Origin of the sequence: Eudoraea adriatica DSM 19308, from assembly GCF_000382125.1 — a bacterium.
GTDB lineage: Bacteria > Bacteroidota > Bacteroidia > Flavobacteriales > Flavobacteriaceae > Eudoraea > Eudoraea adriatica.
Window position 1 is genome coordinate 1 of the sequence record NZ_KB907551.1, and the last position, 115,343, is coordinate 115,343.

96 protein-coding genes and 1 tRNA gene (1 of these 97 running past the window's edge) are annotated in these 115,343 nt (G+C 38.8%); 42 read left to right on the forward strand and 55 right to left on the reverse strand.

Annotated features, from left to right (window positions below):
* Positions 1-527: 527 nt before the first annotated feature.
* Positions 528-1,271, forward strand: coding sequence for a hypothetical protein (locus tag G504_RS0113670; protein WP_157473383.1), 744 nt, complete (start codon positions 528-530; stop codon positions 1,269-1,271).
* Positions 1,272-1,895: 624 nt separating this feature from the next.
* Here the strand turns inward: G504_RS0113670 and G504_RS0113675 are convergent.
* The 5 genes from G504_RS0113675 to G504_RS0113695 form a co-directional block, all read right to left on the reverse strand.
* Positions 1,896-3,620: an amidohydrolase gene (locus G504_RS0113675; RefSeq protein WP_019670755.1), complete on the reverse strand. Its 1,725-nt coding sequence runs from the start codon at positions 3,618-3,620 to the stop codon at positions 1,896-1,898.
* Positions 3,621-3,852: 232 nt separating this feature from the next.
* Positions 3,853-4,875: a phytase gene (locus G504_RS0113680; RefSeq protein WP_019670756.1), complete on the reverse strand. Its 1,023-nt coding sequence runs from the start codon at positions 4,873-4,875 to the stop codon at positions 3,853-3,855.
* A gap of 49 nt (positions 4,876-4,924) precedes the next feature.
* On the reverse strand, positions 4,925-7,774 hold the full coding sequence (locus tag G504_RS0113685) for a TonB-dependent receptor (RefSeq protein WP_019670757.1): 2,850 nt from the start codon (positions 7,772-7,774) through the stop codon (positions 4,925-4,927).
* A 602-nt stretch (positions 7,775-8,376) separates the two neighbouring features.
* The gene (locus G504_RS0113690) at positions 8,377-8,715 is read right to left on the reverse strand and encodes a hypothetical protein (protein ID WP_019670758.1); all 339 of its coding nucleotides are present in this window, start codon (positions 8,713-8,715) and stop codon (positions 8,377-8,379) included.
* A 412-nt stretch (positions 8,716-9,127) separates the two neighbouring features.
* Positions 9,128-10,870, reverse strand: a complete 1,743-nt coding sequence (locus tag G504_RS0113695; protein ID WP_019670759.1) for an alkaline phosphatase D family protein — start codon at positions 10,868-10,870, stop codon at positions 9,128-9,130.
* 392 nt (positions 10,871-11,262) lie between these two features.
* Between G504_RS0113695 and G504_RS0113700 the strand changes: the two genes are divergently transcribed.
* Together G504_RS0113700 and G504_RS18750 are read left to right on the forward strand one after the other, a co-directional pair.
* A complete protein-coding gene (locus G504_RS0113700) occupies positions 11,263-11,469 on the forward strand; it encodes a hypothetical protein (protein WP_019670760.1) in 207 nt (68 codons plus the stop codon).
* A 348-nt stretch (positions 11,470-11,817) separates the two neighbouring features.
* The gene (locus tag G504_RS18750; RefSeq protein ID WP_019670761.1) at positions 11,818-14,097 is read left to right on the forward strand and encodes an inorganic phosphate transporter; all 2,280 of its coding nucleotides are present in this window, start codon (positions 11,818-11,820) and stop codon (positions 14,095-14,097) included.
* A gap of 51 nt (positions 14,098-14,148) precedes the next feature.
* Here G504_RS18750 and G504_RS0113710 read toward each other — a convergent pair whose 3' ends face one another.
* The 10 genes from G504_RS0113710 to G504_RS0113750 all read right to left on the reverse strand — a co-directional run bounded on the left by G504_RS0113710 (position 14,149) and on the right by G504_RS0113750 (position 25,742).
* Positions 14,149-15,003, reverse strand: coding sequence for a universal stress protein (locus tag G504_RS0113710; RefSeq protein WP_019670762.1), 855 nt, complete (start codon positions 15,001-15,003; stop codon positions 14,149-14,151).
* A 306-nt stretch (positions 15,004-15,309) separates the two neighbouring features.
* The gene (locus tag G504_RS19680; RefSeq protein WP_157473386.1) at positions 15,310-15,459 is read right to left on the reverse strand and encodes a hypothetical protein; all 150 of its coding nucleotides are present in this window, start codon (positions 15,457-15,459) and stop codon (positions 15,310-15,312) included.
* A gap of 25 nt (positions 15,460-15,484) precedes the next feature.
* Positions 15,485-17,341 carry a cytochrome-c peroxidase gene (locus G504_RS0113715; RefSeq protein WP_019670763.1) on the reverse strand — a complete coding sequence of 619 codons (1,857 nt, stop codon included), beginning with the start codon at positions 17,339-17,341 and terminating at the stop codon, positions 15,485-15,487.
* A gap of 82 nt (positions 17,342-17,423) precedes the next feature.
* Entirely contained in the window at positions 17,424-18,965 is a 1,542-nt protein-coding gene (locus G504_RS0113720; protein ID WP_026348585.1) for a PhoX family protein, read from the reverse strand.
* Between the two features lie 304 nt (positions 18,966-19,269).
* Positions 19,270-20,043, reverse strand: a complete 774-nt coding sequence (locus G504_RS19285) for a DUF6090 family protein (RefSeq protein WP_019670765.1) — start codon at positions 20,041-20,043, stop codon at positions 19,270-19,272.
* 221 nt (positions 20,044-20,264) lie between these two features.
* Positions 20,265-20,993, reverse strand: a complete 729-nt coding sequence (locus G504_RS0113730; RefSeq protein ID WP_019670766.1) for a DUF6090 family protein — start codon at positions 20,991-20,993, stop codon at positions 20,265-20,267.
* Positions 20,994-21,286: 293 nt separating this feature from the next.
* Positions 21,287-22,084, reverse strand: coding sequence for a DUF6090 family protein (locus G504_RS0113735; RefSeq protein WP_157473389.1), 798 nt, complete (start codon positions 22,082-22,084; stop codon positions 21,287-21,289).
* 272 nt (positions 22,085-22,356) lie between these two features.
* Positions 22,357-23,094, reverse strand: coding sequence for a DUF6090 family protein (locus G504_RS19890; protein ID WP_205619672.1), 738 nt, complete (start codon positions 23,092-23,094; stop codon positions 22,357-22,359).
* A gap of 508 nt (positions 23,095-23,602) precedes the next feature.
* On the reverse strand, positions 23,603-25,408 hold the full coding sequence (locus tag G504_RS0113745; RefSeq protein ID WP_019670769.1) for an adenylate/guanylate cyclase domain-containing protein: 1,806 nt from the start codon (positions 25,406-25,408) through the stop codon (positions 23,603-23,605).
* Between the two features lie 4 nt (positions 25,409-25,412).
* Entirely contained in the window at positions 25,413-25,742 is a 330-nt protein-coding gene (locus G504_RS0113750; RefSeq protein WP_019670770.1) for a hypothetical protein, read from the reverse strand.
* 587 nt (positions 25,743-26,329) lie between these two features.
* On the opposite strand from G504_RS0113750, the gene G504_RS0113755 reads away from it, so the two are divergent.
* On the forward strand, positions 26,330-27,424 hold the full coding sequence (locus G504_RS0113755; protein WP_157473392.1) for a family 10 glycosylhydrolase: 1,095 nt from the start codon (positions 26,330-26,332) through the stop codon (positions 27,422-27,424).
* Positions 27,425-27,617: 193 nt separating this feature from the next.
* Here the strand turns inward: G504_RS0113755 and G504_RS0113760 are convergent, their stop codons facing one another.
* The 6 genes from G504_RS0113760 to G504_RS0113785 form a co-directional block, all read right to left on the reverse strand.
* Positions 27,618-29,096, reverse strand: coding sequence for a P-loop NTPase fold protein (locus tag G504_RS0113760; protein WP_019670772.1), 1,479 nt, complete (start codon positions 29,094-29,096; stop codon positions 27,618-27,620).
* A 61-nt stretch (positions 29,097-29,157) separates the two neighbouring features.
* Positions 29,158-29,886, reverse strand: coding sequence for a M48 family metallopeptidase (locus G504_RS0113765; protein WP_019670773.1), 729 nt, complete (start codon positions 29,884-29,886; stop codon positions 29,158-29,160).
* Entirely contained in the window at positions 29,876-32,917 is a 3,042-nt protein-coding gene (locus G504_RS0113770; RefSeq protein WP_019670774.1) for a type I restriction endonuclease subunit R, read from the reverse strand. Before G504_RS0113770 ends, G504_RS0113765 begins: the two co-directional genes overlap by 11 nt.
* Positions 32,910-33,461, reverse strand: coding sequence for a hypothetical protein (locus tag G504_RS0113775; protein WP_157473395.1), 552 nt, complete (start codon positions 33,459-33,461; stop codon positions 32,910-32,912). Before G504_RS0113775 ends, G504_RS0113770 begins: the two co-directional genes overlap by 8 nt.
* Positions 33,458-34,690 carry a restriction endonuclease subunit S gene (locus G504_RS18760; protein WP_019670776.1) on the reverse strand — a complete coding sequence of 411 codons (1,233 nt, stop codon included), beginning with the start codon at positions 34,688-34,690 and terminating at the stop codon, positions 33,458-33,460. The genes G504_RS0113775 and G504_RS18760 overlap by 4 nt, the downstream gene beginning before the upstream one ends.
* Positions 34,681-37,104 (reverse strand): type I restriction-modification system subunit M, encoded by a 2,424-nt coding sequence (locus tag G504_RS0113785; RefSeq protein ID WP_019670777.1) that lies wholly within the window; start codon positions 37,102-37,104, stop codon positions 34,681-34,683. Before G504_RS0113785 ends, G504_RS18760 begins: the two co-directional genes overlap by 10 nt.
* A gap of 217 nt (positions 37,105-37,321) precedes the next feature.
* Here G504_RS0113785 and G504_RS0113790 point away from each other — a divergent pair, with 217 nt between their 5' ends.
* Positions 37,322-38,353, forward strand: coding sequence for a hypothetical protein (locus G504_RS0113790; RefSeq protein ID WP_019670778.1), 1,032 nt, complete (start codon positions 37,322-37,324; stop codon positions 38,351-38,353).
* Positions 38,354-38,679: 326 nt separating this feature from the next.
* Here the strand turns inward: G504_RS0113790 and G504_RS0113800 are convergent, their stop codons facing one another.
* From G504_RS0113800 to G504_RS0113820, 5 genes are all read right to left on the reverse strand, one after another.
* The gene (locus G504_RS0113800) at positions 38,680-39,609 is read right to left on the reverse strand and encodes a nuclease-related domain-containing protein (RefSeq protein ID WP_019670780.1); all 930 of its coding nucleotides are present in this window, start codon (positions 39,607-39,609) and stop codon (positions 38,680-38,682) included.
* A 138-nt stretch (positions 39,610-39,747) separates the two neighbouring features.
* Entirely contained in the window at positions 39,748-40,152 is a 405-nt protein-coding gene (locus G504_RS0113805; RefSeq protein ID WP_019670781.1) for a hypothetical protein, read from the reverse strand.
* 12 nt (positions 40,153-40,164) lie between these two features.
* Positions 40,165-41,409: an McrC family protein gene (locus tag G504_RS0113810; protein ID WP_019670782.1), complete on the reverse strand. Its 1,245-nt coding sequence runs from the start codon at positions 41,407-41,409 to the stop codon at positions 40,165-40,167.
* A complete protein-coding gene (locus G504_RS19290; protein ID WP_019670783.1) occupies positions 41,406-44,171 on the reverse strand; it encodes an McrB family protein in 2,766 nt (921 codons plus the stop codon). The genes G504_RS0113810 and G504_RS19290 overlap by 4 nt, the downstream gene beginning before the upstream one ends.
* Before the next feature lie 120 nt (positions 44,172-44,291).
* Positions 44,292-44,744, reverse strand: a complete 453-nt coding sequence (locus G504_RS0113820) for a 5' nucleotidase, NT5C type (protein ID WP_019670784.1) — start codon at positions 44,742-44,744, stop codon at positions 44,292-44,294.
* Between the two features lie 266 nt (positions 44,745-45,010).
* On the opposite strand from G504_RS0113820, the gene G504_RS0113825 reads away from it, so the two are divergent.
* From G504_RS0113825 to G504_RS0113835, 3 genes are read left to right on the forward strand one after another with little or no spacing between them, the layout of a single operon-like run.
* On the forward strand, positions 45,011-46,021 hold the full coding sequence (locus G504_RS0113825) for a helix-turn-helix transcriptional regulator (RefSeq protein ID WP_019670785.1): 1,011 nt from the start codon (positions 45,011-45,013) through the stop codon (positions 46,019-46,021).
* Positions 46,022-46,071: 50 nt separating this feature from the next.
* The gene (locus G504_RS0113830; RefSeq protein ID WP_019670786.1) at positions 46,072-48,597 is read left to right on the forward strand and encodes an N-6 DNA methylase; all 2,526 of its coding nucleotides are present in this window, start codon (positions 46,072-46,074) and stop codon (positions 48,595-48,597) included.
* Positions 48,594-49,775 (forward strand): hypothetical protein, encoded by a 1,182-nt coding sequence (locus G504_RS0113835; RefSeq protein ID WP_019670787.1) that lies wholly within the window; start codon positions 48,594-48,596, stop codon positions 49,773-49,775. The genes G504_RS0113830 and G504_RS0113835 overlap by 4 nt, the downstream gene beginning before the upstream one ends.
* A 200-nt stretch (positions 49,776-49,975) precedes the next feature.
* Here the strand turns inward: G504_RS0113835 and G504_RS18770 are convergent, their stop codons facing one another.
* From G504_RS18770 to G504_RS0113880, 8 genes are all read right to left on the reverse strand, one after another.
* The gene (locus G504_RS18770; RefSeq protein ID WP_019670789.1) at positions 49,976-50,716 is read right to left on the reverse strand and encodes a DUF5131 family protein; all 741 of its coding nucleotides are present in this window, start codon (positions 50,714-50,716) and stop codon (positions 49,976-49,978) included.
* A complete protein-coding gene (locus G504_RS0113850) occupies positions 50,706-51,404 on the reverse strand; it encodes an NUMOD1 domain-containing DNA-binding protein (RefSeq protein WP_019670790.1) in 699 nt (232 codons plus the stop codon). Before G504_RS0113850 ends, G504_RS18770 begins: the two co-directional genes overlap by 11 nt.
* Positions 51,394-52,776 (reverse strand): primase-helicase family protein, encoded by a 1,383-nt coding sequence (locus tag G504_RS0113855; protein ID WP_019670791.1) that lies wholly within the window; start codon positions 52,774-52,776, stop codon positions 51,394-51,396. The genes G504_RS0113850 and G504_RS0113855 overlap by 11 nt, the downstream gene beginning before the upstream one ends.
* A gap of 169 nt (positions 52,777-52,945) precedes the next feature.
* On the reverse strand, positions 52,946-53,698 hold the full coding sequence (locus G504_RS0113860; protein WP_019670792.1) for a hypothetical protein: 753 nt from the start codon (positions 53,696-53,698) through the stop codon (positions 52,946-52,948).
* Positions 53,679-53,960 carry a hypothetical protein gene (locus G504_RS19895; protein ID WP_019670793.1) on the reverse strand — a complete coding sequence of 94 codons (282 nt, stop codon included), beginning with the start codon at positions 53,958-53,960 and terminating at the stop codon, positions 53,679-53,681. The genes G504_RS0113860 and G504_RS19895 overlap by 20 nt, the downstream gene beginning before the upstream one ends.
* Before the next feature lie 44 nt (positions 53,961-54,004).
* Positions 54,005-54,979: a DUF3871 family protein gene (locus G504_RS0113870; RefSeq protein WP_019670794.1), complete on the reverse strand. Its 975-nt coding sequence runs from the start codon at positions 54,977-54,979 to the stop codon at positions 54,005-54,007.
* 3 nt (positions 54,980-54,982) lie between these two features.
* Positions 54,983-55,837, reverse strand: coding sequence for an AAA family ATPase (locus G504_RS0113875; RefSeq protein ID WP_019670795.1), 855 nt, complete (start codon positions 55,835-55,837; stop codon positions 54,983-54,985).
* A 94-nt stretch (positions 55,838-55,931) separates the two neighbouring features.
* Positions 55,932-56,276, reverse strand: a complete 345-nt coding sequence (locus tag G504_RS0113880) for a hypothetical protein (RefSeq protein ID WP_019670796.1) — start codon at positions 56,274-56,276, stop codon at positions 55,932-55,934.
* A gap of 138 nt (positions 56,277-56,414) precedes the next feature.
* Here G504_RS0113880 and G504_RS0113885 point away from each other — a divergent pair, with 138 nt between their 5' ends.
* Entirely contained in the window at positions 56,415-56,693 is a 279-nt protein-coding gene (locus G504_RS0113885) for a helix-turn-helix domain-containing protein (protein ID WP_019670797.1), read from the forward strand.
* Positions 56,694-56,699: 6 nt separating this feature from the next.
* Here the strand turns inward: G504_RS0113885 and G504_RS0113890 are convergent, their stop codons facing one another.
* Positions 56,700-57,098, reverse strand: a complete 399-nt coding sequence (locus tag G504_RS0113890; RefSeq protein WP_157473398.1) for a hypothetical protein — start codon at positions 57,096-57,098, stop codon at positions 56,700-56,702.
* 244 nt (positions 57,099-57,342) lie between these two features.
* On the opposite strand from G504_RS0113890, the gene G504_RS0113895 reads away from it, so the two are divergent.
* The 8 genes from G504_RS0113895 to G504_RS0113935 all read left to right on the forward strand — a co-directional run bounded on the left by G504_RS0113895 (position 57,343) and on the right by G504_RS0113935 (position 65,305).
* Positions 57,343-59,268 carry a DUF3696 domain-containing protein gene (locus G504_RS0113895; RefSeq protein WP_019670799.1) on the forward strand — a complete coding sequence of 642 codons (1,926 nt, stop codon included), beginning with the start codon at positions 57,343-57,345 and terminating at the stop codon, positions 59,266-59,268.
* Between the two features lie 2 nt (positions 59,269-59,270).
* Entirely contained in the window at positions 59,271-60,230 is a 960-nt protein-coding gene (locus G504_RS0113900) for a hypothetical protein (protein WP_019670800.1), read from the forward strand.
* Positions 60,231-60,291: 61 nt separating this feature from the next.
* Positions 60,292-61,641, forward strand: a complete 1,350-nt coding sequence (locus G504_RS0113905) for an ATP-dependent DNA helicase (protein WP_019670801.1) — start codon at positions 60,292-60,294, stop codon at positions 61,639-61,641.
* A gap of 8 nt (positions 61,642-61,649) precedes the next feature.
* Positions 61,650-62,018: a hypothetical protein gene (locus G504_RS0113910; RefSeq protein ID WP_157473401.1), complete on the forward strand. Its 369-nt coding sequence runs from the start codon at positions 61,650-61,652 to the stop codon at positions 62,016-62,018.
* 29 nt (positions 62,019-62,047) lie between these two features.
* Positions 62,048-62,551, forward strand: a complete 504-nt coding sequence (locus G504_RS0113915) for a hypothetical protein (RefSeq protein WP_019670803.1) — start codon at positions 62,048-62,050, stop codon at positions 62,549-62,551.
* A 238-nt stretch (positions 62,552-62,789) separates the two neighbouring features.
* The gene (locus G504_RS0113925; protein WP_019670805.1) at positions 62,790-63,578 is read left to right on the forward strand and encodes a hypothetical protein; all 789 of its coding nucleotides are present in this window, start codon (positions 62,790-62,792) and stop codon (positions 63,576-63,578) included.
* A gap of 85 nt (positions 63,579-63,663) precedes the next feature.
* On the forward strand, positions 63,664-64,836 hold the full coding sequence (locus G504_RS0113930) for a hypothetical protein (protein WP_019670806.1): 1,173 nt from the start codon (positions 63,664-63,666) through the stop codon (positions 64,834-64,836).
* 82 nt (positions 64,837-64,918) lie between these two features.
* Positions 64,919-65,305: a hypothetical protein gene (locus G504_RS0113935; protein ID WP_019670807.1), complete on the forward strand. Its 387-nt coding sequence runs from the start codon at positions 64,919-64,921 to the stop codon at positions 65,303-65,305.
* 175 nt (positions 65,306-65,480) lie between these two features.
* Here G504_RS0113935 and G504_RS0113940 read toward each other — a convergent pair whose 3' ends face one another.
* The 6 genes from G504_RS0113940 to G504_RS0113965 form a co-directional block, all read right to left on the reverse strand.
* Positions 65,481-67,691 carry a hypothetical protein gene (locus G504_RS0113940; RefSeq protein ID WP_019670808.1) on the reverse strand — a complete coding sequence of 737 codons (2,211 nt, stop codon included), beginning with the start codon at positions 67,689-67,691 and terminating at the stop codon, positions 65,481-65,483.
* Between the two features lie 210 nt (positions 67,692-67,901).
* On the reverse strand, positions 67,902-69,398 hold the full coding sequence (locus G504_RS0113945; protein WP_019670809.1) for a DUF2779 domain-containing protein: 1,497 nt from the start codon (positions 69,396-69,398) through the stop codon (positions 67,902-67,904).
* 47 nt (positions 69,399-69,445) lie between these two features.
* Positions 69,446-69,889: a hypothetical protein gene (locus tag G504_RS0113950; RefSeq protein WP_019670810.1), complete on the reverse strand. Its 444-nt coding sequence runs from the start codon at positions 69,887-69,889 to the stop codon at positions 69,446-69,448.
* Between the two features lie 48 nt (positions 69,890-69,937).
* Entirely contained in the window at positions 69,938-70,744 is an 807-nt protein-coding gene (locus G504_RS20010) for a DUF6090 family protein (protein ID WP_019670811.1), read from the reverse strand.
* Between the two features lie 27 nt (positions 70,745-70,771).
* Complete coding sequence (locus G504_RS19690) at positions 70,772-71,563, reverse strand: DUF6090 family protein (RefSeq protein ID WP_019670812.1); 792 nt, start codon at positions 71,561-71,563, stop codon at positions 70,772-70,774.
* Positions 71,564-71,732: 169 nt separating this feature from the next.
* Entirely contained in the window at positions 71,733-71,993 is a 261-nt protein-coding gene (locus G504_RS0113965) for a hypothetical protein (protein ID WP_019670813.1), read from the reverse strand.
* A 208-nt stretch (positions 71,994-72,201) separates the two neighbouring features.
* Between G504_RS0113965 and G504_RS0113970 the strand changes: the two genes are divergently transcribed.
* The gene (locus G504_RS0113970; protein WP_019670814.1) at positions 72,202-72,426 is read left to right on the forward strand and encodes a hypothetical protein; all 225 of its coding nucleotides are present in this window, start codon (positions 72,202-72,204) and stop codon (positions 72,424-72,426) included.
* A 123-nt stretch (positions 72,427-72,549) separates the two neighbouring features.
* The gene (locus G504_RS0113975) at positions 72,550-73,017 is read left to right on the forward strand and encodes a hypothetical protein (protein WP_019670815.1); all 468 of its coding nucleotides are present in this window, start codon (positions 72,550-72,552) and stop codon (positions 73,015-73,017) included.
* Positions 73,018-73,036: 19 nt separating this feature from the next.
* Here G504_RS0113975 and G504_RS0113980 read toward each other — a convergent pair whose 3' ends face one another.
* The 4 genes from G504_RS0113980 to G504_RS20080 form a co-directional block, all read right to left on the reverse strand.
* Positions 73,037-73,273, reverse strand: a complete 237-nt coding sequence (locus G504_RS0113980; protein ID WP_019670816.1) for a hypothetical protein — start codon at positions 73,271-73,273, stop codon at positions 73,037-73,039.
* Between the two features lie 173 nt (positions 73,274-73,446).
* Positions 73,447-73,734: a hypothetical protein gene (locus G504_RS18780; RefSeq protein WP_019670818.1), complete on the reverse strand. Its 288-nt coding sequence runs from the start codon at positions 73,732-73,734 to the stop codon at positions 73,447-73,449.
* 222 nt (positions 73,735-73,956) lie between these two features.
* Positions 73,957-75,732, reverse strand: a complete 1,776-nt coding sequence (locus G504_RS0113995; RefSeq protein ID WP_019670819.1) for a hypothetical protein — start codon at positions 75,730-75,732, stop codon at positions 73,957-73,959.
* A gap of 85 nt (positions 75,733-75,817) precedes the next feature.
* Positions 75,818-75,940 (reverse strand): hypothetical protein, encoded by a 123-nt coding sequence (locus tag G504_RS20080; RefSeq protein ID WP_019670820.1) that lies wholly within the window; start codon positions 75,938-75,940, stop codon positions 75,818-75,820.
* A 98-nt stretch (positions 75,941-76,038) separates the two neighbouring features.
* On the opposite strand from G504_RS20080, the gene G504_RS19300 reads away from it, so the two are divergent.
* Positions 76,039-76,785: a DUF6090 family protein gene (locus tag G504_RS19300; protein ID WP_019670821.1), complete on the forward strand. Its 747-nt coding sequence runs from the start codon at positions 76,039-76,041 to the stop codon at positions 76,783-76,785.
* Positions 76,786-77,090: 305 nt separating this feature from the next.
* Positions 77,091-77,441, forward strand: coding sequence for a hypothetical protein (locus tag G504_RS0114010; RefSeq protein WP_157473404.1), 351 nt, complete (start codon positions 77,091-77,093; stop codon positions 77,439-77,441).
* A 57-nt stretch (positions 77,442-77,498) separates the two neighbouring features.
* Here G504_RS0114010 and G504_RS0114015 read toward each other — a convergent pair whose 3' ends face one another.
* The gene (locus G504_RS0114015) at positions 77,499-78,707 is read right to left on the reverse strand and encodes a site-specific integrase (RefSeq protein ID WP_019670823.1); all 1,209 of its coding nucleotides are present in this window, start codon (positions 78,705-78,707) and stop codon (positions 77,499-77,501) included.
* A gap of 263 nt (positions 78,708-78,970) precedes the next feature.
* Positions 78,971-79,044 (reverse strand) — tRNA-Ile (locus tag G504_RS0114020).
* 522 nt (positions 79,045-79,566) lie between these two features.
* Between G504_RS0114020 and G504_RS19305 the strand changes: the two genes are divergently transcribed.
* A complete protein-coding gene (locus G504_RS19305; RefSeq protein WP_019670824.1) occupies positions 79,567-79,938 on the forward strand; it encodes a helix-turn-helix domain-containing protein in 372 nt (123 codons plus the stop codon).
* An 81-nt stretch (positions 79,939-80,019) separates the two neighbouring features.
* Here G504_RS19305 and G504_RS0114030 read toward each other — a convergent pair whose 3' ends face one another.
* Together G504_RS0114030 and mce are read right to left on the reverse strand one after the other, a co-directional pair.
* Positions 80,020-81,861 carry a pyruvate kinase gene (locus tag G504_RS0114030; RefSeq protein ID WP_019670825.1) on the reverse strand — a complete coding sequence of 614 codons (1,842 nt, stop codon included), beginning with the start codon at positions 81,859-81,861 and terminating at the stop codon, positions 80,020-80,022.
* Positions 81,862-81,908: 47 nt separating this feature from the next.
* Entirely contained in the window at positions 81,909-82,322 is a 414-nt protein-coding gene (mce, locus tag G504_RS0114035) for a methylmalonyl-CoA epimerase (RefSeq protein ID WP_019670826.1), read from the reverse strand.
* 60 nt (positions 82,323-82,382) lie between these two features.
* On the opposite strand from mce, the gene rbfA reads away from it, so the two are divergent.
* Positions 82,383-82,775 carry a 30S ribosome-binding factor RbfA gene (gene rbfA, locus G504_RS0114040; RefSeq protein ID WP_019670827.1) on the forward strand — a complete coding sequence of 131 codons (393 nt, stop codon included), beginning with the start codon at positions 82,383-82,385 and terminating at the stop codon, positions 82,773-82,775.
* Between the two features lie 164 nt (positions 82,776-82,939).
* Entirely contained in the window at positions 82,940-84,145 is a 1,206-nt protein-coding gene (locus tag G504_RS0114045; RefSeq protein ID WP_019670828.1) for an ABC transporter permease, read from the forward strand.
* Between the two features lie 2 nt (positions 84,146-84,147).
* On the opposite strand, the gene dusB is transcribed toward G504_RS0114045, so the two are convergent.
* The 3 genes from dusB to G504_RS0114060 form a co-directional block, all read right to left on the reverse strand.
* Positions 84,148-85,140 carry a tRNA dihydrouridine synthase DusB gene (gene dusB, locus G504_RS0114050; protein ID WP_026348590.1) on the reverse strand — a complete coding sequence of 331 codons (993 nt, stop codon included), beginning with the start codon at positions 85,138-85,140 and terminating at the stop codon, positions 84,148-84,150.
* 53 nt (positions 85,141-85,193) lie between these two features.
* The gene (locus G504_RS0114055) at positions 85,194-87,605 is read right to left on the reverse strand and encodes an outer membrane beta-barrel protein (protein ID WP_019670830.1); all 2,412 of its coding nucleotides are present in this window, start codon (positions 87,603-87,605) and stop codon (positions 85,194-85,196) included.
* Positions 87,606-87,730: 125 nt separating this feature from the next.
* A complete protein-coding gene (locus G504_RS0114060; RefSeq protein WP_019670831.1) occupies positions 87,731-88,954 on the reverse strand; it encodes a M28 family peptidase in 1,224 nt (407 codons plus the stop codon).
* 38 nt (positions 88,955-88,992) lie between these two features.
* Here G504_RS0114060 and G504_RS0114065 point away from each other — a divergent pair, with 38 nt between their 5' ends.
* The 4 genes from G504_RS0114065 (at position 88,993) to G504_RS0114080 (ending at position 94,015) form a co-directional block, all read left to right on the forward strand.
* Positions 88,993-90,099, forward strand: coding sequence for a TolB family protein (locus tag G504_RS0114065; RefSeq protein WP_019670832.1), 1,107 nt, complete (start codon positions 88,993-88,995; stop codon positions 90,097-90,099).
* A 52-nt stretch (positions 90,100-90,151) separates the two neighbouring features.
* Positions 90,152-91,948, forward strand: coding sequence for a translation elongation factor 4 (lepA, locus tag G504_RS0114070; RefSeq protein WP_019670833.1), 1,797 nt, complete (start codon positions 90,152-90,154; stop codon positions 91,946-91,948).
* A gap of 86 nt (positions 91,949-92,034) precedes the next feature.
* On the forward strand, positions 92,035-92,283 hold the full coding sequence (locus tag G504_RS0114075; protein ID WP_019670834.1) for a hypothetical protein: 249 nt from the start codon (positions 92,035-92,037) through the stop codon (positions 92,281-92,283).
* 88 nt (positions 92,284-92,371) lie between these two features.
* Positions 92,372-94,015, forward strand: a complete 1,644-nt coding sequence (locus G504_RS0114080) for an apiosidase-like domain-containing protein (protein WP_019670835.1) — start codon at positions 92,372-92,374, stop codon at positions 94,013-94,015.
* Positions 94,016-94,029: 14 nt separating this feature from the next.
* Here the strand turns inward: G504_RS0114080 and G504_RS0114085 are convergent, their stop codons facing one another.
* Positions 94,030-95,865, reverse strand: a complete 1,836-nt coding sequence (locus tag G504_RS0114085) for a cation:proton antiporter (RefSeq protein WP_019670836.1) — start codon at positions 95,863-95,865, stop codon at positions 94,030-94,032.
* A 185-nt stretch (positions 95,866-96,050) separates the two neighbouring features.
* Here G504_RS0114085 and G504_RS0114090 point away from each other — a divergent pair, with 185 nt between their 5' ends.
* The 6 genes from G504_RS0114090 to G504_RS0114115 all read left to right on the forward strand — a co-directional run bounded on the left by G504_RS0114090 (position 96,051) and on the right by G504_RS0114115 (position 104,475).
* The gene (locus tag G504_RS0114090) at positions 96,051-96,908 is read left to right on the forward strand and encodes a universal stress protein (protein ID WP_019670837.1); all 858 of its coding nucleotides are present in this window, start codon (positions 96,051-96,053) and stop codon (positions 96,906-96,908) included.
* Positions 96,909-96,910: 2 nt separating this feature from the next.
* Positions 96,911-99,136, forward strand: coding sequence for a SulP family inorganic anion transporter (locus G504_RS0114095; protein WP_019670838.1), 2,226 nt, complete (start codon positions 96,911-96,913; stop codon positions 99,134-99,136).
* Positions 99,137-99,210: 74 nt separating this feature from the next.
* Positions 99,211-100,071: an MBL fold metallo-hydrolase gene (locus G504_RS0114100; protein WP_019670839.1), complete on the forward strand. Its 861-nt coding sequence runs from the start codon at positions 99,211-99,213 to the stop codon at positions 100,069-100,071.
* Positions 100,055-100,951 (forward strand): SMP-30/gluconolactonase/LRE family protein, encoded by an 897-nt coding sequence (locus G504_RS0114105; RefSeq protein WP_026348591.1) that lies wholly within the window; start codon positions 100,055-100,057, stop codon positions 100,949-100,951. The genes G504_RS0114100 and G504_RS0114105 overlap by 17 nt, the downstream gene beginning before the upstream one ends.
* A 12-nt stretch (positions 100,952-100,963) precedes the next feature.
* The gene (locus tag G504_RS0114110; RefSeq protein ID WP_019670841.1) at positions 100,964-102,592 is read left to right on the forward strand and encodes a S8 family peptidase; all 1,629 of its coding nucleotides are present in this window, start codon (positions 100,964-100,966) and stop codon (positions 102,590-102,592) included.
* A 17-nt stretch (positions 102,593-102,609) separates the two neighbouring features.
* A complete protein-coding gene (locus G504_RS0114115; RefSeq protein ID WP_019670842.1) occupies positions 102,610-104,475 on the forward strand; it encodes a M1 family metallopeptidase in 1,866 nt (621 codons plus the stop codon).
* A gap of 48 nt (positions 104,476-104,523) precedes the next feature.
* Here G504_RS0114115 and G504_RS0114120 read toward each other — a convergent pair whose 3' ends face one another.
* Positions 104,524-105,729 (reverse strand): succinylglutamate desuccinylase/aspartoacylase family protein, encoded by a 1,206-nt coding sequence (locus G504_RS0114120; RefSeq protein WP_019670843.1) that lies wholly within the window; start codon positions 105,727-105,729, stop codon positions 104,524-104,526.
* 3 nt (positions 105,730-105,732) lie between these two features.
* Positions 105,733-107,583, reverse strand: coding sequence for a CBS domain-containing protein (locus G504_RS0114125; protein WP_019670844.1), 1,851 nt, complete (start codon positions 107,581-107,583; stop codon positions 105,733-105,735).
* 128 nt (positions 107,584-107,711) lie between these two features.
* Here G504_RS0114125 and rnpA point away from each other — a divergent pair, with 128 nt between their 5' ends.
* From rnpA to G504_RS0114165, 8 genes are all read left to right on the forward strand, one after another.
* On the forward strand, positions 107,712-108,101 hold the full coding sequence (rnpA, locus tag G504_RS0114130) for a ribonuclease P protein component (protein ID WP_019670845.1): 390 nt from the start codon (positions 107,712-107,714) through the stop codon (positions 108,099-108,101).
* On the forward strand, positions 108,082-109,710 hold the full coding sequence (locus G504_RS0114135) for a S41 family peptidase (protein ID WP_019670846.1): 1,629 nt from the start codon (positions 108,082-108,084) through the stop codon (positions 109,708-109,710). Before rnpA ends, G504_RS0114135 begins: the two co-directional genes overlap by 20 nt.
* 201 nt (positions 109,711-109,911) lie before the next feature.
* On the forward strand, positions 109,912-110,757 hold the full coding sequence (locus G504_RS0114140; protein WP_019670847.1) for a fumarylacetoacetate hydrolase family protein: 846 nt from the start codon (positions 109,912-109,914) through the stop codon (positions 110,755-110,757).
* A gap of 6 nt (positions 110,758-110,763) precedes the next feature.
* Positions 110,764-111,651: an SMP-30/gluconolactonase/LRE family protein gene (locus tag G504_RS0114145; protein WP_019670848.1), complete on the forward strand. Its 888-nt coding sequence runs from the start codon at positions 110,764-110,766 to the stop codon at positions 111,649-111,651.
* On the forward strand, positions 111,648-112,430 hold the full coding sequence (locus G504_RS0114150) for an SDR family NAD(P)-dependent oxidoreductase (protein ID WP_019670849.1): 783 nt from the start codon (positions 111,648-111,650) through the stop codon (positions 112,428-112,430). Before G504_RS0114145 ends, G504_RS0114150 begins: the two co-directional genes overlap by 4 nt.
* An 89-nt stretch (positions 112,431-112,519) precedes the next feature.
* Positions 112,520-114,163, forward strand: a complete 1,644-nt coding sequence (glgP, locus tag G504_RS0114155; protein WP_019670850.1) for an alpha-glucan family phosphorylase — start codon at positions 112,520-112,522, stop codon at positions 114,161-114,163.
* Between the two features lie 35 nt (positions 114,164-114,198).
* Positions 114,199-115,059 carry a fructosamine kinase family protein gene (locus tag G504_RS0114160; RefSeq protein WP_019670851.1) on the forward strand — a complete coding sequence of 287 codons (861 nt, stop codon included), beginning with the start codon at positions 114,199-114,201 and terminating at the stop codon, positions 115,057-115,059.
* A gap of 83 nt (positions 115,060-115,142) precedes the next feature.
* Positions 115,143-115,343, forward strand: partial view of an outer membrane protein assembly factor BamB family protein gene (locus G504_RS0114165; RefSeq protein ID WP_019670852.1) — the start only. It continues 1,914 nt past the right edge of the window; 201 of the gene's 2,115 nt are visible here — the first part of the coding sequence; its start codon is at positions 115,143-115,145; the stop codon falls past the right edge of the window.

The window sequence follows — 115,343 nt, forward strand, 5'->3', positions numbered from 1 at the left end:
AACTGATTAAAACCTTTTGAGCTGTTTTTAAACTTAAAATGTTTCCCTTGGGAGCTCATAACATCGAATACATCTTTGCTGATATCAACACCAAAGATTTGATTATATTTAAACATAAGAAAATGTTTTTTGAAAGGACAATCTACTTTGCTTTCAACAACTTGAAATCGAGATCTAAAAGTCTCACAGAACTGAACGAAATTGAAGTAGAAAAAGAGAGGGGATTATCATTGTTGACGAGATCTCAGTCTCTACGGCTATATTAACCTTAATCCTCTCTTTTGTTCTTTCTAATTAATTAATGAAATAAAGATATTACAAACTTAAGATGGCTATAATCCTCCAAAGGCGGACAGGTTCATCACGCCAAGGCGTGACGAAATCATAGCCAACACCTTAGCGACAATTACCCCCTGCCCAGGAATTCAATTGAGAATTCAACAATCTAATGCAATAAATTTCGTTTATCAATTGATGCTATTTTTTGTGTTGAATAACTATTACTAATATTAATGAAAATCAATTTTATGAAAACAGCAAAAAAACGTTCAACGATTACACTAATGTTAATAGTGTTTTTCAGTTTAACATTTAACCATACTAAAGCTCAGTTAAAAACCCCAAGTTCGGTTTGGAAATATGAAAAAGGTACAGTAACTCTTATGGATGGAAATGAAATTGAAGGCTATATCTATATGGATATGATGAACCCTCAGCTATTTCAAAAAAGGGTTTACCTGATTGACGAGAAAACCTATGCGGCTTACAAAGCAGGGGAAGACGTACATAAAGACGCTGTGGTTTATGATGCCAACGACTTGCAAAGTTTTACGCTTGAAAATGGTAAAAAATTCAAACAGGCAAAATATGCCAATCTATTTGCGAAAAGAAAGCAAGACCGGATTCCTAAAAAGTTGATGCTTGAAGTTGCTACGGAAGGGGAGATTACCGTTTTTAAAAAATATCACCACACCCAGGGTATCGTTACTTCCCACTTACCTGACCGGACGAAGGTTAGTGATGCCAAATATGTTGAATGGCAGGAAAATAACTTTGAAATTCTTGCCCAAAAAGAAGGAGAGGAGGCAAAAAATATGTCTTCCTTCAATATAAAGAAGCTTGTCGGTGATAATAGAACCGTTTTAACCAATTATGCTAAAAATAAATATGGTTTTAGAGATCTTTTTATAAAAGGACCTGTCTTTGAATCCAGCTTCCAAATGGATACGGTAGAGGCTTTCACCAGCATGGTGGAAGATTATAATAAATAAACAGAGTTAGAATTTATTACAAACTTTAGAAGAGAAGGCCAAAAAAGGTCTTCTCTTTTTGTTTTTTGAAAATGAGAAATTAAATTTAATCAGATTATCCTACCTTCTACCATTTCCTTGATTAACTTATGTGAGGTTTTATATTCCTCGAAAACAATAACAAAACCATTAATAAAAATAGATAAAAAGCTGCTAACGAAGGGTATAGTTCATCCCGAGGACTCGGGACGAAACCATACCCAAACCGTTAAAGTTCAAAAAAAAATAACCGGGCTATTCCTGACCAGGTCTGTTTTTACGTAGCCCGCTAAGAATAAGAACAATAACGCTTAGGGCGAAAATTATGGCCGTGATAGCTAGAAAGGATATAATTGGATTCATAAGTGAGGTGTATTTTTGATTGAAAGACAGTTCTTATAGCAGGGGCGTCATTTTTAGTATACTGTTAATTTAATCCCTGAACATGAATTTTAAGCATACAATTGTATATCCTGTTTTCCATAGTGTATAAAATGTACGAAAATCAAAGTTTTTCAGATGCCGGTTCATCTAAAATTGGTATCGCACAAGAAAGCACTGTTCAACTAAACCATTATACTGTTTAAATAAAGAGGCTGGCCAAACCTATTCCCTGGTATAGACTACTTTTCCATCAAAAATGGTCATGGCTATCTCAGTATTTAAGAATTCCTCTTCCGCTACCGTCATCAGATCCTGGCTATAAATGGTAAAATCGGCTAGTTTGCCCACTGTAATAGAGCCTTTAATGTCTTCTTCAAAGGCGCCATAAGCAGCATCCAGGGTATAAGACCTGAGGGCCTGTTCCCTGGTCATTTTCTGCTCCGGTTCATAACCGCCTTCCGGTGTGCCTTTCAAGGTTTTTCTGCTAATACTGGCATACAAACTGGCTATAGGGTTCAAAGGTTCTACAGGTACATCGGTACCATTTACAATGGGGATCCCACTTTGCAACAGGGCCTGCCACATATAAGCACCTTCTTTAATTCGTTGCTCACCCAAACGGTCTATGGCCCAGGGCCTGTCTGAAGACAGGTGTACGGCCTGCATGGCAGGAATCACCCCTAAGCCGGCAAAGCGTGGAATATCATCCGGATGTAAATGTTGTGCATGCTCAATTCTAAATCTGTGATCGCTTGCCTTATCCGCCAGTTCATCAAAAGCAATTTCATAGCGGTCTAGTATTTCCTTATTGGCCCTGTCCCCTATGGCATGAGAGCAAACCTGAAAACCATGTTGTAATCCGTTTAAAGCGGTTTCTTTAACAAAATCCATGGGCAGGGTTTCGTGACCAAAATGCCCGGGTCTGTCGGAATAGGATTCTAACAACCAGGCGCCGCGTGAGCCTAAAGCCCCATCACAGTTTAATTTTACGGACCGTATGGTTACCAAATGTTCGGGGTCTATCATTGGGCCTTTTTTATACCATTCATTAAGCAACGCTTTGTCAAAACCGGTAAGCATGGCGTATATACGGATTCTCATTTTATCTGCTGCCTTCATTTCTTCGTAAAGGGCAATATTCTTCCTCCCAATACCCGCATCGTGAAAGCCGGTAATGCCATTTCTGTGACAGGCGGCCACTGCCAATTCAAAAGCCTTGGCATCTTTTTCCGGGGTATTTTCGGGAATATGTTTGGTGATCAGACCCTGGGCGCGTTCATTAAAAATACCCGTAGGCCGGCCAAAGTCATCCCGCATAACTTCGCCGCCCTTTACATCAAACTTGTCTATTCCGTCTTTGGGCAAAATCTGCACCCCGGCAAGCTCCATAGCGGCCGCATTGGCAAAACCGGCATGGCCACTGGCATGGCTCAGGTATACCGGATTCTCAGGAGAAACCTCACTAAGCCTGTAATGCGTTTGAAAGCCACTTACGGTATCGGACGGCATATCTGTCCACTTGCTTTGATGCCATCCCCTTCCGGTAATCCATTCCCCGGGTTCGGCTTCTTCAACTGCTGCAGCTACGGCATCAATTATTTCCTGATAGCTGGTGGTATTGATGAGGTCCAGGTTTAGTTCGTTATATCCCAATCCCATAAAATGCCCGTGACCTTCTATTAAGCCGGGGGTCATGGTTTTGCCTTTTAAATCTATTACTTGTGTTTGGTCGTTTTTATATTGCTGCGCATCTTCAAGGCTGCCTGCAAAAAGGATCTTATTGTCTTTTGTAGCTACCGCTTCAACGGTTGCCTGTGTTGTGTCAACCGTATAGATTGGACCCCCGTAAATGAGCAGGGTAGCGGCTTCTTTATTTGGGCTTCTGCAGGAAGTAAAAATCAGGGTGAGTAATGTAAAGCTCCAGAAAGCAGCATTTTTAAATCTCATAGGTGTTGGTTTTTAAAAACCCAAATTTACTGCTTTCTTAGGTAAATGTGCACCGGGGTTAGAACTTAAAAAAGAGGTAAACAGGTCATTGCCTTAAAATGAGCTTTAAACCAGTGTACCCGTACAAAACAAATAAGAAAAATCCGCAACCATCTTTTTATCGTTGTATTACGGATTCTTATTGTGGACCCACCTGAGCTCGAATCAGGGAGGCTAACTTATTGATATCCAACTACTTGTCTGCAAGGCCCAGTTTTTGCAAATCAAAAAAGTGGTAAGTTTTATCATTGCTCATCGCCACAAAAAGCCCGGTTGAGAAGGTTGGGCTTAGCGCAGTAGTAATGACATCACAACCATCCGTATCGCTGGTACCCAGGTTAACAGCCTTCACAAAACGATTATCGGTGGCAGAAAAAACATTGAATTGTCCCCTTTGCTGATCCGATACGATCAGGAAACCTTCCCCTCCTACATCCTTTGCAATGGCAATACCCTCAATATCTGAGCGGAAATATTCCCTACCAAAGCAACTGAGTTCCTCATCACCCATGGAAGGTTCGGCATGGTACTTCCTGATACATACCCCTTCATCTGCGTAATAGACCAGGCTGGCTGCATCATCCACGGCAATGGCTTCAATTTCCTTTTCTCCGCTGAAACGACCAAACTTACGCACAAGGCTTAATCCAAACTGCCCGTTAAAAGACAACAGCTGGTATTGATATAGGTAGTTATCCTCAGGGCCGGTTTTTCTACTTACAATTACATATACCTTGTTATCTAAGGGCGACTTATAAACAGCTATCCCCATTGGCAGGCGCTTAACTAATTCCGCTTCATCTTCAAAAACCTTCAAACCACCCCCATCCAGTGGCAGCATTTCAGGCACGGAATAGATCCTCAACTGTTGTTGTTCCCGCTCTGTCACCACCAGGATATCGGCGGTAGTTGAATCATTCAGCCGAACCTGGTATTCTATATCTATATTGTTGGGCCTTTTGATATTGCGAAGGGTTTTTTCCTCTATAATTTCCCCTTGGAGGTTGAAGGCATAGACAGCCCCATCTGTATCCTTATCCGTTCCAAATACGATACTTTCGGAAGGATTTTTAGGATTCACCCAGATGGCCGGGTCGTCTGAGTCGTAGGTCGTTTTCTCCGAAATAACGTCCGCCGGTATAACTGTCAGCCTTGAGATACATGAGGACAACAATATACCAAGAGCCAGTATTGCAAACCATACTGATATAGACATATCCGTCCTTGACGGTCGGTTTTCAAGACAGTTATTATGATTGGTTATTCTAATTTTGGAAGAGGTCATATTTCAATCCGACAGCCAGTTTACGTCCATAGAATTCCAATTGTTGAGATCTTTCGCTTATTCCCTGATAGAAACGAAGCGGCTGATCTGTGATATTGAGCAGATCCACATATACCCTGAGGTTTGGATTTATAGTTACTGTGGCGTTGAAATCGAGGAATAGTTGCTCATCATAATAACGGTCCTGAAAGGCATTCCCTCCTATTTCATCTACATAGGCATCAGAATAATTCAGAGATAGTCTGGCTGTAAACCGGTTGACAGCATAACCAAGCGATGCATTGAACATGTTGGGAGCCGTATTGGGTAGGTCGAGGTCATCCCGCTCTTCCCCATCTTCGTTTCGAATACCGTTTGCACTGGAAGTAAGATAGGTGTAATTGAGATAAACGCTGAAATTCTTCAAAAAACCAGGCAGGAAGGTAAGCTGCTGCTGATACGCCACTTCCAATCCAAAGATTGATGCATCATCGCCATTTAAAGGCTGAAAGATAGTAAATCCTTCCGTCCCGGGGCCTAATGAGTCATCGGTTGTCTCTGTTTGAAAGACATAAATAAAATCATTGATGTTTTTGTAAAAGACACCTCCTGATACCAGGCCGACACCGGTAAGGTAGTGTTCGGCCATGAGGTCAAAGTTCATTGATGTAGTGGGATCCAAATTTGGATTGCCGAGAAAGATTTCTTCATCGCCGCTAACAACGTCAACAGATGGCACAAGGTCTACATAATTGGGCCTGGCAAGGGTGTTGGTCCAGGCAAATCGCAAAATGGTGCGGTCCGAAAGATCATATTTAAGGTGAACACCTGGTAGTACGTTGGTGTATGAGTTGTTATCGGTGATTTCGCCAACCACGTTCTCCTCTTCCTCGATCTGGTTTCCTGTTGCAGTGATGTCTGTAGCTTCCACTCTGAGACCCAGCAATATCCTGAAACGATCAGACAACTTCTGATCTGCCTGCACATATCCGGCATAAACATCCTCTTTCACATCGAAGTTTGCCCGCAGGAATTCATCCGGAACGGGTTCCCCATTAACGAGGTTTAGTTTACCTAGCCAAACCTGATCGGCAAATAAACCGGCCTGATACTGACTGCCAGCCAGAAAATCAGGGTCTGAAATATCGACCACGGGAACATCGGTCAGGGTTGGGAAATCACTTTCCAGGTCAAATTCAAAGAAGTCGTTGTCCCGTATTTTATTTTTAAACCGGCCTCTTACGCCAAAACGGATGTTGCCATCACCCTTGTTGAAGAAATCGGCAGGCAATTCGAAGTTCGCAAAAACGTTAATGTCCTCCTCTTCTGTATATTGGTTCTCTTCCGTTATTTCACCATATTCAAAGCTTGCCAGATCGTCAAAATCATCCGGATTTTCAGGGATGAAGTTTGGAAACTCCGGATCGGTGTTGTCATTCAGAACACTGTATTCATTTTCATATTCGGCGTATCGCTCATTGAGGCGCTCCTCCGAGGCTTTCGCATAGGAGGCAAGCCAATCGAACTTGAGCTTCCCAAAGAGGTGGTTGCCTCCCAGGGTATAATTCTGCAGCCGCTGATCTTCCAATCGGCGGTTTTTATTTCTACTGTTGTCGATCCCACCTTTTGTCTGCCTTTTAATTTCGGCTGGGAAGCGTACGAGATTACCGTTTTCTACAGTGAAATCTTCAGAGCCGATGTCTTCTCCGTCCAGTATTTCCTGTTCCAGTCTATAGCGATTCTCCCTGTCGTCACGCCAGGTATACATAGTTTTCAGGAAGAGGTTGTTATTGGCATTAATCTGGTAGTCGAAATTAGCTGAAAAACTACGTCGTACCCGCTGAATCAGGTATGTGCGATTCTCAAAGGTCTTGGTGTAGGGGTTGACACTTACTTCTTCAAGTATAGGATCCCCGTCTGGATCATCCACCCCGGTATTGAATTCAAATTCATCTTCCCACTCGGCTTCGATATTATCAGAGCCAAATTCCGTATCCATAATAGTGGCTGCTACCATCCAGCCAAACTTGCCATCCTTGGTCCGGTCACCTACGAGGAAAGAACCATTTAGAATCCGGGTATTGGTAACAAAGTTTATCCCGGAGCCAACAGTAGCTGCCAATCTGAAACCCTGGGGAGCGGTACGCGTAATCAGGTTGATAGAGCCACCCAAAGCATCCGCATCCATATCGGGGGTAACGGCCTTGTTAACCTCTATGGTCTGGATCATATCTGAAGGAATCAGGTCCATCTGGATATTCCTGTTGTCTCCCTCTGCCGAAGGGATCCTGCTTCCATTGAGGGTTACAGAGTTCAGTTGCGGAGAAAGCCCTCTTACGATCACATTTCTGGCCTCACCCTGGTCAACCTGCATGGTAATACCGGGAATTCGTTTTACCGCATCTCCTATATTGGCATCCGGAAATTTCCCTATCTGATCAGTGGAGACTACGTTAGTAATATTGAGATTGGTCTTTTGGGTATTCAGCGCCCTGGCCTGACCTCCCAGACTATAACCCAGTACCTCTGCGCCTTCCAATTCAACACTTTGGGAGATAAGTGTAATAGAAATCGTTGCCGTTTCGTTTGAAGTAACGGTTATTTCTTCCTCTACCTCCCCGTATCCTATATATGTAATACGGATTGTATAAGCCCCTTCCGGCACATTAACAAAGGTAAACCGGCCATCAAAATCTGAAATGGCGCCTCTGTTAAGAGATTCTATTATAATATTGGCCCCGGGTAATAGTAACCCATTTTGGTCTGAAATGTTTCCGGCAATATTGCCGTTCTGTGCTTGTGCTGCCAAGAAGCCAAAAAGGCCCATGGCAAAGAAGAGGAAGTTTTTCATTTGGTACAGGTTGTTGTTATGAAACAAAATAAAAACATCCCTCTGTAAAAGAGGTTTATTAAAGATGAAGCTTAGTTTAAGTTATATGTAGTGAAGGCTGATATTAATACTACCGTAAAGTTGCGCTAAACTTATAGATACAAAAGAAAACCCAAAACCGAAGCTAAAATCAATATCCAAAAAGAAAGGATCGAGAAAATACACTGCACCTGTGGTTAATGGTCGGGTTCAGAAAGCCGGTGGTGTTTGAAAATTGATTTATATTAGAAAAGAGTAAATATGCTTTCATAAAACTAATCAACTTTATAATGGTTCATTTTGAAATAATTACCTGTGATTAACTACAAAGCTTAATAATGCCAATTATTTTTTCATTGGACAAGGATCTAAGAATTCTAAATGAAATTTTTATTGATAAAGAATTTATTTGAATTGAAATAGACAATGGTTTTGATTGCGTAGACATGCTCAAAGATGTCCAGATTGCCATCAATTTCTTTCTGCTATTAGCGGTTCCTCACTACGTTGGATGCTCTAAATCAAATACTAGAACAAAAAAAGTCCTGAATTTCATCAGGACTTTTCTATAAGACAACAGGGTTTTATGCCTTAACCCTCACAGGTAACTTATACATTTTACCTAGTATAACATCTTCCAATTCAACTTTCTGGTAGTTGAGCTTACTTTTTACAAATGATTCCAAATTTGAATCCACTGTTTCTACGGAAATGACCACAATTTCCTTTTCACTGTTCACAGTAAATAGTACTGTAGCTGTTAATTCTTTAGCCTTGCCAAAAGCTAAGTTGTTATCCTTTAAACGCTCCCATATCTGGGTTGAAAGGCTCTTTTGAGGATCTGTTTTGTCCAAATCATTTGCAAAAAGATTCCCCGAAACTACCAGCAATGCAGCTGCTAAAATTAATCTGAATTTTCTCATGACTTTGATTGATTAATGATTGATTAATGATTGATTAATGATTGATACATAACAAAATTAGAGATTAACTAAAGGAAAAAAAGCCTCTTAAAAAAGTTTAATGATTAATTAATAATTACAACACCTTAATAACATCCAGAAATAAAAAAAGGCAATGCTTAAAACACTGCAAACACCTCTCTATTACTATTCTATCTTAACATTTTGTCCACGATCTTCTATATTGTGAGGCATAGAATTATTGTAAGAATTATCAGAGCAATAACAAAAAACCGATATACGAGGCACATATACCGGTTTTCATAAACTAACTCAAACTAAACTCGGTGTAAAAATCCTTCATTTTTTCTGCTTTTAGGTTAAATGAAAGTGAAGATAACTTCATGAAATCAAATCTATGAATTTCAATGACTTAGACATTGAAGGTGGTCATCTTACCTACTGTTTCTTGATACTGTTTCGTAGCAATCGTATCAACAAACCGAAAGTTGGCCGTTGCAGAACCTGGTGTAAACTCCGCCAAGACAAAACCGCGACGGGAAGCGTCAAAATACTTGAGGTCATCGATCAGCAATACGAAGGCCTGCTCAATTCCTGAAATCGTTGCGGGATCATTACCAAAAAGACCCTCAAAACCAGGGGAGCTTACCGAGGAACAAGCAAATTCCTCACCGACCTTGGTCCCAGAGGCATCTATTAAATTACTGTTCCAAGCATTGTGGGTATCTCCAGCCAGGACAACGGTGTTTTTGCCTCTTAATAAAGCGAAGAGTTTTTCACGTTCAACGGGGTAACCATCCCATGCATCGAGGTTATAGGGTATAACAGTATTTATCCGAGCTAGCTCTTCCGGAGTCAATGTCGGATCATTTTGCAACGCTCTTCCCTTAAGCGTCGATAGTTCGGTTATGGTTTGCAACAATTGTTGAAAAACTTCAGGTGTAGCATTTCCGGAAGCAACCGCACCAATACCGATCAAAAGCTCTGCAGGTACAAACATTTTCGCCATGAGCACCTGTTGGCCGATTACCTGCCAAGTACTACTGCTACTCCCAATTGCTCCAGAAACCCAAGCAAGTTGTTCAGGGCCCATAAGGTTTCTACCTGGATCTTGCAACGCAGCGACAAAAGTTGTAAAATCGAAACTTCCATCTGCCATGAAGTAATCACCAAAACTAAGTTGTTTGTCACGACCAATAATCCTTGTGTCGAGCATGACCAAATTGACCAAATTGCCAAACTCGAAATTACGATAGATAATATTTCCATCGTTTGTACGCACAGGCAAATACTCACCATGTACCTGAATAGCCCTTCGCTTTCTTTCTTGATAAGAACCCTCGCTATCATCATGGTTTTCTGCGCCTTCGTTATAGGCATCGTTTGTAATTTCATGATCATCCCAAACAACGATAAAGGGTTTCTTTTGGTGTGCCAATTGAAGTCCATCGTCGGTTCGGTATTGACGGTAACGCAGACGGTAATCTTCTATGCTCAAAATTTCAGTCTTTGGGTCATGCACTCTGTTAAGGGCCTCTGTATTTTCATTAGTGCCATAACCCCCCTCTCCGTATTCATAAATGTAATCTCCCAAATGTAAGACCACATCAGCATCGCTATTCGCAATGGCATCATAAACATTGAAAGCACCAGCTGGATAATTACTGCATGAACAGACGGCCAATCTTACACTGGAAAGCGATGTCCCTGCACCTGGCAATGTTATGGTTTCACCCACAACAGACTCTACTTTTAAATCTTCTTGTATAAAACGATAATAAAAAGTACCATTGGATGATAGTCCCGTTACATCTTCAACAACAGTAAAATCATTGACCATGCTACATTCGTAAATACCCTCTTTAACGATATTGCCGAAGGAAGCATCGGTAGCCACCTGCCATTTAATAGGAATCATTTTACCTACTTCGTCTTCTGTAGGTGTAATGCGTGTCCAAATGATAACGGCGTTAGCCGTGGGATCAAAGCTTCCCACCCCATGCAAGAACCTGGGTATTCTATCATCCGTCCCCCCATCGCCCAAAAAATCGTCCAGCTTATTACAGGCTTGCAAATGTGAGGTTAAGATAATACCACCGGAACCTAAAATGGATCTGGCCAAAAAGGCCCTTCTTGAGTGTATTTTTCGTTTCATGAATTGTTATTTATTATTATTTATTTTCGAAATTACCAATGCTCCATGGCCCCATGATTAGCATAATGTGAACTTTGATTTAAGAATTAAGGTTAGATTGTTCCCTTTAAAGACGCAATTTCACATTTATGTTTCTTGAGTGTTAATTTTGTATTATGTGATAAAACCGATACAAATAGAGCCCACTTCACCTTAGACCAAACTGTTCAAAAGTCGTTTGACAATCCTATTTATCTTCGATTCCTACTTTAAAAACCGGCTGCTCCTCAAACGGGTTTTAAAATATTATGAAATTCCCTTTAAGGATGTATGCCCTAAAGACTCCAAAAAACTTAACATTGAAATTTATTTACATTAAATTAACTTTGGCTTTATTTTAAAATACGATCAGTTTGAAAAAATTCACCCACGACGAAATCAAGAAAAAGATAGGCAAGGACGAAAGAGAAATTCGGGAGAAAGTGCTATTGCTGTCCAACGGTATGATTGTTATACACGGATTCAAAAGGGAAGAGGCCTTCCAAAAGGCCCTTGTGATTGCAAGGGAATGGTTGGAGAATGGTGGTCGATATGAACATAAAACAATTCTTGACAATTGATAAGGTGTTTATCCTGAATCAGCATTTAACTCTTTTGAATAATTGGTGGAACTTAGTACTAAATAACCGCCAATTCTTGGGATGAATTAAGAAAAGGAGTAATGCCCTTTTAATTATTGTTTAACGAAGCTCTTACAGTTTATGCATGAACTTCAGTAATTTTTGGGTTAATCAAATTATCTACAAAATATTTTCAATGATTGAAAACCTCTACTTCAAAAAAAAACGCTACTAAACTTCTTATAGGGTAATATATTTAACGTTTAAACAACACAAACTTTACATTTAGATGATGCGTCCCACTAGGGCATTTTGTTTCTTCCAATCTTAAGAACATAGGCCGCTTCGATGTCAGATTATTATTTATTTATTCTGTTTCTCCTATTTATACTGGCTATATCTGATCTTATTGTTGGGGTCAGTAATGATGCGGTCAACTTTCTAAACTCCGCCATTGGCTCAAAGGTCACCTCTAGGAGAAACATCATGATAGTGGCCAGTCTGGGCATCTTGGCCGGCGCCACTTTTTCGAGCGGGATGATGGAAGTCGCCAGAAAGGGAATCTTTAATCCAGAGTATTTCTATTTTTCTGATATCATGGTCATTTTTATTGCGGTCATGATCACTGATATCATATTGCTCGATCTCTTCAATACCTTTGGCATGCCCACTTCGACGACGGTATCCATAGTGTTTGAACTTTTAGGCGCGGCAGTTGCGGTTTCCATTCTAAAAATTGCCGCAGATGGAACTTCTTTAAATACCCTTGGAGATTACATCAATTTGTCAAGTGCCCTGGTCATTATTTCCGGTATATTCATTTCAGTACTCATTGCTTTTGCCATAGGGAGTATAGTACAGTATTTTTCAAGATTGCTTTTCACCTTCAACACGGACAGGCATAAGACATGGGCCCGAACTATTTGGTCGGCGCTGGCACTCACGGCACTCACCTATTTTTTATTGATCAAAGGTGTTTCCGGAGCTTCTTTTGTTTCTGATGGATTGGTAGAGCGTATTCAAGGGAACACCATGATCACCTTAGGATTATCTTACTTTATTTGGAACATTTTGCTGCTGGGTCTGCAAGCATTCTTCAAAGTCAATGTTTTAAAAATCGTTGTTTTATTCGGAACTTTTGCCCTCGCCATGGCTTTTGCAGGAAATGATCTTGTAAATTTTATCGGTGTTCCCATTGCCGGCTATGAATCTTATTTGGCTTGGAGCGATTCAGGGGTGTCAGCTATGGCATATGACATGACCGTTCTTTCGGAGCCTATCCGGTCGAAGACCTATATGCTGGTTGCCGCCGGTATCATTATGATTATTACACTTTGGTTTTCAAAAAAGGCCAGGTCCGTAACGGAAACTGAAGTCAATCTAGGACGGCAGAACGAGGGAAACGAACGTTTTAAATCAAATAAGCTATCTCGGGAGGTTGTCAGATACTCCTTATACCTGGGAGATCGAATTAACGTAATACTGCCAAATTCATGGTTGGAAAAAGCCGAAAAGCGATTTCAAACGTTGAATGAGAAGGACCCCAAAGAGCTAATAAACAATCGACCGGCCTTCGATTTGGTAAGGGCATCGGTGAATTTAACCATTGCAAGTATTCTTATTGCTTTTGCCACTTCTTTGAAACTGCCTCTTAGTACTACCTATGTTTCCTTTATGGTCGCCATGGGCACTTCTTTGGCGGACAAAGCGTGGGGCAGAAATAGTGCCGTGTTTAGGTTATCAGGAGTATTTAATGTTATCGGGGGCTGGTTTTTTACGGCAATTTTAGCATTTACCGCTGCCGCTGCCTTTGCGACATTCATCCACTATTTCGATATCAAGGCCATTGGTATCTTGGTACTGCTGGCAATATTCTTAATTAGTAGAACATTTATCTTACATAAGAAAAAAGAAAAGAGGAAGACGGCTCGGAAGCAATTTGAACAGCGCACCGCCACCATTTCTTTTTCAGAAAGTATCAGGGAGACTTCTGAAAATGTGATAATTACACTTGAATTAATTAGCGACACCTACGAACAAGCCCTTCTTGGGTTGCTTAAGGAGGACCGACAACTCCTTCAGAAATCAAATAAGAACATCATGTTATTAAAAGAAAGGCAAAGGGAGTTAAAGGGTCAGTTGTTCGGCCTAATAAAGCGCTTGGAAGAATCCCCAACCGAATCCGGCAGGTTATATCTTCTTATCTATGACTTGCAACAAGATATTGTACAATCGATTTCCCTTATTGTCGAAACCTGCAATGAATACGTGTTAAATAGTATGGATCCGGTTCGAAGAATCAATGTAAAGCCGATCCAAGAAGTTTTGAAAACTTCAAAGTCCTATCTGGCCCAACTTATTGGAATGATCAAAAATCAGGACCTCCAAAATCTAGCGGAACTGCTGGCCATTAAAAAGGATGTTTTTATCCTGTTGGAAAAATCACTTTCAAATCAAATAATAGGCATACACCAGGGGTCCTTGGGAATGCGAAATAGCCTTCTTATGTTTACAATCCTACTCGAGAGTAAAGACCTTATTGCAGTGGCGGCCAGATTTGCCAAATTATATGACCGCATTAAATATACTCCAGGGGAAAAAGAGGTTTATCTTATCAAAAGCAACTGAATACATTAGATACGATTGCAGAAGATCTGGAATCCAGTCAATTTTGAAAGTCTATGACCTTGCCTTTTCAGGGAGAATAAGTAAGGGCACCTCGGTATGAAATGCAACTTTTTTTACTACCGGTTCTCGGAACAACCGTTGAAGAAAACCGTGTTCTTTGTGAATCAAGGCTATCATATCAATCCCATTGCCCTTGGCATACTTCATGATCTTATCCGAAATACTGGAATCATCTTTCAAAGCAATGTGTCCAAAGTCGGTTTTACCAAGAATATCTTCTAAAACCTTTTTGTTATCTATTTGTTGACCTGATGGAGATATTCTCTCCCGTTCAATGTGGAGAACATCAATATGGGAATTATATCGGTTGGCAAAATATATAAGTGCGTCCAATTGGTAAGTCGTATATAAATCCTTATATGCCGTTCCGAAAAGAATTTGATGGAGCTCATGGGATTCATACTTCTCAGGTACCATAATGATAGGACAATAGGTAAACTGTTTTGCAATCTTTACCGAATTACTTCCTATAAAAATCTCTTTGACGCCGGAGGCCCCCTTGGTGCCCATTACAATATAGTCAAAACTGTATTCATCGGCCATTTTCGTAACGGCCAATTGTAATGACCCATCAAAGGAAATTGTAATAACCTTACCAATATCATTTTCTTTTATTGTTGCAAGGTTTTTGACCCATTCGTCCAATTTACGCCCTGATCTTTCACTTTCGGCTTCGAACAACTCATCTCCCTCATCAACTTTGGTACTATCATAAAGATTCGAATTGCTCTTGTAAGCGTTCAGTACATAAAAAACACAAGATTCTCCCTGAAAAATATATATAGCATAAGCAAGGGCATTCCAAGCATTTTTGGAGAAATCGGTCGGTAGCAAAATGTGTTTCATCTGTAAACTCAAAACCTAAATATTCTAAAGTTCTAAAATGTTCGCTAAGCATGGTCTAAGAAATCTTTAAGATTTAGTTATTTTAAACCATTAAAGGAATATGTTCCGAGGATGGATTCTATACGATTTAGGTACCAAATAATACAGAATGTTGTTTATGCCTTTTCAATAACTCTGGGTTTTATAAAATGTTCGTATTTCTAAACCAAAAGTTCAGTTTTTTGATTTTACTTGGCAATCCTTAATGCCACGGCATAAGCATTGGGCAGCAAACTTTCCTCAACAGCTTTGGCGGCCTTCTCCACATCATAGCGAAAACGTATAAACTCTTCTGAGATACCATCTTCCTTTCCTTACTGCCACGACCGATACTATAATCGTAGTTCCCGGCAATGGTCGGAATCTGTCTTTTTCGAATCTCGGAAGCCCTCCAGGATGGCTTTGCTTGCCAGCCATGCGCTAAATATTTCTGTTTTTGTGGCTATTCGGCACTACTTGCCAATTCATATTTTACCTCCCCAGTGCTGGAAACATTAGTGTCTGATAAAGTTTTTACAAAGGCGACCAAAGCCTTTTGTTCCTCATCGGTCAGGTTCAATTCATCAAAGGGAAGTGTTTGGTGTTCCAAATCAAAACCCATTCCTGCGCCACCGCCTTTGTTGTAGAAATCCATGACTTCCTCCAAAGTATTGTATACCCCGTTATGCATATATGGCGCGGTGTATTCCGCATTCCTTACCGTAGGAGTTTTGAACATTCCTAAATGGATATCTTCATTAAATTTCCAATAAAAACCAAGGTCATCATCAAGGTTTTGATTCGCGGCAGTTTCGGGTATACCGATAACCTCTTTTTCCGTTTCCGAGAAGAAAGGCGGCACAGTACCATTGGTCAAGGGGATAAAATGGCAGGTGGCGCACAACGCCTTACCCATAAAAAGGTTCATGCCCAGTTTTTCTTCTGATGTAAACGTTGACTCCTCGCCCCGCATATTTCGGTCGAATTTAGAATCAAAGGCGTTGAGCGTGCTTATGTATGATGAAAGTGCTTTTATGACATCGGCATTTCGTATTTTCCCATTTCCGAACACCTCTTTAAAATCATTAGTATAGGTACTATCCTGTACTATTTCCAAAGAAAATTCATGTACACTCGTATTGAATTCCTTTTCGTTCGTAAAAACCGATGAAATTTGGTCCAACAGGTTTTCTGCTCGCCCATCCCAAAAAAAGCCTTTTTGAAAAACCGCATTGATTAGGGTTGGCGAATTTCGCTGTAACGGTTTTCCGTCATTACCTAAATTATAGACCAAATTATCGGCAAAGGCCTTATTCGGGTTATGACAGCTCACACAGGCCATAGCACCGTTCTTGGAAAGTTTGGGTTCGAAGAAAAGCTTTTCACCCAAAGCAATTTGTTTTTCCGAAGGATTTCTATTTACTGTTGGCGTAAAATAGGTTACATTAAAGGCATCTTTCTCAAAGAATGTGGTTGCATCAAAATTGAACGGGTAAGAGTTAACTCCGTTCCAGAGCGCGCTTGCCTTGCGAATAGCGACCCAATTACGGGTAATAGGGTTCATGTGTTCCCTTATAAAGGTATAGCGGTCAAAGGTTTCAAAATTGGTGTCCTTTTTAATAAAAGCAATGGCCTTTTTTATATTTCTATGGAATTCAGTATCCAACATCTTATCTTTTTCAAGAATGATATTTTGAATACTAACATTATATACTTCCACTAATCCTTCAAGTGAAATTATGGTTTCCTCAAAGCCCAAATGACTGACTGGCGTGTCAAAACCGGAAATTCCTAAACTTATAATGCGCATCAGTTGCTGATGGGTGGCAATAAAAAAACGTTCCGGATTTAACTGGCGGTTTTCAATATTCTGTTGCAGGTTGCGCATCATGCCCAAAGTAAAGGCGATTTCCTTCTTATAAACCGCTTCAGGAACGTTACCTTCATAAATGGATTCTTCAATTTTCTGTAATCCTATAGGTGCCAAAACCCTTTCGGTATCCTCAGTAAAGACCGGTAAAGCTGGCCCGTTGGTTCGGTGCCCCACTGCTGGATTCAAGTACGAAGCGTAAGGTTCGGCTTTTTTGAACTCCTGCCGTACCTTTTTGAAAATACGTTTGGCATCCGCCGTTTCGGCAGGTAACTGCTCCAGAACTTCCATCTCTCTGATGGCGTTTGAAATGCCTAAATAATAGTAGTTTTGGGCAAAACCCCAATCTACCGACTTGGTAGTTTCCAAACTGGAATATTCCTTTTCTTCGATTTTGTTTTTACACGCACCGATGATCAAAAAAGAAAAAAACACTACAATTTTTTTCATAAGCTATTTTCTAGGTTTTAAATGGATAAAGACCTCCATAGTGGGAATAGAGGTCTAGATCAAAACAGAATAGTATTTAAAACTATCTTGGTAGTCCTCGTAGAATAACGATTTGTCCGCCTTGGTCATCTTCGCGGGCTCCAGCAGCTATTGCATCAGGTCGGTCAGACTCCATATCGTGACCATCTTTGTTCTTAAAGTCTTCGCTTTCCCAGTAGTGAGGTTGCAGGTTCAATAAGAAGACATCTTCCTCACCAATTTTATCCGAAATATCTTCCAAGGCTCCAAATTCACCGCTAAAACCCGTACTTCCTGATGGGTCTAGGTCATTACGAACCACAAGCTCCAAAACTTTTTTGATGTTGTTTCCATTAAAATCGGATTGATAAATGGCGGCCGCATGCCCTCTTGAGAATGAATTTGGGTCTTCTTGTATGTAAACGAAGTTTTCGGTAACAGTAATATTATCGGGGCTCTGCAATTCCGGTAGGTTCCCATCCATATTGTTGGTATCGGTATTTCCAGATACAATCTGCGTTAGTTTTCCGGTGAAGGGAGAATCTTCGTCCAAAGCCAATTTATAAACTGTTCCCCAGTCGTTGTAAGTGCCTCGGCCGGGGCCTCTTCCTGTTACAGCGAAAAAAATATTTCGTGCATCGGCATCATCACCTTTTTGGTAGTCAACATCCTCAACACGCATGAAGGCTGAAGCTCCAACGGCAACACAGGCATTTTCCATTTCATCTTTGGTCATTGCCGCGCCATTTTCAATTTCTACGAACTCAACATCATAGGTTTGACCGAATGCTAGATTTGCCTCGTTATAGATAACTCCTGGCTCCACATTTTTGGCAATAGGCTTTCCATCAGCGTCAACTTCGCCTGAATCCACTTGCTTGAATTTAAGCACATAAATTTTACCGTTGTTCAAATCTGCATTTCCGTTTTCCGAATAGTATAAAGTAACTTGTCCTTCAGAGCCGCTAGAATCATCATCACCACCGATAATTACTGTTTTTCCTGAATACGTATCCCTTGGAAGTGGAACAGCATTTTCCCAAGCGAATTCTCCCAATGCATCCAATCCGAAATCTGCAGTTGGTGTGGGGGCTGCGTAAGGGTCGATACCTTTTACGTCATAATTAAAACTTTCAGAAGCGGAAAGAAAAATATCTTGAGCACCTCCATGAATATCAGCCTCCCACATGGTACCTGAACATTGGCGCGCAAAATCGGCAACTCCCGAATTCAACAACCACTCACCGCTCACAGGGGTTAAATTTTCATCCAAACGAATACGGCTCACCGCATAATCATCTTCTGCGTTCACCACATAGATATAACCGTCACCATCTTTTAAAAATCCGGCACCATCCTGTGCGCCTACCAACTGAAAGCCATTATCCAAAATGTCGGTTGAACTGATTAAGGAGTAAGCATCAACAAAATTAAATTGTGATTCCAGGGCAACCAAGGGTTCTAAGCTTGACTTATTCTCAAACATGGTACCCTGTTCTTCATTTTCACCGCCACTGCCATCACCAATGAAGTCGTCGATTTTGTCACATGAATTTAGCGCGGTCATACCGACGGCACAAAACAATAATTTTTTAAGTGTTCTCATTTTGTTTTTAAGTTTTTAGGTTATATCAACTTTTAACAAAACTAGAAATACACCCCCCTAACTGTGTTATCTGAAGATGGTGGTTTTATTAAGGAACTATGAACTTTGTGTTAAGGTGTAAAGTTATTTTAAACTACTAGTCTGGCAACCCCTATATAGTATGGAATGGGTGGAATTTCAAATACTGCCAAACTAATAGTAGTAATTTTTAAAAGTTATCTGAGCGTTATAAAATGGTAAGCTGACGGTCGATTTATAACATTGACCGTCTAAAGAAATTAATCATTGGCTTTTGCTGAAGATTTTAATCATCATTTTGTTTATCTAATTCTGCTTTAAGCAATATTTTTAAGGCTTTGGCCTGATTATAGATATCGTCATAACTTTTTTCAGCCCCCAACTTGTTTTGAATAACATAGGGTATGAACTCCAAAAATTTGGGTTTGTTCAACATGCGTTCAAATGTTTCTTTTGCCTCAATCGCACTATAATTTTTGGTAATATAATAATCGCCCATGTCTATAACCTGACTTGTTGTAAAAATGCCCTGTTTAAGGTGAGAATAATTAAGCTGAATGTCTTGTTGGAGAAAATTATATTGCCCTTCGTATGATGTCCAAGAGTAGTATTTTTGAAGTGCTGCCCTGAGAACCTGATTACTAATTAGAGAAAGATTTCCACTGGATTTAAGTTCTTCAAATGCATTGTCGGAAATAAGTGGTATGTTGGTATAACCAGCATGTTCGATACTTTTCATAAAGTAACTGGAAGAATCTACGGCCAGCTGTGGCTTATCTATCGTCCTCAACAAAAATTCAGCACGATGAATACGGCTTTTATTTAAAGAAATAGCGGTCAAAATGTTTTCTAGATTGGAGTTTAACTCAACTTCAAAACGCTTAAGGAATATTTTTTCTTGAATGCTTTCTTTCCTCTGTTCGTTCCAATTATTAATCTGAAGTGCAATTAAAATTCCAATAACTACAAGAATAATCTCACCAATAGCATATTTAAAATACTTTCCAGTTTTGTTTTTCTCAATAAGGTCATAGCGAATTTTTCTGAAGAATTTTATCATTGGTTATTGGTTGTTTCTACTAATTTACTTAAATAATTGATTTGGAGGTAAATGTTAGGGCATAGCAGTATAAAGATAACCCAGGAGTATTATGGAAAAATTGTACAAAGGAGGATTAGTGAAGAGATGATAAGGGTTTCAAACAAACTTAGGTAGTGGTTGATGTATGAAGCTTGGTGGCTTTTAGCCACGCTGTTGTGCTTTCGTTATTTTATCTAGTTTCATGAACTTATATCTGCATCAATGTTATCTATTAGCTTTTTGATAGATTTCATGATAGATCTATAATTAATTAAACCAGATTCTCGGTTAGAAATTATCATTTCTAAAATATTAAGAAACTCATCGTTTTCCTTCAAACTTTCAAAATCATTTGGCTTGGCACGTCGTTTTGAATTTTCTTTGAATATTCTTACATGTTTAGATACAAAAGGATACACGACAGCTTGCATTATTTCCCATTCTGATTTGTCATAATCCATACTAAGCAAATTGTATTCGTATTCATACAGGTCGCTGATGTCAGTTCTTAGGTTTTCGTTTGAAATAATATCTAAGCCCTTTAATTGAAGCGTTTTATATGCAGTTAATATAGGATATGGACTCGCCCAGTTTTGTAAATATCCGAAAGCGCTATCTAGCTCTTTGTTATAAGGTAAATCTTCAATTATGTATCTTTTTATTTTATTGAATTGTTGAATTGTTTTTAGATTGAATAATGTATCGCTTTCGAAAATTTCTAGTGTCGTTTCTAAATTTGACCTTATTTCAGTCAATATTTTGAATTCTTGATTTCTTAATTTCCGGTTTTCATTCCAATTGTTAATTGATAATGCAATTAAAATTCCAATCACTACAAGTACAATTTCTCCTATGGCATATTTCAGGTATTTTAGAGGCTTGTTATCGTCTGCCAGTTGTTTGCGAATACGTCTAAAAAAATTAATCATAGTTTTTGCTTTAAACGCCAGCGCGACATGCTGGCCTATTCACTAAAAACATTCACCAAATGTTTTTTTAACGCTCTGTCCTCTAAAGAAGTTAATCATATCTAGTAGTTAGTTGTTCTTCCTAAGGTAAGGAATTTTTGTATGTGACCTTAAATCGTATTTCTTAACCCCAAGCCAAAAGTAAAAACGGGAAAAATGGTGTTTGCTTATTTAAACTCACAATTAAGAAAGACTTAGGGGGGTTACCATAAATAGAAGCCAGCAACTTATGGAGTCGGTTGGCTTTTACAATTTCACCGCTTTTGATTTTCAATTTCCAAATCCTGAATTAATTGTTCCAGATGCTCTATCATCCTATCCGAAATATTGGACCTATAAGCCGATTCGTCAACTATATTTATTAGTATGGCCCTAATTGTAGGTTCGGAAAGAAGGACTTCAATGGGTTGATCCAAAACGGCTGCCTCTGAATAGGCAAATCCCTTGGCTGTGAATGTTTTTTTTAACATTTCCGTAGGATTGGTGTCCCTGTCATCGCCTTCGAATGTAAAGTAAACTACATCATAATAGTCAAGAATACGTGTCTTAAGTTCTTGATTTTTAAAATGAGCTAATAACCCTGTATTTTTAAATTCTTCCATGGTGTTAATTCTGGCAGTCATATGAATATATCTAAGTAACCACGAAAAACTCCTAATTATAAAAATTTTATCATAGGCTTCAGGAACAGGTCCACCAAATAAACCAGTTTCATTCAATACAGGGATTTCACCTGCTTCAGCAAAAAGGACAGGATCTTTGCCAGATCCATACTGTTCCATCAGATACAGTACTGAGTGCACACGAAAGGCGTGAAACCCACGAACTTCAGCAAATGACAGTTTATCCCTCTTAAGGTCTAATATTAATGCACCCACTTGCGCTTTAATATTTTCCTGAATGGTATTTTGTTCATTCCAATTATTAATGGAAAGAGCAATCAAAATTCCAACAACCACCAGTACAATCTCTCCAATAGCATACCTCATGTATTTTAGAGGCTTGTTATCGTCTGCGAGTTGTTTGCGAATACGTCTAAAAAAATTAATCATAGTTTTTGCTTTAAATGCCAGCGCGACATGCTGGCCCATTCACTAAAAACATTCACCAAATGTTTTTTTAACGCTCTGTCCTCTAAAGAAGTTGATCATGGAAAGGAAGTGGTTGGTTGTTCTTCCTAAGATACAGAATTTTTATAAGGAACTTAAAATCAAGACCACCACATTGTATAGAATGACAGTGTTTTTGTGGTTAGATTAAACTGTATGTTATTTGCAGTATCAGTATATATTCTTGTGTTTATTGATAGATAGTCGGTGTTGGTTCAATCCAACTTTGCAATTTCTTTATCGATAAGTTTAATCATGCCGTTAATATACACATTTGTGTTTTGTGCATAATTTATCGAGCTCTCAAAATGTTCTTTAACAGTAATCAATCTGTTACCATATTCAACATCGTTATAGATTTTCACAAATCTATTTCTTAGATCTTCAGAAGATTTATTGTGAAACTGATTTTCCAGATTAGGGTAGCGTTTGTCAAAATACTCGCTAAATCTTCTGTGTCCGTTAAAAGAAGCAAATTCCATAGCAGTGAATACCGCTACATGATCTTTCCAATCCGTAAGCAAATATTTCAAAGAGTCATTAGATATTAAATTGACATCACCCGATGAAATAAAGGAATTAATCACCCCAAAGGATGGCTTAATTTGACCGGAGAAGAAGTCCTTTTTATGAATTTCGACGAAATCTATATATTCAACCTTGCCCTCATCCATTAATTTCATATATTTTGCTAAGGGTTTATAAAGGACTTCTTTCCGTACTTTTGCATTATTGATTTTATGATTATTTGTAATTATTTCTGCCCTCAGATCTTTTAAAATCTTCAATTCTAATTTTCTTTCGCTCCGGAACTGATTCCAGTTATTGATTTGAAGAGCAATCAAAATCCCGACAACCACCAATACAATCTCACCAACAGCATACCTTAAATATTTCAAAGGCTTGTTATCGTCTGCGAGTTGTTTGCGAATACGTCTAAAAAAATTAATCATAGTTTTTGCTTTAAACGCCAGCGCGACATGCTGGCCCATTCACTAAAAACATTCACTGAATGTTTTTTTAACGCTCTGTCCTCTAAAGAAGTTAATCATATCTAGTAGTTAGTTGTTCTTCCTAAGGTAAGGAATTATTCAATTTGACTAAAAATCGCATTCACTATTCAATACGGTTGATTCGTTTTGGCAGAAATCCTGAGACCTGTTACCTAAACTTGCCGACATTCATATTGTGTAAATATGCATTAAAAAAAGGAGCTACATTGTTCTCACCAACACGAGCATGATGCTCGCGCTAGCAGGGGAAAGAATTTAAATTCTAAAACTCATCCCGATAGCTCCTTCTCCATAGTATTACGAAGGAGAAGCTATCGGGATGTGATTTGGTGCTTGTTTCGTCCTTCATTTTATTTCGGACGACAAGCCCTCCTTCATTACATTTTGGCCGACAAGGCAGGCTCGCGCTAGCGGGGGGATCGGAAATATTAGGGCAATGTAGGAAGAGTTAAGACAAAAAGTACATTTTAAGTAGACCACGGTTCTTTACTTCAATCTCACCACGGTATTCACATGAAAAATCTTCTTTAATATCTTGATATGTGGTTTCTGAAAGATTTATCTTGCCAGGCTCTGAATTAGATTCCATACGTGAGGCAATGTTTACCGTATCACCCCAAATATCGTATTGCCATTTCTTATCACCAACAATTCCTGCGACGACAGGTCCGGTATTAACACCAATCCTGATTTCAAAATGCATGTGGTTACTGCGCACTTGAAGTTCCTTCTTCACAAATTCAGCTATTTCATTAGCTGCCATAACAACCTGTTTGGCATGATCTGTGCTCGCAATGGGCAGCCCGCCAGCGCACATATAAGCGTCGCCAATGGTTTTTATTTTTTCCAGTCCATACTTCGTGGTGATGGCGTCAAATGCCTTAAAATAGTAGTCGATACTATCTACCAACAATTCCGGGGCAACTTGTTCTGCTGATATGGTAAAATCTTTAAAATCAGTGAATAAGACCGTAACTGAATCAAACTTTTTAGCCTGTACCTTGCCCTTATCCTTTAACTCAAAAGCTGTTTCTTCCGGCAGGATATTTAGCAAGAGGGACTCTGAACGGTTTTTCTCCTCCTCAATTATGCGCTTGGTTTTTTGGATGAATTTATTGCGACGATATAACCCTATTACCATAATGCTAAATAAAAACATCGCTGTAATGCTGCTAATAATGATAATCTTTTGAGTCTTTTTTTGCTGATTCAGCAGGTCTACCTCGACTTGTTTCTGAGAGACTTCGTAATCGGTACGCATATCGGCTATGGACTGAACAATTTGGATATTATTAATACTGTCTCGATATGCAATGTGGTCTTTATAATGTATTAAGGATTCGGTAGTAAGACCCATTAGCTGATAAAGATCAGAAAGTTTAAGATTGGCATCGCTCATTTGTTCTTTAAGTCCATATTGTTTTGCGAGATCAAGGCTTCTTTTGGCATAATTCAAAGCAGTAGTCTGATCTCCTTTTTCCAGATAAATGTCAGCCATTGAAAGCAGATACACGCTAATGGGATAATAATCCCCATATTCTATCAATATCTGAATCGCCTCATCGATATTTTTTTCTGCAAGACCGATTTGCCCCTGAACGGCGTATACCATGCCCATATTACCCAGGCTATATGCCTTTCCAATTAAATAATGGGCTTTCTCAAAAATTGCTCCGGATTCTTTGAAGTAAACAAGGGCAGAATCATAACTGTTATTTGTGCGATAGGCCTCTCCGGCATTTAAAATGGCGGACGCCAAGACAATAGTGTCGTTTGATTTTCTCAATGTAGCGATTGCATTTTGATAATAAAGCATCGCATTTTTATGGTTATCGGTTATGGAATAAATATCTGCAATATTGATATATGCGCTTCCCTCTAGTGATACAAAATTTTTTTCTTTTGAAATTTCAGCGGTCTTGATAAAAGCGTCCAAGGCTGGTTCCAAATTACCCATTAACTTTTCTATGTTTCCCTTTCGAATATAACCTTGGGCTAAGTAATAAGTCATATTATCACCCTGCTTGGCTAGGTTAATCAATTCATCTGCGTATTTCAAAGCCAAATTGTAATCTTCCACTTCATTAAAAGACAGGTTTTTAAGTAATTCCAGCTTTGCATCTCCTTGTAAAGTATCAGCACTGTATATATTAAAGAGACTATCGGCTACCCTAGTGTCCTGGGCTTTGGCGGAATGGACAATAAAGTAAATAAAGCCTATTAGTAAATAATAGGCTTTTATTTTACACAGCATATTCTTATTTAGGATTTACACTAATTCTAGGGTCGTGGCTAATAATTTGACCATCGCAGTGAGCGGTAATAGTATAGTCCTCATGGACCGAACCTACATTTCCTATTGTTCCCCTCCAGTTTTTAGAATCTGAATTGGGAAAAGGAGCAGGAAGAGAGCTCCAGATTTGGGTTTCGCCTGCCCCCGAAACCTGAGTAATCGTAATACTTTCAATTTTAGCGCCTGTTACATTCCATAAAACAAAGTCACCATGATTGGCAGTGGCATTTCCATTATTATTCATTGTAACAGTGTTCTCACTGCAATCTGTTACTTGAATTGTTACTGTAGGCATAATATTTATTATTTATTGGTTAATAATTTGTTTATTCTTCAATAATCTAAAAAAAAATCATTAGCATGAAAGAAAAATAGGACGAGAGTAGGGTTTTTCTGTCCCAAGGCCTTAATATATTGTCCGAAAAAAGTCAAAACCTTTGAAAAAGTGTAGTGCAGGTACTTAGGAGATTTGATTAATCAAGTTTTTTTAGGATGCTTCACCCAAATAAGCAAGACAGACTGGGGTTTTATCTGCGAAGTCAAACTGGGAGGAAATAAACTCTTAGAGGCCCGCTTAAAGAATGTGAAACATGAGTAGCATACCTGTCTGCCGACAAGGCAGGCTCGCGCTAGCGGAGCCTTATTTTTTTTTAAATTTCTAATGTTTCCAATGTCTAACTTTACTAATTTACAATGTTTAAACTTTTGCTGATCTGGAACATAATGTTTAAAATCATAAATTAATTTAACACAAAAATGCAAAGAGTGAAATAAAGTTCAGCTAGCAAAAAAGTAGCTATAGTGTTCCAGCTCAAACATCTAGACAGATGCCGGTGCTGTCCTCATAATACTTCTGTATCTTATACCTAAAAATAAATTAAGATGAATTCAACTATAAAATTCTGTTTTCGATACATTTTACTTTATACTACATTATGTCCATTATTATTTATGTCCTGTGAGCAAAAATCTACCGAAACAGCTGAGATCAGGGGTGTTTATGGAGACCCTAAACCTTTCTGGGATAAAGAATTAAATCTCAATAATCTTGGGGTTAATGCTATTTTTGTCCACAGCGGATCGATCAATCATGAAATGGTTAACAGGGCCAGATCTGAGGGATTACTGTTATTTGCTGAATTTGCCACCTTGAATGGTAAAAATTATGTAGAAACGCACCCTGAAGCCTGGGCAATCAATGAAAAAGGTGAAAAAGTGCAAGCTGCATCGTGGTTTATGGGGGTTTGTCCTACCGAACCCGGTTTCCGTCAGTATCGTTTTGGCCAGCTACGGGATTTACTTTTGGAGTATGATCTGGATGGTGTTTGGATGGACTATGTGCATTGGCATGCACAGTTTGAAGAACCTGAGCCCATCTTGCCCGAAACGTGTTTTTGTGATCATTGTCTTGATAATTTCTCAAAAGATTCAGGAATCGAAATACCGGACGGAATTACCTCAAAGAAGGCACTATGGATACTGAACAACCATGATGAATCATGGCGTAATTGGCGATGCGAGGTGATTTATGATTGGACCTATGAAATAAAAAGCATTATCAAGGAAATCAAACCAGAGGCGCTCCTTGGACTTTATCATTGTCCGTGGGACGATCAGGAATTTAATAGTGCAAGGCGTCGCATACTGGGACTCGACTATAATCTATTAAAAGAAACCATCGATGTATTTTCTCCTATGGTATACCATAGGAGAATGGGAAGAGAGCCCGCTTGGGTAAAAGAGAATATACGCTGGTTTAGCAATCGACTAAATATCAGAAAGGATTCTTATCCAAAAGTATGGCCTATCGTCCAGGCATATAATAACCCGGGTATCATTTCCAATAAGGAATTTGAAACTGTTCTGAAGGGTGGACTGGCAGGCAAATCTAGCGGAGTGATGATGTTTACAACTTCTGCCGTAGCTGAAGATGAAGGTAAAACAGAAGTGATGAAAAATGTGTATACTCATAACTAAGCAGCCGTGGAGCCTTACTAAATCTTCCAAAACCCTATGACCATTGGATTAAAAAGAAAAAGTCCAGCTTAGTAAATAAGCTGGACTCTTCTTCTGGTGGTCCCACCTGGGCTCGAACCAGGGACAGTAACACCTTATTTTCCAGCTATTTGTCAACTTGCCCACTTAATGGGATTCCGAATTGTATGCCTTATTATTTAATTAATTTTAATTCTCTAATTTTCTCAGACGTTTTTTTCATAAAATACATCAAATTTATCTTTTGTGCTTCCATTGAATAAGAATGATCATCTCTGGTAATTTCTTTTACAATTATATCCTCAGCAATTACAGGAGTAGAACTTCTTGTCGTATAAATGACTTCCTGCTGAAAGTCAGGTATAAAACATTTTAATGACTCCTTTTCATGGCTATTTAGAGCGCCATTAAATACTATATTATCTATATCTAAAATTGGTATAAGATGTTTCAAATCCGTTACATCACCTTGGCGCATTTCCATATTGTCAACATCTTTTATTGTATCTAACATTTCGATGAAGTTATCTCCTCCATCAAGTATTTTAGCCATAATAAAATGGAATTTAATATATGGAAAATGCTCTTCTGGGTATCGTCTTTCTCCAATCATAAATTTAAAATTTGAAGGTAAAACGATTGAACTATTGTCAAAACTTAATAAAATTCTAAGATTAATATAATTTACCTTTAAACCCATTCTTAATAAGTTTTTCATCCAGGGGCCAAATATATTAATTGAATAATCATTTATGGAATCTACAAACTGACCTATTATCGATGAAATATTCTCCTCATTATCATAGTAAAATATTGATCTTGAATAGAATTTGTTTAAATATCCGTTGAAATCAGTTTTAGGACCATATTTATGTTTGTAGATACTTTTCAAATTCTTTACATCAGCAACAAAAATAACTTTGTCCAATCCAAACTTGTTTTCCATAGTATTAGCATCAAAATGTGCTGAAAAAATATTTAATAATCGAAAAATATCACTAGGGTCTAACCTGTCAAGATCATCAATTATCAATACTACATTTTTACTCGTTTTTTCCTTTACCTCTTCAATTAGCTGATAAATTATTTGAGTTATTACATTATTTTCATAAATGTTTCCTGGTTTTTCAATATTTTGATCTAAGTAGTCTTTTATTACTTTTAATTCTTGATTTTCCTCAATTTTCTTATCATATTTTGAGTACTTATCTTTCGATTCATTCACAAATCTTACTAATGGAGAAACAAGCTTAATAAATGAAGATTCGTCTTCAGAAAAACTGGCACTTTCCCCTAAATGGCTTATATTTTCAATAAAAGAAGGGATAATTCTATCCAAAGTTTTGATAACATATCCTTGTAGTTTTAAAAATAGAGGAAGTTCTGCATTGGAAAATGCAGCTATATTTAAATTTAAAATTTCTAATAATATGTCTGTTTTTATAAGTTCAAAGATGTCATTATTACTACTAACTGAGTAATTAATTGGGAACAAATGTATCTTAATATATTTCTCATTTTCATTAAAGAACTTATTCAAAAACCAAGTTTTGCCTATTCCAAAAATTCCCGAAAACAGGATTCTCTCATTCTTCTCTATTGTTAAGTGCTTTTCAAAACTTTCAATGGGAATACTTAAAGGGGAAATTTCCATAACTTCTACTTCTCTTAATTTTATTGGATTTGCCTAATTTTAAGATTCTAATTCATCTAATTTAATACCCCCAATCATTATGCACAATGGGCAAATTATTTAATTCATCACGATACATTCGCCATTTAGGCATAAACTTATCCAAATAAGCTATAAAATTGTCGTTATGATTCCGCTCTAATAAATGAATCAGTTCGTGGACCACTATATACTCTAAACATATCGGTGGCTTTTTAGCCAGTTCCAGGTTTAACCAAATTCGTTTAGCATCCGTATTGCAAGACCCCCACTTTGTTTTCATTTGCTTTACACCCCAATCATTGACTTTAACGCCTAAGATTTTCTCCCACTTTTCAATAAGTGACGGGATTTGAATTTTCAGCTGTTTACGGTACCATTCTTTCATTATTCTAGCCTTTTCTTCAACAGTGGCTCCTTTTGAAACTTTTAGGTGAATTTTTTTGGTGCCGCTAATACTGACTTTGCCATACCCATCGTGTTGTTTTACTTCTAGAATATATCTTTTACCCTGGAAAAAATGGCTTTCTCCTGATACATAGTCTCGTTTTGTTTCTCTGGCTTGCTGCTTGAAGTTTTTGACGTGTTTTTTTATCCAACCAAGCTTACTAATAGCAAATAACCTTAGTACTTCCTCATCTGTGTTTTGAGGCACAGCCAATCTTATCTTACCATGAGGTGGATATACAGCCAAGTGCATGTTCTTGATGTCCTTCCTAACAACATCAATCTGCACATTAGCAATTTGTAATATTTCAGGACTAATACTCACTCTGTGCCTTTATTATGTCCATTAATTTCATGGTTTTTTGAGGGTCATTGATAATCTTGTTTACCTCAATACGGAGTTTCTTTTCTTTTATGCCTCCATCACGCCAATCATCAAGCTTATTATAACGAATAGCCTTATCCAATAGGGTGGCTAGCTCCTCATCATTATCTAAATTATCATATAGGGCTTGCTTCGCCTTTGTATTTATATTAGTTGGGTAAGATGCATTAGTAGTAGGATCAGTAACATTCTTTGCTAGCTGCTTTATTTTCTCTAAATAGTTCAGGTATGCTATGGTTTCTTGTTTTCTTTCTAAGATCAGATCATTAAGAAGTACGGACATTTTCTCGTAATACTTTGGATTGGCTTGAGACTCTTCATTGATTACTTTCCTAACGTTGTTCTCAACGGTTTCTGCTACTGTTGTTTGTCTACTTCTCTTTTGATCTTCTGGCGTTCCTGCTAACTCATCTCCCAATTTTACAATCAAATCCACCAATGAATTATTCTCAAAGTCAGAAATCTTCTTACTTGCATTGGCGTCTAAATACATATCCATGAGCTGCCTCATACCAGGTTCAAAACGTTTAAAATCTAGGTAATCACCACTGGCTTGCTTAATGGTTTCTCTTAGGTCCGAATAATACTGTACTTGTATTTTTATTTTGCTTGCTTCTGTATCAGAATAACCCAAAGCGTGCATTTCATTGGCTACATTGGAATAGGCTCTTATTAATTTGACTACCGCCTTATATAAGCCTACTCTTTTTTCTTCTGTATCCTTTATATCATTTGGATTTTCTGAATTGCCACAGAAATATTTTATAAAGTTTGGTTCATCTTTTGGATGTACTGGCTCACACATGGCAATAATAGCCTCTAAGGAAGTTTCTAAGCGCTCCTTGCTTACTGCATGCCTATCCTTAAGTAATCCTTTTACATCTTCTTTGTCATAGTTATCAAATACTTGAGAGGTATAGTCTGTAATGGATTTCTGCAAGCTTTGAAATAAGTCTTTATAGTCTATGATATAGCCATACTCTTTACTTTCTGTATCTATCCGATTTACACGACAAATAGCCTGAAATAAGCCATGATCTTGCATACTTTTGTCTATGTACAGATAAGTTGCCGAGGGCGCATCAAAGCCTGTTAAGAGTTTATCTACCACAATTAAAAGCTTCATTTTATTAGGCTCTTTGATAAACTTCGCTATAGCCTCAACTTCAAATTCTTCAGTAGATTTTCCATTGAGCATTTTGGTATAGACCTCATACTTTAGAAGTTTATCTGTAGGATTGTCTTCTCCCGTTTCTTCTCCTTTTAAATCACCATGATTCGGCTGGTAGGAGGTAATGATAGCACAGTCTTTAAAACCGCTATTCTGGAACAGATCATAGTATTTACAGGCTTGGTACACAGAGCCAGAAACTAACATCGCATTTCCTTCTCCTGTGGAGAGTCTGGGTTTTACTTTAAAATCCTTGATGATATCAAAGACTATTTTCTCTAGTCTTGATTTAGAACCCAGCACCTTCTGCATGGTGCCCCAGCGCTTTTTGAGCTCTACTTTTGCCACATCTGTAAGCCCTTTGGTTTCTGCTTCAAACCACTCGTCAATACTTTGTTGGTCGGTGACAAATTGCTCTACATCTCTAGCTTCATATAATAAATCCAGCACCACACCATCTGCAACGGCTTCATCAAACTTGTATGGGTTCCCAATATAGGGTCCAAATATTTCAATAGATTTTTGTTTGTCCTTTTTAAGTAATGGTGTTCCTGTATACCCAATAAATAAGGCATCAGGTAATATCATTTTCATGGCATCATGTAGCTTGCCAGATTGTGTACGGTGACACTCATCTACAAATACGAAAATTTCTCCCTTTGCCTTAAAATAACTCCCTAAATTGGCTTTTAACTCTTCTATAAACGAATCGTAATCCCCTTCCTCTGCATTTCTACCAAACTTATGGACCAAGCTACAAACCAGCATTTCAGTTTTATGATTCAAAACGTTGATTAACCCTCTACCACTTTTGGTTCTGTAGATTTTTTCATCAACTCCCGTAAAAAGCTTTTCAATTTGGCCATCTAGTTCTTCACGGTCTGTAATAATAAGCACACGACTATCTCTTACATTTTCTCGTATCCATTTGGTGAGCCATACCATGACTAATGACTTTCCTGAGCCTTGGGTATGCCAAAGAATACCTCCTTGTTTGGTCCTTACATTGGTTTGAGCGGCCTTAATTCCGAAGTACTGATTGGGACGGCATAATTTCTTAACGCCTTTATCAAAGACAACAAAATCATGAACAAGCTCTAAGAATCTGTTTTTCTCACAGAGTAAATAGATATGCTTGTCCAGCACATAATCAAATTCGGTATCGGATGCTTCTTTCCAGGTTTGGAAATATTTCTCTGGAGTTTCTATGGTACCATAGCGCAATCCCTGTGTGTCATTCCCCGCCAATACAAACTGCATGGTAGTAAAAAACTTGGGGATAAATTCATCCTTTTGGTTATCCAGGTTCTGGCGAATACCCTGCTCAACGCCAACTTTACTGCGCTTTAATTCTATAACTCCAAGCGCGATACCATTCACATAAATAACTACGTCCGGACGCTTTTTATGTTTCCCTTGAACCGTTACTTCTTCTGCTACACCAAATTCATTACTCCTTTTATCCTTCCAATCTATGAGCCATACCGTTTCTTTTGGTTGCCCCAGTTCTTCGCGAACTGTAACACCATAGCGCAATAAATGATATACCTCTCTGTTGGCCTCATATAATCCATTGGATAAGTTACTTGCTGCCTTTACTAGCTTATCTATTGCCTTTTGGGACTGTATGACGGAATAGCCTTTATCTAATAAATACTTTTTTAAAATTTCCTCTTCAATGGGTTGAATCCGTACTCCTTCCTCCCAGTCACCTAAATAAGTATATTCCAATTCGGTTTGGAATAACCGAATGACCCTATTTTGAGATGCTCTTTCTGGTTTGCCTATATGCTTATTCATGATATTTCACTTCAATTAAACAAGAATAATGAGCACTTTTCTTACTTTCAAAGGATGATGCTGCTTTACAAGCCCTTCTAACTTTTGCTATGTATTTCTCATCTATTATTTCATTTAATATTGCTTTGCCATCTTCCATCACATATTTAGAAGGTCTAAATTTTTGACTAACCAATAATAGAAAACATCTGACTGAGGGATTTTCTTTATGACATTGAGCTAAACGTATAAAATCCTTAGTAACTTCTTTATTTGAAGATTTTGCTCGTTTTACTTCAATTACCGAATCGATTATCCCATTATTCTTTATTACTAAATCAGCCCTTTTCTTCCCAAGCTTGGGGACATTGAGATTTTTATATTTCAACTCACAATCAAGTGTAAAATTGTCTTTTAAACTTCCTTTAATCAAAGAAACTGCTTCACCCACAATTGCACCTTCTGTTAATGGATAATGTCTGAATAATTGGGTTTTATACCCCATCCAAAAGGATGTGCCCTGAAGTAAATTCTCTGTCCAATTTGGTGTCTTTTTCCAACTCATACCAACCTCGTTTTACCCGTTAACAACTCTTGCATCATCCCCTGTTTGATGGCTTGGTATTTTACTTTTTTAGATTCTAATTGCTCTATTTCTTCATCCATATCGGAAAGGATTTGAGCGATGGCTTTTTGTTCTTTGACATCAATTGGGATAGAGCAATTAAATAGTACTAATCTACCTTTTTGAATATTAGGTAATCCACTGCCTACCCTTAGGGACATTATTGAATTTTCCATGTACTTCAAAAAAAGATAAAGATATTGTTGATTAGCTTCTGAAGTTTTAAATTTCAAGGAATAACAATGTCCACCACTCCAAAATTTTGTTTTTAATAAATTCACATATCCACAAGAATTTCCTCCCTCACTTATAGTAATTGTATTTTCACTTCTATTCCATTTTTCACAATATCCAGAAGGTTCAACACCTCCGTTAATAACGGGATAGGCTCCATCTGAAGAGAGTGTATCCCTATTAAGCTGTTCTCCCTTATCAAGATTTATTATTTCCCCCAATGTCTTCTCCACCCACTCACCTGAAAAACCAGGTAAGCGTTTACCCCCTTTATATGGAGGTATGAGCAACTGCTGCATTGCCCCTTGTTTAATGGCTTTCTTTTTGGTGATGAATTTGTCTAAACTGCTGATAAGGGCATCTACATCACTCAAGGCGGTGGCGATGGCTTCTTGTTCGGTGAGGGTTGGGGGGAGAGGGACGTAAATTGCTTTAACATCGTCCTTATATAAAGCTCCTAAAGTTGAGCTTGCATTTTTACTCTTCAGTTGACTTTGACCTCTATTAGAAATAAAATAATAGTATAAATATTCGGAATTTGATACTTCATTCAGTTTCAACAAATATAAATTTGGTGCTACCGTTGCATATTTTGTTTTCATTTTAAACAAATACACATTCCCGATATCTCCTCTTTTCAAGAATAACAATTCCCCTCCATAAAGAGCGGTTTTCTTTAGAAACTGATAAGATTCTTTATCTACATACCTAACGTCATTTAAATTTGAATTCTTTTCTAAATCAGTAGAACGCACATACCAAGCAAATTTTTCATAATCATATACCTTTACATTTTCGGCAACAGAAGCAAAACTTCCATTCGCATCATAATCAGTAAGTAAATCAATTAAGTCAATTACTTGGTGTAAATTCCAATCCTCAGGAATCAATCCCACTTCCGTTTGTTTATATCCTGGATTAGTCATTAATTCCATATCAATCCCATTTTTTCCAGGTGAGCAGCTACTTTTTCTTCTAGGGTTTGGGTCTGGTTATCCAATTCACCTAAAGTATTTTCATAGCGTTCTGCCAGTTCTTTAACACGCCCAGTCAATCGCTGAGAAATGGCATCAATTTCAGTTTGTATAGCGGCTTGTAAATCTGTGAGCCATTTGTCCTCCACTACTAAGGTTCTTACTTCTGCTTCTGTGAGTTCTTTAAATTTTACTAAGGTGAGTTCATCCAACTCAGCCACTTTGGCTTTTAAGGCTTTCTTTAGACTTGCTTCTTTGGTGATTAAATCCAATACGGTTTTAGCTAGTGCTACTGCCTCCTTTTCATCTGGATTAGTTTTGTTTGCTTGGATAAAGGCATTAATGGTGGTTTTGGTGATACTACCTTTGTCAGTGGTTGCTTCATTTAACAACCCTTCCTCGTCTTTATGTTCTTCTTCATAGCCTGTAATTTCTGCCTGTATGCCTTCTATCCTGGCTTCTATTTCTTGCACTGCCTGTTGCTCCTCTGCCAGGTATTTATCAATCACCAATTGCTTGGGTATTAAATCACACGTCCAGCCTTTATCGGTCTCTTTACCTGACTTCTTATTTTTCTCAATAATGCGCTTTACTGTGGCTTTCCAGCCATCTTCTACCAATAAGTATACATCATCCTTCATGGTTTCATTCCAGTAATCCAAGAGATGCTGGTACACATCGTAACGTACCATGAGTGGTTTGTTGGCATAGCGTTCCAATAAATCTTCAGCGATGGTTTTTATAAATGCCTTGGGTTTAGTATCTTCATTAATGGCATTCATAATAGGGTGATTATGCCCTTGATATTCCTTAAATAAAGTATCTAGCTTGGCATTGTACTGCGTAAAATCAGGATGCTCATAGATGGTGCTTTTAATGACGGCCTTCTCTACATTTAGCTTAGAATAGCCTTCACGAATTTGAGTAAACAACTCCCTTCTGAGATTTGGATACACCGTCCAATACTCTTGCAAAGCATCAATATCCTTTTGTGGAATACCACCAGTTAAATGGGCATTCAGATCTTGAATATCTTCTTCTTCCTGCGTATCTATATACCTTGGAATATTTAGGTTGTACTCGTTCTTCTCAATCTCACCAAAGGGTACAAAACGGGAATATTTATCCACCTCCCATTGGTTGTTAAAAGCATCTACAATTTTGTGTAGGTCTTGCTCACGTAATCGGTTTTTAGGTCCATCTTTTATATATCCTTTGCTAGCATCTATCATAAAAATACCTTCGCGGCTATCTGCATGTTCTTTATCAATTACAATAATACATGCTGGAATTCCCGTACCATAAAACAGGTTGGCAGGGAGTCCAATGATTCCCTTGACCCACTTGCGTTGCAGAATATTTTTACGAATCGCTGCTTCTGCATTTCCTCTAAATAATACACCATGTGGGAGGATCACTGCGCCTTTGCCTGTGCTTTTTAATGAAGAGATAATGTGTAATAAAAAGGCATAATCACCATTCTTGTCTGGCGGAATACCATAGCCTCTAAAGCGGTTAAATTCGTCATCCCTTGGATTGATACCACTGGTCCAGTTCTTTGCAGAAAAAGGCGGATTGGCAACCACAAAATCAAAGCGTTTTAGCGTACCGTCGTTTTCTTTGAAACTCGGTGATGCAATAGTGTTACCTCCAGTAATAGCAGCTTCTGGATAACCATGTAGCCACATATTCATAATAGCCAAGCCTTTGGTGGCTATATCTTTTTCCTGTCCATATAAGGTTAATCCCTTAGGAGCTTCTTCAGCTACTTTTAATAACAAAGAACCTGAGCCACAAGTGGGGTCATAGGCGGTATAGGAAGGCTTATCTGCTTGGTTTGCATTAATAACCTTAGCTAATATTCTCGAAACCTCAGCAGGGGTATAAAACTGTCCTTTGCTTTTACCAGATTCCGTGGCAAAATGACGCATCAAATATTCATAGGCATCACCCAGGATATCATCATCCTCAGCACGGTTATTTTTAAAGTTAAGGCCTGGATTTTCAAATATGGCAATAAGTTTGGATAAGGTATCTACCTTTTCCTTGCCACTACCCAGTTTATCATCGTCATTGAAATCGACCAGTTCCATAGAGCCTTCCAGCCCATTGGCTGCAAAGAGTGGTCTTAAAATTTCTTTATTGATACGATCACCAATATCTGGCTGTCCCTTTAAGGCTACCATGTCTTCAAATGAAGCCCCCTTTGGAACTTCAATTAGACTCATAGGGTTGCCTGCATACTTATCTGATACATACTTTACAAAAAGCATGGTGAGTACATAGTCCTTATATTGGGAGGCATCCATGCCGCCTCTTAACTCATCACAGCTATCCCATAGAGAGCTATATAATTCTGATTTTTTGATTGCCATTTATAGTATTTTATATCTTTGATGAAGGTAGGGCTTAAAACAAAAAAGAGCAACATTCCTGCCGCTCTTAATTTTAAATGAATTTCCTGAGAAAGATTAAATGTATAACATGCTAATCTACATGCTTTACATATAGTTTTTATTAGATTATTTGGTTTTTCCATAATATTAGCTCCAACTTTGTAATATTAACATAGAGGAAACAATTACTCTTTATATGAATATAAAAAGCTATCTAAGGAAAAAAGGCTACAGGCCAGAATTGTCCGATGGTAAATTTGATAAATATGAAAAAGTTCTCCAAAACTATTTGAAAGATGACCGTTACTGGCAATTTTGTAGTTTAAGGGAATCAGGTGCATCTGAAAATGAGCTTTTGGAATTCATTGGTAAAGATGAAAAATTACTAAAAATCGTGATCAGTTCACAAATACAAATTAGTATTTCAATTTTAGAAAACATAATTGATATAATTAGTAAGCGCATAGATTTTCCAAATCAAATCCTAGATCTTGGAGGTGCAGATGGATGGACCATTGACTACCTCAATAACTACTTTAATTGGGTTTGCCCATTAACAGTTATAGACCAAAATAGTAGTTGGAATCCAATAAATGATAGTATATCAATTATAAATAAGTCGTATTCAAAATTTAATGGTGAAAAGAAATTTGATTTAATTATTTCAATTTTAGGTGCTCCATTTGATCATTTAGATGAACTTTTTGAATGTATTAATAGATCTATTTCAGATAAAGGAATTGCGTTTTTAGGGTTAAGGATAGCAACAGATCACCAGTATTTACAAGTTATAGAGAAATTGCAGAAATTGGAGCTCGGTTTTGTAGCTAAACACTGCAAAAAAATCACTGTGTTTAATGAACAAATTCCTTTCATTCTACTAGAAAAAACAAATTCAATTTTGACTATTAATGACTCTTTAATGATAATACGTAAGGGTTTTTACAATAAAAGTGATCCAAAAAGAGAGTCCGGTATGGAAGCCAATATTTTATTAAAATTGATTGAGGATGGAAGTCAAATTGAAGTCAGTAAAGAAAATTGGGAAAATGGGGACTGGCTGGAAGTTGAGGTAATCAATAAAAATGAAATTCTTTATAGGAAAACTTCAAATAATAGCGGAGATCTTATAATTGAATACCCTGTAAGTATTGAAGATGAGGAAAATGAAGTTCATTATCAGCTAGAGAGAATGCACTCTGAAGATATTTGGAATAGTATTTTATAACAATAATAAAAAGGGCAACATTTCTGCAGCCCTTTAATTTTATATGTATTTCTAAAGAAACCTGAAGAAAAGTGATTACTCAAAACATTTATATTATTAGAAAAACTATCGTATTCTTATCCAACCATTTGACAACTTGTCAACTATTTAGATATCCTAATTGTATGGCTTTTTAAAAATTTAGTTCTTCATCTTAATTAGATAATTTGAAATCATTTTTACCTCAGAATCATCAAATATAGGTTCAAAAGAATCTATATAGCTATTTAACTCCTTCAATTTTTTTATAGTAACAAACTTGATTTCTCCCTTCGGCTTGTTATTGATCATCGCCACAATATTCTTGATGGTATTTTCTTATCCCCCCAATGATGACTTTTTAGAATATGGCTTGCACCTTGCTCGCTACTATTAAGAATGACAAAAAGAGCATAACTGCTGCGACGTATTTGACTTATTGGAGATCTCATATCCAAACGAGCAATAGATTCCTTGCTCCAGTTTTTGGTCTCTATATTAAAGATCCCAGCATTGGTGACTAAAAGATGATCTATTTGAATACTAAAGATGCGGTCATTTTCCTTTTTGTTATAAATAGGTTTATTGAAGCCAAGTGAAAAGTCATTAAAAAGCACATAGCTATCTGATAATTTTTCTAATTCTTTCTGGATTAAATTTTCACCAATTGCTCCTGCAATTAAGGGATTTAGATCCGTAACTACATTCATTACATATTCGAGCACAATAAACTTGGATTCGCAACGGCTTGAAATAATGGATTGCCTATTTGCTGCAAGTGCATTTATCTCTTCCTTTATTGCATTCAAGCTTTTTCTTGATTTGTTAGTCTGAATTCTTATGATAAGATTAAAACTCTTTTCTAGTATAAACTTTACCCCTAATAAGAATTGGAGTTGGTACCAGTAGGCCAATTCCATGATAGCATTATTGGCCTGGATAGATGAGAGCCTTTCGCACTTCTGTCTTAGCTTGCTTATTCTGCCCTTGAGTTTTGTTTCCGCCTTATTATTTAACGTATCGTAATTTCGTTGGAGGATAGTGCCCTTTACTTCGAGTACCTCTAGTTCCAGATCAAAATCATGTTCAATTTTAAAGAGAATTTCTTCTTTTTCGTTCTCGTAGTTCTTAACGAAATTATTAAGATCACCTGTAGAATTAAATCTACTAATTCCCTTTTCATCTAAGGTTCTTCGTATCTGTTTTAAGGTGTCTATTTGTCCGTAGACTAAGGCCATAAAGAAGTAATTTACTATATCAAAAATTAACCGTTGTAAAAAAGCTTAAGGCTGGCTTATCTGTTGTTCAATTAGCAAGATGCTCACCTTAGTGCGGGAAATTATTTGACAATTTAATCGGGTTTCGAATCGTATATCTTATTTGTTATCATTTCTAATTTTTTCTAATGCCTTTTTCGTTGATTCCCAATATTTCACTTCACGTTTATTAGGATCAATATGTGTGTATTCCCAAATAAGTTCATCACAAAAATGTAAAGCACCATTTATAGGATCATCCAAGGAACTAAACTGATTGATGAGTTTTTCTGCATCATCCTTATATGAGGTTCCTAAGTTAGAAAAACCAAAAAGTGGTGGGTCAATTTTAATATCAAGAATCAATACTATCTTACCACATTTGGGACATATTAAATCTACAATTTTGGATTGCACATCCATATAGGATTCATCTGACTTTCCTTCCCAACCACAATCACAAGTGAGCACTAATGTTGCTTCCTGCTTCGTAAATTCTTTATAAGTCATGTGTTTGGCAGCCATGCTAAAAAGTGTTTAATTGTCTAAAAGATCCATCACTTTCTCCCCTATAGTGTCATCTAATTGCCCTGTTTCAGCATCTATAACTGAAACAAATCCCATCTTACAATAATGATTTATTTCATCTAAGCTTCCCTCAATGTTCGCGTAATCATCGGTTTTATATTTAAAAAAACTATTATTTATTGTTTCTCCTGGATATAATAACAAAGCTTTTTCAGCATTCCAGAAACGGCAGTAGGCATACATTTGACGCAAGTCATGGATAGAGGCCGCACTGTTAGTAGGACGCTTCCACTTGGTATCAATTATATAGGTTTTAGCCCCCCTACATAAGACAATATCTGGCCTTAGAGAGTTATATCCCCAGAATGGCTTTTGATCATGAGCGGTAACCTCTATGCCAGTACCCTCACTGGCTTTTCTTAGCATTTTAAAAACATATTCTTCCCAGAGCGCATTCATGTCAAATAATAGAGAAAGCATTTTTCGCTTACCTGAGATAATATCGGGCGAGTAATTCAGGATAATCAAACGTGCCAACTCTATAGCATAGGTATATCCTTTGGATTTTCGATCCAAATGAATCTTTTGAAGGAGGTCTTCCGTTATTTTTCTTGGAGTCAATTCTGGAAAGGCAAATTCAATACGTTTGCAGTGATCATATAGTCTCGTGCCTCGGGTAAACTGATCCACAATTTGAAGGGCCACTAACAAAACTTCATGGATTAAATGATTGGAATCATATACCTGGTGGGTAGTGAAGAACCGCTCTTTATGAACTAGATTTTTTTGGATCTGCCCAGCAAACTCTAGTTTGCCCTTTAAGGCCCTTACATTATTAGTGCGTTTGCGATATTGCTTAATAAGACCTCGGCGAATCAGGCCTTCAATCTCCAAGAGGTAAAGTTCAAAATAGACCTCTAATAAATTTAAATGTTGCCGTTTAACTCGAGCAGGTCCCGAAGAAGATGCTTTAAGCTTTCCACAGGCCTTAAGCATTCCCAGCAGTACTCCCTTCCACCTATTACTGTCATCATTCTTGTCTGCTTTGGGATTTATTTCAATACTAAGGCCATCTACCTGGATAACACCAACATATTGATTGAACTTTATTCCTTTTGCAATAGGCTGAAAATACTTGCCTTCATGAAGATCATTTAATTTTAATAGTGCATCCAGATGGCTTTGGGTAAATCCCTGCTCTCCTACTTTCAGGCGCTCATGCTCAAAGACCGATATTTTTTTAAACGCCTTCAATCTGTTTGTTCTTCTACTTCAGATTGTTTGTTTCTCAAAAGGATCTCTAAGGCCTTACTTATGTTATCCTCCGTGATTTTAACCAATGTGTAGGTATCATTTTTAAAATCATCCTCATTCTCATATTGGAAATCCGCAAATTTAATCTTTTTGTTGTCTTTTTTTTGGATAAACCCTTTCCCTAATACCAGGCCAATTTTACCAAAGTCTCCATAGAAGTATTCTTGGAGTAAAGGAATGACTTTGTTGTTAAAGGCATCTACTAATTCTTGTTGGTTGGAGATCTCTAAAAAGTAGGAGTGGCCTATGGTGTGGTCGCGATCTACTAGAAGTTCTATACGCTCATTCATAACCGTCAGTAATTCCTTCAAATCAATACCTCCAACGCTCTTACCTATAAGCTTCTCAGGATCGGGCATAACTTCCTCAAAAGAGAACCGTCTTCTTAGTGCTGTGTCCAGCGCCTCTACACTTCTGTCTGCGGTGTTCATGGTGCCATAAATGTCCAGGTTCTTGGGAACTCGGAAAACCTTTTTGGAATAGGGCAGCAAGGTACTTAATTGATTATCAGCCCCCCATCTTTTATCCTTCTCAATTAAGGTGATAAGTTCCCCGAATATTTGAGCGATATTCCCTCTGTTGATTTCATCAATAAATATGGCATATTGATTTTCTGGATCTGCTTCAGCCTTACGGCACAATTCTTTAAAAACCCCGTCTTCAATTGTATAATTCAGGTCACTAACCTCCTCACCGTCTTCAGGAAGAATAGGCTTAATCCCTTCTATAAAGTCCTCATAGGAAAATGACTGATGGAAAGTAACAAATCGATATCGTTTTATTTCTTTGTCAGGATCAGGATTAAATTCCTCTACTGATTTTTTAACTTCAAATATTTCGGGAATTAATTCTCTTAATTGATCTTCAACTACCTCCCAAGTAGAGTCTTCATGTTTATAAAACAAAGAGGGGTCTCGGCGTTTTTTAACATGGACATTTGGACACTCTTCTACTGTGTGTGCTTGAAGGTTACCCCAAAGATTAGCCCTAATATTTTTTGCTTGAGAATATTCCCTTTTTTTTAGAATCCACGGATGTTCCATTATATTGGAAACAGTGGATCTTCCTAAATCCAATAAGGCAATTGCTAAACACTCGTGCCAACCAATATTTTCCACCACATATTCAAAATGCTTTTCTTTTGAAATAGAGGTTTCCTTAGATGTGTACTTGTCGAAATACTCTTGTTTTAATCGGAATGTTTTTCCTGTGCCTGGAGGGCCATAAAAAATGGTGTTAACAGGTTGTTTCATATCGCTAATATCTGGTTGGTCTCCTTTTATGATCCCAGTAAATTTTTCTCTAAATGATCTATCAAATACGGCATTTTCAAATTCTTTGTTGGTATGTTTGCTATAGCTTGATTTATTAGTTCTATTTAGTTCCTGTTCGAAACCATTGAATATGGATTCTTTGTCCTCTTTGGAAAATTCTATAGAATTAAAATATGTGAAAAAGGGAAAAGGACGATTTCCTGAGAACTCCTCACTATGAGATCTGATTTTGTCAATAGAAAGCACTCCGAATTTTCCTCTTTTATTAGATTTATGTAATACCCAAGAAAGGCGTTGACCAATAGTGAATGCGAGATTATTGTTCGATGTGCTGTATAGTAATCTAGTGTCCCTTTTCTTTATTTGATATTTATTTAAAAACTCAAATAAAAATGAAAAGTAAGTAGCTAGGTCATCAGGACTGTATTTTTCTAATATATCAGCAAAAGCTTCTTGATCTTTATGAATTGGGGTTGTGTCTAAAAATTGAATGTATGAACTTACAGCAGCAGAATAAAACCCTTTTCGCCCATATGATGGGGATTTCTTATAAAAATATCTCCCATTTGGTTCTTTTTGTTTTGCAATTAAGTCCTCATAAAGATCGTTAAGGAAAATATTATCTGTTACAGTAAATAATTCCTTTTTTAAAATTTTAGACAAAATATCTAAGGCTTTAATATAGGAGCTTGAAGTTCCATTACTGATTTCAAAATTTTGTGCTAACCAAGCGCTAAACTCTTTTCTGTAGTTCTTAATTTCTTCCAATTCATCGTTATAGTACAACCATATAAAAACGCCCAGTTTCCAATAATCCCAATTTTTAAACTCTTCCCGTGATCTTAAAAATTTATTGCTTTCATAATTAACCTGAATAACATTTCCTGATTGTAATTCAACTCCTTTAAGCTCAATATCATGCGCAAATTCCAATATTGTCTTAGGAGAGCCCATTGCAATAAATTTCTCAGGGTAATACATTGACATAATTTTCTGGAGAACATCATTCCGAATAGGAATATTAATGTCTTTTATTCCTTCTATTTGATCCTTTTCAACCAAAGCAAGAGCGGTTATTATTCCCTTCTTAATTGTATTAAAGTAATTCGCAAGCTCCTCCCCTAACAATTGTTTCTTATTCTTGCCATATCCAACATAGTAGTTATTGTCTTTAGTTGCTTTCCACAAACCATATTTAAATGCATTACCACCCCCTATTCCGAACAAAATCTTTTTAAATTCCAACCAGTAGCAAAAACTATTCTTGTTTCCTGCCCCCTGAACATAATTGTCAACTGTTAAATCTTTCAAAGAATTAAGAGGAAACTTTTTTATGAACTCTTGACGACTATTTTCACCTTGATTTGACCATCGAACTTCATCCAAATTAAATGTTTTGGACTTCTCAATTAAGTGTTCTAAACTCATAATAGACTAATTTTAATTAGTATGCTACCGCAATTTCCCATTATCAACTTTTTCAGGAAAACCTTTATTTATTCTGCTTCACGTTATATTATTTGACAGTCATGTACTACACTTCCATATTTATCTTCTTTGTCTCATATAATCCATCACTGCTGGCCAATCTGGAAAGAGTTCAGACTTAAAATGTATCCATTCTCCCTGAAAATCTTTAGCCCCGTTTGCATCCCTATCATCAATCAAATAATCCCCAAGATTTAGGTGTTTGTTATGCGATAAGATTAGGCGTTTGTAGGCAGGTTTCCCTAAGTATTTTTGAACCCATTTTACCTTATCGCTCCAGGCGCTATGGTTTTTCCAGGGCGCAGTTGACAAGATATAGGTGTTAAACCATTCACTAAGTTGGGCATAACTTTCAATTGCCTGCTCCAAGGGTGGCATTAATCCAAATATTCCAGGGATTTCATCCGGGTCATCGCCATAGGCTTTTAAAATTTCAGGATCCACTTTGGACATACCTGCTGGCAAATTGACTAGCACGTTGTCCATATCAACATAAAGGATTTTTTTTGACATATGAAAAGTTTATTTGGAATGATCATACTTTTCAATTGCTACATAAGAACAATAACATTGTCAGTACTAACTTCTTCCGGTATAATAGTAAAAGTAGATATTTTATATCCTTGAACTATGATAAATCTCATAATATGGTTTTTGGTATTTTAATGATTCTGCGCAAAGTTTTGAAGAGAGCGTCTTCTAATGACTGTTGTAATAAAATAATAACCCGTGCAGCTATAGTGCACATTACTTTTGTACCTTGCAAGAAATGCTTTTAGATGGCCACCAATAAGCACGCTTTAGTTAGATATCATAAGCTGGATGAATGCTTCAGCAATCCCGGTAGAAACTATGGGATTCCGGAACTTATTGAGGCATGCAATGCGGTGTTGACAGAAATGGATCCAGACACCAAAGGAATTAGTAGGAGACAAATCTATGACGATATTGCCTTTATGGAATCCTCTCAGGGATGGTCCGTAGAGCTGGAAAAAATAAGGGAGGGGAAGCGTGTTTATTACCAGTATTCCGATCCCCATTTTTCCATTAAAAATCAGATGGTAAACCCTATGGAAGCAGAGCAATTACGATCGACTTTTCTGGTATTAGCTCGTTTTAAAGGGATGCCTCAGTTTGAATGGATTGAGGAGATGCAGGTACGCCTAGAAGATGCTCTGGGGCTTAAAGAAACTACCAAATCCATTGTTGGATTTCAGCAGAATCCCTACTTAAAAGGATTAAGTTATTTTAATCGGTTATTTAATGCCATATTTAATGAGCAGGCCTTGCAGATCACCTATCAAGGATTTAAGCAGGAGGAATCATCCGAATTTGACTTTCATCCCTGGTATTTAAAACAATATAATGACCGGTGGTTTTTATTTGGCATACGTGATGGTTTTGAATCACTAACGAATCTTGCGTTAGATAGAATTATCCATATTGAAGATAGTTCCGTGGCCTTTGTGCCCAATACAAAATATGATTTTGAAGAGCTTTTTGAAGATGTAGTCGGAGTCTCTGTAAATCCAGATGAGGCCGGTAAAAAAGTTGTGCTCAAAGTCGCCTTAGAGCAATGGCCCTATATAAAAAGTAAGCCCATTCACGGCTCACAGAAGATAAAGGAGACAATGGAAGATGGTATTATCCTGGAATTGGATGTGCAACTAAATCACGAAATCATTGCGCTATTATTTTCTTTTATGAATACGGTGGAAGTCCTTAAACCAAAGGAATTACGAGATCATTTTAAGGAAATTGCATTCAATTTATATTCTAAATACATTTAGAGCAAATACATACTCATTTAAAAACAGAATGTTTTACAAATCAAGAGCCAGTGAATAAGGAAGATTTAAATGGAGTTTATAAGATTCTTAGGAACACACTTGACATTGTTCGTGGGTCAATAAAAAGTTCAGATTATGACATAATTCTATATCTGCTTATCACCTACCGAGATAAAATACTTACGGGCGATATATTCAAAGATTCTAAGTCATTTTTAAAGGCTTTTGCAGTAAATCAAGATAACCGTCGCGAAGGTAATTTGGATTATCAAATTTCTTATTCGTGGTATAATGAAAAAATTATTACGCGTCTTGGCTCGGAGAAGACATGGGCCATTTATGAACATTTCAAAAATTTAGATAACTATTTAGATGATTTTTCAACCGTTTTTGAAATTTTTCTTAAAAACATTCTTGACGAACACATTTGGGGAGAACACTATCAACCGTTAGAGTTAACAAGATTAGTTTTAAACTTGGCTTCTCCTAAAAAAGGGTCTAAAGTCTTTAATCCCTTTGCGGGAACATGTTCTTATGGTGCCTACCTCGATAAGGAGATGCACTATTACGGTCAAGAAATTGATGAGAAAACATGGGCTTTGGGATTGCTTCGGTTAAAGGCTCATGGAAAATCTGATAAGTTCATATTAAAACATGAGGATTCAATAAAAAAATGGCCTAAAGAAGAAGACAAGTTTGATTTAATTGTTTCGACGCCACCTTTTGGATATAAGGTTCGACCAATGGGTTTTGATATACCAGGGATAGAAAATCACATCATAGATGTGGAACAATTCTTAGTTGAAAGAACTATAGGGATATATCGAGAAGATCAATTAAGTAATAATGGCACAGGTATATTTATTTTCAGACATAACTTTATTTTTAGTAATTATTATAAAGAAGATAGAAAGTACTTAGTTGACAATGATTTAATAGACACTATTATATCATTCCCTGGAGGAATTTTTTATCACACAGCCTTGCCATTTGTAATTTTTGTTATAAACAAGAGCAAAAAGAATCCTGGCTATGTAAAATTAGTAGATGCTTCAAGGTTTATTAGAAAGGAAGATAAAAGAAGGCGGGTAATAGATGACCTTGAATTACATAAAGCAATAAATCTAGAAATTCCTGATAAGGACTTTATTAGAGTTGTTTCCAATGAACAGCTTGAAACATATAAATATAATCTGAATGTCCCCAGATACTTTATCCCCAAGATTGAAAATGGGATTAAGCTTAAAAACTTTTTGACCCTTTTGCTAGGAGAGAAGGTCCATGAAAATGAAATTCATAAAATCGTCGGAATTCGGGATCTGATAGGTACAATTGGAGATCCAATCTTAAAACTGGAAAATCTAAAAGAGAGTGAAATAAAGCATTTGCCCTATAAGAAAATTGATAGATCTTGTTTGTTAATCTCCTTGGTAGGGGATGAACTGAATCCAACCTATTTTGAATATAAAGGGGATCCCATATTTACAGATCGCTCCATTGCGTCCTTTCTTGTTGATACTAAGAAAATAGACCCTTTATTTCTTTTTTTAGAGTTAAAGGCTTCATATGTGATAGATCAATTAAAGGGATATCGCTACCAAGAAGTAGGCCCCAAGCGTTTAATAGTAGAAGATTTTCTAAATATTCAACTAATACTGCCTACCTTATTAGAACAAAAAGCTAAAGTTCAGGGCTTTAAAGAAGTTACACAAAAGATTAAAACTCTTGAAAAGGAGAAGCAAGCCATAATTAAGGGTCAAGAAAGAATCATTTATGAACAATCTGCTTCATTGAAGCATGCTCTTGGAAAACCCATGTTAAATATTAACTCTGCAATTAGATTGCTTGAGAAAACCTTATCCAAGAAAATGCCTAATTGGCAGGGATTTAAGTTGTCTGATGTTAGTTCAATCACCTTACTTGACACAATTGAGGCTATCAAATTCAATTTAGATCAAATACACAATTTATTGGATAGGAATACAAGCGAGTTTGATGTAAATAACTATAAACTAGAGCCTCTTGATATCGTCAACTTTCTAAAGAAATATGTGAAATCTTTGAAGGTTTCACTCCCAAAAAATGTCACGGTAGCACTTAGAGAAGATAATGATATTAAGGAGTATTTTAATTCCAAGGTGATAATCAATGGAAACAAACAGCTGCTGGAAACACTTTTTGATAACATTGTCGAAAATGCTCAGCGACATGGGTTTGTGGATGATAGTAAACATTATAACCTTAGCATTGATTTGGAGCTATTCTGGATGGACAGTGAAACAGATTCCTCGGAAATAGAATTTTCTCCAGCGCTCACCGATATACGAATTAATATTACCAATGACGGTGTGCCATTTCCCGAAAATTTTGGAATAGAGAAATATATCAAAAGAGCTTTCCACGCTGGACAAACCGGAAACACCGGCGAAGGGGGATACCAGGTTAATGAAATAATTAAGTATTTAAATCATGGGGAAAGCACCTTACATATTGATACGCTTTTAGGAGATTTACCTCATGTTACTCTGACTAGTCTTTTCTTCGGTTTTCCAATTTTAAATATACCAAAACAATGATAAACGTACTTTGGATTGATGACGAACACCAGGAAAAGGAAATGGACTTCTTTAAGTTAGATGCCCAACAAGAGGGTATTAATCTAATAGGTTATACATCATTTGAAGAAGGATTTGAAAAGCTCGAATCCAATCTAAATCGCTTTGATTGTATTCTTCTCGATGGATTGTTTTTTGAAAAGAAAAATCAAGTTAAAGGTACAGAAGATGTCATTGGATTGGGAAAGGCCATAGGTCGAATTAATTCCCTAGAGTCAAAAAAAGTATTTCCCTGGTTTGTGCTTTCTGGGAAGGACAAGTTTACTAAAGGAGAAAATGACCTCTTAAAGGCTAACAAAGCCAAATGTTTTGACAAAACGAAACCTCAGCATCTTGAATTGCTGTTTAAAGCAATTAAAGATGCAGTTTCTAATCGGGAAGATTACCAGTTAAAACTAAAGTACAAAGCCATTTTAGAGATAACCCAAGACGAATATTTGGGAAAAGAGCACTATGAACGTCTTTTAATTTTAATTCGACATTTAGAGGGATCCCAAAAAATTGAAAATTCAGAGGATCAGTTGAATTCGCTTAGGAAGGTTATCGAATCTGTTTTTACCAAATTAGGAAAAATGGGAATTATTCCAGAAGAAATACTCCAACACAAAGGATGGATTAATGGATCTAGTCTCTTCCTTTCTAATATGCATTCAGAATATGAGCACTTAAAAGCGTTTGTTTTGCCAGTAATTGGTGAAAATATCCATAGATTACTAAATATTGTTCAAGATGGAGCCCATTCGGAAGGAAATTTAAGACTCAAAGTAGATGAATATCTAAATAGTTCTAAATCGGATTATTTATTTAGAAGTTCTGTTTATTTATTATTTGATGTTCTTTTATGGTTTAAAGGATTTGTAGATAAACATCCTTATAGAGATTCTAATCTAACCCTATGGGGAAAAAAGAACATATCTGAGCATGGCGAGAACGAATGGATTGAAGGAGAAATATTAGAAGTAAAGGTTAATGGTTGGGGTACTTTTAAGCCAAATGATTCTTACAAAACCATCGGGATACCCCCATATATGATAGAAGACAATGATTTTAAAGAAGGAAATGGTGTCAAAGTAATTACCGAGCCCAGTCCTGATGGACAAAAGACTTATATCAAGGAAATTTTACCAATAACGGAATAAACATTTACAAGAATATATTCCATGATCATGACCAAAGCCAATATCAACTTCGAAAAGGTACTCTGGGATGCTGCTAACGAATTACGTGGTGCAGTGATGGAGGAGGCAAAAGGGCAAAATAGCGATTGGAGCGCCTGATTTAGGCAATAAAAAAAAGCCGCACATGCCGGCTTTTTTTTGTGATTGGAAGTTTGAACAACTCACCTAACGAATCCTTTGGGAAACTCACGTACCTTAAGTTCTTCCGGAAAGTAATCCAGATCACCGCCATGACGATCCTTATGCCCTAATTGTTTGGCTAGATACGTACCCATCTGCTTTACGAAAACAGGAACATCATGCTTCTGAGCGTCTTGCAGCAGATCCAGTGCCCACGATAACTCCATAGGCCTGTAGCGGTATTTTCCGGTTTCATTGCCACTCTCCCCACCAATGATAATCCAATCCATGCTGCTCATGGAATCCGTCCAAGTAATAGGACCCAGCAGCGGCTCGAAACTGACAAAGGTAGTTAAGGGTATCTCCTGTAAATAACTCAATCGATCCACATGTTTTTGGGATTCTACCGTTACCCCCAGCCAAACGTTCCTGAAATTCTCCAGATCCTTGGGTAGGTGATCCTTGATGCGCTCTGGTCGTTTAGTTAGGATCTGATACATATGCTGTGGGGTTTTTCGGATTATATCCCAGGCATCATCTCGGAATCCATCCGCTTTATCAATAAACCAATCCGACCAGGAGCAGGTAAAGATTAAACTCCTTTCTGGCACCTCATAAGGATACGTAAACTTAGTTTTGCTTCTACTGAAAGTATTTCCATCCTGACCATACATCTCTCGATTGCGGTACATATAGCAATACTTGCATCCATCTGATACTTTTTGACATCCATACCAGGGGTTCCAGGTATGATCTGTCCATTCAATTTTACTATTCTCCATAATTTCTTTTATTTAAAATTTCAACATCATTTAATTTGTTCTCATATTTCCATCTGTAGCCTCCCGATTGAGGGCGTTCACCACGGCATACTCGGGCAATACAAGTCTTGCTAAGGCCTGACTTCCTGCTCGCCTCAGCCACAGATTTATAATTGGCTACCATATGGCCATCCAGTGTAAGTTGAACCACAGGTTTCTTACGCTTATCAGGGATTTCATTATATCTTTCTGCCTTCTGATAGCTCCAGAAGTAACCCTTGCATGTGCGATTATACCCCAGGCAGGCATTGCTGATAGAGGTTTTTTTTGCCTCCACAACTTTGGCAGCTTCATCAAGAGAGTGATAGACCCCATTTAAGAGCCCATCAGATGTGCTATATTGGTAGATTTCCTTTTGGAAACCTCCAGCCCTATCCTGGTTGAATCCACTGGTATTGCTGCTATATTTAAGAACATACGCACGCTCCTTTTCGGCCAGTTCATTGGCGTTGTCTGCGGTATCAATCTGCTCCCAGGTAAATGCTTCTGGGCTAAACGTGGCAATGGCCTGGTGAAAATAGTGTCCCGTTCCTTTTTCCGCCTTTTGTTCGTGGTCCTGACGGCGCTCTTCCAAGCTTTTGGTAGTAGCCCCTACGTACACCTCTCCGGTAGGCTCACAGGTAACCTTATAAATGATTTTAGTTGCCATTTTTCACCTCCTTTCGCTTACTTAAGTAGAATAGATATTTGGCTCCGCTGGACTTATCCGCATAATCCAATCCTTGCTGTCTGCAGAGTTCCTTGGTCCATTTGGTGAACTGATGGGATGAAACGCCCCTAAGGTGAGGAAATTCTTTATTGAACTTTTGAACAAGAATGGGCTTATCAAGCCACTTGTTTAACACAAAGTGCTTTTTAGAAAAGACCTCAAACTCGGGGTTGGTACTGTTAATAAGCCGGTTTTGCTTAAGATTGAGCGGTTCAGCTTCAATGAGTCCCTTTCTAAGAAATAGCTGCAGGCATTCCATCATAAACAGGTCAAATTTATTCCATTGCTCTTCACCCCAACCCGTAAAAAACAGATCGCCATATTCATCCAGGGGTTGGTGTTTCTCGCTAAAAAAGTTGGCAAGTTCAAACTCATAGCGCCGTCTCAGATCGGAAGGGCCTCCAGTACCCTTGACGATATAGTTGGAACTGATCATGAATTTGGGGGCCTCCTCTGGGCTTAAGTGGATTTCATCCCTGCGCTTTTTTTCAATAACAACTCCAGATGTGGTCATGGAATACAATTCCTCAAGGGAGAAATCACGTCCCACATCATCATAACAGACTATATCGGTAGTGATCTGAATACGCTGATTTTTAAACCAGGAACCGGTTTTGAGGTTCTTGCCCTCAACAAAGACCAGGTCTCTGCAATGTGAAAGCGCTTTAGCAATAAGGCTTTTCCCCGTACCTCCATTGGCCGTACCATCAAAAGCAATCTTTTCATCAATAAGAATAACCGCCTTACATAGATTCGGGTTGTTATGGCGATGCAGCAGGTAACCAATGGCTGTCTGCAGGGCTCTAAATCGTTTTGTATCCTGCTTGGACAGCTTGTAGATAAAGTCCCGGAAATGTCCATTAGAATCAACTGGTTTGCTGTAATCCCGGTTTAAGAATCGCTTACTCCATACTGGATGCGTAATGTTCTTGTAGTCAATAGCCTTGATTTCTTTTGGAGTAATCCGAACCGCCTGATTTTTATAATACAGCCAGGCTTTATTTGGATCTTCCTTATCTGAAAACCCCTTTATTTGTGGCAGCAAGTCATACTTCCGGCCATTTAAATAACCTCCCAAACCCTTGGTGTATTTCTCCAGAACCTCGGGTTCATTAATGCTTATCAGGTAGTCCTTTACACAGTTTACCAGTTCACTTTCCGATACCTCGGTAATCACATTGTCAATTAGCTTAACTAAGATGTGCACTGATGACCCAACTTTAAGTTTTCCGTATCCGCTCTTGGCCAGAAATTCAATTAATTTGAAATGGAGGATTTCGATTTTTCCATCCTCATTCTTTTTGTAAAACATAATTTTTTAATTAAAACATTAATACTCACTTGATAATGCCGGCCGACATTTCTATCACGTAAAAGTATTAAATGAGATATCTATATAACAGAATATCAATGCTTTGCGTGGGGTCAAAAAAAACCCCACAAATGTGGGGTTAGTATTTTACAATGGCACGGAAATTGATTCAGAGGCCAAATATTTCATTCAATTTTGTGGATGGTGTTTGGTGTCCCAGGTCTGTGCGTGTTTTTCCAATTGTATTTCGAGAATTTGTCATTATCCGATATCTATTAGTTTTTTTGTCCCAATACATGAAGTGCATATCCAGTTGATGGCCTAATTCCCTATCATTAACTACGTCTGGACTTAAAATGTTATGCTTGTTGAGATGGCTGAATAAAAGACAGACCTCTTTTTTCGATAATCTAAATTTCAGTTTATTGGCTTCCAGGTCCTCATAAATTTTGGGTTTGAAAGCGTTTATATACTCTATTTCCTCAACTAAGATTTTGCTGAATTCCTTTACTATGGGATTTTGCTGACCTAGATTATGTAACTCACCTTCACAATTTTCCAAAATAGATACTTTTTCTTCTAAATAATAGTATCTGGAATCTGGATTTTGCATGCATGGAGTTTCTAAAAACCTTTTCACCTCTTTACGAAAAGAATGCAGGCTTAACTTTAGACACTCTAGGAAATAATCCTTATAAAAATTGACAACTTTTCGATAAGATTCATCTGGGTACCTATCCACACCACCAGGAACGAAAACTTTTCCTGGACCGAATATTACTCTGTAATCATTATTCTGGTTGGGAAATTCATTTTGTTCAGCTTCGTTTAGTTCTAATGTGGTTACAATAAAATCGTTCTTCAATATTCTGATAAACGATTCTTGAAATAGTGATGATAAGTCAGTGGAATGGAAAATCATTTGAGATTGGTTTGTTTAACACGATATCAAAATAATGATAATAATAAGGTTTATGATCAATAATGTAAATTGTTTTGCCCCGAGTAGACAACTTTACTGAAGTTGCATTTACCAGCGATCCAAGTGACAACTTACCAACTTTTTTGATCACTTTCAAGGTAATGGGGGTATAAAGAATTTTTAGCTTACCTTTCGAAGTAACCACCCAAATACTATTTGGATTAATATAACCAACGGTATATTTTAATTCTTCTTTAGTCATACCAATAAGCCCGAGTTTCCCCGGGCATTTTAGCTATTATATAGTTATTGCCAGTAAAAACATGGAAGCGCATTTTCCTTTGAATTCTGCAGCATTTGAACAAAGTCGTATGCCTGTACCCCACGTTCAAGAAAAGCATCGATATAACTGCTTTGATTGGCTCGGGTAAAGAGATTATAAAGCTTCCAAAAACTCAAGTCCTCTCCATCCTCCCTGGCATGATAGATATCGTGATAATATCCATGCACTACAGCATTCAATTGGGTATCTGTAAGTCCCAGTAAAGGGGTGTCTGCCAGCTGCTGACTAGGTGCATGCTGATACATCCTGAGCCTGCCTATAAGATGTGCAAACTCCTTTTCCGATAATCCAGTATTGCCAAGGGCTGCAAGGCCCTTTAAGTGCTTTTGCATGGTATAGCCTCCTATAAGCTCCATAACGCGATGTTTTAGTTCTTCCAAAGAGCCCGCTTTTAGTTCTCCAGCCATTCCATCACTGGAAACCATCAGGTTGGTACACACCATATTTTTAAAGCCTATAAAGACCTTAAAACGCTCCAGGGATTTGCCTTTATACAGGTTCTCCTGGTTATAGGCGCGCACCCCTCCCAGGGTTAGCTTTAATGGATTGCCCCCTACAACCTCAGAAATGGTTGGAATCTCAATTACAAACATCATGCGCTGGTAATAGATCGTTTTTTCATCGGGCTTTAGTTCCCTTACTGGTTTTCCTATAGCCGTGGGCACTCGCCCTTTAATTACATGGCTTACCCGTATTTCTGGATCACTAATGGTATGCCCGCTAAAAAGCTTTTGAGCACAGTCCCCTGTGGCCTCCACAAACTCCTGGTGTGCTATGGTACACTCGTTATCCTTGGCAAAAACCGGGACAGTACAACCATTGCTTAGGTGTGATAAACTCACCCCTTTGGTATTGGCTTTTATAAAAACAGAGGAGTCTTCGTGCTCCTGACCATTTAAAGCTGGCGCCGCCAGCTCGTTACTATTTAAGATCTCCATTTGCTACTGGGTTTTAGTTTCTACAGGTGCTGCGATGTCCTCCTTTTCCAGCTGATCCAGGCGGGAGCGCAGATCTGCTTTAATCTGCTGCTGGTAATCTGGATGCTCCATATAGATATGGCGTAGTTCCTCCTTGGATTGTGCGTTATTTATCAACTCTTGAATCTTAGCCCGCTTCTCATCCTGGCTACACCAGGCTTTAAGTTTTTTGCCGGTAGCGGCGTTGATCACAAATTCAGGCTTGTTCATGAAAAGCCCGGTTCTATCTTTTGAGGCTTTAGCCAAGTGATTTTCGTTAATCAGCTCCAGGTTTAAGGTAAGCTCATATTCAAAGCCCTCACGGGTCAGTTCCTTGGTTCCATGTTTAACGACCTTGGTCCGGCCTTTGGAAGTAGTATCCAAAGAATAATCCACTTTTCTTCGGGTAGTTGTTATTATGTGGGCATTGGCATGCAGCAATTTCTCAATAAAAGCCTGGTGCCGTGGAGTTACTTTAGCCCAATCCTGGAATCTTCCCCCTAGCTGTTCATGAATTTGAAGACAGCCGCCTTCCCCTGTCCACTCATGGGATATACTATCGATGATAATCACCTCCATCCCTTGTTTTTCACATAAGGATATGGCCTGGATATATTTCTCAGGCGGATAGGGACCGTCCAGTACCAGAATATTAAAAGGTCCTAGTTCTGCATAGAGACTTGCAGAACCATGTTCGGAATCTATTATGGCTATTTTGGAATAGTCGCCGGTGATTCCATGGGCCAGTTTGAGGGCAGAATACGTCTTGCCAAAGCCGCTGGCCCCGGAAATACCTATGCGCAGCTTGACATCCTGTCGTCTTGCTTGTTTTAGTTTCATATTGTTTTGATTAATGCGTTAATGATAAATTCATGCGAGTATAAAAATAGAAAGACCCAATACTGGGTCTTTCATTAGCTGTGTACTCAAGCCTCTAGTAGACCTCGGAATCCTCTACAACCAGTTCTGAGATAAGCTCTTCGGTGTTATCCTCATACTCCCATCTGTGGCTGAGCTGTATCACTTCACCTGTCTCTGGGACGGTAAACTCATAAGGATCTGTTTCTACTCTTTTAATTCTTCCTGGAAATTGCATTCCGATAAGCTCTTTGCAGGTATCTTCATCGAAAGTACTGCTTACCGTACAGGTTTTGGCTGTAAAATAGGTCCTACCCGTTTCCTTGCTCTTTAGTGGTACTACGTTTCCCTGAAGTACTAGGACAAAAAATTCTTCCCCTTGTTTGTTTTCCCTTTTCTTGTAATCTTTTACCGTTACCATTTAATTAAATTTTAGATTAGACATAAGCAGGGGGGGGTATCAAACCCTCCCAGCCCCGGTTAGGGAGGGGTCTGCTGCTATATATCAACCGCGAGAGCAGGCGTAAATATTTTTTTAAAAAATTTAAAATGTATCGATATGGAAAATCTAAGATTAGAAGATCTGCCCAAGGCTGCAGAACTGATACTAGAAAAGCTAACGGTAATTGAACATGAGATAAAGGACATCAAAGGAAACTTTCAACCCAAAGAACCAGTGAAACTATTGACACGGGAAGAAACAGCCCGGTACCTTAAAATATCTTTGTCCGCCTTATGGCATTGGTCTAAAAAAGGGATTCTGCCATCTTATGGGATTGGCAATAGGGTGTATTACAAACGATCTGAGATTGAAAAGGCATTAATTCGTTTAAAATGAGTTTTATTACTCCACCCATTTTAGGCTATGGAATACTTGGGATGAATATTCATCTTTTACCATAATGTTCATACCCCCTTGTTTGTTCCAATAGATAATGATATCCGTTTCTGGTTGGTCGGGAAGATGAAGTACCTCGCAATTGTAAATATATATGGTTTGCTGCTCAGATTGATATACCTCTGAACTAATGACTCCATAACTTAAAATCTTTTCAGGAATTCTGGGGTCCTGAAAAACAAATACCCCTTTTTTGCCATCCCTTGAAACGTCAATAAAGATATTATTGCGGGTTAATTCCATAAAATTATTAGCTCCATTAATTTCATCCTGATAGGATGTTTTGTTGCTTGTATAACTACCATTATCCACTTGGTTGTAAATAGCTAAAGAAGTAAATAACATAATCAGACAGATTAATTTAGATGGTACATTCATATTATCATGAATTAGTAACGGGCTAAAACTGAGATCTTGAATACAAAGAAAAATACTAACTGTGCAGCCAGGTTGCACTTTTGATAATAAACTTTGTCACGGGTTAAAATATGAATCGTTATGATTTGGTTTAACTTTCGTAATTTGAACATTATTGTATGAGGCCAGATTATAAATCAGCTATAGTGAGGAATCAATTAAATCCAGATTAATGAAAATAGGAGTAAAAAATTTTAGGGTGTTGAAAGAATTGCAAACCTTTGATATTCGCCCAATTACTATTCTACTTGGGCCCAATAATTCAGGGAAAAGTTCTTTGACCAAGTTACTGAGACTTTTTAAAAATGGATATCATTATAAGTTAGATTTTAAATCCGGGTCTCACAATCTAAAAAATTTTGACAGTATTATAAATCACGATTCGGACAGCGATATCCTTAAATTTCAAATTGAACATTCGATTCTAATACTACCAGAGAATTATTATACAGAGTTAACATATTTTAAGGGTCAATTAAGTGGTGTCTCCGTTGAAAACCCCGATGGTGAACTTATATATAGAGTTAATCAATTCCCGATAAAGCCCAGGCGAAATAAAGAATCAGGTGGTATTCGCCAACATGGTTATGACGACGATGATTATTATTTAGAATTTACTTTTAACCTAAAAGGGTTTTTAGATAATTTTTATAGTAAAGGCTGGATAAAAAAAGTAAAATTGAATTTTGATTCCTTTGATACTAAAATTGCAGCGCATCCAGAACTACTTCTTTCTAACGCATCTGAATATATGCAAGATATTGCCAGGAAGCTGATTAATGAAAAATCTTTTGATGAGTATAGAACCTTTCGCAATAGTGGAAATTTAAATGAATTAAAACTGGTAGCTCTGCATAATGAGATTACCCTGCTTAAAAAGGATTACTGCTTGTATAATGTAAAAATAGGAGGTAAACCTATTACCAAAAAACAACTTTATAAAGCAACAGACTTTGTCCTTAAGTGTTACAATGAGCATTGGAGACGGGGGGATTTGGGTACTGGTGCTTGGGATAATTTTTTTTGGTCTTCTAGCAATGATTATATAGATGATATACTACAAAAAGAACTAATAAATCATGTGCGCAATAATATTAATCATGTCGAAAATCAAAAGATTGAAATCACACATACAAGGCTCGGAGAATTGGTTTTTAGTGAAAAATTATTTGATGAAGGTTCTGGAGTAATGGACATTAGGGAAACTCCTAATTTGGATTTTTTGGGGACACCCCAGGAAAGATTAAATGAAGGGAAATACTGGCTAGATAACCTTGATGTGCTCTCATTTCGGGGTGTGCAAACCGCTATTGAACTACTAAGAAATTATGACTTTTCATTCTCCAGATGGATTAAAGCAATGCAATATATACCCCCAAACCGGGGGACTAACAAAAGAGTGCTCACAGATTCCTCGGAAACGATCATGGATCAGACTATCCGTGAGTACTATGATTTAATTAAGAATACATCTTTCGTAGACAACTACGTGCGATTCGGAGGAAACGCAGATCTCCCTACTGAGTTTGTGAATTCTGCATTAAATTTATTTGGACTTGAGGGAGAATTAGAGATTTCCAGTGTTGAAGATTTTGCCTTAATGATCTATTTAAAACAAAAGGATAAAAAAATACCATTCGCAGATCTTGGTTATGGATATTCGCAATTACTTCCTATTATCATACAATCCTTATTGCTTAAAGATGAGCCTAAAATTTGGGAAAGTAGCCATCCTAGTGTAATAATAGTAGAGGAGCCCGAGGAAAATTTGCATCCAAATCTACAATCAAAATTGGCCGACTTATTTACAATGAGCAGAAATGAATTGGGGGATGTCCACTACATTATAGAAACCCATTCTGAATACTTAATTCGTAAACTACAATATTTAGTAGCCGAAGGTTCTTTAAAAAAGGAAGATGTAATAATCTACTATTTTAATGACGACAAATACGTCTCAGAAGAAGAGCCCAAGGTGAAGGAGATTGAGATCACTGAAAATGGTAATCTAACAGACACGTTTGGCCCTGGTTTTTATGACGAGGCGACTAAGCTCAAATTTGATTTGATGCGGGTAAACAAGGAGCAAAAAAATTGAATATGGAGCTATATATAGAAAAACAATTTTTGGATGATTTTTACCTTAGCTCTGATGAAGGGGCCTTAAGTATTGGGCAACAAGCTCTTGATAAAATACTAAAGGAATATGGAATGATCGATTGGTTTATTGATTGTTCTATTGATTCACCAGAAGAGTTTGAGGAGCTCGAAAAAGAGAATCCCTTATTTGCCTATCGTTCTAATTATTCCCCACCTGTTACTGTTAAGGATATTAAAACTCATTTTTTTAAAAATTCCGCTTGCGAACAAACCTTGATTTTTTGTATGGAAGACCATGATTGGTTTCAAGATGCTGAAAATAAAGGTGCCCTTTGTTTTTCATTTTCTAATTATGAAAAGAAAATTGAAGCTATTATTAAATCATGCCATAAGCGGTTTGATTTATACGAGATATTCCCAGGGTGGCAGTGGTTTGAATTCTTCCGGTCTATCCCCTTAAATTTCCTAACTATTAATGATCATTTTATCTTAGGTGATGCATCCTCCCAAAAAATTAAAGACAACCTATTTCCCATGTTGAAAATCCTCTTAGAAAATAATGGGCAAAACGAAATACAGATCCGCGTTCATACGGAAAAACTAAATGAGAGAACCCCAAAAGATGAGGAAAATAAGGCCAAGCGTATTGTTGCAAAATTAAATTCATTATTTGCGAAAGCTCCCTACAAATTTCAAGTGGTCACGAACCAATATGCTCTTGGAAAACCATTTCATGACCGGTATCTATATTCCAATTTTCTTATTGTAAAAGCCACTAGAGGATTCAATCTGATGCCTCAAAGTACCGGAGAAGATGCGGAAATTGAATGTTCCAGTATTTTTGATCGCTACCATTACCGTCAGATTAATAATCGCAAAGCGCTTCACGACAAGTACCTTTCAAGACTAAAATCGCCCGGTTTCAGCACCCTGGGGTTTGTGGCATTCCCTCCATTGTAAACGTATGAAGTTCTACTGCACACTATAATCCTACATTTGTTTCAAAGGAATTGACAACCTTATGAAACAAGAAAAATCCATACTAGACTTTTTACAATTCTCCCGCCCAACAGAGGAACAAAACAAGGCACTACTTCGTATTGAAACCTTTATTGATAAAGAGAATTCGGAGGATTTTTTTATCCTCGCTGGAGCCGCTGGAACTGGAAAAACTTCCATTACCACAGCCCTTATAGGTCTATTAAATGAACAAGGCACTAACTATAAAATAGCTGCTCCTACAGGGCGCGCTGCACGCATCCTGGGCCGCAAAGCCAAAACCCTCAACAGCACCATTCACTCCCTGATTTACCTGGCGAATCCAGATCCCAGGACAGGAGAAATCATTTTAAAGCGAAAACGAAATGAGGTAAGGGATTATACCATTTTCATTATCGATGAAGCGTCTATGATTGCATCGGTAGCTGCCCGTGAAGAAAACGCCCTTTTTATTGCTGAACGATCCCTGCTTACAGACTTAATTGCCTATGTAAATGCTGGGAATTCTAAAAACAAGATTGTATTTCTAGGGGACCGCAATCAACTTCCTCCCGTCCATGAAACGCATTCTCGCGCGCTTTCTGAAACCTATTTGCGATCCAAGTTTAACCTTAGCGGTTCTGTCTCCGTGCTACATGAGGTAAAACGTCAACAAGATGGCACAGAAATCTTGCGCAATGCTACCCTGCTTAGTAAGGAAATCGAAGCCGGCGGATCACAGTTTGTGCTAAAAGGATTTGATAAAACCTATTTAAATAGCGCTATGGGGATTTATGTGGATTCCTTTAAAAGAGAGGGGTTTGAAAACACCATAGCCATTGGAGCTACCCATAACATGAACAATATGTTTAATAAAGGGGTACGTAAAAGGATTTACGGGGAAAACCCGAATATTATAGAAAACGAGGATTTACTAATTATTACCCGGAGCTGGAAACGCAATGGCCACGCACTCTTTAGTGGAGATCATGTCGTGGTTCAGCAGGTTTTCCCTTCCCGCGTAGAGGAAGTGGCAAATATGCGCTTTATGCCTGTTCTGCTCAAATCCAAAAAATTAAATGGGGATGATGAACTGATCGAGGATTATATCCTTTTGGAATCTGTTTTACAGCCCAAGGGCCTTACCTCAAAACAAGAGAACAGACTGCGCCACGAGCGGTATGCTAAAAACAAAGTATATCGGGAGTCGGGTAATCATGCGGATGATCGCTATGTTGGTGCCATCAGGGCTACCTATGGGCATTCCATCACCTGCAACAAAGCCCAGGGTGGGGAATGGAATAAAGTGCTGTTAAATACCTATTTCATGCCCTCCTTAAGGTTCACCTATACCGCGATAACCAGGGCGAAGACCAAATTAATATTGTTTTGATGCGTGTTATGGAGTCATTACCTAAGAAGCGAACTTTAAATACAACGGTTTACACACTAGAGGAGGTGGAAAGCGGTCTGATCACCGCCTGTACTTCCTTTAATGCTTCCCTGTTCTTACCTTTTTTGAAATCCGCTGTAGTCAAAACAAAAATGCCCAATAAAATGAGGTTCTATAGTTTTTTTAAACTAATGCTCTATTGCACAAAGCAATCGTCAGTTGGTCCATTGAGGGTAAAAAAGGGAAAGGGATTTTTTTTAGATGGCAAGGGTGCATACTCCTTACAATTCTATGACTCAATTCATAAATACTCCAGGCTCAATATTGAAATCCAGGAAACAGAAAATGCTATTTTTATTGAGACACTACCTTTTTAATTCATTTTTATGCCCGATTATAATAAAATATGAAAGAACAGTCCCATTGCGATCATTTCACGGTTACCTACAAGGATAAGGATGGTAAAGACCGATTGGTGCTGTTTTTTGATTCTGGAAAGGTTACACAGGTACGTGTGCACCTGGGTGTGAAGCAAGAAAATGTAAAAAGTTGTTTTATGGCCTATAGCAATACCCACTTTATCAAAAGCCCCATTGTTTTTATGGAAAAGGAGTTTTACAGGGATGGGGGTTTGATACAAGAATACTACACGGATGGCGTATTGGACTCTTATTTTGAGACTGAATGTAAGCGATCCTTTGAGATCCTTAGGGGATTTTCTAGTTCTGGCACTTTATTTTATACCCAGGTTACTTATAAAAATCCAAAAGGGAAGCCGTATGTATGCTATGAAAAGGTGGACGACGACCCTTCCTTTTACAGAAGGATAAACTCAGAAGGCGCACATTCCGAAAAATGTTTCAATACGTTCGCAGAGTGTATAAGGTATCACGGTGAACCAATTCTTTAGCTAATATTATTAATATATAGGACACGATGTTCAATCCCAAAACTCCACTGCCTTTATTTAAGTTTGATTCATGGGTAAATTTTTCATTGATGTTTTGGCAAATAAACCTGATTTCCTATTTACCATGTCATCTAATATTGAATTATGATAGTTCTTATATTCCTCTACCATGATAAATATCAGGTGATTAACTAAATACACTCATTACATTTATACCCTAATATTAAATTACGGCATTATGAAAAAAATTATGCCTTTGAGCCAACTGTTCAGTATAGCAATGTTGCTACTGTTCGTATCCTGCGCCAATGATAATGTGCTATTCTTGGAGCAAGAAGGGTATGTTGAATTCAAGGCTTCATTTGCCCAAAAGTTGGCAAGTAAGGCTTTTGTGCCTGAGTGTTCCGAGGAAGAACCAGTAACGATGGTATGTAAATTAATAAATGAGGATGGGTATATGTATTCCGGGACACTTGAAGTAGATGTCGTAGATAATACTACTATAAATACATCTGGCGCGATGACATTTCCAGTTGGTAATTATACTGTTGATGAAATATCATTCTTTGATATTAATAATAACATTACACATACTGTGCCTAACATAGATGATAATTTTGTTTTAGCAACATATATATCCAATCCATTGCCATATGATATCACTATTGTACAAGGAGCAACAAATACATTGAGTGCACAGCTTATGTGTTATACTGCCACTGAACCTGAAGTTGTTCCTGATGTTAATACTGATATAAGTGTAATTGAACTACAAACATTATTCTATAATATACCTGAAACATCTTGTATTGAGTTTGTGGTAGTAAAAGTAGATGACTATCAGAGTGTAGGTTATGCAATATTTGAAAAGGGTGAATACATTCACAGTGTAGCAGTACCAGTAGAGTATGATATATTAGAGATAAGTGGTCATATTAATGGTAATATGAGACAAGCATTTATTTATAACAATACAACTAATCCATATGATGGTTCTGTAATCATTTTTGGAGATAACTGTAATTGATATGGATTATAGGTTTTCTAATTCCTCTCTTTTTTCGCTAATTTAAAGTAATATCATAAAAACGGTTATAACTAAATACAATATAATGACTGATTGGAACGGTAAATACAGTCCCGAAGAATTTTACAGAAAAACCATTTCATTGCAATGTTATCCTTCCTTTGAGCATTTAATTGAGATGCAATTGAGCTTTTATCAGTGGTGGATTCAAGCTGATAGTGGTTTTATAATTCGAGGGCATCAAAATTTTCCCAGGGCGCGCGTCTATAAAATGCCTGATGGTACAGTGTTTGCCTCATCTGATAATGAGGCTTGTGTTTCCTTTTATGAGTACACCTACCACAATGGGGGAAATCCATTTGTAAATGGATTATTCGGATTGTTTCAAAAGGAGCGATTATTTCTTTCATACCCAATACAAAAAGACAAATCCTACAATTCCGAATTATTTATTTCCGATGCAAGTCAATCTTCCTTTCGAATGGGAGGGGCAACAGGAGACCCGTTCCGATCAGTGCATCAACTTAAGCTTTCGCATTATTTAGAGGCCGCAGAAAATCTTCATTTTAAGGTCAGCCCCAAACATCGTTGCGGTGTATTCCTATCACCTCTAAATGTTGTTCTCACCCCAAAAACACCAAGAATACAAGGCAATAACGCATCAGGTTTTTATCATGGGCTTAAAAAGGATGGTGAGCGATTTAGCCTATATAAAAAAGATGTCGGTGAAACTCGTGTAGTCCTAGAGATTCTTCATGCTTTCTTAATTAGGGATTTATTAGAGATTGACAATGGACTTTTGGCTTATAAAGCCTATTGTGATATGTGCCAGTTAGATTTCCAAAAACAAATAGCGCTAATACCTACATTAATCCATGAGTCAAAGGACTACCAATTTGATTTTGATAAAGCTTCTAAAAGAGCAGAAAATGTTAGGCATAAAATTCCCCAAATAGGGGATAGAAAGGAAAAAGTATGGACGAGTGAATATAAGGGTAAAGCAATAAGGGTTGGATCGACACGGTTTTATGTAACTCAGAATCATTATGATGATCTGGTCAGATATCCCGAGTGTGATTTATGCATCGAGGTTAATCCCCGCAAAGGGAATCATCCGAAAGGAGTTTATAAGATCCCTAATGAAAAAGCAAAGAAATTCATTGAATCTAAAATGGGGACTCCTAATTGGGACAGGCATCAGAATTTCAAACAAGATGCAATTCCAAGTGGTTTAACAGACTATTTTACAAATTCTTAATAACCAATAACATCTGTGGGCAATTTAACAGACTTGCCGAAAACTAATTAACGAGTTAGCATCAAAATAAAAGAGAATATAAATGGGACTATTTGATTTTTTAAATCCAAAAAAAAGGCGGACACAAAAAGTAATAAAGGATTTTCAGATAATTATGAACGCAAGGTTTCCGAAAGGAGATGAAGACATTAATGCTGCCGCCAATGAGCTACTCTACATACTGAATAACAAAATATGCCAGGATGAAGCACGAGAAATAGTAAGATTATCTACTGGAATTAGCCGTATCTCAAGGGATTTCACAAAAGAGCGATTAAGGCGGCACCTAGCTGGGTATTGTATTCATCATTTTACAGAATCTCAGCTAGAAAAATTTTATCGTTATCTAACTGCCTTAACTCAGGCGATGAGTTTTGATGGCAAATCACCATCCGAAGTTAGGCGTGAGGGAAAGCAATACATTTGGTAGCTAAATCTTCTTTCTTTTGAGCTTCTCAGACACCCTTCTCATCTCCCCACTAACCCTTTTCTGGTCTATCTTCCAATAGATTTCCTTAACGATTTTGATACTGGAATCTCTAATATTTATACGGCAGTTTTAATTGGAGTCTCATAAATATTGTGCCATAAATGAGGATATGACATTAATTTATATTAGTCTTCCAACTAACAAGCTTTGGTAATAATCCTTCATTTCTATCACCACCTAAAATGAAGTTTAAACTTTCTATTGCGACATCTCTAGAGATGGCAGAATCATGAGCGCCTCCGTTTCTATATTTATGTGTAATCTTATTAATACCCTTATCCCAAAACTTTCTTTTTGTCAAAAATTCTCCACACTTCAAACCATCAATATATTCCCCCAAAATTTGGCGAAGTTGATTTTTATTTCTCTCGTTAGGCTTAATCAATTTTCCAAATCCTCCTAAAGTTGGTGGTTTGCTATGCTCTTTATTTGCCGCCCATTCTATCAAACCCTTTTCACCAAAATCCTCAGAATCGTATTCAATACCCTCTAAATCATTCTTAAGGCAGAAATCTCTGAAAAGTAATACTAACTCATACTCCAACGCTTTTACAAATCCAATACTGACTAATGAATAATCTAATTGTGGACTATTGCCCAGTAATTTCAGTTGAGACAATGAAGATGCAATAAAATACTTTGCTTTATCAGATAACCTGTACCATGTTTCGCTTCCCGAAATAAGCACTCCTTCTTCTGCACCGTGAGGATCAATCATTTTATAACTGTCTTTGAAAAGCTCATTAACATAATCCTCTGGAATTTCCATTAATTCCAACAGCTCCAATTGTTCGTCATCGACAGTCTGCCACAGCACGTCCTTGCAATAACCAATAAGATCAATATGTAGGGTTTTAAAATATGTGTTAATTAGGGCAGATAGATCATCACTATCTTTAGGACTATATCCATTTAATGCAACCTTTTTAAACATTTTTGAAAGCTGGAGTTTCATTTTGTTATGTATGTTTTTTTCTTGTTCAATGTCTGGAGAAGCTACAACCCCTATAAGACCATTACATTGAAAGGCCCCTTCCTTACGAATCGGGAAGTCTTGACTACATTCACATTTCCACACCCATTTTAGAAGGTCAAAGAAACTTTTGAAGTAGATCGGGTACTCCTTTCCTTCCCCTGTAACAGGATCCCACCAAATTATAATGTAAGATTCAACCTTCTTATCAATTTCCAGATCTTCACCTTGATTTGTCTCAGAAAGCTCAAACTCCCTATCTGAAAATGTGCTTTCTATTAAATCAGAAATGTCGTGTTCTGCTATATTTGAATAGGGTGTTGACTTAGCTTCCACACTAAAAGATCGGTCCAAACTCATGAGTTTGTAACTATTTATACCGTTCCAATAAAACGTGTCCGACCCGTCCCAAAAGTTCCTATCTTCAATTTTTTCAAACGTATTGTCTTTTAATACTTTCCACGAACCTGAAACACCATAAAAAGTAGGTTGGAAATCTGGATCTCCCGTGCCCAGGGTTCCATAACCTGTTGAGTCCCTGGTCCCATTTGGATTTACAACAAATCCCATAAAGGGATTGTTTAATTCCTGTAATCTTGCTTTGAAATTGTCAATCTTGACAATTTTCAGCTCTTCTGTACTTTCAGAAATATCAATTGCTAAATCGTTAAAATTAGTTTTGAAACCCTCAAAAACCACTAAATGTGAGCGGTAATCAGAATTGTTTAAAAATTCAAAAACCAGGTCTAGACTTGTAAAGAAAGGAATTGAACCGTCAGGAGAGTTGAAGTTGCCTCGGCATGTAACTTTGAAGAGGCTAAGAAAACCATTCCGTTTTGTTCTAATTTCAAATAGGTTATTCCTATTGGAAATATCAAAAGGTTGATTAACAGCAAAGTTTCTGGAAACTTTGTCTAGAATATCATACCTCTGCCATTCTTTTACTGTTCGGAAAGCCGACTCTTCATATTCTTTGAATTTGGTTTTGATTTTTAGTTTGTCTTGATCATAATACACCAGAGCAGTAGGAAGCAACGAAGATGTCTCTTCAAGACGGGCACAAAAGATGAATTCTTTATGGTCATTCTCACTCAAAAGGGAAATTCCGGCAAATCCTTGTCTGGCACAATGAATCATAAACTCATAGGAATCTGCTACGGGGACTAATCTAGGATTTTCTAAATCAATCCCCCTAGACCTCAAAGCTTCTGGATTCTGTTTAATAAAGTTATTTGCCCAATTATTAGATTCAAATGATAAAGCAACACACCCGTTTTTATTGTTACTTGTAATACTGAGTGGTGTTTCCGCTAATAAATAAACTGCACTATCTAGTTTTCTAAATATTTTCATTAAATTTTTTAAAGTCTTGATAAAATTAAATCAAAATATTTAGAAAAATAGGTAGGAAGTTATACATAATTACTTATTGTGATATTTATTCATTTAGTCTTCTAGCTATTCTCCTCACTCACCCTTCTCTGTACAATTTTCCCTTAATATTCCTGGGTTATCTTGATGCTGGAATATCCAAGTAATTCACATACTATTTCAATAGGAACATCATTCTCGGTCATAAGTAAGATCTTTCAAAATCTTCAAAATCTCTACCATCGCCCAAGTATCCATCTTGCAATAAGCTTTCAGGGCTTCCCTTGTTTTTTGATTATCCCCTTCAAAATTTCCCATAACCATTTGACCAAAAATTGTACTTGCTGCCCCCCCTTCCTGGATTTCCAGGTCTTGATAAGACAGTTCTGGAACCAGTGCGGGCAAAACGTGTTTTATAGAATAGCTTCCCTTCATTTCTGGGGTGTAATACCATTTATTTTTAAATGGAATCATAAGGTCTTTTAGGCGCTTTCTAATAGCATCAATCTCCTGGTCAAGACGGGGAAATACTTTCTGTAGGTCTTTCAGTTTTCCTTCTTCAAAACCTTGATTATACACAAGGATATCACCTTTTGTTCCTAAATCTTTTATTAGGTTTTCAATAAATCCTATCCTAGGGTCCCTATCCCTGTCCGCTTCGGCCAGAAACTCTCTATGCTCAATACCGCCGTCCTCTTGTTCTATATGGAGTGAATACTGAAATGGCAATTGTTGATAGGGCTTACTATTGTCATAAATTGGAACTGCAGCTCCCGTGGTTTCAAAATCCAGGTGATACAGCGGATAATTTAGATCCTTAATAAACTCCCTGATTTTATCATGTTCTATGTGGGTCTCACCATTTTGTTCTCGTTCAACTTGTAGATGCTGATGGGTGCCAAATGTTACCTGCGTCAGGTTTATTTCCTCTAGGGTGAGGATCCCTTGATCGTATAGTTCAAACTTCTTGTTCACCCGTAAATTGGAAATATTAAAAATGGAATATTCTGGGATGTGTTGCCAACAATACCCCTTGAAATCGCAGGTATAGGGTTTATCACAATGAGGGCCAATGTCAATGTCAGGTACAGTATCTTTTTGAACTACATTCTTTAATCTTTCCACCTCTAAAGGAATTTTAGGCTGCAACGCCATTACCCTGTCATAAACAGATTCAATGTTAAAAAGTTGATGGATATCAATAGGCCCTTGCTTTACATATTGGTTATTAATATGTACAATCGAAATATCTACCAAATCAATCCCTGAATTTACGATAGTATAATATTGAACGGCTGCATCTGGAATATTGACCTCTTTTACCGAAGTCGAGCTTTTCACCTCATAGGCTTTCCATCCTTCCTCATCCTTCACCAGTATATCCAATGCCGCTAAAACCCCATTATATTGAAAAGTAGCCTCGTATATAATTGTCTCACCCTCTTCCAGAAATTCCCTAGTTTTAAGGACTGCTTCGTGCATCTTAAAATGGCTAGAAGGGGAGGCATCTTTTCCTCCAGGAAATAATTCCTGGGCAAGCAAACCTACCTCTGTTCCTTGATCAAAAATTGCCTGCTGCTGGGTGGACACTTCATCTTTAAGCTCATAATAATGCTTATAGAGGTATAAGGATTTTTCACATTGCAAACCCCTTAAAAAAGTTGATTTGGAAAGTAGGTGTTTTTTCATATGATTTTAACTAAATCAAATCACTTAACCTATTGGCGTGGAAAAATCTATTTGTCCATTTCATCAAGGACTTTGAAAGTTGCGTGGATCTGGCATTTACCTTCTTTCTCATATACTGCATATATTATAAAATTCTCTTTATCGTACCAACGATTATAATCAATTTGATGGAATCCTTGATTATCAAGCCGTCCTCGAAAAGGCTTTATTTCACTTGTCGGCAGAATCATAGACCAACCAACACAAGGCTCTTGATCATTTTTTATGTTATCAAACCAAAAAAATTGTTCCCCTTCAAAAGAGCCGCTTTCTTCAGAATACAATTGGCTAGTATAGCTTAAATACCTTGAACCATCCTCCGAAACGCCTTTTTTAATAACCCCTCCATTTTTTTCGATTTCTCTGAATACTTCATCATAATTCTCCCCTATTTGGGAATATGTTACACTAACTGATAATATTGCTATGAAAAACGCTGTCGTACTGTTCATCTTCTTAAAGCATTTTGTATTCGTAGAGAGTCATTGATAGGAGGAAGGTCAGTTCAACTTTTTTATTTCATTCTCTATTTCATTAATTAGAAGACTATCCATATTAACTAATCTTTGCTCAAATAAATGAGCTATCCAAACGCTTTCATAAATAACTTCTTTCAAACTTGCTTCGAATCTGGGTTCATTAGTGATTAATTTAAGCGGTTCTTCCAGCGTATCGGTATTTAAAAAAAGAACTCCTTGGTTTTTGAATTCTTCCCGAAATTTTTCTAGTACTTGCAAATATTTCCCATTATACTGTAATTCTATAGCACGGTAATAACCCATTAAATTTCTAGTAAGTGCGTCGTTTTCTATTAAAGAAATCATGCTTGAAGATTTTAGCTCATCAAAAGCCATGGTATTATTTACAGCCAAATATGTCCTACCAGCTTCCAGAAATGTTTTTCCTATAAACTCTTTATTTTCATATTGCGGATATGGTCCTTTCCAGAACTCACTAGTTTCCTTATAAGGAATCACATACATTCCCTCTTTTAGGTGTTCTTTGAAAGACACTGGTTGCTTACCAACTAATTTTAACAAGTGCTGAAGAGCGTATATTTTAAACCTAAGTTGCTCTTTGTTCCTGGTAAAAGCTATTTTATCATTTTCTAAGTTAGCAATAAGTAATTCCAACTTATTACTGAGATTTACATTTGTTTTCCGCTCTTCATTCCAATTATTAATACTCAACGCAATCAGAATCCCAATTACGACAAGTACAATTTCACCAATGGCATATCTAGAGTATTTAAATAACTTATTGTCATCAGCTAGTTTTTTACGGATTTTGCGGAAGAAGTTGATCATTGGAAGTGGTTGGTTGTTAATTAATTCCTATTCAGTTGTAATACCTTGTGCGGCTTCCAGTTTTACCAGAAGTTCCTCCCCAGTTTTAATTGTTGGTTTTAACCACATCTGTTGAATACGGCAGCTTGTTGCAATCGTTCTAAAATCGATTATCATATCCATCCGCATATCCCAAATCTCCTCATATATCGTGTCAGGATAAGTATTTTGATTCTTTAGACCTAATGTCGCTGCTTTTTCCCAATTATCCATCAGTTCATTAATAGGTATATCTACATGTATTTTGTTAATATGCCCCCTGGCAATGAAGATTAATTTCTGTACATAAGAATTAAAATTTTCAGCCTGTTTTTCGATTCGATCGTAAAATGTATACAAACCATCAGTAATTTCTTTGTTCCTAATTAGATCAATTTTACCTGTTTCTAAGAGTTGTAACCATACTACGGGTTCTTTGTGCCAGTAACCAGTCGCTCCACTGGCCCTGATGTCTCCTAAATATTGCATGGAGTCTTTTATTATAGGTTTTTTGGAAGCCCAGATATTGACAACCCTTGAAACCCTTTTCTCCACAACAGCAAACTGTTCTTTTAAGTCCTGGTAATAAAGAAGTTGGGCTTTCAACTCCCTTGTTAACTGGGAAAGGTGTTCCTGTTCCTTTATCCTGTTTAAACGGTCTGTATTCCAGGCGTTGATTTGAAGAGCAATCAATATTCCAATAACAACAAGAACTATTTCACCAATAGCATACCTCATATATTTTAAGGGCTTGTTATCGTCTGCCAGTTTTTTGCGGATTTTACGGAAGAAGTTGATCATTGGAAGGAAGAGGTTGGTTGTTCTTCCTAAGGTAAGGAATTATTCTGTGTGACTTTAAATAATGCTTGCGTATTCAATAAGGTTAGTTCGTTCTGGTAGAAATCGTGATAATATATTGCTTATTAAAACATCATTTATCCGAACATGATACTATTCATGTTTTATGATCTTAGTCTGTTTGTATATCCGGGAAAAGGGGGATTTCTAGTTGTTCAATAGCAACGGATTTAATGTCTTTAGGTTTACCATAAGCATATTCAAACAATAATTTTAAATGAGAGAATGATTCCTTTGATTTTTTGGCTATATATTCAAAAGCCTTTTCTTCGCTGCCATATATACGCTCCATAGCGTTTATACATAGTGTCCTTATTCGATCTTCATCAGCCTTCGGTTTTCTGCCTCCTCCTGGTCGTCTGCCTCCTTTCATGTTATTTCGTTTTATTAAACAATGCCTTCTCTATATTAAAAACAGTTTTATGTCTTTTTTGTTAAATGAAATAGGGCATTTACGGACATTATTTATCAACAAAAGAAGGGGTTTAAAAATATGACTTATGTCAGCCTAAAATATTCAACCAAAATTAACTTGTACTTTAAAACAAGTATATTTGATTTAAACCTAAAACGCAGTCGCTATGACAACTTATGAAAAATACAAATTGATTCTAATGGTAATATTTGGAGCCGTATTTCTAACTATACTCTACCAAAACGCCTGGAATGGCAGATTTGAGTATCATAATCAGATTGTTTTTGACACAATTACAGGTGAAGCCTATATCCCTGAACCGGCTAGCAAAGATCGGGAAGGACTGCCATACGAATTAAAGAAGTTTTATCGGAAGGTTGACGTAAAATGAAATAGGCCATTTACGGACATTATTTATCAACAAAAGAAGGGGTATAAGAACATGAGATAAGTCAGCTTATTCCTTTACTCAATAGCTTAATTTTATGACTTAATACTTTTAAAACCAGTCAAAATGAATAAAATTTTTAGTATCTTCTTATTTATATCCCTAGTTACTTTTCCGCTTAAAGCAACCTGTCAAACTAAGAGGTCTTTCACGCTAAATGATATTACAAAGCTTGCAAATATGAGCAAAGAAGATGCTCATATTTGGCTGACAAATGATGAATTTTTTACTTTCATTGAAAATTTAGGAGATGACTTTAAGGGTGGAATTGCCAATTTGTATGGTATGAATTATAATATTTCAACTGAAGAAGCTTGGATTTATGTTGTGAAATATTATAAGTCAGGTAAACTCGCAGTACAAGGCAAAAGGTCTCATCTACAAACAATTATAAATGAGTTAAAACCTTTTAAAAAGAGCTCAAATTTAGATGATAACGGGAATATGTTATCGGAATATGTCTATAAGAGCTTTAGAATATATTTAAACCTAACTAATGACGGTGCGGCGACTATTGATATTTTCCCAATTTAATAATTGAAGATGATAGCATTCAAATCTCCTTTGGAACATTACTGTACTTATCCAGGCTGTCTCCTTCTTTGAACTGTCCTATGCCTATTATTTCATCCTTTTCATTATCCCAAATAACCTCAACAAAGAACTTGTCTAAGGCGTAGAGTACATATTTAGAATTACCTTCTATAACAATATCCAGGAACTTGCCTTTAGAAAATACAGTATCGTACTGCTCATCTTCTGATAGCATTTTGTATTCGTATAGGGTCATGGACCTAAATTAGTAATGTTGAGTGCAACTATAATGCAGGATCTGAACTTTGAATTAAGCACTAAATGCCTTATTGTTTTTATGCTTCGGTTAATTTATATAGTTTATGTAACAGACTTTGACACGGATATTATCATTACTTCGAAAATTAATTTTTACCTTTGACAACAGTCTTAATCATTATACGCAGATCTCATACCTGCTTTAAATCCTCTGTTATAACCACCTCTATAAGAATCTTGTCCTATATCTGGAATAGGGCAAATTGGAGCTACTGGACAAATTGCATATTGACCTTTTACATCTTTCCAGCCTTCGCAATATCCATCTTCCCAGCCTTCGCAAAAATCAGTTACTGCAATTGATTCAATTTTTGTCATCTCTACATTTTTAGCTGGTCTGAACGCTGTTAATACAGCAAAACCACTTATTAAAGTGGCGATAATCATTATTTTTTTCATTTTATTATTATTTATTATTTTGCTTACTCCTGCTTTGGGTCTTTTTTCAGCTTATTCAGACCTGTACGGTTAAATTGCCCATAAGAATGGAATATAGTTATTGATGATATCCCACTAGGACAAACTGTTTACTATCCTTTAAAGTAAGCTGTCCTTTAAGCAAATAGCCTGACTTATATCATGTCATAAAAGGGACCTAATAAGGAAATAGAAACCAATTAATTAAGGACTAATAAAAAACCCAATAACATTCGACCAGTCCGAGAAAATGTTATTTTGATCATAGTAACGAACCCGCCAATAATATTGACCCGTCTCTGTTTCTCCTCCTATACTAAAAGGGGAAGTAGATTGATATTGAGATTCTTGAATGTTATCAGCATCAACTATAATATTTGTAAAATCGGGATCTGTAGCTACCTGTAATTGATAAGTCATGGTTTCAGGCAGATAATCAGGTTCGAGAAAATATGGCTCACTCCAATCAAATAAAGGCGTTGTATCTCCCCAAGTTTCACCACTTGGATTCGCAGAATAAGAACCAATAGGCGGCAATATAAACCTGAAACCACTTATAGCCCATTCTGAATAGGCGCCATTATCATCCTGGAATCGTATCCTGTAGAAATAATACGCTTTATTTGTGAGTGGAAATGTAATTTGATAATTACGTTCTACTAGGTTATTTACATCTATTAAAATATCATTAAAATCAAGGTCCGCAGAAAGTTGAAATTGGTAAGTGCCATTTTCAGTCATATTGTCTTCCCAACTAATAAGAGGATCACTGTCTGATATTTCCACTTCTAATTCTACACCAAGCTCTTCAACAGCTCTAGGGGATAAATTTGAGAATATCACATTGTTTACACTAAAAGTATTTACTTTCCAGTCTCCTATATTCTCTCCATTTTTCATTCTGATCCTCCAATAATAAGTTATTCCTCTTTGCAAGGACTCGGGGCTCACCAATTGAACGTCATCGATATTACTTATATCAAAGATTAAGTTGCTGAAGTTAGAATTTTCAGAGAGTTGAACATCATAGGTTTCGCCCTCCTCTGCACTGGAGTTCCACTCAAAAGTAGGCTTGGTATTAGCAATTGCCTCTAAAGGATGTGATGCGGTCACATCATATCCATATACTTTCCCATTGCCATCAAAATCAATGTAAAACTCGAAATCTGGTATACTATAGGTAATTCCCAAGCTTCCAAATCGCTGTTCAAGATTTTCTCGCACGCTTTGGGGATTTACAAAAGAACCTCCATCTTTAATTTTGTTGAGCACAAAACTGTCGTCTAAAATCCCATCATTTTCTAAATCGTTGGCAAATTTGGTTATCAATTCTGATAGTTCTCCGTCACTATTGTTCCCTTGTAAAACACAAGATATTGCAAGCAATATGGCATTTCCAGTGCCCTCCTTGCTTATATCCATATCCTGAAACTGACCAGAAGCATCAATTATGTTTTGAGGAATATTGAAGGCAAGCAACACCTCTCTTTCTGCCTGATTCTTGGCCTCATCATAGGATACGCCATTGGCAGTCATTAGGTATTTAATGCGTTGTCGGGAAAGGGTTGTTAAAATATTAATGTTTGCTTTTTGTGTATCCTGGACTTCAATAAAGTTTCTTAGTGTTACTTGGCCGCTTGATAGTTGTCCAGTAATTTCATTAAAGTAGAAGCCCGTGGCTACTATATCAATTTTGTCTGAACCTAGCGAGCTATTGAATTCAAAAGAACCGAAATCATCAACTGTTTCCGTATTATAGGATATACTGGTGGATTCAAGGTCTTCATTAAGCTCAACAATCAATATACTGGAACCCTCAACAAACGGACCCTTTTGTACCAAACTATTGTTCAATTGTATGTTCGCAGAATTCTCATTCGTAGTTGAATTCCCATTTGAGTTATTTTCTACACTTTGTTCATCTTTGGAACATCCATAGATCAGAATAATAAAGAGTAGCGGCAAAAAGAACTTTTTCATTGATTTATATATTAGGCGCAGTAATACTAACGAAGATATAAGGTGCTTATTTCAAAGACAGTTTTAAAAAAATTTCAATAAATAATTATTTCAGTTTTTCTGATACCCTTCTCATCTCATCACTAACCCTTTTCTGAACAATCTTTCCATAATACTCTTGGGTAATCTTCATACTGCTATGCCCCAACAACTCATTTACGATCTCCATGGGAACATCGTTAAAGAGAAGTACAGTGGAGGCAAAGGTCTTTCTTGCTGTATATAATTATTCATTACCTTAGGAAGAACTACCAACCAATGTCGCACATGATAAAATTCTTTAGAAAAATAAGACAAAACTTGCTTTCGGAAGGAAAAACTGGAAAGTATTTAAAATATGCAATCGGAGAAATTGTTTTGGTCGTTATAGGGATATTGATTGCGTTGCAGATTAATACTTGGAATGGAGAGAAGAAAGATCGCGCTTATGAGTTAAAAATGCTAACAGAGGTCAAAAGTACTTTGGAGAAAGATATAGAATATTTTGAATGGATGATTGAAAGAACAAATCAAGTAGATTCGACGATAAATTTATTATCTGAACAAATAATAAGCAAATCAACCTTTATTGATAGCTTATATTTAAACAAACAATCAAAATGGAATTATTTGCGAAAGTTTACATTTTTTAGATATAATTCTGGTCCTTACCAAGCAATCCAATCAATAGGAATTGATAAAATTTCTAATGATAGTTTACGGAATAACCTCATCAATTTCTATGATTTCACTTATCCCTTTTATAAAGAACTTATAACAAGGACAGGCAAAGATTACGACAATCAGATGAACACTTTAAAATCATTTAGAGGTAATACTGAAGTTTTAAAAAATCAAGACCATTATGATTATATTAAAAAATATCCAGAAGATTTACTTCAAAATCAAGATTTTATAACATTACTATCAGAAATACAAAAGCGTACAGAAGATACTAAATATTATTATGAGGATTTAATACCTCAAATTCAAGACTTTGTAAATCAAATTTCTAACGAAATAAAAATTGATTAAATTAAAAATAACGAAAGCACAACACCTTGGCTAAAAGCCACCAAGCTTCTTACATCAGCCACTACCTAAGTTTGTTTGAAACCCTTATCATCTCTTCACTAATCCTTTTCTGAACAATTTTTCCATAATATTCCTGGGTGATTTTCAAACTGGAATGTCACAATAACTAATTTATATCTCCTTAGGAACATTACTGTACTTAAATATCCTTACACTGACTTGCATCATTGCCCATCATGCCTGCCAACAATACTTTTATTAGAAATTCAGAAGAGATGAAAAAGCTAAAGAAAAGTCTAAAGGTCATGGCATTGTTCTTATCAGGATTAATCCTCCTGCAAAGTTGTTCCACTTATAAAACTCCTGTATCCCTGCAACAAGCAGTTCAAGAAGAAAAAGCGGTTAAGATTGTTACTGTGGACGATGATGCCTACAAATACAAGTACATTGTATATGAAGACGGCAAGTTTTACGGAGTTAAAGACAATCCTGGAGAGGATGTGAAATTTCCAATTACTGTAGAAGAAGTTGAAGAGGTGCTGATGAAAAAAGGATTACCCTGGTGGGCGTGGGCCTTAATAGGTGTTGCTGTGATTGGTATAGCAATTATTATTGTTGCTGCAGGTGCTGGAGGAGGAAGTTATAGCCCGTGGTGAGGCTAAAAAATATATCTACTCCTGAACATCAAGGAAGCCAAACCCTGAAATAAACTTTTATTCTAACTTTTCTGAAATCCTCTTTATCTCTTCACTAATCCTTCTCTGAACAATTTTACCGTAATATTCTTGGGTAATCTTGATACTAGAATGTCCTAGCAGTTCACTCACGATTTCCATTGGAACATCATTGAACAGCAGCACAGTGGACGCAAAGGTCTTTCTTGCCATATGATGGCTAATGGATTTATTTATACCTACAATACCTGCTATTTCCTTTAAATAAGAATTGATTTTCTGATTACTAAATTTAGGAAGTGCCAAGTTGCCAACTTTTTTATAATGATTTAGTATGGCCTTTGCCTTGGGCAATAAGGGTACAGATACCATCTTGCCTGTTTTCTTCCTTTTCATCTGTATCCATTCATTCCCATCAAAACCTTTTATGATATGCTCTTTTTTTAGATTAGACATTTCATTATATGCCAATCCTGTATAGCAACAAAAAATAAATAGGTCTTTCACTAAAGCTAATCTTGGCTGAGAAAAGGTATGATCCTCCAGTGCTTTTAGTTCCTCCTGAGTAAGGAAAATAACTTCTTTTTTTACCCTTCCAGGCTTAAATTGAACAAATGGGTCCTTATCTATGATTCCTTCAGCTACAGCAACTCTAATAGGCTTCCTGAAGCGTTGTATAGTCTTATTAATAGTTATTTGTTTCTGTTTTCTTTCTGTCTTCAAATAATATTCAAATTCATGTAAGAATTGAAGTTTTATCTTCTCCAAAGGAATGTCTTGTTTGCCATATTTCCATTTAATGAACTCTTTTGACTGTGCGCATGCATAATTAAACTTCTTCCATGTAGCTTCTTGCAGGTCTATGCCTATTAGTTTTCGTTGTTTCTTAAGAAACTCCTGGAAATATTTTATCACATAGGTTTCCTTTTGTTTCTCTGTGACTTTAAAATAAGGATCAAAGATGTCCTGAACTGTAAAATCCTTGTTTTGTAATTGCAGTTGTAAAAATTCCTTCTTGAGGTTAGAACTAATGATGTCCAGTTGAAGGTTAATGTGCTCATTTCTAAGCCCTCTAGGGGCTACTTTTTGCTTCTTTGGCATCCATTGCTCTGGATCGATAAACTCGCCTGTAGCGAACTGTTTTCGCTTACCCAAATAGGTAATCCTACAATAGATTGGACATACTCCCTTTTGGTTTGTTTTTGCTTTGTTCAAATAGAACAAAATGGATAGTGACTTTTGTTTCATGACCAATTGATTTAAGTGTTAAACAATTGGCAAACAATTCATTGTGAAAAATGGGATACCTAATTTCCCAAAAAAGGACAATGGGATACCTAATTTTTCAAAGTGGGATACCTGTAGGGATACCTAAAATACCCCTGAAAAAGTTGACAAGTTGACTTTTCTGGAAAGTGCAGTTAGTGCAATCATTGCAGTTAATTAGCTGATTTACATTGCATTAAACAAAAAAATCCAGCCTTTTTAAATAGACTGGATTTCTTACTAAGTGGTCCCACCTGGGCTCGAACCAGGGACCCCCTGATTATGAGTCAGGTGCTCTAACCAGCTGAGCTATAGGACCAATTTCGCTAATGCGTATTTCAAATTCTAAATCTCATAATCAACCTTTCGATTATGAATCAGTCCCGAGTGCTCTACTACTGAGCTGCGTGTCCTGAAGTAACGAAGATTACTTCGGGATAGGACCAATTTCGCTAACGCGTATTTCAAATTCCAAAATTTTGGACTGCAATATTACTACTTATTTTACTATACTGCAACTTCTTTATAGGCAGAAAGTAGGCTAAATAGCACATAAAGCTTACTTCATGAAGATAACTCTTTTTTCTGTACTATGTGTTTAATTAGCAAATCTCAAAATCAATCTTTCGATTATGAGTCAGGTGCTGCCTAATTGTTGAAGCCCAATGTGCACAGGACGGACTGCCTCCTGGTAACCGGGACCCCCTTTAAGCCGTCCTGGCCAATGAAATAGAAGGTTTTGTCTATTTGACACTGAATAGTAAACCAAAAAAAATCTAAATTTATATAAGATGTCGTGAAGATGTCGTGTGAGAATTATACTTACTGAAATAATTTTGTCATGAGATTAGGAACAAAAATCAAAGCATTAAGAATCAAAGAAGGCTTAACTCAAATTGAACTTTCTGAAAAGACCGGATTAACGGAAAGAACAATTCAAAGAATTGAAAATCATGAGGTAGAACCCTCTAAACATTCTTTAAAGAAAATAGGTGATGTTCTCAATCAGAATTTAAACGAACAAAAAGTAAGTATCATGACAAAAAAACAAAGATTACTCAATCTTTTTCTAATCAGTATTTCTATATTAATAGTTGTTGAGTTTCTAATTGGGTGGTTGACATGGCAAGAGCATTGGTGGGTTTTAATTTGTTGGTTCTTTCCATTATTGGGTGGGGTTTCAATTCCTTATTACAAAAGAAGAAAAAAATGAAGTTGTCCCTAAGCTAATTAAACCAGTTTTTGGAATTTGGAATTTGGATTTTTTGATCCACCGGATCAAGAGCAAAGCATCTCAATGTATATCTGCTCGCTCCATAGCAGGCCAGAGGCGTACGTTTTTTTCCTGGTAAGGTTCCATATCCTTAAAGATGGTGCTTAGCAATTCAATGGCCTGTAGAATATAGGGCCCTTTGTTAAGCATCACACAATCTGTGCGTTGCGCCATGGCGGCATCGGTCATTTCGGCCCGGGAGGGTATCCCCTGCTTGGAGAGGTTTTCCAGTACCTGGGTTGCCCAGATTTCCGGAATATGCGCCGCCCTGCACAAGGAAAGGATTTCTCGTTGTACCCTGCTAATATTATCCCAGCCACACTCAATAGCCAAATCGCCTCTGGCAATCATCACCCCTACAGGGTAGGTTTTCATGGCCTCCAGCAGAATTTCCGGGAGCTTATTAAACCCACTTTGGGTCTCTATCTTTAGAATAATCCCGAATCCTAATGGCGCATTTAATTTTTGCAACGCAGCATGGAGATCTGTTACATCCTGCTTTTGGTTTACAAAAGATACGTTTACGATATCGGCGTGTTTAACCACAAAGGCCAGATCTTTTTTGTCTTTGGTGGTGAGGCCTTTGAGCTCCAAATCACTGTCTGGAAAATTTATGCCTTTGTCTGCCCTTAGTTTACAACCTGCCTTCCGGGTATGGACAATTTCTATAAGCAATTCGTCCGGGGTTTGTTGGCGAATAATGCCTTCTATCTTGCCATCATCAAAAAAGACCGGCTCCCCTTCCCTTACCTGCTCAAATATTTCTGCCGAGGTACAGGAAATATGTGCCGGGCTTATTACATTGCCATCCGCATCCCTGAGTGCGGGTCCGCCGGGCAAGGCATCCTTATACAGTCGTAAAATATCCCCGGTGTGCAGCCTCAGGTATTCTTCCGCCCTGGGGATTTCCCCTACCACGATTGGCGCAGAAGAAAACTCTGCATTGGTATATAATTGCATCCCCGTTTCCAGAAAGGTGGTTTTGCCACATTGGGCAATACAGCCATATTTTGTCTTCTTTGTAATGGTAATTTCCCTTTTCTTGTTTCGCGTATCCATAAAGAACAACTGGTCCCCTGCTTTGAGTTTTTTCAAACTTACTACTGCCACTGGCAAATTTGGCAGCTCTGCCTTGGGATGCGGCAACGGGCCCATCCAGAGTGCACAATCCTGAATGACCCTGCCCTGCACGTCTATTGCCGGCCGAAACTTTTTAACTTTTGGCCCTGCCGGCAAAGCACCGGTCCGCACTTTCGGGCCTCCCAGATCCATGGAGATCTTACATTTCTTTTTCAGTTTTTCAGACGCTGTCCTTATGTGCCCTATCATCAGGCGCCACTCTTTTTCACTGTCATGCGCACAATTTATACGTGCACAATTCATGCCGCTGGCAATCATATCATGGGCCAGTTGATAATCATAGGCAACTGCCGAGGGCAGGGTAACCATTATTCGGGTCCGCCTTCCCTTGGAACGGTAACCCAATAACGCCTTGGCGTTGGATTTACCCATTCTGTTGCTCTTTTTGAACGTTAACTGGGCCTTGTGCTTTTTAATGGGTTCATTGTTCAGGAAGCCCTCCAGGATGGCTTTGCTGGCCAACAAACTGGCCATGACATGACTTTCAGGTTTGTCGAGCCGGGAAAGCCCCAGGTTTGCAAGTTTTTTCTGGATTGGTCGTATGTCTTCTTTTCGAAGCGCACAGTAATGGATAAAATTCCGGGCGCTTTTGATAAACTTAGGATGGACCCCGGAAAGTTCGGCGGAAGCTTTGGACTCAAAATGTTCCAAACGTTTTATGATGGCGGAAATTTCATCGATCAGCCATCGTATTTTTTCTTCTTTTTTGCCAATTTCCGCCATTGCATGTTCCTTTAGCAGCCGGGAGCAGAACTAAAATAAATGAGGAATTACTTCGCAGCTACTTTTATCTCCTGGCACAACTCTACCAAAACCCCGTTGCTGCTCTTTGGGTGCAGAAAAGCTACCAGCTTATTGTCGGCCCCCTTTTTAGGCTGCTCATTCAGCACCATAAAGCCTTCGTCTTTTAAACGTGCTATTTCTTTTGCAATATCATCTACCTCGAAAGCAATATGGTGTATGCCCTCGCCCTTCTTCTCAATATACTTCGCAATAGGGCTGTCTTCCCTGGTGGCTTCGAGTAATTCTATCTTATTGGGGCCTACCTGGAAAAACGAAGTCTTTACCCCTTCTGAAGCTACTTCCTCTACCTTGTATTGCCTCGTTCCAAAAAGCTTTTCAAATAGCTCTTTAGACCCTTCAATATCTTTGACGGCAATGCCTATATGCTCTATTTTATTCATTGAATACCAACTTGTTTGCGATTGTTTTTTAATACCCTCTAAAGTACGTATTTTTGCCCTATGGAAACACAACGACAGAAAAAAATTGCAGGGGTAATCCAAAAAGACCTGGCCGATATTTTACAGCGCGCAGCAACAGATGGCGGCATGCAGGGAGTCCTTATTTCTGTTTCTAAAGTGTATGTAACCACAGACCTCTCCATTGCCAAGGTGTATGTAAGCATCTTTCCAAACAATAAAGCGGCAGAGCTGCTGGAAGGGATAAAATCTAACGAGCCCCTTATTAAGCACGAGCTGGCCCAGCGCACCAAACACCAGCTGCGGCGCATCCCGGTACTTTCTTTTTATTTAGACGATTCCCTGGAGTATATAGACAACATAGAGAAATCCCTGAAAGGGGATGAAAACCCTATTGAAAATCCGGAGCTGCTGCCAAAAAGAAAAAAATCTTAGTGATTGTTCGGAGTTTTGTTGTTGGAGTTTTTATAGATTACTTTTGATGGATTACCGGGCAAAATTTTTAAGGATAGCAGGGCTATGGTTTAAAATTTTAACAACGCAGTACGCAAAAGGAATCACAAAAAAGCAATGAATTAAATTTCAAATAATCACTTAACTTGAATTTTCCCTTCTATATCGCTAAAAGGTACGTCCGCTCTAAAAGCAGCCAGAACGCGGTTAACATTATCAATTTTATCACTTTCCTGGTCATTGTCATAGGATCTGCGGCACTTTTTATTGTACTCTCGGCCTTTTCCGGACTTAAAACTTTTAGCCTTTCCTTTAGCAACCTCTTTGATCCCGACTTAAAAGCGACGGCACAAACCGGCAAGTTCTTTAGCCTCGGCCCAGAAGAAGAACAAAAGCTTTTAGAAATAGCGGGGGTAGCTTCCTATTCCAAAGAACTGGAAGAGCAGGTTTACCTAACCCACCGCCAAAAAAGTTGTGTGGCCTATATAAAAGGGGTAGATGAGGCCTATAGAACAGCCACACGGGTAGATAGCGCTATCTACTGGGGCAATTGGGCCATAGAAGACCAACAGGCTGTGGCCGGCCTGGGCATTGCAAGTTTGCTGGGGCTAACCATAAACGATTATCAGGATCCGCTAAAGATCCTGGCACCCAAACCCGGCAAAGGCTCCCTTAGCCAACAAGGGTTTGGTGGAAAACCCTATAACGAAATGCCGGTAGTGATAAGCGGCGTTTACGCGCTTGAGGAAAACCTGGATAAAAAATACGTCTTTACAGAACTTGCCCTGGCCCAGGTAATGCTGGAAAAAGACAACACCCAGATCTCCGGTATTAATTTTGCCCTGGAGCGCCAGGCAGACAGGACCGAAGTTCGAAATCAGATTACCGCCCTGCTTGGCGATAAAGTGGTCCTGAGAAACCGGCGGCAGCTGAACAATGCGCTCTACAGGATGCTCAATACAGAAAACCTGGCCACCTACCTTATTTTTACCCTGGTACTTATCATTGCCCTGTTTAATGTGGTGGGTGCAATTATAATGATGATCCTGGACAAGCAGCAGAATTCCAAAACCCTGTACAATCTCGGGGCTACCATCCGCGAACTGCGGCGCATCTATTTTGTGCAGGGAATACTGGTTACCAGCTTTGGCGGACTTATAGGCTTGTTCCTGGCCTCCATTCTTATCTGGTCGCAACTTTCCTTTGGGTGGTTAAAAATAACCCCCTCCCTGGCCTATCCGGTAGAATACAAATTAATGAACCTGTTGGTGGTGCTGGCAACCATTGTAGTGCTGGGAATGATTGCCTCTAAAATTGCCAGCAGCAGGGTTACCAAAAAACTGCTTAGCTAAAACTAGACGAACTGGTAGTTCCCAAATTTTTCCAGGACCTCATCAAAAGCGGCAAAAACATCTTCAGCGGCATCGCTGGTTACCATTTTCATGCGGTATGGCTTAAAGTTTGGTATGCCCCTGAAATAATTGGTGTAATGCCTCCTTGTCTCAAAAACACCCAGCTTCTCCCCTTTCCAGTCAATGGCCATTTGCAGATGCCTGCGGGCAGCCCTTACCCGTTCTTCCATGTCAGGCGGTGAAAGATGTGTGCCTGTCTCCAGATAGTGCTTTACTTCTTTAAAAAACCAGGGGTAGCCAATGCTCGCACGGCCAATCATGGCGCCGTCCAGGCCGTAGTCATCGCGCATGCGCTTTGCAGCTTCGGGCGTAGCCACATCCCCGTTGCCAAAGACAGGAATATGCATCCGCGGATTGTTTTTTACCTCCGCAATGGGCTTCCAGTCTGCCTCGCCCTTATACATCTGTGCCCGTGTTCTGCCATGGATAGAAATAGCCTTGCAGCCCACATCCTGGAGCCGTTCCGCTACCTCAACAATTTTTATGGAATCGTGGTCCCATCCCAGCCTGGTCTTAACCGTAACGGGTAAATGGGTATGCTTCACCATGGCTTCGGTAAGGGAGACCATTAGATCTATGTCCTTTAAAATTCCGGCACCTGCGCCTTTGCTCACTACTTTCTTTACAGGACAACCAAAATTTATATCAATGATATCCGGTTTGGATTTCTCCACAATCTCTACGGATCGCAACATGGAGTCCAGGTTGGCACCAAAAATCTGGATCCCAACAGGGCGCTCTTTCTCATAGATATCCAGCTTCATTACGCTTTTTGCCGCATCGCGTATAAGCCCTTCTGAGGATATAAACTCCGTATATACCAAATCTGCCCCCTGCTCCTTGCAAAGAGCGCGAAAAGGAGGGTCACTCACATCCTCCATGGGAGCGAGCAACAAAGGAAATTCCGGTAAAACTATATCGCCTATTTTTGGCATCTGCATACGTTTAGCGGCACAAAATTAAAAATAAAGATGGTATTAACAGGAATTTAATCGTTATCCAGTCGCTGTAGTTCGCTTTTCTTTGTGCCACTATCTGTCTTGCTGAGGCGGTAATTACCCAGGTTATAGGTGAATCCCAAACGTATAAACTGTGTTTCCGTATTCTCTAAAACGGAATTGTCCTGGTTGGCATAGCGGCTGGTAAATGTGGCATTGGCCCTGTTAAAAAGGTCTTCTGCCAGAAGGGAAACCACTGCCCTGTTGTCCCACAAGGATTTGCGTAAACCGGCGTTCAGCACAATGCTTTCAGAGACCTTATAGGAACCACGCAAAAACCCGCTTAAATAGGTCAAAGAAAGTTCCCCGGTAAAACTACGATCCTCTGAGATTGTAAAAGAGTTATTCAGGTAGCCGTAATAACCCGTCACCCGGTTGGTATAGGTTTCAATGTTGCTTTCCTCGGCCAGAAAGGTCTCATCTTCATAAAAAAGCGAGTTGTAAAAATAGACCACCCAAAACGGGGTAACAGAAGTAGAAACTGTAAAATCCAGGCCATAAGAGGTGCTTTTTTCCACATTCTGATTGATCTGCCTGAGGGTCTGGTTTTCGTTGTCCTGAAAACTTAACCTGCTTATATAACGTCCGTTATCGCGGTAGTACACGTCTATAAAAAAGGTCTCTTTTAGCGATAGATTCAAATTAAAATTATGGGTGAAATTAGGAACCAGGTTTGGGTTCCCTTCAAAGTAATTGTTTTCATTGAGAAAATACCGGAACGGGTTTAAGTCTGAATAATTGGGTCGGGTAAGCTTCCTGCTGTAATCAAAAGTAAGGCTGTGATCCGTGCCAAGCTTTCGGGTAAGGAATACAGACGGAAAAAGTTTAAAGTAATTCTGTGTCTTGGGTTCCGGAAAAGAATCGGAATTAGATTCTACATTGGTTTGTTCAGCCCTCAGGCCAAGCTTCAGGGACCAGTTTTCCCAATCCTGGGAGAGGCTGGCATAGGCAGCCAAAACATTTTCGCGGTATTCAAAATTATCCGACAAGGCTATATCAAAGGGCGGTAAATTGTTATTTACATCAAAATAATCGATCCCGCTTTTAGAATTAATCCAGGAGCCTTTTAGCCCGCTCTCAAAACTACCTGCTTTAAAAGGGGTGTAATAATCTATTTGCCCTGTGGTAATATTGATGTCCTGCAGGGCGTCCGTGGCAAAGGTAAAATTCCGTATAAAATCCCCTGCGTCGTCAAAGTAATCACTGGAGCCATCTTGCAGACGGGTTAATTCGTAATAAGTATAGTGGGCATTTGCCTTTACTGTTGCGCCCTCTTTTTTTAATTTACGTTCATAATTGAGGTCAAAAGACAGGTTCTGTAAGTCTTCTTCAAGAACGCTGTTGGTTTGCATCGTGGAATCCAGCACTCCTGCACCATTTCGCATTTCTGTATTGAGCTTATTTGCATATCTTTTATTTGGGGAAAAACTAAGGTTGGATGTAAAATTCAGCAGATCGCGCTCACTGGGTTTATAATCCAGCATCAGATTCACCTGCTGGTCCTGAGAACGCGTGGTTTGGTCTAATAAGGTAAGCCAGTTGGCAAAAACATCGCCCTGATTATTGATAAAATTAATCTGGTTATCCGCTTCTTTAATATCCTTTCTTGGGTTGATCACATAATTTGCAAAAACACCAAATTTGTCGTTTTTAAAATAATGGCTTGTCCCCAGGCTGTATTTGGGATAAAACGCCTGGGTATATTGCCCCCTTACATTGCCTTTATAGCCCGGTACTATGTTCTCCTTTGTGCGGATATTGAGGATGGCCCCATCTGCAGCCTCATAACTGGCCGGTGGATTGGGGATTACCTCCACAGAGGAAATCATTTCCCCGGAAAGTCCTTTTAAAAAATCCTGGATCTCGGACGGTGATAATTGTATTTTGCGATCATTGAGGTAAACCGCTGCTTGCTGCCCCCTGATTTCCAAATTGTTCTGTGCGATTATGACCCCGGGTGCATTGCGAAGAATATCCCAGGTGGTTCCTTCGCCAATCACCGTGTTTTCCACATTAAAGACAATCCGGTCTGCTTTTCGTTCTACCGTAGGTTTCCGACCGGTTACGACCACCTCATCCAGCCATTCGCTGTCGGGCTCTAAGACAAGGGCCCCAATTTGAATGTTTCTTTTTATTTCCAGGGCAACCAGAGTAGACTTGTAGCCAAAGTACTTTGCCTGCAAATAATATACGTCTTCCGGGATGCCTTTTAAGGTAAAGCGCCCTTCGTCGTCCGCAGATATTCCATTTACCTGCGTATTGTCTGATGCTTTTAATAGTATAACGTTAGCAAATGGCAGAGGGTTACCCTCGGCATCCCTTACGGAGCCGGTTACCTCAAAGGACTGGCTTGCCAGGACCAGAGGAAATATTGCCAATAAGAACAGTAAGGGGAATCTCACAGTTTGGTAGGTTATTCGTCAAAGCTATAAAATTATTTACATTGTTTGCGTTAAATAGAAGTGATTCTTACTAATCGCAACTGTGGGTACCCTGCGGCATCCGGTATAGCTTTGGTCCTGAAAATTCAGAATATAATGCGTGCTTTGAGGGTTTGATCATTGCGCTTTACGCTAACTGTAGTGCTGTCCCCAGGCTCAAAAGCAGACAAGGCGCGCATATAGCTCATCATATCCACAACGGTACTGTCGCCAAGCCGAACCACAATATCTCCTTTCTGTAATCCTGCTTTTTGTGCAGGTTTATCTTCGCTAATGCCATCAATGCGCATCCCTTTGCCATCAAAGAGGTAATCTGGCACTACCCCAAGCGCAACTTTGAATCTCGGCACTTCTTCGCTCTCGTTCTTGGTTTTTCTGAATGCCAGTTTCTGGTCGTCATCCAGTTCCTTAACCAGATTGAACAGATAGGAACTGATCAGTCGCATCCCCTCGTAATTTAACTTCTCCGCATCGTCTGTTGGTTTGTGATAATCTTCATGCTGCCCGGTAAAAAAATGCAGTACCGGGATGTCTTGCAGATAAAAGGAGGTATGGTCAGACGGGCCTACCCCGGATTCATTAAAAACCAGTTTAAACCCGGGGTTTGAGGTGTTCAATACCTGGGGCCAGATTGGCGAAGTGCCGGTGCCGCTCACCGAAAGAGTTTTGTCTTCCCTTAGCCTTCCCACCATGTCCAGGTTTAGCATATAGCTAACCCCGTCCAGGTCCAGGGTTGGGTTTTTGGTAAAAAAGTTAGACCCCAGCAGTCCCATTTCCTCCCCGGAAAAAGTTATGAATAAATAGTTTTTGGATAGTTCCGTTTCCTTTATTTTCCTCGCCAGATCCAGGAGTACCGCCACACCGCTGGCATTATCATCTGCGCCATTATGCACCGCCGGTTCTCCTTTGTACAGGGAACCTTCACCCCCTAACCCCAGATGGTCGTAATGGGCCCCTATCACAACAGTATTTGCAGCTCCATGGTCTATAAAGCCAATGACATTGGTCCCGGTTATTGTGCTGTCGCCACCTTCCTGAAAACGTATTAGCTGATGCGGGTCTTTCTTTGGCTTAAAAGTAAAGGTCTGGTAATAGGTTCCTGCATTTCCTTTGGGTGTGAGCCCTATACCCAGCATAAGCTCACGAATATAGGCCGCGGCCCTCAGTTCTTCGTCGGTTCCGGTTTCCCTGCCTTTAAATTCGTCACTCGCCAGGATCTGAACCTCTTGTTCCATGGAGGGTAATTTAGGTTCCTCCCGTTTACATCCAAGGGCAAGGACAAAAAATACGCCCAGAATTATTTTTTTCATCGGTTTTGCGTCTAATTTTGTTCAAAATTAATCATCCTATGAAAACTTTAGTGCCCTTCTTACTTTTATTGCTGTTTTTTGGTTGTAAAACGGATTCCAAAAAATCCCTGCCGGAAAAGGAAAAAGCAACCTCTGTAATGGCAGGAGCAGATACCCTTATCTATAAAGAGGAAAAGCATTTTAAATCTATTCGCCAGGTTACTTTTGGCGGGGATAATGCGGAGGCGTACTGGAGTTTTGATGACACCAAGCTCGTATTTCAGTCTAACAATCCCGGCTGGGGTATGCAGTGCGACCAGATGTTCCTTATGAATTTTGAGGAAAACTTCAGGGATAGCAAACCCCCTATGATCAGTACCGGAATGGGGCGCACTACCTGTGCCTATTTTCTTCCTGATAACGAGCATATGGTCTATGCCTCGACACATCTGGCCGGCAAAGAATGCCCCGAAGTGCCCTTGCGCAAAAACGGGAAATACGTTTGGCCGGTATATGATTCCTTCGACATTTTTGTGGCAGATCTGAATGGGAATATCGTTACGCAACTTACCAATGAGCCCGGTTATGATGCGGAAGCTACGGTTTCTCCAAAGGGAGATAAAATAGTGTTTACCTCTACCCGAAGCGGGGACCTGGAATTGTATACCATGAATTTAGATGGCACAGAAGTAACCCGGATAACCGATGCGCTGGGGTATGACGGCGGGGCCTTTTTCTCTCCGGATGGCACGAAGATTATTTTCAGGGCTTCAAGGCCAAAAACGGAAGAAGCAATAAATGAGTATAAAGAACTGCTTGCCCAGGGGCTGGTACAGCCTACAGAAATGGAGCTTTTTATTTGCAATGCGGACGGCAGTGATTTAAAGCAACTGACGTTTCTCGGCAATGCCAACTGGAGCCCCTTCTTTCATCCTTCGGGGGAAAAAATTCTGTTTTCAAGTAATTTTGAGGCAGAAAAGGGCTTCCCTTTTAACCTCTATTTAATTGATACAGATGGGAAGAATCTGGAGCGGGTTACCCATGGAAAAACCTTTGATGCTTTCCCGGTATTTTCCAATAATGGCAAATTCCTGGCATTTTCCAGTAACCGCAATAATGGCGGAACCCGTGATACTAATTTGTTTATTGCCGAGTGGCAGGATTAAGAAGGAGAAAACCGTATCTTTGCAGCCAATTTGAAATAGCCAGAGTAAGAAAATGAAGCATATTCGTAATTTCTGTATTATCGCACACATAGACCATGGCAAGAGTACTTTGGCAGACAGGCTGTTGGATTTTACCGGTTCGGTAACAGATCGGGAAAAGAAAGAACAGCTGCTGGATAATATGGATCTGGAGCGCGAGCGGGGGATTACTATTAAGAGTCACGCCATTCAGATGGAATACGAACACGAAGGGGAGTCATATGTTCTTAATTTAATAGACACTCCCGGCCATGTAGATTTTTCCTATGAAGTGTCTCGATCCATTGCCGCATGCGAAGGTGCGCTTCTTGTAGTGGATGCGGCTCAGAGCATACAGGCGCAAACCATTTCTAACCTTTACCTTGCCCTGGAAAATGACCTGGAAATTATTCCGGTTTTGAATAAGGTTGATTTGCCGAGTGCCAGCCCCGAAGAAGTAACGGATGATATTGTGGACTTGTTGGGTTGCAAACCCGAAGAGGTGATCCCTGCCAGCGCCAAAACAGGTATTGGGATTAAAGATATTCTTACTGCCATTATTGATCGTATTCCTGCACCGGGCGGGAATGTTGATGAGCCCTTACAGGCTTTGGTGTTCGATTCTGTATATAATCCTTTCAGGGGGGTTGAGACCTATTTCAGGGTAATAAACGGGGAAATTAAAAAAGGTCAGAAAATTAAATTCGTAGCTACCGGGAAGACGTATTTTGCAGATGAAGTAGGGACCCTGAAACTAACGCAGGTGCCTAAGCCCGTTATTAAAGCAGGCGATGTAGGCTACCTCATTACAGGGATAAAGGATGCAAGGGAAGTAAAAGTTGGGGATACTATTACCGATGCCGCCAATCCAACCAAAAACGCCATTGCCGGTTTTGAAGATGTAAAACCCATGGTTTTTGCAGGTATTTACCCCGTAGATACCGAGGATTTTGAAGAACTGCGTTCTTCTATGGAAAAGTTGCAACTCAATGATGCGTCATTGGTTTTTACTCCGGAAAGCAGTGCGGCTCTTGGTTTTGGCTTTCGTTGCGGTTTCCTGGGGATGCTCCATATGGAGATCATTCAGGAGCGGTTGGAGCGCGAATTTGACATGACAGTCATCACTACCGTTCCCAACGTTAGTTACCATGCCTTCACTACAAAAAATCCGGATACACCGCTGATTGTCAATAACCCAAGTGACCTTCCGGATCCTTCTACCATAGCCAGGGTTGAAGAACCATATATAAAAGCCACGATAATTACCAAAGCAGATTTTGTAGGAAACGTTATGTCGCTTTGCATAGAAAAGAGAGGGCAGATTACCAACCAGACCTATCTTACCACCGAGCGGGTTGAGCTGAATTTCGACATGCCCCTGGCAGAAATTGTATTTGATTTTTACGACAAGCTTAAAACCGTTTCCAAGGGTTATGCCTCCTTTGATTATACTCCAATTGGAATGCGGGTTTCTAAACTGGTGCGCGTAGATATTTTACTGAATGCACAACCCGTTGATGCGCTGTCTGCTCTTGTACATTTTGATAACGCCCATTATATAGGCAAAAGAATGTGTGAGAAGTTAAAGGAATTAATTCCAAGGCAACAGTTTGACATTCCGATACAAGCTGCCATCGGAGCAAAAATTATTTCGCGTGAAACCATAAAAGCCTTGCGTAAGGATGTAACTGCGAAATGCTACGGGGGAGATATTTCAAGAAAAAGAAAACTCCTGGAAAAGCAGAAAAAAGGGAAAAAGAGAATGCGGCAGGTGGGCAATGTAGAGATACCGCAACAGGCATTTATGGCCGTTCTTAAACTGAATGATTAGACTTCTTTTTTTACTTACATATTTTGTAGGGAAATACAATATTTCTCTCTTTTGCCGGTTATACTTATCCTTAAATTTCCCTATTAATGACTACATATATTGCCGAATTCAGAGCGGTGCACAAGCTAATACAGGTTATACAGCATTCGGTTTTTACCTGGCAACAGGAAGGTGGTGAAATAGATCCCGATCTGTTTCAGGGTAAAATAAAAAGAGAATCCGCACTGCATTTCTATAAATTATATGCAGGAGACAGCTATGAGGTTACCATAGAAGATATTTCCGTGGAAATCACCAAAACGGACCTTTCAATGGCTGATAGTTTTACTATATAAGTCTCTTTTAACCAGCTTGCCGGGCCAATTAAATGCTTTCTCGGGTTTTCTTTTTAATTTAACTGCTCAATTAGAACGGTCTTGAATTATGAAAAATACCCTGCTTTCTATTTATTGCGTCTTTCTGCCAATAGCGCTATTTTCTCAGGGGCCTACCCTAACCACAGAGCAATGGGCTACTCTTGAAATTACCCTTATCAGCAATTCTGAATATGAAAATCCCTATACCGATGTTGAGGTTTGGGCCAGTTTTACCAATCAAAAGGCCGATACCATAAAAAGGCCTGCTTTCTGGGACGGTGATAATATCTGGAAAATAAGATTTACTTCCCCGGATTCCACGAGCACCTGGAGCTGGCTGTCCTATGCCTCCAACAAGGAAGACAATGGGCTCCATGGAATAACAGGTTCTGCGTCCTCAAAGCCCTACAGCGGGGATAATCAATTACTTGCAAACGGATTGCTAAAAATGGCGGCAGGTAACCGCAATGTTATTCAGCAATCGGGAAAATCTTTTCTTTTGGTAGGAGATACGCCATGGGCAATACCTTTTCGCGCAACCGTGGAGCAGGTGTCAAAGTATGCGCAGGATAGACAAAAAAAGGGGTTTAATGCAGCGCTTTTAATGAGTTTGCAACCAGACATGGGTGCAACCGGGCCAGACGCCAGGAATACCAAATTGGGATTCAAAAGGGCATTTGAAGATTTATCAAATGGGCATATCAATACTATGAATCCTTCTTATTTTCAAACCTTAGACCAGATTATTGACGAATTGCTGAAACATGAGATTGTTCCCGTATATCAGCCTGTATTCCATGGTTTTGGGTGGAAAGGCCTGAAGGTGTTGGGAAATACCATTGTACCCGAAGAATATGTGCGCTATTGCAAATATCTCCTGGCGAGATATGGCAGTAAACCTGCAATCTGGCTTATCGCCGGGGACCATGATGGCAATGATCCGGGCGTAAAAGAAAGTGGTGAAATGCTGGAAGCCTGGGACAGTTATGCACAACCCACCGGCCTGCATTACAATCCCTGCGATGACTATGTCGCTGAATGGGCAGTAAATGATCCATCCAAACATTGCATGCACTATAACAAAACACATCAGGACAAAGCGTGGTTGGATTTTCAATGGGCCCAAACCGGCCATGATGGCGCTCATATCTATCATAAAGTGGAAAAAATGTATGATAATATCCCTACTAAGGGTGTGGCAAATGGTGAACCAACCTATGAAGGCATGAATGACGGTAAAAATGGATTAGGCTGGTGGCAGGGAGAAGAGGCCTGGATGCAATTAATGCATGGGGGTACGATGGGTATTGTTTATGGGGCGGCCAGTCTTTGGCAATGGAAAATAACTGCTGACGAGGAAGGCTGGACTGCCTGGTCATCACAACCAAAATCCTGGGAAGAAGCCATGGAAATGGAAGGCTCTGTATATGCCGGCATGCCGGGTAAAATTTTATCGGATATAGACATGACCAACATAGAAAGGAGATGGGATTTGGCCGATGGAAATCCTTTGCTGGCAAAACCGGGATCTTTGTATATTTCATTTTTAAAGGATGGGGGCTCCATAGAGATCAAAACCTTGCCGGCAGGGCTGGACTATAAATGGATAAACCCAAAAAATGGTGTGGTAGCGGCAAGTGGCACCACAAAGAAAGTCAGGTTCACTGCGCCGGATTCCAATCCATGGGTCTTGCTAATAGGCAGGTTTTGATTTGGCAGTCTGCTCTAGAGAATTTTATCCATGTCGAACATTTTACCTAAATATGCGAGTTTATAACCCTCGGTAATTGAATTAAACTTTCCGCTGAACGAGGAAATGATCTCGAGTTTACCGTCAGGGGCTTTTATAAACAAAGGGATAATTTCATCATCCTCGTTTGAAATGTCAATCAATTGGCTGAAATGTTTTCCGTCTTTAAGATCAATTTCATGAATAGCGGGGTATCGCCTGGTGGCCTCCATCATTTTTATATAATCATCCGTATGTGAAAAAAGGCCTTCTTCAGGATTCTTTTCAGGGTCATTCATTTCGTCAGAACTTACTAGTCTGAAAGCCCCGTTCTCCCCGAATTGAGCTCCTAATTTATTGATAGCGTATTCATTTATCTCAGAGTTGCCGGTAAGCGCCATCAGATATCCCATATCGTTAAGTTCAATGTTATCCGTAAGTGTATCGGAAAAAACATTGGCCACCATTGCTTCTATCCCAAGCTCTTTGGCCTTATCAATATTGGCGTGGTTACTATCTATTAAAACCACATGCCTGTTGTTTTTTTTGAGATAGCTGGCAATAAGCCTCGACATTTTAGAGGCTCCTATGATAAGAATCCCTTCAGAGTGCTTTAGAAATACCCCAACCATTTTTGCAAAATACCGGGCTGTTGTTGCATTTAAAAGAACGGTGCCCAGTACAATCATAAAAACCAAAGGGGTTATATATTCCGCACCCGGTTCGCCTTTCAGAATTAACTTTGAACCAAAAAGGGATGCAATTCCCGCAGCTACAATACCTCTTGGTCCAACCCAGCCGATAAAGAGCTTTTCGTTAAATTTCAAACTGGAGCCCCTGGTGCTCAGGAAGACACCTAAAGGGCGTATTATAAAAACAATCACAAGGAATAAAATGGCAGAGTTCCAGTTAAAGACGAGCTCCATATCACTTATGTTGATATTGGCAGCCAACAAAATGAAAAGAATGGAGATTAGCAAAACACTCAGCGATTCCTTAAAATACAAAAGCTCTTTAAGGTTTGGAAGATCCATATTGCCCATGACCATCCCCATAACCACAACAGCAAGAAGGCCCGATTCATGCGCCATTATATCAGATTCAACAAATACCAAAAGCACAACAGAGAGGGATACAACATTTAATAAATAATGTGGTACATATTTCCTTCGGATCACAAACCCCAGGCCGTGCGCAAAAGCAAATCCAAAAGTAGATCCAAAAAGCAATATCTTCCCAAAATCTATTAAGGCAGTTTTTGTATAGGCCTGACCCTCGCCCACGCTTATAAATTCAAAAACAAGAACTGCAACCAATGCTCCTATGGGGTCTATTAAAATGCCTTCCCATTTTAGAACTGCAGAAATATCCTTTTTCAGAGGAATGTTTCTTAAGATAGGCGTAATTACGGTTGGGCCTGTTACTATTATAAGGGATGAAAACAAAAAGGAAATCTGCCAGCTGAGGTCGAATAGAAAATGAGCCGTAAAGCCTCCGGCAAAAAATGTTACTATAGTCCCTACCGTAATTAACTTTGTAATAACCGGTCCTACATTTTTAATTTCCGAGCGCTTTAGCGTTAAGCCGCCTTCAAATAAAATAATACTTATGGCAAGTGAAAGAAAATAGTAAAGGCCCTCTCCCGGGAAAAGCCCTTTTTCGCCATTCCATATGGGTTCAATAAGCTTAGAGCCATCCTCGGTATACAAAGTGGCTATAGGTCCTACAAGAAGCCCAATCAGAATAAGAGGGAGGATAGCGGGCAATTTTAAACGCCAGGCAAACCACTGTGCTATAATCCCCAATATTATTATCCCCGCGAGTTCGAGCATCTTTTAACTTTTGCGTTAAAAATAGTGATTAAAATAAATACAGGTCTGTAATAGTTCCATAAAAAAATAATATGTTCCCGGCGCATGCATTACAGCAATACTTGCAAAGTGAGTCAGCGCTTTGGAATATGTCTTTCCTGACCCAAATAGGTTTTAATGTGTTATATTGAGCCAAAATAATTACAATGGAAAGGCATCCGCATCCTTTTAAGAGAATTCTATTTGGTTTTGCTTTTTCGCCATCGCTGGAAATAAATATTCTGGAAACCTCGCGTCTTGCGCATTTTTTTAACGCCAAATTAATTTTACTCCATGTCGGGAAAAAAACAGAGGAAAAATCAGGTGTTGTAAATGCACTGCTCGAAAAAATTGATTATCCGGATGATGCTGTCGAAGTTCAGTGGGAAGAAGGTAAGCCTGTCTCCGTAATTTTGGAAGCCTGTACCAAATACAAGATAGACTTATTGGTTCTTGGCGCGCTGCAGCATGAAAACAGGTATAGGTTCTATGTGGGGAGCATCGCCAGAAATTTGACCCGTAAAGTAAATTGTTCTGTTTTGTTGCTTATAAAACCCTCTGCAGAACGCGTGCCATGCAGGCATATAGTAGTAAATGGCCTCGATGCGCCGGAAACCCCTGTTGCAATATTGGACGCATTCTATGCGGCTAATGCCCTGGGCGCACAACAGATTACCATTGTAGAAGAGATCCGGCAAAAAGAAGTTCATGTCACAGTGGAAGATGACCGGTCCTTAATGAAAGCCAATATAATGAAGGAAAGACTGAAGCACAGGGAAGACTCCAGGGTGCGTAAAATTTTGAAGACGCTGCCAGAGGCTTTTTTGAAAAACATCAAAATAAAAACGCAAAGTATTTTTGGAAAAAGGGGGTATTCCATAGGTCACTACGCCGAGATAGTACGGGCAGATTTGCTAGTAATGAACGCTCCTAAAAAGACAGGCCTTTTAGATCGTATTTTTAAACATGACCTGGAATATATCTTATCTGATTTGCCCACTGATTTATTGATTATCCGTAAATAACCTTGAGCGCTAAAACCAACACAACAGGCACTACTTTTAAAACACTGTCCAAAAACATTTTTTCGGGTTTTGTGGTGTCACTTATTGCCCTTCCTTTGGCTCTGGGATTAGCTTTGGCAAGTGAGGCTCCTCCAATTTCAGGCATAATTGCTGCGGTAGTTGGGGGTGTTATCGTTTCTTTGCTCGGGGGTTCAAAAGTTACCATTGCCGGCCCCGGTAATGGCCTGGTTATTGTTTTGTTAGCTGCAATTGGCACCCTCGGCGGAGGTGATCTTTACCAGGGTTACTTATTCACTTTAGCCGCCATAGTATTGTCCGGAATATTGATGCTGCTCCTGGGGTTTCTAAAAATGGGGCGTTTAGCCAATTTCTTCCCGGCTTCGGCCATTCAGGGTATGCTTGCTGCAATAGGGATAGGCATTCTGGCAAAACAATTTCATATTATGGTGGGCCATAACAATGAGACGGGAAGCATCATGGAGTTATTGATTTTAATCCCAAATGACTTTATGGATTTGATAAAAACAGCAGACCTCAATATGCTTTTTGCCTCAGGAATAGGACTGGTAAGTCTGTTAATCATGGTTTTCTATTCTAAAATCAGGAATAAATACTTCCAGTTAATCCCTGCGCCTATGTGGATATTAATTCTCTCTGTTGGTCTGAGTTATTTTTATATTCTTCTTGGCAAGCCGTATCCTATGACGGTGAATTACCTGGTATCCATCCCAGATGATGTCCTTACAAATCTCCCTTTCCCGGATTTTGGAAGAATAATGGACAGAGAATTTATTATTGCTGTATTTGCTATTACCCTCATAGCAAGCATAGAATCCCTGTTAAGCATCAAGGCCGTGGACAAGCTGGATCCGTTGATTCGAAGATCTAATGCAAACAAAGACCTCAAAGCACTTGGCCTGGCCTCAATTGTTAGCGGGTTTTTGGGCGGTCTCAATGTGGTAATTGTAATTGCCAGAAGTTCGGTTAATGTAAATAATGGGGCAACCAACAGGTCCGCAAATTTCTTCCATGCCATGTTTTTGGTAGGCTTTGTGCTTATTTTTCAGGAGCAGCTCAGGCGAATACCCCTGGCTGCCCTGGCGGCCATTTTGGTGTATACCGGTTATAAGCTGGCCAATCCTGAATCGTTTAGAAAAATTATCCGGATAGGTAAAGAACAAGTCCTTATCTTTTTAACTACTTTGATCACCACTCTGTTTACAAACCTGATTACCGGAATAGCAGCAGGGATTCTGGTAACTTTTATCATTCATATGATAATAAATAAAAGTATTTCCCTGTTCCTTGGCAATTTGTTTAAGCCTAATATTCTCCTTTTTAAAGAAGAGGGTGAAGGCAACTTTTATTTGAGCATAAAATATTTTTGCAGCTTCCTTAATTTCCACAAACTAAAAAACAAGCTGGACGTAGTGCCGGAAAATATGGATCTGGTTGTCGATTTTTCGATGTGTAGTTTTGTTGATCACACCGTGCTGGAAGGCCTGGAGAATTATCGCTCTGCTTTTGACAAAAAAGGGGGAAGCATAGAGCTCATTGGATTGGACAAACATGAAGCCGATTCTTTTCATCCCTTTGCTATTCGCAAGGTTTTACCCGTTGCGGCCTTAAAACCAATTGAAAGGTATTTTACCAAAAGGCAAAAAGACCTGGAAGCCACAGCCGGGGATTATGACTGGAAGTATGTCGCCAAAAAGAATACCAATACCTCTTTCCTGGAGAATTTTGTCTTTTTCCATACCCGCGAAGTTGGTTATCTATATAACCTTTTGAAGGATGATAAAAATGGCTGCAGTGTTTTTGACCTGGAGTGGACAGAAGGTGCTTTTATTGCAAAAGAAGTTGTTAAAACGACGATGATGCACATTGAATTAGATGTTGACATCCCGGTTTTCACCCTGGATAAGGAAGGTTTGTTGCAATTAATATATTCTCTTGCCGGATTTAAGGCCATAAGCATAGAAAACCATCCGGATTTCAACAGGCGCTTTAACTTAAGTGGCGAAAATGAAGATGCTATTCTAAAACTCTTCACGGATGAAATGGTGTTGTTCCTTGAAAGCCATCCATATTATCATATAGAGTCTAATGGTTCCTCTTTGCTCATTTTAAAAAAGGAGCGCCTGCTGGGGGTTCAGGAAATTAAAAGAATGATTTATTTTGGCCAGCAGTTGCATGCCCTGGTACTGCATAAAAAGATTTCTCCCTGATTGTTAAAAATTATTAATATTTAAGGAATATCAGTAGAGCTTTCGTTATTTTGCAGCCGACTCAGAATACATGGATGAACTTATATCCCATTGAAACCGGAAATTTTAAATTGGATGGGGGCGCAATGTTTGGTGTTGTGCCTAAATCACTTTGGAACAGAACCAACCCGGCAGACAGTAATAATATGATAGATATTGCGGCCAGGAGCCTTCTTATTGAGGATGGCAACAGGCTTATCCTTATCGATACCGGCATGGGGGATAAACAAAGTGAGAAATTCTTTGGTTATTATTACCGGTGGGGAAATTATTCCATCGATGCTTCGCTCAAAAAGATAGGTTTTCACCGCGACGATATTACAGACGTTTTTATGACTCACCTGCATTTTGATCATTGTGGCGGAAGCGTGCAATGGAACGAAGAGCATACGGGTTATGAGCCCGCTTTTAAAAATGCCGGTTACTGGACCAATAAAGACCACTGGGAATGGGCCACTAATCCAAACCTAAGGGAAAAAGCTTCTTTTCTGAAGGAAAATCTACTCCCAATGGAAGAAAGCGGCCAGCTAAAATTTATCGACATCAGCAGCGGTCCCTATATAGCCAAATCAGAATTGGGATTTGGTATTTTGCTGGTCGATGGCCATACAGACAAACAGATGCTTCCCCATATTACTTATAACGGCAGGACTTTGGTGTTTATGGCCGATTTATTGCCAACGGCAGGCCATATTCCGGTTCCGTATATTATGGGTTATGATACAAGGCCCTTAATAACCCTTTCTGAAAAAGCAGCCTTTATGAAAAGAGCTGCTGACACCAATTTTTATTTATTCATGGAGCACGATGCACATAATGAAATATGCACCGTAAAACATACCGAAAAAGGCATAAGGCTCGATAAAACATATACATTTAATGAGGTTTATACTTAATATGTTTATTGGTCTGTTATTTTTTTCTGCATTTTTCGGATGTGGAGAAGAACAACGATTTAGTGAAGACTTTACTTCAGAATTCGGTTTTACAGCCGGAATTGAAGGGCCTGCCGTGAATGCAGCGGGAGAGCTTTTTGCGGTAAATTTTGAAAGGGAAGGAACCATTGGCAAGGTAAGCGATACAGGGGAAGGTGAGGTTTTTATTAGTTTACCGGAAGGTAGCATAGGAAATGGCATACGTTTTGATCTTGATGGAAATATGTTTGTTGCAGATTATCTGGGCCATAAAGTCTACAGAATAAAAAAAGGTTCACTAACCCCTGAAGTTTGGGCAATGGATTCTACCATGAATCAACCAAATGACCTTGCTGTAGGGCCGGGAGGCATACTTTACCTCAGCGACCCTAATTGGGCTGAAAGCACAGGCAAGCTTTGGATGGTTACCCCGGAAAGGGAGATTCTATTATTGGAAGAGGGCATGGGTACCACCAATGGCATAGAAGTAAGTCCCGACAATAAGACCCTCTATGTTAATGAATCTGTACAAAGAGTAGTCTGGAAATATGATATCCGGGAAAACGGAAGCCTTAATAATAAAAAGAAATTTATCTCTTTTCCGGATTTTGGACTGGATGGAATGCGCTGTGATACTCAGGGAAATCTTTATCTTACCCGCTACGACAAAGGAACTGTAGCTATTGTTTCTCCGGAAGGAAAAATCCTGGAAGAAGTGGTTTTAAAAGGTAAGAAGCCGTCAAACATTGCTTTTGGGGGGGAGAAAGGACTTAATTGCTACGTTACTATGGCAGACAGGGGTTGTATTGAAACATTTGAAGCCTTGTCGCCGGGAAATTATTATTCAAAAATACATTACTAAATATAGATAGATATGACTTTTAAAAATTTAAAATCGGCTTTTTATGGGGGTCTCATTATGGTTTTACTTGCGGGCTGCGGCAGTACGGCCCTGGTATTAACCCCAATTGAAAAAATTGATACCGTTCCGCTCAAGATTGCAGAACTCACAGAAGAAGAGAGCGAATCCTGGGGGCACGCAGATTTAATTTCGGATACAATTCCGGGGATCAGCTTAAATAAAGCTTATGACGAAATTATAAAAAATAAAAAAGGCAAAACTGTTATTGTGGCCGTTCTGGATTCGGGGATTGACCTGGATCATGAAGATCTTGATGATGTACTCTGGACCAATAAAGGTGAGCGTCCCGGAAATGGAATAGACGATGATAAGAATGGTTACATTGATGACATTCACGGCTATAATTTTTTAGGCGAAGCCTATAATGAGCAACTGGAGTATACACGAATCGTTAAGTTTAAGTTGGGTGATGCAGCCATTCAGGAAAAAGCTAAGACGAAGCTGCAGGAAGAAATTTCAACAAACACACAAAACAAACTGCGCTATGAGCAAATTCTAAGTTCCGTAAAGGCGTCAGATGCAGCTGTAAAAGAGCATTTGGGAAAAGATGCGTATTCTAAAGAAGATGTAACGGCTATTCAGACAGAAGATCAGGCCCTTCTTCAACATGTTGCTGTGCTAAAGCAGATGTATAGCATTGATGATACTATCCCGGCTGTTCTGAAACATCTGAACGAAGGTGTTACGTATTTTACAGAACGTTTGGATTACCATTTTAATGTGGATTTTGACGGCAGGAAAATAGTTGGTGACGATCCGTATGATCTCATGGATTTGGGTTATGGTAACGGAAATCCAAAAAACAGGGTAAAGGATGAAAGTCATGGCACCCATGTTGCCGGAATTATTGCGGCCGAACGAGACAACGGGCTCGGCATAAAAGGGGTAGCCAACAATGTGCAAATAATGAGTATCCGCGCGGTGCCAAACGGCGATGAGTACGACAAAGATATTGCCCTTGGCATCCGTTATGCCGTTGACAATGGCGCTCAAATTATCAATGCCAGTTTTGGAAAATCCTTTTCTCTGGATTCTGATTGGGTCTTCGATGCCATAAAATATGCTGCTGCCAATGATGTGCTCATCGTGCATGCAGCAGGAAACGATGGTCTGGATTTAGATAACCCTGAGAATCCAAACTACCCAAATGATCAGATTGATGCTAACAGTAGTGAAATAGCAGATAACGTCATCACAATAGGGGCTCTAAATGGCAAATACGGTTCAGAAATGGTAGCTTCATTTTCAAACTACGGAAAAATGAACGTGGATATATTCGCTCCGGGCGAGAAGATCTATTCAACCATGCCGGAAAACGAATACGAGTTTCAGAATGGTACCTCAATGGCGGCGCCAATGGTATCAGGAATTGCAGCACTTATCAGATCTTATTACCCGAAACTTTCGGCTTCGGATGTAAAGCGTATCCTTATGGATTCCGGACTTAGTTCCAATACTTCCGTTATTTTATCAGGGGATACAGAAAAATCAAAGCCCTTTAATGACGTAACTAAATCGGGAAAAATAGTGAACGCATACAATGCCCTGATAATGGCAAGTAACATGTCTAAAAGTTTATAAATCTTATAATTTACTAAATGTATTTAAAGAGCCTATTGCCTAAATTGATTTTTCTTTTGTCTGCCTTTTTGGTGGGGCTAAATGCCCAAACAAATCATTCGTACTGGCAGCAGCATGCGGATTACAAAATGGAGGTGGATTTTGATGTTGAAAAGTATCAGTATACCGGCACGCAGCGCCTTGTTTATTCAAACAATTCACCAGATGATTTGAGGCGTGTGTATTTTCATATGTACTTCAATGCTTTTCAACCGGGTAGCGAAATGGATATCAGACTGCAAAATATCAAGGATCCTGACAGGAGGATGACTGAAGACGACAAAAGCAGGATTGCCGGTCTTGCGCCTGATGAGATTGGCTATCTGAGGGCTTCTTCCCTGAAACAGGACGGCAAAGATGTTTCTTTCAACCTTGAAGGTACCGTTTTGGAAGTGCAGCTGGCCAATCCAATTCCCTCGGGAGGTAAAAGCACCTTTGAGATGAATTTCAGCGGGCAGGTGCCATTGCAGATAAGGCGTTCTGGCAGAAATAATTCTGAAGGTGTTGCGTTGTCCATGAGCCAATGGTATCCCAAGCTGGCCGAGTATGATTTTGAAGGTTGGCATGCAGACCCCTACATTGGAAGGGAGTTTCATGGGGTTTGGAGCGATTTTGATGTTAAGCTAACCCTGGACAAGAATTATATTGTTGGTGGCAGTGGTTACCTGCAAAACCCGCAGGAAATCGGGCATGGCTATGAAGCTCCGGGCAGCAAAATCAAAAAAGCCGGGGGCAAAACGCTTACCTGGCACTTTAAAGCTCCCAGGGTACACGATTTTATGTGGGCGGCCGACCCGGAATATATTCATGATTCCTTAAAAATGGAAAACGGTCCGACCCTGCATTTCTTTTATAAGAATAACCCGGAAATTCTGGAAAACTGGAAAAAATTGCAGCCCAAGACTGCAGAGGCAATGACCTTTTTCAATGAAAATATTGGGCCATACCCCTATGAGCAGTATTCCGTCATACAAGGTGGAGATGGTGGAATGGAATATGCCATGAGTACGCTCATTACAGGAGAACGAAAATTTGAAAGCCTTGTGGGTGTGACGGTTCACGAATTGGCACACTCCTGGTTTCAGCATGTGTTGGCAACCAATGAATTAAAGCATGCCTGGATGGATGAAGGCTTTACACAATTCATTTCAAGTTTATGTATGAACGAAGTGATGAATCAGCAGAAAGACAATCCATTTGAAAGTTCGTATAACAGCTATATTTCCTTGGCGCAATCCGGAAAGGAACAGCCACAGACTACCCATGCCGACAGATATAATCTCAATGCGGCATATGGTATTTCCGCTTATAACAAAGGTTCTATATTTTTGTCTCAATTGGGTTATGTCATCGGGCAGGATAAGTTGATGGAATCACTCCGGTCCTATTATGCTGATTTTAAATTTAAACATCCAATCCCCAATGATATTAAAAGAACAGCCGAAAAGGTTTCCGGAATACAATTAGACTGGTATCTTACTGATTGGACCGGAACCACAAATACAATTGACTACGGAATTAAAGAAGTACAGGCAGAAGGCAATAAAACCAGGATAGTTCTTGAAAGAATTGGGCTAATGCCAATGCCAATTGATATCCTTCTGGTTTACGAAGATGGAACAAGGGAAACTTTCTATACGCCTTTGCGAATTATGCGAGGCGAAAAAGATAATCCTTATCCAAATATCGGGAGGACAGTTTTGCAAGATTGGCCCTGGGCTTATCCTTCCTTTGAATTTATTATTGATAAACCTGTCAGCTCTGTCAAAGCAGCAGTAATTGACCCTTCTCAGCTAATGGCTGATATTAACCTTGAAAACAATATATGGCAGGCTTCTGAGTAATTGCGGAAGCCTTATCCGTCTTCGAAGAAACTCTATAAAAAGAGTCCATTAATTATTATACCAAAAAGCGTCTTTGTACATTTCATTTTTGGCAGCCCGCTCGCGGTTATACAATATCAGATGTGTTTGGTCAACCATTCTGTTTCTGTAGCCCAACAGGTGGAAAAACGGTTTGCTGAAAAACCTGGCAACCTTTAAATTTACCATGAGTTTTTCCCTTGAGGAATTGGACCAGGAAATACCGGGAAGTGATGCCAGAAAAGAGTCAAATTTGATTCTTCGTAAAAAAGCCGAAAAAGATAAGATCCATTGAGGTATCCGGCGTATAAGAAAAAATCCTTCTTCACCCTGAACCTGATAGAGTGGCATGAACACTATAGTGTCTTTATATGCCGTTATCTTTTCTCCATTATGATTGGCCATGGCAATGCCCTTCGGTAATTTATCAAAGCTGCTGAAGCCCGGAAACATCTTAAAGTTATCAGAGTCCGTAATACGGTGTCTGTGGATTATCTCATAAAATATAGTATTCCCCTTTGCTGCTGCGCTCAGTTCCTTGTGGTGCTTCTTGTAGTCTGGTATTTGTTCTTTATCAATAATACCGGAGTATATCAGGGACAGCCAAATAAATGAAATTGTGTTGGTTACCGCATCTTCCGTAAAGTGCTGCCCGGATTCAAACCCTACGGCAACGTATCCTTTTTCATTGATATAACTTAACATCGGCCCTTCCAGATATTCTTCTATCCCAAGTATTACCGGAACGGGAAATAAGCGGGCGAATTCCCGGTTTATTAAGGCATCATTTATCGTAATAAATGGTAATGTTGGGCTGGAGGTAGTATGAAAATCAATAAAGTAATAAGGAGGAGACTGTGTTTCGAATATTTCTGTAATCAGCTGATGAATCGTAGTAAGTTCATTTTCCTCGACTGAGCGCTCCTTCCGGTTTCTTCGTCCAATAGCATCTATTCCCGAATGTGTCCAGATTCTATTCAGGTCATTATCTAAAAAACGTTTTTTTTCAATCAGTGCGGGGATATTTCCTTTGATTCCGAAAATGGAGCCCCTTATTTTCAGGTCGCTGCCTTTCAATTTCTCAAATACATGCTCAAGAGCTTCAACTCCCGAGGGTTCGTTTCCATGTATTCCCCCAAATAATACTAATGTGGGGCCTTTTTCCTTACCCGAAATCTGGCCTATTATTCTTTCGTTTTTCTTTTTTTCAATGAACTTCGTTTCGATTTTAGCCATGTATCATAAATCGTTGGTCGTAATAATTCCAATTAATTTTTTCCCCTCTACCACGGGCAGGCAATTAATCTTGTTAGCACTCATAAGTTCCTCGGCTTCTTTCAATGGTGTTTCAGAAGTTACGGTAATCAAATCCCTGGTCATTAGTGTGCCTATACTGCTTTTTAGTTTAGCAGGGTTCTCCACATAATTTTTTACATCTGTCCAGGTCAGCAACCCGCTTAGATCAAGATTTTGATCTAAAATAGGGGCATGGTGAATATTTTTCCAAAGCATCATTTTTAAAACTAATTCTGCGCTATCATTTTCCTGTGCAGTCAGAGTTTTCCTGTTCATGCGGTCTTTTACCTTAAGTGCATCTTCGGGGATCAAATATTCATCTCCCCTTGGCAATTGCCAGACATCTACCGTATAGTGTTTTTCCTGCCGTTCATACATGGTGGCTACTAATATCTTAAGGGCGTCCGGTGTTTTATAGCTTTCTTTAAGTTTTCGGAATGATTTAACCATCCACCTGGAACCATTATTTGAACGAATCCTGTTTTCAATGATAGATAAATAATGTTCTGCATCTCTTGGCGCCACACCCATGCTGTAAAGTCCTCTGTAAGCCATTGGCAGAAAATGGTCCAGCAATACTTTGTGACTGCTTAACAGTTTTCCGTCCCAATGAAACTGTGCGGCCATCCCATATCTGGCCGCATTAAAAAAGTTTCCTTTTGCGTCTTTAAAGTTCATTTTTTTATGAATATTTTCAAACGCTTTTGGGCGTCCCATCATCACCCCTACCCATAACATCATATTTGCAATTTCATCATCGGTAGTTGGCCCTGATGGCATATATCTATTCTCAATTCTCACATGCGGTACATTGTCCGTTACGCCATAACAAAGCCTGTTCCATTTATAAATAGTACCATTGTGCAGTGCAAGTGCCCTCAATTTTGGAGTTTGCCCGCTCTTGAGCAATGACATGCTATCTGTCTCAAAGTCTGTTGTTATAAGGCTTCTGAACCTTATTACCGCATCCTTGTAAAAATCGGCTATAGATCCCGAGACCCAGTCATTTCCAAAACCAACTCTGGATTCCTTTTCATTCAGTATGAAGGTACTTGCCCTTGTGTCAACGCTTTGGGTAAATAAAGCAATACGTGTCTCTTCCCATAGTTCCTGGCCCAACAACAAAGGAGAATTTGCGGCTATGGAAAGTATTGGTCCGGCAATTGCCTGTGCCCAATTATAAGTGTCAGCAAAATCATCCGCGTCAATCTGAAGGTGTGACTGGAAACTGGTATTACAGCCCTCATACAGTATGGTATTGTGGTGAAGGTTTACCTCGTCTACCCCTTTTATATGGAGCTCTATATCTTCTTTCCTGATATCTTTGATCGCTTCGTTTAAAACATGGTACCGGTCTAGCGGAGTCATATAAGCCGTTTCCAAATACTTTGTGTCTACGGTAGGCAATATTCCCGTAAGCAGAACCTTGGTCTTGTATTTAGCTGCGCTTGATTTGGCTTTTTCGAGCAATTCATTTAATTGTTTGTGTAGCTCAGAAAAACACAAATCATTTAAAACAAGAGGGTCCAGATTAATCTCCAGGTTATAAAGCGTTAATTCAGAAGTAAAATGCGGGTCATTGATGTCTTTGAGGACTTTATCTGCTTTATTTGTAGGCTCCCAGTTTTCTTCGACAAGACAGAATTCCTGTTCCGCCCCAATGCGCACAGGCCTTTTTTTAAACATTCCGTTTTCAAGCATAAACTCAAGTGCTTCAATATCAGTAAGCAATTGATCAATATATCCGACTTTGTCTTCGTTCCTGGTGAGCTTTTTTACATTAAGTTCCCCCATAATCAATGGTGTTTAGGTGTATAGCCTTGAAATATAATTCAATGCAAGATAAAATCCTAACCCAGGGATAAATATGATATTTGTCATAGCCACGGGACGTAGTTTTTATTGTTTAATTTAGCGGCGTTATGTCTTCAAAATTTCCAAAAAAAGAAAGGTTAAAACGTGAGATTCTCATTAGGAGGCTTTTTGAAGAAGGCAAATCTATTACAAGCTATCCATTGAAGCTCATATATTTGCCTGTGCATAGCCCTGCTGAGGTTAAAATTCAATGTGGCGTTGCTGTATCCAGTAGAAATTTTAAAAGTGCCGTTAAACGAAATCGCATAAAGCGGCTTTTGCGGGAAAACTACAGGTTAAATAAAGAAAAAAATTTTAACAACATCGAGGGAAGCTTTGCGTTTCTATTTTTATACCTTGGAAAGGAAATGCCCCGATACGAGGATGTAGAAAGGCATATGAAGGTAATTCTAAAACAATTTTTAATTAAAATATCTAATGAAGACCCTGTTAAGTAAAAAAGTACTGCTCCCGGCATTGGCGGTGGTGATGCTGGTAGTTGGAAGCAGTTTTAAAAGTGATTTTTTTGAAATTGCCAAGCAGATAGAAATTTTTACTACCCTGTTCAAAGAACTGAATATGAATTATGTAGATGAGACCAATCCTGCAGAACTTATGGATACCGCCATAAAAAATATGCTGGATGATCTTGACCCATATACCAAGTTTCTGAATGAGCAGGATGTTGAGGCATATAAAATAAATAACGCCGGTGAATATTCCGGTATCGGTTCTGTGGTTCGTTCTTATGACAGCAAACTTGTTATCATAGAGCCCTATAAAGGCTATCCGGCAGATAAGGCGGGCTTAAAAGCCGGTGATGAAATTATTAAAATTGGGGATATCTCTATCGCTGATTTTAAAGATGATGCCAGCGAATTATTAAAAGGCGCCAACAACACTTCTGTTGAAGTAACCTACAAAAGGCAAGGTAAAACCAATACAACTGTAATTGAAAGGGAAGCCATAGAAGTTGATGCGGTTCCATTTTACAGCATGGTGGATGAAAATACCGGTTATATAGTACTTTCCAGGTTTAATGCAAAGGCCTCTTCCCAAACCAGGGACGCGCTTCGGGATTTGAAAGGAAAAGGGGCGCAAAAAATTATTTTAGACCTGAGGAGCAATCCCGGGGGGCTCTTATCTGAGGCAATTAATGTTACAAATCTATTTGTGCCCAAGGGCGAATTGATTGTAACTACTAAATCCAAAGTAAAAAAGTTCAACCGTGAGTACAAAACAAATAACCAACCGGTGGATGAAGACATCCCGCTTGTCGTCCTGGTAAATGGCGGAAGTGCCTCGGCCAGTGAAATTGTTTCGGGAAGCCTGCAGGATTTGGATCGTGCCGTAATAATTGGAGCTCGAAGTTTTGGCAAGGGACTGGTTCAAAGGCCTTTGCGACTTACTTATGGAACCCAGTTAAAAGTTACCATATCCAGATATTATACGCCTTCAGGACGCTGTATTCAATCCTTGGATTATTGGAACAGAGATGAAGAGGGCAAGGCTGTAAAAACGACAAGGTTTAATGAATTTAAGACAAGAAACGGCAGAAAAGTTGAAGATGGCGGCGGGGTTATGCCGGATATTGAGATTGCAGCCTTAAAAACCAACGCCCTTACCAGGGCGCTTTTAACCAATAATGTTGTTTTTGATTTCGCCACCAGCTATTACTATCAAAATAGTGCCGGCAGTATTGAGGACTTTAGCTTTGGCAGGTCGGATTTTGAAGATTTTAAAAAATACGTGTCTCAAAGCAATTTTAATTTCGAAACCGGCACAGAAAAGGCTTTAAAAGAAGCAATTACAGGTGATGACAAGGCCATCTATGGTGCAGACATCCTGGATAGTTATAAAACCCTGCTGGCAGAAATTAATGCCCGCAAACTCAATGCCCTTGAGACATATCAAAAGGAAATTCAGATCAATCTGCAGGATGAAATTATTAAGCGTTATTTCTACCGCGAAGGCCTTTATCAGTACTATCTAAAGAATGATGAAGCTATATTGACTGCTGCCGGTTTAATGGAAGACAATGCAAAGTACCGGTCTATCTTAAATTAGGAGGGTTACCACTTTTATTGTTTACTTGTTTTGGATGGATACATTCTAGAAAAGAAAAGTAATTCGCCTGTACTGGTCTTATTTACTATATTTATAAAAGCGTAAAAGGACGTTTGGCTGGTTTCCGAATTATGTCCTGATCGCCTCAGGAAGTACCACTAAATTAATTGATAATTGACCGCAATTTAAATTCAGCCAACTATGAAACTAATACGCTTTGGTGAAAAAGACAATGAAAAACCCGGTGTCCTTTATCAGGGTAAAAGATTAGACTGCTCAGAAGAATTCCGGGATTGGGATCGGGATTTTTTTCAAAATAACGGATTAAAAAGACTTGAGAAATACCTCGAATCCAATGCTGCCCAATTAAAGGAAGTTTCGGGTTCTACAAGGCATGCTGCGTGTATTGGCAGGCCGGGAATGATCATGTGTATTGGCCTGAACTATTCAGAACATGCTGCAGAATCTAATATGGAAATTCCTGAAGAGCCTATAATTTTTGGAAAAGCAACCAATACCCTGAGTGGGCCTTATGATGAGGTGCCTATTCCTAAAAATTCTACCAAAACAGATTATGAAGTAGAGCTCGGGGTGGTTCTGAATAAAGATGTGCTTTACCTTAAAAATGAGGCAGAAGCTGCAGAAGCCATTGCGGGATACTGCGTTATAAATGATTTGTCTGAGCGGACTTTTCAACTGGAAAAAGGCGGGCAGTGGATAAAAGGAAAATCATGCCCGGGGTTTAGCCCCGTCGGCCCTTTCCTGGCAACCCCTGATGAATTAGGGGATCTCAATGATCTTAAAATGACGCTGTCTGTAAACGGGGAATTAAGGCAAAATGGCAGTACTTCTTTCATGATTTTCAGACCTGCTTTTATTGTCTATTACCTGTCGCAATTTATGCTTCTTGAGGCGGGCGATTTAATTTCAACCGGCACCCCTGCCGGGGTCGGCATAGGCCTGAATCCGCCTTCTTACCTTGCTAAAGGAGATTTGGTTGAATTAAGCATTGAAGGGCTCGGAACGCAAAAACAAAAAATGATTTAAATCTGTATGAGGGTGCGGAAAGCCAAGCTCGTTTATGATGCAAAAGCAACTCTTGGAGAAGGCCCTTTTTGGGATCACGAGTCCGGGCAATTATTTTGGGTTGATATAGAAGCCGGGGTGCTTCATTGTCACTATGATAAAACCAAAGAGAATTCCAAATGGTACATGGAAGAGATGGTCGGAGCTGTGCTTCCCTCCGGAAAGGAGACATTGATCCTGGCATTGGAAAGCGGTATTGCCGCTTTTAATTATAAAACAAAGGAACTCAGGCGCCTCCCCGTTCTGGAAAATTCTGATCCCGATTTGAGGTTTAACGACGGTAAATGTGATCCCAATGGCAACCTTTGGATAGGCACTATGCACAAAAACCTAAAGCCCGGATATGGGAACCTTTTTAAAGTAGACCATGAATTACGGGAGACACTTCAAATTAAAAACACAAGCATCTCAAATGGGATGGCCTGGTCTCCGGATAAGACTAAATTTTATTATATTGATACAGCGGTTTATGAGGTTTGGCAATATGATTTTGACGTTGTTAAGGCAGAAATTTCAAATAGAAAACCAGTCTTCAAAATCCCCGGGGCCTATGGCGGTGCGGATGGTATGACAATAGATCGGGAAGGAATGCTGTGGATTGCTCATTGGGGAGGCGGATGTGTGAGGAGATGGAACCCGGATACAGCTGAGGTTCTGGAAAAAATTGAAGTTGAAGCGCCGCATGTTACTTCCTGCTGTTTTGGAGGGAAGGACCTTAAAACATTATATATAACAACCGCGCGGAGCGGCATGTCGGAAGATAGCCTTGGGTTATATCCTTACAGTGGAGGTCTTTTTTGTTATAAAACCGGGATTGGAGGTTTTAAGGTAAATAGTTTTAAGGGCAATCTATGATCTACGATGGAATAAAGGATAAGGTAGCAATTATTACAGGAGCCGGAATGGGCATAGGATATGCCATAGCCGAATTGTTGCTCGAAAATGGGGCGCGTCTAGTTTTGAATGACGTTGATGAAAAAATGGCGGAAGAAGCATTGGTGCGTTTGGAAAAAAAATTTCCCGATAAATGTTCTGTGTTTATTGGGGATGCTGCGGACATTGAGGTTATAGAAAAACTGGTACTGTTTACCTTAACGCAGTATAAGGGAATAGATTTTGTGATCCCCAATGCCGGGATTACGTTATTTGGTGATTTCTTCAGGTTTAAACCCGAGGAATTCGATAAGGTAATTGGGCTTAACTTAAAAGGGGCTTTCTTTCTGGTGCAAAAAACCGGTGAAATTATGAAAACACAAGGTCGTGGAGGTCGTGTTGTTTTAATGTCTTCCATAACGGGGATCAAAGGATATCCCGATTTGACTGCCTATTCCATGACCAAAGCTGCGCTTCAAATGATGGCCAAAAGCCTGGTGCTGGCACTTGCGCCTTATCAAATAACCGTAAATGCCATTGCTCCCGGGGCAACCCTTACAGAGCGCACGAAGGAAGAAGAGCCAGACTATGCAGGAACCTGGGGAAAGCTAATCCCCTCGGGCGTTGTTGGTAAACCAATTGACATGGCAGAAACCTGTCTTTTTTTGCTTTCTGACGGGGCTGCGCATATCAATGGCCAAACCCTGGTGGTAGATGGCGGGTGGACTGCTATTGGCCGTTACCCTAAAGACCTGGAATAGTTACTGCCTCCATTTTAAAAAAAAGATGCTTTCACTCCCGATTCCTAACTATTATTTTAAATTAGTGGCTTCTTAAAAAACACCTTTTCATGGCAAGTAAATACAATACATGGTATCACCCCTATAAAGCAGATACAAAATACCAAAAGAGATCAGCCTATTTCAGCATGGAATTTGGGATTCATCAGGCCCTTAAAATTTATTCCGGGGGCCTGGGGTTTCTTGCAGGTTCCCATATGATTTCTGCAAAGGAATTAAAGCAAAATATGATCGGCATAGGAATGCTGTGGAAATATGGATACTATGATCAGGGCCGAAACACGGACCAGACCCTGCAAACCCATTTTATTGAAAAACATTACAGTTTTCTCGAAGATTCCGGAATCCAGGTAGAGGTAAAAATTCATGATAACCCAGCTGTTAAAGTGCGGGCCTATGTTTTAAAACCAGAAATTTTTGGGTCTGTGCCTATCTATCTGCTTACCACAGATGTTCCCGGAAATGATCATTTATCAAAGACAATTACCGACCATTTATATGATAATAATACACTAACGCGTATCTCGCAAAACATTGTTCTTGGCATTGGCGGGGCAAAGGTAGTTCAGGAATTGGGAGGGGCAGACATATATCATTTAAACGAAGGACATGCGCTGCCGGCCTTTTATTACCTGCGCAGTTTGGGAATTACCAGAAATCAAATGTTTTTTACTACGCATACCCCTGAAAAAGCGGGTAATATGGAGCGAAACGGGCAGCTGTTGAATAGCTGTGGCTTTTTTGGGAGAACACTTACCGAGGAGGAGTTAAATAAAGAAGTGGTCAATGATGATATGCTAAATTATACGGTAGCCGCTCTTAGAATGGCCAAAAAGGCAAATGCTGTTTCCAAACTTCACGCAGTAGTGGCTAATAGTATGTGGAATAGTTTTTCCGGAACAACTAAAATCATCCCTATTACGAATTCGCAAAACCAGGGTTTTTGGCAGGATAGTACCCTTGCAAGGGCATGGAAAAGCCTGAATGCCAAAGCGTTTAAAAGGCGGAAACTCGAATTAAAATCCCAGCTTTTCGATGTGGTGTTAGATCAGACCGGGAAACTTTTTGACCCCAATGTCCTTACCATTGTATGGGCAAGAAGATTTGCTCAGTATAAAAGGGCGGACCTTTTATTATATGATATTGAACGTTTTGAAAAACTTGCTTCCTCTTCAAAATACCCGATTCAGATTATTTGGGCAGGAAAACCTTATCCTACGGATTATTATTCCATAGACATGTTTAATCACCTGGTTAACTTTACCAAATACAGAGCTAATATGGCGGTGCTGATCGGATATGAAATGGAGCTTTCCAGAAAACTAAAAACAGGTTCGGATGTTTGGTTGAATACACCCAGAATTACCAGGGAAGCATCTGGTACCAGTGGGATGACCGCCGCCATGAATGGCTCTGTAAACTTAACGATTAACGATGGGTGGATTCCTGAATTCGCAAAAAATGGCAAGAATTCATTTGTTCTTCCGGAAGCCGATTTTAAATCCCCGGCATGGGAACAGGATAAATTCGACAGTGATAATCTTTACGATGCCCTGGAACAGCAGGTTCTTCCTGTGTTTTATGAAAATCCTGAGAAATGGCAGGAAATGGTCTTTAAGGCAATTGATGGCGTAGTGCCCGCCTTTACAAGCCGAAGAATGGCCGATGAATATTATAGTAAACTCTATAAATAATAATGCTTATATATGCGCCTTATTAATTCATAAAAATGAAAGCAGGGGCTAAAGACGCCATTGGCACTATCCTTGGAACTAAAATAAAAAATGTTACGCCTGTTTTCGGAGGTGATATTTCCAAAGCCTATTTGCTCCATACAACGTCCGATACCATTTTTTGCAAACTAAATAGCGCTCCAACTGCAAAAGCCATGTTCGTTGCAGAAGCAGAAGGACTGGAGGCTATTGCCGCTACAAAAACCATAAAAACCCCCGCTATTTACACGGTTAAGGATTTAGAAGCAGGCGCTTGTTTATTAATGGAATATGTGCCCCCTAAGCGTCCTGGAACTAATGAATTAGAAGTGTTTGGGGCTCAATTGGCCGGCATGCATCAGATAAGTGCCGATTATTTTGGGTGGGGGAAATCAAATTTTATAGGCAATTTGTCACAATCCAACCAAAAACACGACAGTTGGATTTCGTTCTATATTGAGGAAAGATTAAGCCCTCAAATTCAGGCGGCTGTAAATCAAAAATTATTAACCAAAGATGATGTTCCCGGAATTGACAGGCTTCAAAATGTCATGAATTCCTATTGCCCGGATATTAAACCTTCTTTGTTGCATGGCGATTTATGGAATGGTAATTTTATTGTCAATGAATCCGGCGTTCCGTACCTCATAGATCCGGCTGTGTATTTTGGAGATAGTGAAATAGATTTGTCTATGTCGAAACTATTTGGCGGTTTCGGGGCTCCCTTCTACAATGCATATTATGAGATTAATCCTTCCCGTCAGGGAGAAGCTAACCGAATGGCTATATATCAACTATATTATTTGCTGGTGCACCTCAACCTGTTTGGAAAGACTTACTACGGATCGGTGAAAGAAATATTACATACGCATTTTTGAGAGGTTTGCATTTGGTTAGTACCAAAGAATCTGGCTATTATTAGATTCTTTTGATACTTTTAGCAATCATAAATTTTAAAACAATGATTTTCAGGAATTCCCGGTTCTGTTGTATTCTCTTCGTAATTTCCGCCTTAGTAGCCGGTTGTAAATATTCGGAAGGGCCAAAAAAGGAGAAAACAAAATATACTACCTGGTCTTCTTATTTAGGAGGCCCCGATAGAAATCATTATTCCGTACTTTCCCAAATTACAAAAGAAAATGCAGGTAGTCTTAAAGTTGCC

Bases quoted from the DNA above. Each gene is read 5' to 3' on its own strand.
- rnpA (WP_019670845.1), top strand. From the start codon at position 107,712: ATGTCTTCAAAATTTCCAAAAAAAGAAAGGTTAAAACGTGAGATTCTC.
- G504_RS0114015 (WP_019670823.1), bottom strand. From the start codon at position 78,707: ATGAAACAAAAGTCACTATCCATTTTGTTCTATTTGAACAAAGCAAAA.
- mce (WP_019670826.1), bottom strand. From the start codon at position 82,322: ATGAATAAAATAGAGCATATAGGCATTGCCGTCAAAGATATTGAAGGG.
- G504_RS18760 (WP_019670776.1), bottom strand. From the start codon at position 34,690: ATGGAATTAATGACTAATCCAGGATATAAACAAACGGAAGTGGGATTG.
- G504_RS0114120 (WP_019670843.1), bottom strand. From the start codon at position 105,729: ATGGCTAAAATCGAAACGAAGTTCATTGAAAAAAAGAAAAACGAAAGA.
- G504_RS0114010 (WP_157473404.1), top strand. From the start codon at position 77,091: ATGGCATTGTTCTTATCAGGATTAATCCTCCTGCAAAGTTGTTCCACT.
- G504_RS18780 (WP_019670818.1), bottom strand. From the start codon at position 73,734: ATGAAAAAAATAATGATTATCGCCACTTTAATAAGTGGTTTTGCTGTA.
- G504_RS20080 (WP_019670820.1), bottom strand. From the start codon at position 75,940: ATGGAGATCGTAAATGAGTTGTTGGGGCATAGCAGTATGAAGATTACC.
- G504_RS0113670 (WP_157473383.1), top strand. From the start codon at position 528: ATGAAAACAGCAAAAAAACGTTCAACGATTACACTAATGTTAATAGTG.
- G504_RS0113945 (WP_019670809.1), bottom strand. From the start codon at position 69,398: ATGAAAAAACACCTACTTTCCAAATCAACTTTTTTAAGGGGTTTGCAA.
- G504_RS0113710 (WP_019670762.1), bottom strand. From the start codon at position 15,003: ATGAAACACATTTTGCTACCGACCGATTTCTCCAAAAATGCTTGGAAT.
- G504_RS0113690 (WP_019670758.1), bottom strand. From the start codon at position 8,715: ATGAGAAAATTCAGATTAATTTTAGCAGCTGCATTGCTGGTAGTTTCG.
- G504_RS0113900 (WP_019670800.1), top strand. From the start codon at position 59,271: ATGGAGCTATATATAGAAAAACAATTTTTGGATGATTTTTACCTTAGC.
- rbfA (WP_019670827.1), top strand. From the start codon at position 82,383: ATGGAAACACAACGACAGAAAAAAATTGCAGGGGTAATCCAAAAAGAC.
- G504_RS18750 (WP_019670761.1), top strand. From the start codon at position 11,818: ATGTCAGATTATTATTTATTTATTCTGTTTCTCCTATTTATACTGGCT.
- G504_RS0113820 (WP_019670784.1), bottom strand. From the start codon at position 44,744: ATGTCAAAAAAAATCCTTTATGTTGATATGGACAACGTGCTAGTCAAT.
- G504_RS0113785 (WP_019670777.1), bottom strand. From the start codon at position 37,104: ATGGCAATCAAAAAATCAGAATTATATAGCTCTCTATGGGATAGCTGT.
- G504_RS0114065 (WP_019670832.1), top strand. From the start codon at position 88,993: ATGAAAACTTTAGTGCCCTTCTTACTTTTATTGCTGTTTTTTGGTTGT.
- G504_RS0113825 (WP_019670785.1), top strand. From the start codon at position 45,011: ATGGCCACCAATAAGCACGCTTTAGTTAGATATCATAAGCTGGATGAA.
- G504_RS0114080 (WP_019670835.1), top strand. From the start codon at position 92,372: ATGAAAAATACCCTGCTTTCTATTTATTGCGTCTTTCTGCCAATAGCG.
- G504_RS19680 (WP_157473386.1), bottom strand. From the start codon at position 15,459: ATGGCTGGCAAGCAAAGCCATCCTGGAGGGCTTCCGAGATTCGAAAAA.
- G504_RS0114160 (WP_019670851.1), top strand. From the start codon at position 114,199: ATGAAAGCAGGGGCTAAAGACGCCATTGGCACTATCCTTGGAACTAAA.
- G504_RS0113910 (WP_157473401.1), top strand. From the start codon at position 61,650: ATGGAGTCATTACCTAAGAAGCGAACTTTAAATACAACGGTTTACACA.
- G504_RS18770 (WP_019670789.1), bottom strand. From the start codon at position 50,716: ATGGAGAATAGTAAAATTGAATGGACAGATCATACCTGGAACCCCTGG.
- G504_RS0113980 (WP_019670816.1), bottom strand. From the start codon at position 73,273: ATGACCCTATACGAATACAAAATGCTATCAGAAGATGAGCAGTACGAT.
- G504_RS19290 (WP_019670783.1), bottom strand. From the start codon at position 44,171: ATGAGTTTAGAACACTTAATTGAGAAGTCCAAAACATTTAATTTGGAT.
- G504_RS0113800 (WP_019670780.1), bottom strand. From the start codon at position 39,609: ATGGCCTTAGTCTACGGACAAATAGACACCTTAAAACAGATACGAAGA.
- G504_RS0114150 (WP_019670849.1), top strand. From the start codon at position 111,648: ATGATCTACGATGGAATAAAGGATAAGGTAGCAATTATTACAGGAGCC.
- G504_RS20010 (WP_019670811.1), bottom strand. From the start codon at position 70,744: ATGATCAACTTCTTCCGCAAAATCCGTAAAAAACTAGCTGATGACAAT.
- G504_RS19690 (WP_019670812.1), bottom strand. From the start codon at position 71,563: ATGATCAACTTCTTCCGTAAAATCCGCAAAAAACTGGCAGACGATAAC.
- G504_RS0113760 (WP_019670772.1), bottom strand. From the start codon at position 29,096: ATGGAAATTTCCCCTTTAAGTATTCCCATTGAAAGTTTTGAAAAGCAC.
- G504_RS0113975 (WP_019670815.1), top strand. From the start codon at position 72,550: ATGAATAAAATTTTTAGTATCTTCTTATTTATATCCCTAGTTACTTTT.
- G504_RS0114140 (WP_019670847.1), top strand. From the start codon at position 109,912: ATGAAACTAATACGCTTTGGTGAAAAAGACAATGAAAAACCCGGTGTC.
- G504_RS0113965 (WP_019670813.1), bottom strand. From the start codon at position 71,993: ATGAAAGGAGGCAGACGACCAGGAGGAGGCAGAAAACCGAAGGCTGAT.
- G504_RS0114110 (WP_019670841.1), top strand. From the start codon at position 100,964: ATGACTTTTAAAAATTTAAAATCGGCTTTTTATGGGGGTCTCATTATG.
- G504_RS0113805 (WP_019670781.1), bottom strand. From the start codon at position 40,152: ATGGCTGCCAAACACATGACTTATAAAGAATTTACGAAGCAGGAAGCA.
- G504_RS0113880 (WP_019670796.1), bottom strand. From the start codon at position 56,276: ATGGTAACGGTAAAAGATTACAAGAAAAGGGAAAACAAACAAGGGGAA.
- G504_RS0113995 (WP_019670819.1), bottom strand. From the start codon at position 75,732: ATGAAAAAGTTCTTTTTGCCGCTACTCTTTATTATTCTGATCTATGGA.
- G504_RS0113720 (WP_026348585.1), bottom strand. From the start codon at position 18,965: ATGAGAACACTTAAAAAATTATTGTTTTGTGCCGTCGGTATGACCGCG.
- G504_RS19890 (WP_205619672.1), bottom strand. From the start codon at position 23,094: ATGATTAATTTTTTTAGACGTATTCGCAAACAACTCGCAGACGATAAC.
- lepA (WP_019670833.1), top strand. From the start codon at position 90,152: ATGAAGCATATTCGTAATTTCTGTATTATCGCACACATAGACCATGGC.
- G504_RS0113745 (WP_019670769.1), bottom strand. From the start codon at position 25,408: ATGCTGTGTAAAATAAAAGCCTATTATTTACTAATAGGCTTTATTTAC.
- G504_RS0113855 (WP_019670791.1), bottom strand. From the start codon at position 52,776: ATGTTTTACAAAAAGAATGAGGATGGAAAAATCGAAATCCTCCATTTC.
- G504_RS0114075 (WP_019670834.1), top strand. From the start codon at position 92,035: ATGACTACATATATTGCCGAATTCAGAGCGGTGCACAAGCTAATACAG.
- G504_RS0114105 (WP_026348591.1), top strand. From the start codon at position 100,055: ATGAGGTTTATACTTAATATGTTTATTGGTCTGTTATTTTTTTCTGCA.
- G504_RS0113925 (WP_019670805.1), top strand. From the start codon at position 62,790: ATGAAAAAAATTATGCCTTTGAGCCAACTGTTCAGTATAGCAATGTTG.
- G504_RS0114085 (WP_019670836.1), bottom strand. From the start codon at position 95,865: ATGCTCGAACTCGCGGGGATAATAATATTGGGGATTATAGCACAGTGG.
- G504_RS0114145 (WP_019670848.1), top strand. From the start codon at position 110,764: ATGAGGGTGCGGAAAGCCAAGCTCGTTTATGATGCAAAAGCAACTCTT.
- G504_RS0113680 (WP_019670756.1), bottom strand. From the start codon at position 4,875: ATGTCTATATCAGTATGGTTTGCAATACTGGCTCTTGGTATATTGTTG.
- G504_RS0113890 (WP_157473398.1), bottom strand. From the start codon at position 57,098: ATGTTATTTACTTCTTTAGCTATTTACAACCAAGTGGATAATGGTAGT.
- G504_RS0113905 (WP_019670801.1), top strand. From the start codon at position 60,292: ATGAAACAAGAAAAATCCATACTAGACTTTTTACAATTCTCCCGCCCA.
- G504_RS0113930 (WP_019670806.1), top strand. From the start codon at position 63,664: ATGACTGATTGGAACGGTAAATACAGTCCCGAAGAATTTTACAGAAAA.
- G504_RS0113850 (WP_019670790.1), bottom strand. From the start codon at position 51,404: ATGGCAACTAAAATCATTTATAAGGTTACCTGTGAGCCTACCGGAGAG.
- G504_RS0114060 (WP_019670831.1), bottom strand. From the start codon at position 88,954: ATGAAAAAAATAATTCTGGGCGTATTTTTTGTCCTTGCCCTTGGATGT.
- G504_RS0113895 (WP_019670799.1), top strand. From the start codon at position 57,343: ATGAAAATAGGAGTAAAAAATTTTAGGGTGTTGAAAGAATTGCAAACC.
- G504_RS0113775 (WP_157473395.1), bottom strand. From the start codon at position 33,461: ATGAGTTGGAAAAAGACACCAAATTGGACAGAGAATTTACTTCAGGGC.
- G504_RS0114115 (WP_019670842.1), top strand. From the start codon at position 102,610: ATGTATTTAAAGAGCCTATTGCCTAAATTGATTTTTCTTTTGTCTGCC.
- G504_RS0113685 (WP_019670757.1), bottom strand. From the start codon at position 7,774: ATGAAAAACTTCCTCTTCTTTGCCATGGGCCTTTTTGGCTTCTTGGCA.
- G504_RS0113755 (WP_157473392.1), top strand. From the start codon at position 26,330: ATGAATTCAACTATAAAATTCTGTTTTCGATACATTTTACTTTATACT.
- G504_RS0114030 (WP_019670825.1), bottom strand. From the start codon at position 81,861: ATGGCGGAAATTGGCAAAAAAGAAGAAAAAATACGATGGCTGATCGAT.
- G504_RS0113835 (WP_019670787.1), top strand. From the start codon at position 48,594: ATGATAAACGTACTTTGGATTGATGACGAACACCAGGAAAAGGAAATG.
- G504_RS0113790 (WP_019670778.1), top strand. From the start codon at position 37,322: ATGAATATAAAAAGCTATCTAAGGAAAAAAGGCTACAGGCCAGAATTG.
- G504_RS0113750 (WP_019670770.1), bottom strand. From the start codon at position 25,742: ATGCCTACAGTAACAATTCAAGTAACAGATTGCAGTGAGAACACTGTT.
- G504_RS0113735 (WP_157473389.1), bottom strand. From the start codon at position 22,084: ATGATTAATTTTTTTAGACGTATTCGCAAACAACTCGCAGACGATAAC.
- G504_RS0113770 (WP_019670774.1), bottom strand. From the start codon at position 32,917: ATGAATAAGCATATAGGCAAACCAGAAAGAGCATCTCAAAATAGGGTC.
- glgP (WP_019670850.1), top strand. From the start codon at position 112,520: ATGGCAAGTAAATACAATACATGGTATCACCCCTATAAAGCAGATACA.
- G504_RS0113695 (WP_019670759.1), bottom strand. From the start codon at position 10,870: ATGAAACGAAAAATACACTCAAGAAGGGCCTTTTTGGCCAGATCCATT.
- G504_RS0113730 (WP_019670766.1), bottom strand. From the start codon at position 20,993: ATGATTAATTTTTTTAGACGTATTCGCAAACAACTGGCAGACGATAAC.
- G504_RS0114125 (WP_019670844.1), bottom strand. From the start codon at position 107,583: ATGGGGGAACTTAATGTAAAAAAGCTCACCAGGAACGAAGACAAAGTC.
- G504_RS0114090 (WP_019670837.1), top strand. From the start codon at position 96,051: ATGGAAAGGCATCCGCATCCTTTTAAGAGAATTCTATTTGGTTTTGCT.
- G504_RS19305 (WP_019670824.1), top strand. From the start codon at position 79,567: ATGAGATTAGGAACAAAAATCAAAGCATTAAGAATCAAAGAAGGCTTA.
- G504_RS0113915 (WP_019670803.1), top strand. From the start codon at position 62,048: ATGAAAGAACAGTCCCATTGCGATCATTTCACGGTTACCTACAAGGAT.
- G504_RS0113715 (WP_019670763.1), bottom strand. From the start codon at position 17,341: ATGAAAAAAATTGTAGTGTTTTTTTCTTTTTTGATCATCGGTGCGTGT.
- G504_RS0113860 (WP_019670792.1), bottom strand. From the start codon at position 53,698: ATGATTTTCCATTCCACTGACTTATCATCACTATTTCAAGAATCGTTT.
- G504_RS19895 (WP_019670793.1), bottom strand. From the start codon at position 53,960: ATGACTAAAGAAGAATTAAAATATACCGTTGGTTATATTAATCCAAAT.
- G504_RS0113870 (WP_019670794.1), bottom strand. From the start codon at position 54,979: ATGGAGATCTTAAATAGTAACGAGCTGGCGGCGCCAGCTTTAAATGGT.
- G504_RS19300 (WP_019670821.1), top strand. From the start codon at position 76,039: ATGATAAAATTCTTTAGAAAAATAAGACAAAACTTGCTTTCGGAAGGA.
- G504_RS0113935 (WP_019670807.1), top strand. From the start codon at position 64,919: ATGGGACTATTTGATTTTTTAAATCCAAAAAAAAGGCGGACACAAAAA.
- G504_RS0113875 (WP_019670795.1), bottom strand. From the start codon at position 55,837: ATGAAACTAAAACAAGCAAGACGACAGGATGTCAAGCTGCGCATAGGT.
- G504_RS0113885 (WP_019670797.1), top strand. From the start codon at position 56,415: ATGGAAAATCTAAGATTAGAAGATCTGCCCAAGGCTGCAGAACTGATA.
- G504_RS0113970 (WP_019670814.1), top strand. From the start codon at position 72,202: ATGACAACTTATGAAAAATACAAATTGATTCTAATGGTAATATTTGGA.
- dusB (WP_026348590.1), bottom strand. From the start codon at position 85,140: ATGCCAAAAATAGGCGATATAGTTTTACCGGAATTTCCTTTGTTGCTC.
- G504_RS19285 (WP_019670765.1), bottom strand. From the start codon at position 20,043: ATGATAAAATTCTTCAGAAAAATTCGCTATGACCTTATTGAGAAAAAC.
- G504_RS0113950 (WP_019670810.1), bottom strand. From the start codon at position 69,889: ATGAACAGTACGACAGCGTTTTTCATAGCAATATTATCAGTTAGTGTA.
- G504_RS0114135 (WP_019670846.1), top strand. From the start codon at position 108,082: ATGAAGACCCTGTTAAGTAAAAAAGTACTGCTCCCGGCATTGGCGGTG.
- G504_RS0114100 (WP_019670839.1), top strand. From the start codon at position 99,211: ATGAACTTATATCCCATTGAAACCGGAAATTTTAAATTGGATGGGGGC.
- G504_RS0113675 (WP_019670755.1), bottom strand. From the start codon at position 3,620: ATGAGATTTAAAAATGCTGCTTTCTGGAGCTTTACATTACTCACCCTG.
- G504_RS0113940 (WP_019670808.1), bottom strand. From the start codon at position 67,691: ATGAAAATATTTAGAAAACTAGATAGTGCAGTTTATTTATTAGCGGAA.